Source organism: Klebsiella sp. TF21-TM (genome assembly GCF_019753495.1).
Classification (GTDB): domain Bacteria; phylum Pseudomonadota; class Gammaproteobacteria; order Enterobacterales; family Enterobacteriaceae; genus Klebsiella; species Klebsiella quasipneumoniae.
Genome location: NZ_JAIJYL010000004.1, coordinates 56,849 through 169,922 on the forward strand (window position 1 = coordinate 56,849; position 113,074 = coordinate 169,922).

General features: G+C 58.4%; 107 protein-coding genes, 1 tRNA gene, 3 other RNA genes, 1 pseudogene and 1 other annotated feature (2 of these 113 cut by a window edge). Of the genes and pseudogenes, 74 read left to right on the plus strand and 38 right to left on the minus strand.

Going from position 1 to position 113,074, the window contains the following annotated elements; translation table 11 throughout:
- Together K5R89_RS05155 and K5R89_RS05160 are read right to left on the minus strand one after the other, a co-directional pair.
- Window positions 1-293, minus strand: partial view of a TonB-dependent siderophore receptor gene (locus tag K5R89_RS05155; RefSeq protein ID WP_217259213.1) — the 5' end (the start) only. The gene continues 1,828 nt to the left of window position 1, outside the view; the window shows 293 of its 2,121 coding nt (coding positions 1-293); the start codon lies at window positions 291-293; the stop codon falls past the left edge of the window.
- A gap of 255 nt (window positions 294-548) precedes the next feature.
- Complete coding sequence (locus K5R89_RS05160; protein WP_023290200.1) at window positions 549-2,282, minus strand: alpha,alpha-trehalase; 1,734 nt, start codon at window positions 2,280-2,282, stop codon at window positions 549-551.
- Between K5R89_RS05160 and K5R89_RS27355 the strand changes: the two genes are divergently transcribed.
- The 8 genes from K5R89_RS27355 to K5R89_RS05200 all read left to right on the plus strand — a co-directional run bounded on the left by K5R89_RS27355 (window position 2,281) and on the right by K5R89_RS05200 (window position 9,948).
- Window positions 2,281-2,700 carry a hypothetical protein gene (locus tag K5R89_RS27355; protein WP_254242803.1) on the plus strand — a complete coding sequence of 140 codons (420 nt, stop codon included), beginning with the start codon at window positions 2,281-2,283 and terminating at the stop codon, window positions 2,698-2,700. The two genes, K5R89_RS05160 and K5R89_RS27355, sit on opposite strands and share 2 nt — an antisense overlap.
- 68 nt (window positions 2,701-2,768) lie before the next feature.
- A complete protein-coding gene (locus K5R89_RS05170; RefSeq protein WP_004180417.1) occupies window positions 2,769-4,208 on the plus strand; it encodes a circularly permuted type 2 ATP-grasp protein in 1,440 nt (479 codons plus the stop codon).
- Entirely contained in the window at window positions 4,202-5,131 is a 930-nt protein-coding gene (locus tag K5R89_RS05175; RefSeq protein ID WP_217259214.1) for an alpha-E domain-containing protein, read from the plus strand. Before K5R89_RS05170 ends, K5R89_RS05175 begins: the two co-directional genes overlap by 7 nt.
- Window positions 5,128-5,943: a transglutaminase family protein gene (locus tag K5R89_RS05180; protein WP_032453344.1), complete on the plus strand. Its 816-nt coding sequence runs from the start codon at window positions 5,128-5,130 to the stop codon at window positions 5,941-5,943. Before K5R89_RS05175 ends, K5R89_RS05180 begins: the two co-directional genes overlap by 4 nt.
- 16 nt (window positions 5,944-5,959) lie before the next feature.
- Window positions 5,960-6,706, plus strand: a complete 747-nt coding sequence (locus K5R89_RS05185) for a proteasome-type protease (RefSeq protein ID WP_032453343.1) — start codon at window positions 5,960-5,962, stop codon at window positions 6,704-6,706.
- Between the two features lie 449 nt (window positions 6,707-7,155).
- A complete protein-coding gene (locus K5R89_RS05190) occupies window positions 7,156-8,013 on the plus strand; it encodes a GIY-YIG nuclease family protein (RefSeq protein WP_102003157.1) in 858 nt (285 codons plus the stop codon).
- 155 nt (window positions 8,014-8,168) lie between these two features.
- Window positions 8,169-9,155: a fatty acid desaturase gene (locus K5R89_RS05195; RefSeq protein WP_217259215.1), complete on the plus strand. Its 987-nt coding sequence runs from the start codon at window positions 8,169-8,171 to the stop codon at window positions 9,153-9,155.
- A complete protein-coding gene (locus tag K5R89_RS05200; protein WP_217259216.1) occupies window positions 9,148-9,948 on the plus strand; it encodes a phosphate/phosphite/phosphonate ABC transporter substrate-binding protein in 801 nt (266 codons plus the stop codon). The genes K5R89_RS05195 and K5R89_RS05200 overlap by 8 nt, the downstream gene beginning before the upstream one ends.
- A 362-nt stretch (window positions 9,949-10,310) precedes the next feature.
- Here K5R89_RS05200 and K5R89_RS05205 read toward each other — a convergent pair whose 3' ends face one another.
- Complete coding sequence (locus K5R89_RS05205; protein ID WP_032428907.1) at window positions 10,311-10,433, minus strand: hypothetical protein; 123 nt, start codon at window positions 10,431-10,433, stop codon at window positions 10,311-10,313.
- 197 nt (window positions 10,434-10,630) lie between these two features.
- On the opposite strand from K5R89_RS05205, the gene tdcA reads away from it, so the two are divergent.
- From tdcA to pflB, 5 genes are all read left to right on the plus strand, one after another.
- Window positions 10,631-11,569: a transcriptional regulator TdcA gene (gene tdcA / locus K5R89_RS05210; protein WP_032453338.1), complete on the plus strand. Its 939-nt coding sequence runs from the start codon at window positions 10,631-10,633 to the stop codon at window positions 11,567-11,569.
- Window positions 11,570-11,662: 93 nt separating this feature from the next.
- On the plus strand, window positions 11,663-12,652 hold the full coding sequence (gene tdcB / locus K5R89_RS05215; RefSeq protein ID WP_023290189.1) for a bifunctional threonine ammonia-lyase/L-serine ammonia-lyase TdcB: 990 nt from the start codon (window positions 11,663-11,665) through the stop codon (window positions 12,650-12,652).
- Between the two features lie 25 nt (window positions 12,653-12,677).
- Window positions 12,678-14,009 (plus strand): threonine/serine transporter TdcC, encoded by a 1,332-nt coding sequence (tdcC, locus tag K5R89_RS05220; protein ID WP_032453337.1) that lies wholly within the window; start codon window positions 12,678-12,680, stop codon window positions 14,007-14,009.
- Between the two features lie 27 nt (window positions 14,010-14,036).
- On the plus strand, window positions 14,037-15,245 hold the full coding sequence (gene tdcD, locus K5R89_RS05225) for a propionate kinase (RefSeq protein WP_050533790.1): 1,209 nt from the start codon (window positions 14,037-14,039) through the stop codon (window positions 15,243-15,245).
- Between the two features lie 28 nt (window positions 15,246-15,273).
- Window positions 15,274-17,568: a formate C-acetyltransferase gene (pflB, locus tag K5R89_RS05230; protein WP_101989388.1), complete on the plus strand. Its 2,295-nt coding sequence runs from the start codon at window positions 15,274-15,276 to the stop codon at window positions 17,566-17,568.
- Between the two features lie 51 nt (window positions 17,569-17,619).
- Here pflB and K5R89_RS05235 read toward each other — a convergent pair whose 3' ends face one another.
- Window positions 17,620-17,766: a hypothetical protein gene (locus K5R89_RS05235; protein WP_004225356.1), complete on the minus strand. Its 147-nt coding sequence runs from the start codon at window positions 17,764-17,766 to the stop codon at window positions 17,620-17,622.
- A 289-nt stretch (window positions 17,767-18,055) separates the two neighbouring features.
- Here K5R89_RS05235 and K5R89_RS05240 point away from each other — a divergent pair, with 289 nt between their 5' ends.
- The 5 genes from K5R89_RS05240 to K5R89_RS05260 all read left to right on the plus strand — a co-directional run bounded on the left by K5R89_RS05240 (window position 18,056) and on the right by K5R89_RS05260 (window position 23,022).
- Window positions 18,056-19,114 (plus strand): branched-chain amino acid ABC transporter substrate-binding protein, encoded by a 1,059-nt coding sequence (locus tag K5R89_RS05240; protein WP_075206763.1) that lies wholly within the window; start codon window positions 18,056-18,058, stop codon window positions 19,112-19,114.
- A 109-nt stretch (window positions 19,115-19,223) separates the two neighbouring features.
- Window positions 19,224-20,138 (plus strand): branched-chain amino acid ABC transporter permease, encoded by a 915-nt coding sequence (locus tag K5R89_RS05245; RefSeq protein WP_023290184.1) that lies wholly within the window; start codon window positions 19,224-19,226, stop codon window positions 20,136-20,138.
- Window positions 20,139-20,147: 9 nt separating this feature from the next.
- On the plus strand, window positions 20,148-21,434 hold the full coding sequence (gene livM, locus K5R89_RS05250) for a high-affinity branched-chain amino acid ABC transporter permease LivM (protein WP_023290183.1): 1,287 nt from the start codon (window positions 20,148-20,150) through the stop codon (window positions 21,432-21,434).
- The gene (locus K5R89_RS05255; protein WP_044523916.1) at window positions 21,431-22,306 is read left to right on the plus strand and encodes an ABC transporter ATP-binding protein; all 876 of its coding nucleotides are present in this window, start codon (window positions 21,431-21,433) and stop codon (window positions 22,304-22,306) included. The genes livM and K5R89_RS05255 overlap by 4 nt, the downstream gene beginning before the upstream one ends.
- Window positions 22,303-23,022 (plus strand): ABC transporter ATP-binding protein, encoded by a 720-nt coding sequence (locus tag K5R89_RS05260; RefSeq protein ID WP_023290181.1) that lies wholly within the window; start codon window positions 22,303-22,305, stop codon window positions 23,020-23,022. The genes K5R89_RS05255 and K5R89_RS05260 overlap by 4 nt, the downstream gene beginning before the upstream one ends.
- A gap of 5 nt (window positions 23,023-23,027) precedes the next feature.
- Here K5R89_RS05260 and K5R89_RS05265 read toward each other — a convergent pair whose 3' ends face one another.
- Window positions 23,028-23,921 (minus strand): LysR substrate-binding domain-containing protein, encoded by an 894-nt coding sequence (locus tag K5R89_RS05265; RefSeq protein WP_023290180.1) that lies wholly within the window; start codon window positions 23,919-23,921, stop codon window positions 23,028-23,030.
- A 283-nt stretch (window positions 23,922-24,204) separates the two neighbouring features.
- On the opposite strand from K5R89_RS05265, the gene pckA reads away from it, so the two are divergent.
- Window positions 24,205-25,848: a phosphoenolpyruvate carboxykinase (ATP) gene (gene pckA, locus K5R89_RS05270; protein WP_101989389.1), complete on the plus strand. Its 1,644-nt coding sequence runs from the start codon at window positions 24,205-24,207 to the stop codon at window positions 25,846-25,848.
- A gap of 49 nt (window positions 25,849-25,897) precedes the next feature.
- On the opposite strand, the gene K5R89_RS05275 is transcribed toward pckA, so the two are convergent.
- On the minus strand, window positions 25,898-26,374 hold the full coding sequence (locus tag K5R89_RS05275) for a GNAT family N-acetyltransferase (protein WP_004203250.1): 477 nt from the start codon (window positions 26,372-26,374) through the stop codon (window positions 25,898-25,900).
- Between the two features lie 99 nt (window positions 26,375-26,473).
- On the opposite strand from K5R89_RS05275, the gene K5R89_RS05280 reads away from it, so the two are divergent.
- The 3 genes from K5R89_RS05280 to K5R89_RS05290 all read left to right on the plus strand — a co-directional run bounded on the left by K5R89_RS05280 (window position 26,474) and on the right by K5R89_RS05290 (window position 29,856).
- Window positions 26,474-27,406 (plus strand): LysR family transcriptional regulator, encoded by a 933-nt coding sequence (locus tag K5R89_RS05280; RefSeq protein ID WP_044523914.1) that lies wholly within the window; start codon window positions 26,474-26,476, stop codon window positions 27,404-27,406.
- A 333-nt stretch (window positions 27,407-27,739) separates the two neighbouring features.
- Window positions 27,740-29,035: an MFS transporter gene (locus K5R89_RS05285; protein ID WP_044523912.1), complete on the plus strand. Its 1,296-nt coding sequence runs from the start codon at window positions 27,740-27,742 to the stop codon at window positions 29,033-29,035.
- A gap of 11 nt (window positions 29,036-29,046) precedes the next feature.
- On the plus strand, window positions 29,047-29,856 hold the full coding sequence (locus K5R89_RS05290) for a substrate-binding domain-containing protein (protein WP_072096615.1): 810 nt from the start codon (window positions 29,047-29,049) through the stop codon (window positions 29,854-29,856).
- On the opposite strand, the gene K5R89_RS05295 is transcribed toward K5R89_RS05290, so the two are convergent.
- Both K5R89_RS05295 and K5R89_RS05300 read right to left on the minus strand, forming a co-directional pair.
- On the minus strand, window positions 29,831-30,730 hold the full coding sequence (locus tag K5R89_RS05295) for a LysR family transcriptional regulator (protein WP_044523908.1): 900 nt from the start codon (window positions 30,728-30,730) through the stop codon (window positions 29,831-29,833). The genes K5R89_RS05290 and K5R89_RS05295 overlap by 26 nt on opposite strands.
- 114 nt (window positions 30,731-30,844) lie before the next feature.
- The gene (locus tag K5R89_RS05300) at window positions 30,845-31,327 is read right to left on the minus strand and encodes a cold-shock protein (protein WP_032453327.1); all 483 of its coding nucleotides are present in this window, start codon (window positions 31,325-31,327) and stop codon (window positions 30,845-30,847) included.
- 191 nt (window positions 31,328-31,518) lie between these two features.
- Between K5R89_RS05300 and K5R89_RS05305 the strand changes: the two genes are divergently transcribed.
- Complete coding sequence (locus K5R89_RS05305; RefSeq protein ID WP_032428902.1) at window positions 31,519-32,217, plus strand: RluA family pseudouridine synthase; 699 nt, start codon at window positions 31,519-31,521, stop codon at window positions 32,215-32,217.
- Between the two features lie 24 nt (window positions 32,218-32,241).
- Here the strand turns inward: K5R89_RS05305 and K5R89_RS05310 are convergent, their stop codons facing one another.
- Together K5R89_RS05310 and K5R89_RS05315 are read right to left on the minus strand one after the other, a co-directional pair.
- The gene (locus tag K5R89_RS05310) at window positions 32,242-32,781 is read right to left on the minus strand and encodes a DUF2058 domain-containing protein (protein WP_023290173.1); all 540 of its coding nucleotides are present in this window, start codon (window positions 32,779-32,781) and stop codon (window positions 32,242-32,244) included.
- A 115-nt stretch (window positions 32,782-32,896) separates the two neighbouring features.
- Window positions 32,897-33,226 (minus strand): gamma-glutamylcyclotransferase family protein, encoded by a 330-nt coding sequence (locus K5R89_RS05315; protein WP_023290172.1) that lies wholly within the window; start codon window positions 33,224-33,226, stop codon window positions 32,897-32,899.
- 407 nt (window positions 33,227-33,633) lie between these two features.
- Between K5R89_RS05315 and K5R89_RS27360 the strand changes: the two are divergent.
- The 5 genes and pseudogenes from K5R89_RS27360 to K5R89_RS05340 form a co-directional block, all read left to right on the plus strand.
- Window positions 33,634-33,750 (plus strand): annotated as a pseudogene (locus K5R89_RS27360) (type VI secretion system lipoprotein TssJ); the annotation flags it as partial.
- Between the two features lies 1 nt (window position 33,751).
- Window positions 33,752-34,195: a type VI secretion system baseplate subunit TssE gene (tssE, locus tag K5R89_RS05325; RefSeq protein WP_048297773.1), complete on the plus strand. Its 444-nt coding sequence runs from the start codon at window positions 33,752-33,754 to the stop codon at window positions 34,193-34,195.
- Window positions 34,196-34,214: 19 nt separating this feature from the next.
- Window positions 34,215-35,630: a VasL domain-containing protein gene (locus K5R89_RS05330; RefSeq protein WP_101989392.1), complete on the plus strand. Its 1,416-nt coding sequence runs from the start codon at window positions 34,215-34,217 to the stop codon at window positions 35,628-35,630.
- Window positions 35,631-35,761: 131 nt separating this feature from the next.
- Window positions 35,762-36,676 carry a sugar ABC transporter substrate-binding protein gene (locus K5R89_RS05335; protein ID WP_049013397.1) on the plus strand — a complete coding sequence of 305 codons (915 nt, stop codon included), beginning with the start codon at window positions 35,762-35,764 and terminating at the stop codon, window positions 36,674-36,676.
- An 83-nt stretch (window positions 36,677-36,759) separates the two neighbouring features.
- Window positions 36,760-37,089, plus strand: a complete 330-nt coding sequence (locus K5R89_RS05340) for a DUF1869 domain-containing protein (RefSeq protein ID WP_065812925.1) — start codon at window positions 36,760-36,762, stop codon at window positions 37,087-37,089.
- Window positions 37,090-37,174: 85 nt separating this feature from the next.
- Here the strand turns inward: K5R89_RS05340 and ychF are convergent, their stop codons facing one another.
- Both ychF and pth read right to left on the minus strand, forming a co-directional pair.
- Window positions 37,175-38,266, minus strand: coding sequence for a redox-regulated ATPase YchF (gene ychF / locus K5R89_RS05345; RefSeq protein ID WP_002910443.1), 1,092 nt, complete (start codon window positions 38,264-38,266; stop codon window positions 37,175-37,177).
- Between the two features lie 117 nt (window positions 38,267-38,383).
- The gene (gene pth / locus K5R89_RS05350; RefSeq protein WP_004180389.1) at window positions 38,384-38,968 is read right to left on the minus strand and encodes an aminoacyl-tRNA hydrolase; all 585 of its coding nucleotides are present in this window, start codon (window positions 38,966-38,968) and stop codon (window positions 38,384-38,386) included.
- Window positions 38,969-39,240: 272 nt separating this feature from the next.
- Between pth and ychH the strand changes: the two genes are divergently transcribed.
- Together ychH and K5R89_RS05360 are read left to right on the plus strand one after the other, a co-directional pair.
- The gene (ychH, locus tag K5R89_RS05355; RefSeq protein WP_002910437.1) at window positions 39,241-39,516 is read left to right on the plus strand and encodes a stress-induced protein YchH; all 276 of its coding nucleotides are present in this window, start codon (window positions 39,241-39,243) and stop codon (window positions 39,514-39,516) included.
- A 221-nt stretch (window positions 39,517-39,737) separates the two neighbouring features.
- On the plus strand, window positions 39,738-40,784 hold the full coding sequence (locus K5R89_RS05360) for a MerR family transcriptional regulator (protein ID WP_048297769.1): 1,047 nt from the start codon (window positions 39,738-39,740) through the stop codon (window positions 40,782-40,784).
- On the opposite strand, the gene dauA is transcribed toward K5R89_RS05360, so the two are convergent.
- The 4 genes from dauA to lolB form a co-directional block, all read right to left on the minus strand.
- Window positions 40,785-42,464, minus strand: a complete 1,680-nt coding sequence (gene dauA, locus K5R89_RS05365; protein WP_087827121.1) for a C4-dicarboxylic acid transporter DauA — start codon at window positions 42,462-42,464, stop codon at window positions 40,785-40,787.
- Between the two features lie 250 nt (window positions 42,465-42,714).
- Window positions 42,715-43,662, minus strand: a complete 948-nt coding sequence (prs, locus tag K5R89_RS05370) for a ribose-phosphate diphosphokinase (protein ID WP_002910407.1) — start codon at window positions 43,660-43,662, stop codon at window positions 42,715-42,717.
- Window positions 43,663-43,845: 183 nt separating this feature from the next.
- On the minus strand, window positions 43,846-44,694 hold the full coding sequence (gene ispE, locus K5R89_RS05375; protein ID WP_072413462.1) for a 4-(cytidine 5'-diphospho)-2-C-methyl-D-erythritol kinase: 849 nt from the start codon (window positions 44,692-44,694) through the stop codon (window positions 43,846-43,848).
- Window positions 44,694-45,305 (minus strand): lipoprotein insertase outer membrane protein LolB, encoded by a 612-nt coding sequence (gene lolB, locus K5R89_RS05380; protein ID WP_023290149.1) that lies wholly within the window; start codon window positions 45,303-45,305, stop codon window positions 44,694-44,696. Before lolB ends, ispE begins: the two co-directional genes overlap by 1 nt.
- A gap of 271 nt (window positions 45,306-45,576) precedes the next feature.
- On the opposite strand from lolB, the gene hemA reads away from it, so the two are divergent.
- The 6 genes from hemA to kdsA are packed head-to-tail and all read left to right on the plus strand — an operon-like array spanning window position 45,577 to window position 50,908.
- A complete protein-coding gene (gene hemA, locus K5R89_RS05385; RefSeq protein ID WP_023290148.1) occupies window positions 45,577-46,833 on the plus strand; it encodes a glutamyl-tRNA reductase in 1,257 nt (418 codons plus the stop codon).
- Between the two features lie 42 nt (window positions 46,834-46,875).
- Complete coding sequence (gene prfA, locus K5R89_RS05390) at window positions 46,876-47,958, plus strand: peptide chain release factor 1 (protein ID WP_004203214.1); 1,083 nt, start codon at window positions 46,876-46,878, stop codon at window positions 47,956-47,958.
- Entirely contained in the window at window positions 47,958-48,806 is an 849-nt protein-coding gene (gene prmC, locus K5R89_RS05395; protein ID WP_032453303.1) for a peptide chain release factor N(5)-glutamine methyltransferase, read from the plus strand. Before prfA ends, prmC begins: the two co-directional genes overlap by 1 nt.
- Window positions 48,806-49,198, plus strand: coding sequence for an invasion regulator SirB2 (gene sirB2 / locus K5R89_RS05400; RefSeq protein WP_217259217.1), 393 nt, complete (start codon window positions 48,806-48,808; stop codon window positions 49,196-49,198). Before prmC ends, sirB2 begins: the two co-directional genes overlap by 1 nt.
- A gap of 3 nt (window positions 49,199-49,201) precedes the next feature.
- Window positions 49,202-50,014, plus strand: a complete 813-nt coding sequence (gene sirB1 / locus K5R89_RS05405) for an invasion regulator SirB1 (protein ID WP_217259218.1) — start codon at window positions 49,202-49,204, stop codon at window positions 50,012-50,014.
- 39 nt (window positions 50,015-50,053) lie between these two features.
- A complete protein-coding gene (kdsA, locus tag K5R89_RS05410) occupies window positions 50,054-50,908 on the plus strand; it encodes a 3-deoxy-8-phosphooctulonate synthase (protein ID WP_002910393.1) in 855 nt (284 codons plus the stop codon).
- A gap of 87 nt (window positions 50,909-50,995) precedes the next feature.
- On the opposite strand, the gene chaA is transcribed toward kdsA, so the two are convergent.
- The gene (gene chaA, locus K5R89_RS05415) at window positions 50,996-52,096 is read right to left on the minus strand and encodes a sodium-potassium/proton antiporter ChaA (protein WP_004203207.1); all 1,101 of its coding nucleotides are present in this window, start codon (window positions 52,094-52,096) and stop codon (window positions 50,996-50,998) included.
- A 263-nt stretch (window positions 52,097-52,359) separates the two neighbouring features.
- Here chaA and chaB point away from each other — a divergent pair, with 263 nt between their 5' ends.
- Both chaB and K5R89_RS05425 read left to right on the plus strand, forming a co-directional pair.
- On the plus strand, window positions 52,360-52,590 hold the full coding sequence (chaB, locus tag K5R89_RS05420) for a putative cation transport regulator ChaB (RefSeq protein WP_064154432.1): 231 nt from the start codon (window positions 52,360-52,362) through the stop codon (window positions 52,588-52,590).
- 136 nt (window positions 52,591-52,726) lie between these two features.
- On the plus strand, window positions 52,727-53,407 hold the full coding sequence (locus K5R89_RS05425) for a gamma-glutamylcyclotransferase (protein ID WP_023290144.1): 681 nt from the start codon (window positions 52,727-52,729) through the stop codon (window positions 53,405-53,407).
- A 56-nt stretch (window positions 53,408-53,463) separates the two neighbouring features.
- On the opposite strand, the gene K5R89_RS05430 is transcribed toward K5R89_RS05425, so the two are convergent.
- On the minus strand, window positions 53,464-53,706 hold the full coding sequence (locus K5R89_RS05430; RefSeq protein ID WP_002910387.1) for a DUF1883 domain-containing protein: 243 nt from the start codon (window positions 53,704-53,706) through the stop codon (window positions 53,464-53,466).
- Between the two features lie 238 nt (window positions 53,707-53,944).
- Window positions 53,945-54,298 (minus strand): DsrE/DsrF/TusD sulfur relay family protein, encoded by a 354-nt coding sequence (locus K5R89_RS05435; RefSeq protein WP_217259219.1) that lies wholly within the window; start codon window positions 54,296-54,298, stop codon window positions 53,945-53,947.
- 68 nt (window positions 54,299-54,366) lie between these two features.
- On the opposite strand from K5R89_RS05435, the gene nasR reads away from it, so the two are divergent.
- The 7 genes from nasR to K5R89_RS05470 all read left to right on the plus strand — a co-directional run bounded on the left by nasR (window position 54,367) and on the right by K5R89_RS05470 (window position 66,954).
- Window positions 54,367-55,548 carry a nitrate regulatory protein NasR gene (gene nasR, locus K5R89_RS05440; RefSeq protein WP_044523872.1) on the plus strand — a complete coding sequence of 394 codons (1,182 nt, stop codon included), beginning with the start codon at window positions 54,367-54,369 and terminating at the stop codon, window positions 55,546-55,548.
- A gap of 244 nt (window positions 55,549-55,792) precedes the next feature.
- A complete protein-coding gene (locus K5R89_RS05445; RefSeq protein WP_217259220.1) occupies window positions 55,793-57,049 on the plus strand; it encodes a CmpA/NrtA family ABC transporter substrate-binding protein in 1,257 nt (418 codons plus the stop codon).
- A 1-nt stretch (window position 57,050) separates the two neighbouring features.
- The gene (ntrB, locus tag K5R89_RS05450; protein WP_087775644.1) at window positions 57,051-57,935 is read left to right on the plus strand and encodes a nitrate ABC transporter permease; all 885 of its coding nucleotides are present in this window, start codon (window positions 57,051-57,053) and stop codon (window positions 57,933-57,935) included.
- A 9-nt stretch (window positions 57,936-57,944) separates the two neighbouring features.
- On the plus strand, window positions 57,945-58,733 hold the full coding sequence (locus K5R89_RS05455; RefSeq protein WP_023290140.1) for an ABC transporter ATP-binding protein: 789 nt from the start codon (window positions 57,945-57,947) through the stop codon (window positions 58,731-58,733).
- Window positions 58,734-58,743: 10 nt separating this feature from the next.
- Window positions 58,744-62,811: a nitrite reductase large subunit NirB gene (gene nirB / locus K5R89_RS05460; RefSeq protein WP_077269638.1), complete on the plus strand. Its 4,068-nt coding sequence runs from the start codon at window positions 58,744-58,746 to the stop codon at window positions 62,809-62,811.
- Window positions 62,811-65,417 carry a nitrate reductase gene (locus K5R89_RS05465; RefSeq protein WP_221853860.1) on the plus strand — a complete coding sequence of 869 codons (2,607 nt, stop codon included), beginning with the start codon at window positions 62,811-62,813 and terminating at the stop codon, window positions 65,415-65,417. Before nirB ends, K5R89_RS05465 begins: the two co-directional genes overlap by 1 nt.
- Before the next feature lie 154 nt (window positions 65,418-65,571).
- Complete coding sequence (locus K5R89_RS05470; protein WP_044524070.1) at window positions 65,572-66,954, plus strand: YchO/YchP family invasin; 1,383 nt, start codon at window positions 65,572-65,574, stop codon at window positions 66,952-66,954.
- Here K5R89_RS05470 and narL read toward each other — a convergent pair.
- Window positions 66,951-67,601: a two-component system response regulator NarL gene (gene narL, locus K5R89_RS05475; RefSeq protein WP_002910198.1), complete on the minus strand. Its 651-nt coding sequence runs from the start codon at window positions 67,599-67,601 to the stop codon at window positions 66,951-66,953. The two genes, K5R89_RS05470 and narL, sit on opposite strands and share 4 nt — an antisense overlap.
- Before the next feature lie 10 nt (window positions 67,602-67,611).
- Entirely contained in the window at window positions 67,612-69,390 is a 1,779-nt protein-coding gene (gene narX / locus K5R89_RS05480; RefSeq protein ID WP_048297761.1) for a nitrate/nitrite two-component system sensor histidine kinase NarX, read from the minus strand.
- A 311-nt stretch (window positions 69,391-69,701) separates the two neighbouring features.
- On the opposite strand from narX, the gene K5R89_RS05485 reads away from it, so the two are divergent.
- From K5R89_RS05485 to narI, 5 genes are all read left to right on the plus strand, one after another.
- Entirely contained in the window at window positions 69,702-71,090 is a 1,389-nt protein-coding gene (locus K5R89_RS05485) for a NarK family nitrate/nitrite MFS transporter (RefSeq protein WP_023290135.1), read from the plus strand.
- Between the two features lie 405 nt (window positions 71,091-71,495).
- Window positions 71,496-75,239, plus strand: coding sequence for a nitrate reductase subunit alpha (locus K5R89_RS05490; RefSeq protein WP_023290134.1), 3,744 nt, complete (start codon window positions 71,496-71,498; stop codon window positions 75,237-75,239).
- The gene (gene narH, locus K5R89_RS05495) at window positions 75,236-76,771 is read left to right on the plus strand and encodes a nitrate reductase subunit beta (protein ID WP_023290133.1); all 1,536 of its coding nucleotides are present in this window, start codon (window positions 75,236-75,238) and stop codon (window positions 76,769-76,771) included. Before K5R89_RS05490 ends, narH begins: the two co-directional genes overlap by 4 nt.
- Window positions 76,768-77,478, plus strand: coding sequence for a nitrate reductase molybdenum cofactor assembly chaperone (gene narJ, locus K5R89_RS05500; protein ID WP_032453280.1), 711 nt, complete (start codon window positions 76,768-76,770; stop codon window positions 77,476-77,478). Before narH ends, narJ begins: the two co-directional genes overlap by 4 nt.
- Window positions 77,478-78,155: a respiratory nitrate reductase subunit gamma gene (gene narI / locus K5R89_RS05505; protein WP_002910189.1), complete on the plus strand. Its 678-nt coding sequence runs from the start codon at window positions 77,478-77,480 to the stop codon at window positions 78,153-78,155. Before narJ ends, narI begins: the two co-directional genes overlap by 1 nt.
- Here narI and K5R89_RS05510 read toward each other — a convergent pair.
- Window positions 78,152-79,048 carry a DMT family transporter gene (locus K5R89_RS05510; RefSeq protein ID WP_101989395.1) on the minus strand — a complete coding sequence of 299 codons (897 nt, stop codon included), beginning with the start codon at window positions 79,046-79,048 and terminating at the stop codon, window positions 78,152-78,154. The genes narI and K5R89_RS05510 overlap by 4 nt on opposite strands.
- A 107-nt stretch (window positions 79,049-79,155) precedes the next feature.
- On the opposite strand from K5R89_RS05510, the gene K5R89_RS05515 reads away from it, so the two are divergent.
- Window positions 79,156-79,599 carry an Lrp/AsnC family transcriptional regulator gene (locus K5R89_RS05515; protein ID WP_023290130.1) on the plus strand — a complete coding sequence of 148 codons (444 nt, stop codon included), beginning with the start codon at window positions 79,156-79,158 and terminating at the stop codon, window positions 79,597-79,599.
- A gap of 116 nt (window positions 79,600-79,715) precedes the next feature.
- Here the strand turns inward: K5R89_RS05515 and K5R89_RS05520 are convergent.
- The 6 genes from K5R89_RS05520 to K5R89_RS05545 form a co-directional block, all read right to left on the minus strand.
- A non-coding RNA gene (locus K5R89_RS05520) (RtT sRNA) lies at window positions 79,716-79,835 on the minus strand.
- 69 nt (window positions 79,836-79,904) lie between these two features.
- Window positions 79,905-80,040: non-coding RNA, RtT sRNA (locus tag K5R89_RS05525), on the minus strand.
- A gap of 43 nt (window positions 80,041-80,083) precedes the next feature.
- Window positions 80,084-80,215: non-coding RNA, RtT sRNA (locus K5R89_RS05530), on the minus strand.
- Window positions 80,216-80,259: 44 nt separating this feature from the next.
- Window positions 80,260-80,344 (minus strand) — tRNA-Tyr (locus tag K5R89_RS05535).
- Between the two features lie 159 nt (window positions 80,345-80,503).
- Complete coding sequence (purU, locus tag K5R89_RS05540) at window positions 80,504-81,346, minus strand: formyltetrahydrofolate deformylase (RefSeq protein ID WP_004203178.1); 843 nt, start codon at window positions 81,344-81,346, stop codon at window positions 80,504-80,506.
- Window positions 81,347-81,388: 42 nt separating this feature from the next.
- Window positions 81,389-81,847 carry a YchJ family protein gene (locus tag K5R89_RS05545; RefSeq protein WP_032428898.1) on the minus strand — a complete coding sequence of 153 codons (459 nt, stop codon included), beginning with the start codon at window positions 81,845-81,847 and terminating at the stop codon, window positions 81,389-81,391.
- A gap of 112 nt (window positions 81,848-81,959) precedes the next feature.
- Between K5R89_RS05545 and rssA the strand changes: the two genes are divergently transcribed.
- The 3 genes from rssA to galU all read left to right on the plus strand — a co-directional run bounded on the left by rssA (window position 81,960) and on the right by galU (window position 85,065).
- On the plus strand, window positions 81,960-82,862 hold the full coding sequence (gene rssA / locus K5R89_RS05550) for a patatin-like phospholipase RssA (RefSeq protein WP_004203175.1): 903 nt from the start codon (window positions 81,960-81,962) through the stop codon (window positions 82,860-82,862).
- 89 nt (window positions 82,863-82,951) lie between these two features.
- Window positions 82,952-83,965 (plus strand): two-component system response regulator RssB, encoded by a 1,014-nt coding sequence (gene rssB, locus K5R89_RS05555; protein ID WP_023290128.1) that lies wholly within the window; start codon window positions 82,952-82,954, stop codon window positions 83,963-83,965.
- Between the two features lie 197 nt (window positions 83,966-84,162).
- Window positions 84,163-85,065: a UTP--glucose-1-phosphate uridylyltransferase GalU gene (gene galU, locus K5R89_RS05560; protein ID WP_023290127.1), complete on the plus strand. Its 903-nt coding sequence runs from the start codon at window positions 84,163-84,165 to the stop codon at window positions 85,063-85,065.
- A 122-nt stretch (window positions 85,066-85,187) separates the two neighbouring features.
- Here galU and hns read toward each other — a convergent pair whose 3' ends face one another.
- Window positions 85,188-85,595: a histone-like nucleoid-structuring protein H-NS gene (hns, locus tag K5R89_RS05565; protein ID WP_002910103.1), complete on the minus strand. Its 408-nt coding sequence runs from the start codon at window positions 85,593-85,595 to the stop codon at window positions 85,188-85,190.
- A gap of 422 nt (window positions 85,596-86,017) precedes the next feature.
- Window positions 86,018-86,149 (minus strand): hypothetical protein, encoded by a 132-nt coding sequence (locus K5R89_RS27770; RefSeq protein ID WP_044523854.1) that lies wholly within the window; start codon window positions 86,147-86,149, stop codon window positions 86,018-86,020.
- A gap of 7 nt (window positions 86,150-86,156) precedes the next feature.
- On the opposite strand from K5R89_RS27770, the gene tdk reads away from it, so the two are divergent.
- Window positions 86,157-86,774 carry a thymidine kinase gene (tdk, locus tag K5R89_RS05575; RefSeq protein ID WP_032429180.1) on the plus strand — a complete coding sequence of 206 codons (618 nt, stop codon included), beginning with the start codon at window positions 86,157-86,159 and terminating at the stop codon, window positions 86,772-86,774.
- Window positions 86,775-86,920: 146 nt separating this feature from the next.
- On the opposite strand, the gene adhE is transcribed toward tdk, so the two are convergent.
- Entirely contained in the window at window positions 86,921-89,596 is a 2,676-nt protein-coding gene (adhE, locus tag K5R89_RS05580; protein ID WP_023290125.1) for a bifunctional acetaldehyde-CoA/alcohol dehydrogenase, read from the minus strand.
- A 77-nt stretch (window positions 89,597-89,673) separates the two neighbouring features.
- Between adhE and K5R89_RS05585 the strand changes: the two genes are divergently transcribed.
- The 8 genes from K5R89_RS05585 to K5R89_RS05620 all read left to right on the plus strand — a co-directional run bounded on the left by K5R89_RS05585 (window position 89,674) and on the right by K5R89_RS05620 (window position 97,936).
- Window positions 89,674-89,889, plus strand: coding sequence for a hypothetical protein (locus K5R89_RS05585; RefSeq protein WP_032428896.1), 216 nt, complete (start codon window positions 89,674-89,676; stop codon window positions 89,887-89,889).
- 183 nt (window positions 89,890-90,072) lie between these two features.
- A complete protein-coding gene (locus K5R89_RS05590) occupies window positions 90,073-90,720 on the plus strand; it encodes a YchE family NAAT transporter (RefSeq protein WP_002910095.1) in 648 nt (215 codons plus the stop codon).
- A gap of 744 nt (window positions 90,721-91,464) precedes the next feature.
- Window positions 91,465-93,099 carry an oligopeptide ABC transporter substrate-binding protein OppA gene (oppA, locus tag K5R89_RS05595; RefSeq protein WP_023290124.1) on the plus strand — a complete coding sequence of 545 codons (1,635 nt, stop codon included), beginning with the start codon at window positions 91,465-91,467 and terminating at the stop codon, window positions 93,097-93,099.
- An 85-nt stretch (window positions 93,100-93,184) separates the two neighbouring features.
- On the plus strand, window positions 93,185-94,105 hold the full coding sequence (gene oppB, locus K5R89_RS05600; RefSeq protein ID WP_002910089.1) for an oligopeptide ABC transporter permease OppB: 921 nt from the start codon (window positions 93,185-93,187) through the stop codon (window positions 94,103-94,105).
- A gap of 14 nt (window positions 94,106-94,119) precedes the next feature.
- Window positions 94,120-95,028 (plus strand): oligopeptide ABC transporter permease OppC, encoded by a 909-nt coding sequence (gene oppC / locus K5R89_RS05605; RefSeq protein WP_004145396.1) that lies wholly within the window; start codon window positions 94,120-94,122, stop codon window positions 95,026-95,028.
- Window positions 95,029-95,039: 11 nt separating this feature from the next.
- Entirely contained in the window at window positions 95,040-96,053 is a 1,014-nt protein-coding gene (locus K5R89_RS05610; RefSeq protein WP_023290123.1) for an ABC transporter ATP-binding protein, read from the plus strand.
- Entirely contained in the window at window positions 96,050-97,054 is a 1,005-nt protein-coding gene (oppF, locus tag K5R89_RS05615) for a murein tripeptide/oligopeptide ABC transporter ATP-binding protein OppF (RefSeq protein ID WP_002910083.1), read from the plus strand. The genes K5R89_RS05610 and oppF overlap by 4 nt, the downstream gene beginning before the upstream one ends.
- 54 nt (window positions 97,055-97,108) lie before the next feature.
- Window positions 97,109-97,936: an ion transporter gene (locus K5R89_RS05620; RefSeq protein WP_050533297.1), complete on the plus strand. Its 828-nt coding sequence runs from the start codon at window positions 97,109-97,111 to the stop codon at window positions 97,934-97,936.
- Between the two features lie 63 nt (window positions 97,937-97,999).
- Here the strand turns inward: K5R89_RS05620 and K5R89_RS05625 are convergent, their stop codons facing one another.
- Both K5R89_RS05625 and cls read right to left on the minus strand, forming a co-directional pair.
- Window positions 98,000-98,329, minus strand: a complete 330-nt coding sequence (locus K5R89_RS05625) for an HI1450 family dsDNA-mimic protein (RefSeq protein ID WP_002910079.1) — start codon at window positions 98,327-98,329, stop codon at window positions 98,000-98,002.
- A gap of 34 nt (window positions 98,330-98,363) precedes the next feature.
- Window positions 98,364-99,824, minus strand: a complete 1,461-nt coding sequence (gene cls / locus K5R89_RS05630) for a cardiolipin synthase (RefSeq protein ID WP_023290121.1) — start codon at window positions 99,822-99,824, stop codon at window positions 98,364-98,366.
- A gap of 143 nt (window positions 99,825-99,967) precedes the next feature.
- Between cls and K5R89_RS05635 the strand changes: the two genes are divergently transcribed.
- Window positions 99,968-100,141 carry a YciY family protein gene (locus tag K5R89_RS05635; protein ID WP_124070259.1) on the plus strand — a complete coding sequence of 58 codons (174 nt, stop codon included), beginning with the start codon at window positions 99,968-99,970 and terminating at the stop codon, window positions 100,139-100,141.
- 280 nt (window positions 100,142-100,421) lie between these two features.
- On the opposite strand, the gene K5R89_RS05640 is transcribed toward K5R89_RS05635, so the two are convergent.
- Both K5R89_RS05640 and K5R89_RS05645 read right to left on the minus strand, forming a co-directional pair.
- A complete protein-coding gene (locus tag K5R89_RS05640; protein WP_165453620.1) occupies window positions 100,422-101,069 on the minus strand; it encodes a YceI family protein in 648 nt (215 codons plus the stop codon).
- A 683-nt stretch (window positions 101,070-101,752) separates the two neighbouring features.
- On the minus strand, window positions 101,753-102,049 hold the full coding sequence (locus tag K5R89_RS05645) for a YciI family protein (protein ID WP_002910042.1): 297 nt from the start codon (window positions 102,047-102,049) through the stop codon (window positions 101,753-101,755).
- A 210-nt stretch (window positions 102,050-102,259) separates the two neighbouring features.
- On the opposite strand from K5R89_RS05645, the gene tonB reads away from it, so the two are divergent.
- Window positions 102,260-103,006 (plus strand): TonB system transport protein TonB, encoded by a 747-nt coding sequence (tonB, locus tag K5R89_RS05650; RefSeq protein WP_032453270.1) that lies wholly within the window; start codon window positions 102,260-102,262, stop codon window positions 103,004-103,006.
- A 43-nt stretch (window positions 103,007-103,049) separates the two neighbouring features.
- Here the strand turns inward: tonB and K5R89_RS05655 are convergent, their stop codons facing one another.
- The 3 genes from K5R89_RS05655 to pfkB all read right to left on the minus strand — a co-directional run bounded on the left by K5R89_RS05655 (window position 103,050) and on the right by pfkB (window position 105,338).
- Window positions 103,050-103,922, minus strand: coding sequence for a fructosamine kinase family protein (locus tag K5R89_RS05655; protein ID WP_023290117.1), 873 nt, complete (start codon window positions 103,920-103,922; stop codon window positions 103,050-103,052).
- A gap of 105 nt (window positions 103,923-104,027) precedes the next feature.
- Window positions 104,028-104,312, minus strand: a complete 285-nt coding sequence (gene ghoS, locus K5R89_RS05660) for a type V toxin-antitoxin system endoribonuclease antitoxin GhoS (protein WP_023290116.1) — start codon at window positions 104,310-104,312, stop codon at window positions 104,028-104,030.
- Window positions 104,313-104,405: 93 nt separating this feature from the next.
- Window positions 104,406-105,338, minus strand: coding sequence for a 6-phosphofructokinase II (gene pfkB / locus K5R89_RS05665; protein WP_023290115.1), 933 nt, complete (start codon window positions 105,336-105,338; stop codon window positions 104,406-104,408).
- A 355-nt stretch (window positions 105,339-105,693) separates the two neighbouring features.
- On the opposite strand from pfkB, the gene K5R89_RS05670 reads away from it, so the two are divergent.
- From K5R89_RS05670 to pheT, 9 genes are all read left to right on the plus strand, one after another.
- Window positions 105,694-106,452, plus strand: coding sequence for a YdiY family protein (locus K5R89_RS05670; protein ID WP_004203142.1), 759 nt, complete (start codon window positions 105,694-105,696; stop codon window positions 106,450-106,452).
- A gap of 269 nt (window positions 106,453-106,721) precedes the next feature.
- Complete coding sequence (locus K5R89_RS05675) at window positions 106,722-106,955, plus strand: hypothetical protein (protein WP_023290114.1); 234 nt, start codon at window positions 106,722-106,724, stop codon at window positions 106,953-106,955.
- A gap of 431 nt (window positions 106,956-107,386) precedes the next feature.
- Complete coding sequence (thrS, locus tag K5R89_RS05680) at window positions 107,387-109,315, plus strand: threonine--tRNA ligase (RefSeq protein WP_017900777.1); 1,929 nt, start codon at window positions 107,387-107,389, stop codon at window positions 109,313-109,315.
- Between the two features lie 3 nt (window positions 109,316-109,318).
- Entirely contained in the window at window positions 109,319-109,861 is a 543-nt protein-coding gene (gene infC, locus K5R89_RS05685) for a translation initiation factor IF-3 (protein ID WP_004189469.1), read from the plus strand.
- Window positions 109,862-109,953: 92 nt separating this feature from the next.
- On the plus strand, window positions 109,954-110,151 hold the full coding sequence (rpmI, locus tag K5R89_RS05690; protein ID WP_001124225.1) for a 50S ribosomal protein L35: 198 nt from the start codon (window positions 109,954-109,956) through the stop codon (window positions 110,149-110,151).
- Between the two features lie 50 nt (window positions 110,152-110,201).
- Entirely contained in the window at window positions 110,202-110,558 is a 357-nt protein-coding gene (gene rplT / locus K5R89_RS05695) for a 50S ribosomal protein L20 (protein WP_000124850.1), read from the plus strand.
- Between the two features lie 118 nt (window positions 110,559-110,676).
- Window positions 110,677-110,801 (plus strand) — a sequence feature (Phe leader region).
- Entirely contained in the window at window positions 110,682-110,726 is a 45-nt protein-coding gene (gene pheM / locus K5R89_RS05700; protein ID WP_001386830.1) for a pheST operon leader peptide PheM, read from the plus strand. Its footprint overlaps the feature before it by 45 nt.
- Before the next feature lie 63 nt (window positions 110,802-110,864).
- Window positions 110,865-111,848, plus strand: a complete 984-nt coding sequence (gene pheS / locus K5R89_RS05705) for a phenylalanine--tRNA ligase subunit alpha (RefSeq protein WP_002909105.1) — start codon at window positions 110,865-110,867, stop codon at window positions 111,846-111,848.
- 15 nt (window positions 111,849-111,863) lie between these two features.
- Window positions 111,864-113,074, plus strand: partial view of a phenylalanine--tRNA ligase subunit beta gene (gene pheT, locus K5R89_RS05710; RefSeq protein ID WP_217259221.1) — the 5' portion only. Its footprint extends 1,177 nt past the window's final position; only the first 1,211 of its 2,388 coding nucleotides appear in the window; the start codon lies at window positions 111,864-111,866; its stop codon lies off the right edge, out of view.

Here is a 113,074-nt window from a genome sequence, read left to right on the forward strand (position 1 = left end):
CTGGAGTAGACCCCTGGGGTATATTCCAGCGCCTGGCTGATGGTATTCGCCCCCTGATCCGCCATCTGCTGGCGGGTGACAACCGACACCGACTGGGCGGTGGTGATTAACGGCTGGTCGGTTTTCGTCGCCCCGAGCGAGGTGCTGGCGCTATAGCCTTCAGTCGGCGCGCTGGCAGACGCCGGCGGGCTGGCCGTCACCACCACCGTCTCTTCGGCCTGCGCGGTGAAGGGAAGTGCGACCGCGAGGGCGTACAGTAGCCCCGGGCGTTTTCGAGAAATAGCCACGTTCATAAGATCATCCTGAACCAGCGCGGTCTGGTACTCCTGTACGCCGCCGCGGGAAAAACGAATCTGTCATTATTCGTTAAAAAGTAATGCGAATTATTATTGTTTGTATTTGTGCAATCAAGCGAAAAGGTGACCTGTTCAGCGCGAGGGGGTGGAGAAGTGTTTCCCGCGAGCCGCGGAATGGGCCTGCGCGGGAGGGTCGTGACCAGGGAGACCGCTTCACCCCTACCGATTTTGGTAGGGGGAAGCGGAACAGCGTCAGGAGCCGGTCTTTTGCGGTGCCGCAGGGGCGGGGTCGTTAGCGGCGGGTTTGTCCTGTAGTGAAGGCGTTGTCGCCGGACGGGTGGCGGGCAGCGCATCGCAGGGTTTCTCCTGCGGGCAGATCAGGTCCAGCATCTTAAGGGTGACGCCGTTGGTCCAGCCAAAACCGTCCTGCAGTGGATATTCCCCACCGCCGCCGCCGGTGCCGGTCGAACTCACATCATACTTCTCCACCAGCTTTTGTTTGCTGTCATAGGTATGCTGCACGTTGGTCAGGAAACGCCAGCTGACCTCCATGGCGATCTTCTGCTGGCCATAGTTTTGCAGCCCCTCGACGGCCACCCACTGCAGCGGCGCCCAGCCGTTGGGGGCGTCCCACTGCTGGCCGCTGTTGACGGTGGTGGTGGTCAGCCCGCCGGGTTTGAGCAGCCGCGACTCGGCGGCCGCCGCCACTTTCGTCGCCCGCTCGCGTGACGCGGCATTGACGTACAGCGGGAACAGCGCCGCGGCGGTCAGCTGATTGCGCACCTTGTGGCTTTTCAGATCGTAATCGGCGTACCACCCCTCTTTTTCATTCCACAGGTATTTCTCGATAGCCTGCTGGCGGGTGTTGGCCAGCGCATCGTACCGCGTAGCGCCGGCGCTGTCCCCCGCAGCTTTACTGGCGCGGGCGAGGGTTTTCTCCAGATGGAACATCAGGGCATTGAGATCGACCGGGACAATCGAGGTGGTGCGAATGGTGGCAAGCTGCTGCGGATTGTCCATCCAGCGGGAGCTGAAATCCCAGCCGGAAGCGGCGGCGGAGCGCAGGTCGCGATAGATCTCGGTGGCCGGACGATTCGGGTTGCTTTTGGCGGTTTTGACGTCGTCAAGCCAGGACTCGGGGCGTGGGGTGTCGTTATCGTCCCAGTAGCGGTTGAGCAGCGCGCCATCGGCCATCCGCACCGCCCGTTTGTCGGCGCTGCCGGGAGCCAGCGCGTCCGCCCCGGCCATCCAGTAGCGATACTCTTTCTCCAGCTGCGGCTGGTAGGTTTTCAGCACCTGGTCGCCATCGTGCGTCGCCAGCAGGCTTACCATAAAGGAGAAGAAGGGGGGCTGCGAACGGCTGAGGTAATAGGTGCGGTTACCGTTGGGGATATGGCCCCAGGTGTCAATTTCCGCGGCGAAGTTGGCGACCATATCTTCGACTTTATCCCAGTGACCGCTTTCGGCAAGACCCAGCATGGTGAAATAGCTGTCCCAGTAATAGACTTCGCGAAAGCGTCCTCCGGGGACCACGTAGGGCTTAGGCAGCGGCAGCAGCGAGTCCCACTTTTCCACCTCGACGGTGCTGCGGGTCAGGACCGGCCACAGGCCGTCGATATGCTGACGCAGGGTTTGCCCTTTGGGCGGCACATAGGTGTCGTTCTCTTTCGGCAGCGTGAAGTTCAGCTCGACGAAGTGGCGCAGGTCGAAGCTGGCCTGGTTTTTTTGCATCCGGTAATCGGCAAGGATCATCAGCGGATCGCTGTTAGGGATCGCGTCGGCGAAGGTTTTTTGATCGGCAAAGAGCTTTGCGCTCTGGACATCATTGAACAACGGGCCCAGCAGAATATCCGGCGAGGGTGGCGGCGCGGTTTTGCCGTCTTCCGCCTGGACATTCAGGCTCATCAGGGCGAGCAGGGCGCCGCCGATCGCCAGGCGCAGGGAACAGGGCAAAGCAGCGGGACGATGTGCATCAGTACTCGTCATGGGGAGTTCTCCTTATCATTATCGACTGCGGGCCACGACGTTTGGCCATCCAAAAACCTTAGACGAATATCTGCCGCTGCGCGTGTCAGGGGTAACATTTTGCGCGAAAACAGAGGATTTACCTGCCTGGTTTTCTGCTACAACCGCCGGCAACGCGATTAGTCTTACAGACAAGCCAACGCGCCCGGGCCACTGGCCACGGCGCGCCGGCGGCGAATACCAACGGATCGAGAAGGGCTATGAGGCCCGGCCTGCGGCACACTGGCTGACGGCGCTGGCGTCCACCATGGCGCAAAAATCGTCGCCCTGCCTCACGACGGTGCAACCGCAGCCGGGCGCAGGCGGCCATTGTGGCGATTTTTTGCACAATCAGACGGCGGGTCAGAACCGATTTGCACAACGCCGCGGCGGCGGATGACCTGGCATAATTAATGCTTATCTCTTACCGGGATTACCACAAAGTGAGTACAACCGGAGGAGACGGCCATGATAAAAATAACGCTTCCTGACGGGCATTATTATGACGAGATGCTGACCGCCCAGGGTGAACAGCGGCCGCACTATAATGCCTGGTGGCAATGGTTTCGCAACACCGATCAATTCTCTATCCGGCAGAAAAAAGCGCAAGCGGAACTGCTCTTTCACCGTATCGGCATCACTTTTAACGTTTACGGCGAGGATGAAGGGACCGAGCGGCTGATCCCGTTTGACAGCGTGCCGCGGATCATCCCCGCCGGGGAGTGGCAGCGCATTGACCGCGGTATACGCCAGCGGGTGAAAGCGCTGAACGCTTTCCTCTATGACATCTATCATGAGCAGAATATCCTGCGTGCGGGGCTGATCCCGGCCGAACAGGTGCTGGCCAACGAGCAGTATCAGCCGTGCATGCAGGGCATCAACCTGCCAAACAACACCTATGCCCATATCACCGGCGTCGATATGGTGCGCAATAACGACGGTCAGTACTACGTGCTGGAGGATAATCTGCGCACGCCGTCCGGTGTCTCCTACATGCTCGAAAACCGTAAGATGATGATGCGCCTCTATCCGGAGATGTTCGAGCAGCATCACATTGCGCCGGTGGAGCGCTACCCGAGCTACCTCCTGCAGACCCTGCGCGAAAGTTCGCTGGTGGATGATCCCTGCGTCGTGGTGATGACGCCGGGTCGCTTCAACAGCGCCTACTTCGAGCACAGCTTCCTGGCGCAGCAGATGGGGGTCGAGCTGGTGGAAAGCGCCGACCTGTTTATTAAAAACGGCGCGGTGTATATGCGCACCACCGAGGGGCCGCGGCGGGTGGATGTGATTTATCGCCGCATCGATGACGCCTGGCTCGACCCGCTGGCCTTCCGCGCCGATTCGATGCTCGGCGTACCGGGGCTGCTGTCCGTTTATCGCGCCGGCGGCGTGGTGCTGGCCAACGCCATCGGCACCGGGGTGGCCGACGACAAATCGATCTATCCGTACGTCCCGGAGATGATCCGCTTTTACCTCGGCGAACAGCCGATCCTCAGCAATATCCCCACCTGGCAGTGCCGGAAAGCGGAGGACCTGCGCTACGTGCTGAGCAATCTGGAGCTGATGGTGGTCAAGGAGGTCCATGGCGCCGGGGGCTACGGCATGCTGGTCGGCCCGCGTTCCACCAAAGAGGAGCGGGAGGCCTTCCGCCAGCGCCTGCTGGCCAATCCGGCCAACTATATCGCCCAGGACACCCTCGCGCTGTCGACCTGCCCGACCTTCGTTGATGAAGGGCTGTCGCCGCGGCATATCGATTTACGCCCCTACGTGCTGTCCGGGCAGGAGATGCGGCTGGTGCCTGGCGGCCTGACCCGCGTGGCGCTGACCGAAGGGTCGCTGGTGGTCAACTCGTCGCAGGGCGGCGGAACCAAGGATACCTGGGTGATGGAGGATGACGCATCATGCTAAGTCGTACGGCGAGTGAACTGTTCTGGATGGCCCGCTATCTTGAGCGGGCGGAGAGCTACGCCCGGGTGCTGGACGTGACCTGGAAATTATCAATGATCCCCCGCCACAGTCAGCAGTCGCGGGATCTGGCGCTGCCGCTAAATTTGTCGATGACCCACGAGCTGTTTCAGGCGCGCCACGCCCGCTTTACCATGAGCAATCTGCTCAACTTTTTTGCCCTCGATGGCAACAACCCCTGCAGTATTTACAGCTGCGTGGAGATGGCGTGGAACAACGCGCACGCGGTGCGCGGCAGTCTGTCGGCCGAAGTGTGGGAGAGCATCAATGCCACCCGCATCGAGCTGCGAACCCTCCGCCAGCAGGGGCTGGGCGAGCTGGGGAGCGACGGCTTTTTCGAGTGGGTGAAAGAGCGGGTGCATCTGTTTCGCGGGGCGGTGATTGGCACGCTGCTGCGCAACGACGCCCTGAGCTTTATCGGTATCGGCACGCTGATCGAGCGTGCGTTCGCCACCACCCAGCTGCTGCTGATTAAGGATCAACAGCTGACCAACGATCCGGACCCGGTGCGCGAATACTACCGGCTGGATACCCTGCTCAATGCGGTCAGCGCCCGCGAAGCATACAACAGCCTCTACCGCCAGCCGATCAGTCGCGAAACGGTGATGGAGCTGCTGATCCTGCGTAACGATATTCCACGTTCGCTGCGCGCCAGCATTGCCGACCTGGTGGGCGAACTGGAGAAGATCGCCAACGATCGCTCCTATCAGCCGCTGCGCCTCGCCCATCAGCTCAACGTTGACCTGCGCTTCAGCACCCGTGACGACCTGGCGCAGGCGGACCTGCAGACCACGCTTAACGGACTGCTGGCGAGAATTAACGCCCTGTCTGACAGCATCAGACAAACCTATCTGGAGGCCTTATGAAACTGGTCATCGATCATCTCACCCGCTACGGCTACGATGAAGAAGTGAAGTTTTCCACCCAGTATCTGCGCCTGACGCCGCGCAGCACCGGACGGCAGACCATCACCGCCTGGACGCTGACCCTGCCGGACGGCGCGGCGGTGACCACCACCGACGGTTGGGGCAATGTGCTGCATGTGCTGACGCTGGATAACCCGCACAAAGAGATCACCATCCGCGCCAGCGGGATTGTCGATATTGCCGACGAGGGGGAAGAGACGCGTGATGAAGAGGCCGAACTGCTGTCGCCGCTGGTTTTTCTGCGCTCTACGCCGCTGACCCGCGCCGATACGGCGATCCGCGAGTTTGCCCAGCGCCTCTATCGTCCCGATGCGGCGGAAGAGAGTTTGAATCAACTGATGGCGGATCTGCTGTTAAGAATGCCATACTCCCCCGGCGCGACCCAGGTGCAGGACTCCGCTGCCGACGCCTTCGCCCGGGCGAAGGGAGTGTGCCAGGATCATACCCATGTTTTTCTCGCCTGCTGCCGGGCGCTGGATATCCCGGCGCGCTACGTCAGCGGCTATGTCTACAGCGATAACGCCCAGCATGTGGCGATGCATGCCTGGGCGGAAGTGTGGCTCGACGGCCGCTGGCTGTCGTTTGATATCACCAATAATACCCGTCGTCTGAATCAGCATCTGCGGCTGGCGACCGGGCTGGATTATCTCGACGCCTGCCCGGTACGGGGCACCCGGTTGGGCGGCGGCGGGGAGATTATGTTAACCAACGCTGAAGTGCGCGAACACAGCCAGCAGGCGCAGCAGCAATAATACGGGAATAACCGCAATGACCTACTGTGTGGCCATGTGCCTGGCGGATGGACTGGTGTTTGCTTCCGACTCCCGCACCAACGCGGGCGTCGACCATATTGCCACTTTTAAAAAGCTGCACGTTTTCCATCAGGAAGGGGAACGGGTGCTGGTGCTGCAATCCGCCGGCAACCTGGCCACCACCCAGAGCGTGATAAGCCTGCTCAGCGCGCGGATCCGTACCCAGCAGGAGCCGAACCTGATGCAGGTGACTTCCCTCTACGACGCCGCCATGCTGATCGGGAAAACGCTGCTGGAGGTGATCCAGCGCGACAGCAGCAACCAGCAAAACTGCAGTAACACCAACTTCAACTGCAACCTGCTGCTTGGCGGCCAGATCGCCGGCGAAACCCATCGTCTGTTCCATATTTATCCGGAGGGCAACTTTATTGAAGCCACCCGCGACACGCCTTATTTCCAGATTGGCGAAAGCAAGTACGGCAAGCCGATCATCGATCGGGTGCTGACCATCGATACGCCGCTGGAGCAGGCGATGTGCTGCGCGTTGATCTCCATTGACTCGACGCTGCGCAGTAATCTGTCCGTCGGTCTGCCGCTGGATACGCTGCTCTACCGCAGCGGCAGCCTGAGCAGCGCCGGGCAGCATCGCATCACCGACAGCGATCCTTACTTCAACCGCATCCGCAAGGCGTGGTCGGAAGGGCTGTTGCACACCTTCCGGACCCTGCCGACCTGGACCCCAGCGGAGCGGGAAGAGGAGTAGTCTCTGCGCCGCTCCGCCGGCCACGCCGGCGCGAAGGCGGATAAGGCGCTGGAGTCCTTAAGTATCCTCTTATCCGCTCCCGACCTGGCGGTACAGTTTCAGCAACAGCGGTAAATAAATTAACGACAGGCCGCACGGATCGTAGGCCGGGCAAGGCGCAGGCGCCGCCCGGCACAAAAGCGACGCCGCTGTTCTTGTCCGGCCTTCCGGGCTGTGATAAGCATTTTCCTGCGTTGTATCTGACTACGTTGCGCGTTTGGCGAGGTTCTCTGCAATTTAATTGTGGTGCGAGGGCCAACAGGAGCTCAACCCGCGAATGAAACGTGATATACAACCGAAACGCAGATTTGGTGAAACGTAATAACAAATATGTGATACCGGAATAATTAAAGCATTCATGCCATATCGTATTCTGTTGTAACTGAGGAGAATATGTTGCAGGAGGCAATATGAAAAATGAAAATTCGTATGGCTACGTATATATACTGGTATCAGATAAAACACCGTATATTAAAATCGGTGGCACGGATTATTTGCCAGAGAAACGATGTAAGGAGATTAACACCCAGCCACCCTATTGTTTTTATGCTCCATGGCGAATAGCGGACTATCGTAGCGTTCCTGACTGGCATAATGTCGAAACCTGGTTGCACTATCTTTTTCGCGATTCGCGCGTGCGCACTATTGCAAATCAGAAAGAGCTATTTAATGTTACGCCTGAACTGGCAGCCCATCATCTTGCCAGCCTTGATCAACAACCGTTGACGACTAAACCTAAAATTGACCGACTTTTTCATCATCAAGGGCTGAGAGATTACCTTGTAAAACTATTCACCGTCGCCGGTTGTGAAAAATGGCGACATAAAGAGGGGGTTTGGGTGTTTAGTCTGTTCCCAGGGTCGCATAGCGGATGGTCCCGGTATTTTACGCTTAGTATCCACAGTCACGAAGTTGCTTATTCAACGCGGTCTCGCGATTGCCAAATTCATATGTTGTTAGTCGATGAGCTTATTCTGGACTTTCCAGATATTCTTCGCTGGGTTACCGACCATAAAGGAGGGATTGAAAAACCAATTTATAAAACAGCCTTATCACACGCGCAGCAAATCTGGTTTGAGGGTGAGTTTGAAGAGTGTCTTCAGTTACTGTCGTTCCCGGAAGTTCAGCTGGCCGTTGCCACGTACTGGGACCGCGCATTAACACAATACGATTATAGTCTTCAGGCAAAGTATCATAACCGGAGGGCGGTCGAAGAGATCTTCTACCATTTACAAATACATCAGCAGCGAGAAACCGACGCTATGTGAACGCCATCGACCCGTTGCGCCATCGACGGCATTCTCTGATTCATGCGGAACGCAAACGCGCTTTTTGGCAAAGCTAAGTAAATTAAATACTTTGTTATTTAACGTGTTATCTCACATCTTCGGAGGGAATGAGGCAACACGGCAAGGTATGGGAAGTGACGGAAAAGAAGACGGCTGTCTATGTGGATGACCAACAGCGCATCCTGATCCGCCAGCTGGCGCGCAGCTGGCTGTGGCGCAGCGAGCTGCCGACCTGGCTGCTGATTGTGACGGTATACGGCGGCTGGTTTGCCTGCGTGACGAGCTGGCGGACGCTGGGACTGTTTCCGGCCACGCTGCTGCTAATCTGGTTTACCGCCTGGTATATGTCCTTACAGCATGAGCTGATCCACGGGCATCCCACCCGGCTGGTATGGTTCAACCAGCTGCTGGGGACGCTGCCGCTGGCGGTCTGGTATCCCTACGGCGTCTACCGCGACAGCCATCTGGCGCACCATCGCAACCATCTGCTGACGCACCCCGAGGACGACCCCGAGTCGTACTATGTGACGGCGGAAAGCTGGCAGCGCTTCTCTGCCTGGCAGCGCCGCCTTATCCACCTGCGCAATACCTTCTGGGGGCGTCTGCTGCTGGCGCCGCTGATGGATATCGTTCACACCCTGCGTAGCGCGCTGCGGGCTTTCCGCGCGGGCGACCGCCGCGCCATCGCCATGTGGAGCCTGCATCTGTTTCTGTTGACGGGTCTGCTGGCCTGGATGGCGGCGCAGGGTTTTTCCCCGCTGTGGTTTGTGCTGGCGGTGAGCTACCCGGCGCTGGCCCTGACCAAAGTGCGCTCTTTTCTCGAACACCGGGCCGCGGATGACCCGCTGGCCCGCTCGGTGATCAACGAGGCCGGGCTCCCCTGGCGGGTGCTGTTCCTCAATCTCAACTACCATGCGGTACATCATGACCTGCCAGGGGTCCCCTGGTACGCTTTACGTCGGCTGTATCTGCATCGCCAGACGGCTTATCTGCAGCGTAATCAGGGGTTCCTGGTGCGCGGGTACGGTGAGTGGCGACGCCATTTTAGCCGCCGGGCGGTGGCGGTGAACGCCCATCCAGGCTTTGGCGAACAGGCGCAGGCGGGAGGAGAACATGGCTGAACGTATGACCTTTCCCATGTATGCCATCCACCGACAACAGACCCAGGCCCTGTGGCTGGCGGTGCAGTCGCTGCTGGCTGAACGCGGCGTGAGGGTGGCGGGGGACCCTCCGGCGGCCGATCCCGAGGATCTGCTGGCCCACTGGCGCCAGCCGGGGCTGTTGCTGAGCCAGACCTGTGGCTATCCGCTGGTGACCCAGCTGCCGGAGGTGCAGACGGTGGGCTGCTTCCACTACGCCGCGCCCGGTTGCGAGGGGCGCCGCTACCGCAGCCTGCTGGTGGTTCGCGAAGCGGATAGTCACCGGATGCTGGCGGACTTTTTTGGCCGCCGCGCGGTGTGCAATGCCGAGCACTCGCAGTCTGGCTACAACGTGCTGCGCAAAATGGTCGCGCCGCTCTCCCGGCAGGGGCGATTTTTTTCGGCGGTGGTGTTCAGCGGCAGCCATCGGCAGTCGCTGCGCGAGCTGCAGCAGGAAAACGCCGATATCGCCGCCATCGACTGCGTGACCTACGCTCTGCTGCAGCGCCATCAGCCGCAGGCCCTGGCAGGCCTGGCGGCGATCGGCTGGAGCCCGGCCGCGCCAGGGCTGCCGCTGATCACCGCCAGCGCCACCCCGGCGGCGACGCTGAACAGCCTGCGCGAGGCGCTCCAGCAGCTGGTGAGCGATGTGCGCTATCGTCCCCTGTGCGACGCCTTGCTGATCTGCGGCTATAGCGATATGTCGCGGGAGGCCTATGCTCCGCTGCTGGCGTGGCGGGATGAGGCCGCGGCGCTGGGGGTCAGTCAGTTATAAGGGAGACGGTCCGGTTTACCGTCGTTGGCGAGTCGGCTGCGGTGTACCACCTCCGTGTCAGAGCGAGCAACAGGCGCGTTTAATTAACTGTTTTGAAGATTTGTGATCGGCAACACAAATGACTGCCTGCCAGGCGCCGCAAAAGATAAATTGCCAGGGTTGATTTTAATCAAAGTATGACCGCCTGCGATATGGCGGAAAAAGTCACCCCCTCCGCCGCATAAGAAAAACAAGATTGTGAATTTAATGTTTCTTTGATGTAAATAATGCCTGCGCCTTTTTCCCGCCCGCCGCCGATAAAATGTGATGCCAAACCGACTTGTCGTTAAATAATGGCGTTGATTACGTCCGCTGTTTATTCTTTACAGCATTAATTTAATTTTCACCTTTTTTATCGCCCTGACGGCGCGGGTCAAATAGCGTACGAAAAGCGTATTTTTTATCGCCATTTTACCGTCGATGTTATCGCCATCAATTATTTTTATCCCCGCATTCGGTTACGACAAAAAACGCGCAAACAACGTTCGTAATGATTTTAATGAATTGATTTTAAATGGATTATTCCGGATGGTGAATCCTGCTAATCGGCCACGGCGGAGCCTTTGTGAGAGCTCTCACATAACCCGCTAATCGCGATTTGTTACACTTTCCGCCGTCAACAAAGGAATGAAAGCGAGACGTGATGAATACTTTTTCTCTGCCTAAAACTCAGCATCTGGTGGTTTTCCAGGAAGTGATCCGCAGCGGGTCTATCGGGGCCGGAGCAAAAGCGTTAGGACTCACACAGCCGGCGGTCAGTAAAATCATTGGCGACATGGAAAGCTATTTTGGCAGCGAATTAATCGTCCGGCGAAATACCGGCGTCTCGCTCACCGAGGCCGGGCAGGTATTTCTGAACTGGTCAGAGGCGATCACCCGGGAAATGAAAAATATGGTCAATGAAATGAATGCGTTGACCAACAGCACGGTGGTGGATGTCTCCTTTGGTTTTCCCTCGCTGGTGGGGTTTACCTTTATGTCGGAGATGGTGCATCAGTTCAAAATGACCTTCCCCAAGGCGCGGGTATCGATGTATGAGGCGCAGCTCTCTGCCTTCTTGCCGGCGATCCGCGACGGGCGCCTCGACTTCGCCATCGGGACGCTGAGCGATGAGATGAAGCTGCAGGACCTGCACGTCGAGCCGCTGTTTGAGTCTGAGTTTGTGCTGGTGGCGAACCGGGCGCGGATCGGCAACGGCACCGTCCGCCTGGCCTCGCTCCAGCACGAGCAGTGGGTGCTGCCGGAGACCAATATGGGCTACTACAGCGAACTGCTGACCACCCTGCAGCGCAGCGGCATCCGCCGTGAAAATATCGTCAATACCGATTCGGTGGTGACGATCTATAACCTGGTGCTCAATGCCGATTTTTTGACGGTCATTCCCTGCGACATGACCACGCCGTTCGGCTCGAGCCAGTTTGTCACCATCCCCATTAAAGAGGCCTTGCCGGTGGCGCGCTATGCGGCGGTGTGGTCGAAAAATTATCGGCTGAAAACCGCGGCGGCGTCGCTGGTGGAGATGGCGAAACAGTATTCATCGGGGCAGGGCAACCGCCACTGGCAGCCAATAGAAATTGCCTGACTGATATTGATTAAATAATCCAACAACCATCCTCGCTGTTGTCAGCAGGATGACGCCCGGTCATTGACTTTATATTAAGATACAGAGGCCATAATGCATATTACCTACGATCTTCCGGTATCCATTGACGATATTCTCGAAGCGAAGCAACGCCTGGCAGGAAAAATATATAAAACGGGTATGCCGCGGTCGAATTATTTTAGCGAACGCTGTAAGGGTGAAATATTTCTTAAATTCGAAAATATGCAGCGCACGGGTTCATTTAAAATTCGCGGCGCCTTTAATAAGCTCTGCGGCTTAACCGCAGCGGAAAAACGCAAAGGGGTGGTGGCCTGCTCAGCGGGCAACCACGCCCAGGGCGTCTCGCTCTCCTGCGCCATGCTCGGCATTGACGGGAAAGTGGTGATGCCGAAAGGGGCGCCGAAATCGAAAGTCGCCGCCACCTGCGATTATTCGGCGGAGGTGGTGCTGCATGGCGATAATTTTAACGATACCCTCGCCAAAGCCAGCGATATTGTTGAACTTGAAGGCCGTATCTTTATTCCCCCCTATGACGATCCCCAGGTTATTGCCGGGCAGGGCACCATCGGTCTCGAAATATTAGAAGATCTGTATGACGTGGATAATGTCATTGTGCCGATTGGCGGCGGGGGCTTAATTGCCGGCATCGCGATTGCGATTAAATCCATTAACCCGACGATCCGCATTATCGGCGTGCAGTCGGAGAATGTTCACGGCATGGCCGCCTCCTGGTACGCTGGAGAGATCACCAGCCATCGCCACGCCGGCACCTTAGCCGATGGCTGCGATGTCGCCCGCCCGGGAAAACTGACCTATGAAATCGCCCGCCAGCTGGTGGATGACATCGTCCTCGTCAGTGAGGACGACATTCGCCAGAGCATGGTCGCCTTAATTCAGCGCAATAAAGTGATCACCGAAGGGGCCGGAGCGTTGGCCTGCGCCGCGTTATTAAGCGGCAAATTAGACAGTTATATCCAGAACCGCAAAACGGTCAGCCTGATTTCCGGCGGCAATATCGATCTCTCGCGGGTATCGCAAATTACCGGTTTTGTTGACGCTTAATTCAATACATAAGTGAGGACAGGATATGAGTACGACTGAGAGCATTGCATCCAGCCAGACAAGCCTTTCGTCCTGGCGTAAATCCGACACCACCTGGACCCTGGGCCTGTTTGGCACCGCCATCGGCGCCGGGGTGCTGTTTTTCCCCATCCGCGCCGGCTTCGGCGGGCTGATCCCGATCCTGGTGATGCTGGTGCTGGCCTATCCCATCGCCTTCTATTGCCACCGGGCGCTGGCGCGGCTGTGCCTGTCGGGGGCTAACCCCTCCGGCAATATCACCGAAACGGTGGAAGAGCATTTTGGCAAAACCGGCGGGGTGGTGATCACCTTTCTGTACTTCTTCGCCATCTGCCCGCTGCTGTGGATTTATGGCGTGACGATCACCAATACCTTCATGACCTTCTGGGAGAACCAGCTGCAGATGCCGGCCCTCAACCGCGGAGTGGTGGCGCTGCTCCTGCTGCTGCTGATGGCGTTTGTCATCTGGTTTGGCAAAGACCTGATGGTCAAGGTGATGAGCTATCTGGTGTGGCCGTTTATCGCCAGCCTGGTGGTGATCTCCCTGTCTCTGATCCCTTACTGGAATAGCGCGGTGATTGATCAGGTGAACCTCAGCGATATCGCCTTAACCGGTCACGACGGCATTCTGGTGACAGTGTGGCTGGGCATCTCCATTATGGTGTTCTCCTTTAACTTCTCGCCGATCGTCTCCTCGTTTGTGGTCTCCAAACGCGAAGAGTATGAAGCGCAGTTTGGCCGGGAGTATACCGAACACAAATGCTCGCAGATCATCTCCCGGGCCAGCATGCTGATGGTGGCGGTGGTGATGTTCTTCGCCTTCAGCTGCCTGTTTACCCTCTCGCCGCAGAACATGGCGGACGCCAAGGCGCAGAATATCCCGGTGCTCTCCTATCTGGCGAACCACTTTGCCTCGATGTCGGGCGCCAAATCCACCTTTGCCACCCTGCTGGAGTATGGCGCGTCGATCATCGCCCTGGTGGCCATCTTCAAATCGTTCTTCGGCCACTATCTCGGCACCCTCGAGGGGCTGAACGGTTTGATCCTGCGCTTCGGCTATAAAGGGGATAAAACCCGGGTCTCCAGCGGCAAGCTCAATACCCTGAGCATGGTGTTCATCATGGGCTCGACCTGGGTGGTGGCCTATGCCAACCCCAATATCCTCGACCTGATTGAGGCCATGGGCGCGCCCATTATCGCCTCGCTGCTGTGCCTGCTGCCGATGTACGCCATTCGTAAAGCGCCTTCGCTGGCCAAATACCGTGGCCGTCTCGATAACCTCTTTGTGACCGCCATTGGTCTGCTGACCATCCTCAATATCGTTTACAAACTGTTCTAATCCGGCTCAGGCCACGCGGAGTACAACATGACTGAATTTCCGGTAGTGCTGGTGATCAACTGCGGCTCGTCGTCGATCAAATTTTCCGTACTGGACGCCGCCAGCTGCGACTGCCTGCTCAACGGCGTAGCCGAGGGCATCAACGCGGACCAGGCGTCTCTCTCGCTCAACGGCGGCGAGCCGGTGGCGCTGGCGCCGCGCGGCTACGAAGGCGCCCTGCAGGCGATTGCCGGGGCATTAGCCCAACGCGATCTTATCGACAGCGTGGCCCTGATTGGCCACCGCGTCGCCCACGGCGGCGACCTCTTCACCGAGTCGGTCATTATCAGCGAGGAGGTTATCGACAATATTCGCCAGGTATCGTCCCTGGCCCCGCTGCATAACTACGCCAGCCTTAGCGGCATCGCCTCGGCGCAGCGGCTGTTCCCGGGGGTCATGCAGGTGGCGGTCTTTGATACCAGCTTTCACCAGACCCTGGCCCCGGAAGCCTTTCTCTATGGCCTGCCGTGGGAGTATTACCAGAACCTCGGGGTGCGCCGCTATGGCTTCCACGGCACCTCCCACCGCTATGTCTCCCGGCGCGCCCTGGCGCTGCTCGGGTTGCCGGAGCAGGAGAGCGGCCTGGTGATCGCCCACCTGGGCAATGGCGCCTCGATCTGCGCGGTGCGCAACGGCCGCAGCGTGGACACCTCGATGGGGATGACGCCCCTGGAGGGGCTGATGATGGGCACCCGCAGCGGCGATGTCGACTTCGGCGCCATGGCGTGGATTGCCGCGGAAACCCGGCAGACCCTCAGCGACCTGGAGCGGGTGGCCAACACCGCTTCCGGCCTGCTGGGGATCTCCGGCCTTTCCTCTGACCTGCGGGTACTGGAGCAGGCCTGGCATGAGGGCCATGCCCGCGCCCGCCTGGCGATCAAAACCTTCGTCCATCGCATCGTCCGCCATATCGCCGGCCACGCCGCCGCGCTGCAGCGTCTCGACGGGATTATTTTCACCGGCGGGATTGGCGAAAACTCGGTGCTGATCCGTCGGCTGGTGAGCGAGCGGCTGGCGGTCTTTGGCCTTGAGATGGACGCGGCCCGCAACCAGCAGCCTAATTCGGCCGGCGAGCGCCTGATCTCCGCCGACGGCAGCCGGGTGCGCTGCGCGGTTATCCCCACCAATGAAGAGCGCATGATTGCCCTCGATGCGATCCGCTTAGGCCGGATCCACACCGCGGCGGCGCTGGCCTGATTTTTTATTCTGTAGAGAGACGATGTTCATGAAAGTAGATATCGACACCCACGACGCACGATACGCCGACGCCTGGCAGGGCTTTCGCGGTACGGCGTGGCAAACGCAGATTAACGTTCGCGACTTTATTCAGCATAACTACACCCCTTACGAGGGCGACGAGTCCTTCCTCGCCGACGCGACGCCGGCCACCACCGCCCTCTGGGAGCAGGTGATGGCCGGGATCCGCGTCGAGAACGCCACCCATGCGCCGGTGGATTTCGACACCAATGTCGCCACCAGCATCACCGCCCACGCGGCGGGCTATATCAACCAGCCGCTGGAAAAGATCGTCGGCATGCAAACGGACCGGCCGCTGAAGCGCGCCCTGCATCCCTTTGGCGGCATCAATATGATCAAAAGCGCCTTCGAGGCCTATGGCCGCGAAATGGACCCCGATTTTGAGTATCAGTTTACGGCGCTGCGCAAGACCCACAATCAGGGCGTATTTGACGTCTATTCCCCGGATATGCTGCGCTGCCGTAAATCCGGGGTGCTGACCGGGCTGCCGGACGGCTACGGTCGCGGACGGATCATCGGCGATTACCGCCGCGTGGCGCTGTACGGCATTCGCTATCTGGTCCGCGAACGTGAGCTGCAGTTTGCCGACCTGCAGCCGGCCCTTGAACGCGGCGAGGCGCTGGAGTCCACCCTGCGCCTGCGCGAAGAGCTGGCCGAACAGCGGCGCGCGCTGCAGCAGATGCAGGAGATGGCGGCCCGTTACGACTGCGATATCTCCCACCCGGCGCGCACCGCCCGGGAGGCAGTGCAGTGGCTCTACTTCGCCTACCTGGCGGCGGTGAAGTCGCAGAACGGCGGCGCCATGTCGCTGGGACGCACGGCCACCTTCCTTGACATCTATATTGACCGCGATCTGCGCGCCGGTTTACTCAATGAGGAGCAGGCCCAGGAGCTGATTGACCACTTCATCATGAAGATCCGCATGGTGCGTTTCCTGCGTACCCCGGAATTTGACTCGCTGTTCTCCGGGGATCCCATCTGGGCGACGGAAGTCCTGGGCGGTATGGGGCTGGATGGCCGCACCCTGGTCAGTAAAACCACCTTCCGTTATCTGCATACTCTGCACACCATGGGGCCGGCGCCGGAGCCGAACCTGACCGTGCTCTGGTCGCAGGCGCTGCCGGTGGCGTTTAAAAAATACGCCGCCCGGGTCTCTATCGCCACCTCGTCGCTGCAGTATGAGAACGACGATCTGATGCGCAGCGATTTTCACAGCGACGACTACGCCATCGCCTGCTGCGTCAGCCCAATGGTGATCGGCAAGCAGATGCAGTTCTTCGGCGCCCGCGCCAATCTCGCCAAAACGCTGCTCTACGCGATTAACGGCGGGGTGGATGAGAAACTGAAGATCCAGGTGGGGCCAAAAACCGCGCCGCTGCGCGATGAGGTGCTGGACTACGACAGCGTGATGGCCAGCCTCGACCACTTTATGGACTGGCTGGCGGTGCAGTACATCAGCGCGCTGAACATCATCCACTGCATGCATGATAAGTACAGTTACGAAGCGGCGCTGATGGCCCTGCACGACCGCGACGTCTACCGTACGATGGCCTGCGGCATCGCCGGCCTGTCGGTGGCGGCGGATTCGCTGTCGGCGATAAAGTACGCCCGGGTGAAGCCGGTGCGCGACCATCACGGGCTGGCGGTGGACTTTGTCATTGAGGGGGATTATCCGCAATATGGCAACAACGACGATCGCGTCGATGCCATCGCCTGTGACCTGGTGGAGCGCTTTATGCGCAAAATCCAGGCGCTGCCCACCTGGCGCCAGGCGGTGCCGACCCAGTCGATCCTGACCATTACCTCCAACGTGGTGTATGGGCAGAAAACCGGCAACACGCCGGACGGACGTCGGGCGGGGACGCCGTTCGCCCCGGGGGCCAATCCGATGCATGGCCGCGACCGCAAAGGGGCGGTGGCGTCGCTGACCTCGGTGGCGAAACTGCCGTTTACCTACGCCAAAGATGGCATCTCGTACACCTTCTCCATCGTGCCGGCGGCCCTCGGCAAAGCGCCGTCGACGCAGGAAAACAACCTGGTGGGGCTGCTGGACGGCTACTTCCATCACGAGGAGACGGTGGAGGGGGGACAGCACCTCAACGTCAATGTACTGAACCGGGAAAAGCTGCTCGATGCGATAGAACATCCGGAGCAGTATCCGAATCTGACGATCCGCGTCTCCGGCTATGCGGTCCGCTTTAACGCGCTAACCCGCGAGCAGCAGCAGGATGTGATCTCGCGAACGTTCACCAGCCAGCTCTGAGCGGCCGCCGGGCCACAGGGGAGCCCTTAACGGGCTCTCCTGTTATCATCTTCACATTACCGCAACAAAATAATCACCACTGTTGATCATATTCGCATTTTTGCACCACGCTGGCGCGCAGCGACCGCTAACTGCATCTATGTTTAGCTCACGGGCCGGTACGGATACCGCGTTGTCCGGCTCGCCACGTGATGGCAACCGATCTCCTGACCTGAAAGGGAATGCGCCCTTGCCGGATGCGGCACGGGTTGTCGTCGCGTGCGCACCGACCGGGGCGTCCGCTCTCCGGCGCGATCTCTCTACCTGGCGGGATTTTTGCTTCTTCCACCCTGGCCGTCCTGGCGCTGCGCCTGCGTCGGTACCACACGGTAAGTGATATTTTCTGCGTCATTCCATGACGCCAGGCTCTAAATCGCTGAGGAATATCCGAATGTCTTTGAAACTGAAAACAATGACGCTTCATGTTGTGATAGCAGGTTGTATGAGCATGGCCTTTTACGCCCAGGCTGACGTGAAGATCGGCGTCGCCGGGCCCTTCACCGGCCCCAACGCCACCTACGGCGCCCAGTACTGGAAGGGGGCCTCGCAGGCGGTGGCTGATATCAATGCCGCCGGCGGCATCAAAGGCGAAAAGATTGTGCTGGTGCAGGGGGATGACGCGTGCGAACCGAAACAGGCGGTAGCGGTGGCCAACCGGCTGGTGGACGAAGCGAAAGTCTCCGCCGTGGTGGGGCACTTTTGCTCTTCCTCAACGATGCCGGCCTCCGAGGTGTATGACGAAGCCGGGATTCTGACCATTACCCCTGGCTCCACCAATCCGCAGATCACCGAGCGCGGCATGAAGGATCTCTTCCGCATGTGCGGCCGCGACGATCAGCAGGGGGCGATTGCCGCCAACTATATGCTGGACGTGCTGAAGGCGAAGAAAATTGCCGTCATCCACGATAAAGACACCTATGGCCAGGGGCTGGCCGATGCCACCCGCGCGGCGCTGGCGAAGCGGGGCACCAAAGAAGTGTTGTACGAAGGCCTCTCCCGCGGTGAAAAAGACTTTAACGCCCTGGTGACCAAGATCGGCGCCCTCAAGCCGGACGTGGTCTATTTTGGCGGCTGCCACCCTGAGGCGGGCCCGCTGGTGCGCCAGATGCGCGAGCAGGGAGTGCAGGCGAAATTCTTCTCCGGCGACTGTATTGTCACCGAGGAGCTGGTGACGGCCGCCGGTGGGCCGCAGTTCACCAACGGCGTGCTGATGACCTTTGGTCAGGACCCGCGCACCCTCCCGGAAGGCAAAGCGGTGATCGAGAAGTTCCGCGCCAGCGGCTTTGAGCCGGAAGGCTATACCCTCTACGCCTACGCCTCTATTCAGGCTATCGCCGCCGCCTGGAACGCCGTCGGCACCGATAACGCCAAAGCCAGCGACTGGCTGAAGAGCCACGACGTCGAGACGGTGATGGGCAAAAAAGGCTGGGATGGCAAAGGCGACCTCAAGGTGTCGGACTATGTGGTCTATCAGTGGGACGACAAGGGCAAATATCACCAGCTCTGATCGGCTACCACCCAGTAACTATCCGTTGTTTTGATTGGCTAATCGTCTCACGACGGCGGTCGACCGGGTACCGATCCCGGCGGCCGTCGGCCTGGCGGCTGGAGGGGCTATGACGGCGTTTTTTCTGCAACAATTGATCAATGGGCTGACGCTGGGCGCGGTGTACGGCTTAATCGCCATCGGCTACACCATGGTGTATGGGATCATCGGCATGATCAACTTCGCCCACGGCGAGGTGTATATGGTCTCCGCCTACCTGTGCGCCATCGGCCTGGCGCTGCTCTCCTTCTTCGGGATCCATTCGTTTCCGCTGCTGATTTTCGCCACCCTGGTATTCACCATTGTGGTCACCGGCGTGTACGGTTGGGCGATCGAGCGCATCGCTTACCGGCCGCTGCGCAACTCGACGCGCCTGGCGCCGCTGATCTCGGCTATTGGAATGTCGCTGATCCTGCAGAACTATGTTCAGCTGAGCCAGGGGCCAAACCAGCAGGGGATCCCGACGCTGCTCAGCGGCGCGCTGCGTATGACGGTGGGCGATGGGGTAGTGCAGATCACCTGGACCAAGGTGTTTATTCTCGTCGCCGCGCTGGTGGGGATGCTGATCCTGACCTGGATTATCCAGTACACCCGGCTGGGGCGCATCTGCCGCGCCACCCAGCAGGACCGGCGCATGGCGGCGATCCTCGGCATCAATACCGACCGGGTGATCTCCCTGGTGTTTGTCATCGGCGCGGCGATGGCCGGCCTGGCCGGGGTGCTGGTGACCATGAACTACGGCACCTTCGACTTCTACATCGGATTTATTATCGGCATCAAAGCCTTCACCGCCGCGGTGTTGGGCGGGATTGGCTCGCTGCCTGGCGCGATGCTGGGCGGACTGCTGCTCGGGGTGGCCGAGGCGCAGTTCGCCGGAATGGTGAATTCGGATTACAAAGACGTTTTTTCCTTTGCGCTGCTGGTGGCGATCCTGATTTTTCGCCCGCAGGGGCTGCTGGGTCGACCGCTGGTGGCCAAGGTCTGAGGGGGCTCTATGGGTGAACTGACGCGCCAGCCTGCGCGGGATATCAAAAGCGCGCTGATCGACAGCGTGCTGGCCGGTCTTTGCGCGTTAATTGTCTTTGGCCCGATCGTCGGCGTGGTGCTCAAAGGCTATGGCTTTACCCTCGCGCCCGCGCGGGTGGCGATCCTGGTGGCGGTGGTGATGGCCGGCAGACTGGCGCTCAGCCTGCTGCTGCAGAGCCGGCGGGGCAAGGCCTTGGTTGCCCGCTTTGAGGGGGCGGATGACGGGGTGTACGTCCGGCCCCCGGGCTACCGCTCGCGGCTGCGCTGGATAATGCCGCTGCTGGTGGGCCTGGCTATCGCCTTTCCGTTTCTCGCCAGCAAATACCTGCTGACCGTGGCGATCCTCGGGCTGATCTACGTCCTGCTCGGTTTGGGGCTGAATATCGTGGTGGGTCTCGCGGGGCTGCTCGATCTGGGCTATGTGGCGTTCTATGCTATCGGCGCCTACGGCCTGGCGCTGGGCTACCAGTACCTGGGTCTCGGCTTCTGGGCGATGCTGCCGCTGGGGGCGGTGATGGCGGCCCTCGCCGGGGCGTTGCTAGGCTTTCCGGTGCTGCGCATGCACGGCGACTATCTGGCCATCGTCACCCTCGGCTTTGGCGAAATCATTCGCCTGGTGCTTAACAACTGGGTGAGCTTCACCGGCGGCCCCAACGGCGTCCCGGTGCCGTCCCCGACGCTGTTTGGCCTCGAATTTACCCGCCGGGCAAAGGATGGCGGTATCCCTATCCATGAGTTCTTCCACGTCAGTTACAACCCCAACCTGAAATTCATCTTCCTCTACGCTGTGCTGTGCATGGTGGTGATACTGGTGCTGCTGGTGAAGCATCGCCTGACGCGGATGCCCATCGGCCGCGCCTGGGAGGCGCTGCGCGAGGATGAGATCGCCTGTCGGGCGATGGGGCTCAACCATGTGCTGGTCAAGCTCTCGGCGTTCATGCTCGGCGCGTCGACCGCCGGCATCGCCGGAGTGTTCTTCGCCAGCTATCAGGGATTTGTTAATCCGACGTCGTTCACCTTTTTTGAGTCGGCGCTGATCCTGGCGATTGTGGTGCTGGGGGGAATGGGCTCCACCCTTGGGGTGGTGCTGGCGGCGTTTGTCCTGACGGTCACCCCGGAGCTGCTGCGCGGGTTTGACGAATATCGCGTGCTGCTGTTTGGCGTGCTGATGGTGCTGATGATGATCTGGCGGCCGCGCGGCCTGGTGCGCACCAGCCGCAGCGGGGTCGCGTTGCGAAAAGGAGTCGCGCCATGAGCGACAGCATCTTACGCGTTGAGCATTTGATGATGCATTTCGGCGGCATCAAAGCGCTGAATGACGTCAATCTGGAGGTGGAGCGGGGGTCGATCACCGCCCTGATCGGCCCCAACGGCGCGGGCAAAACCACGGTATTTAACTGCCTGACCGGCTTTTACCGGGCGACGGGGGGGAGTATCGTGCTACGGGCGCGGGAAAAGGTCACCGATGTCATTCAGGTGCTGGGGCAAAAGCTTCACCCGGACGATTTCCTCCACCCGGCGCAGCTGGGGCGGCGGATCTATTACAAGATGTTCGGCGGCACCCATCTGGTGAACCGCGCCGGTCTGGCCCGCACCTTCCAGAATATTCGCCTGTTCCGCGAGATGTCGGTGATTGAGAACCTGCTGGTGGCCCAGCATACCCAGGTTAACCGCCATCTGCTGGCCGGGATCCTCAACACCCGCGGCTATCGGCAGGCGGAAAGTCAGGCGCTGGATCGCGCGTTTTACTGGCTGGAGGTGGTGGAGATGGTGGACTGCGCCAACCGTCTGGCGGGAACGCTTTCCTACGGACAGCAGCGGCGGCTGGAGATCGCCCGCGCCATGTGCACCCGTCCGGAGATGATCTGTCTGGACGAGCCGGCGGCCGGACTCAACCCGGTCGAAACCCAGGCGCTGAGCCGGATCATCCGCTTTCTGCGCCAGCAGCACGGCATCACGGTGCTATTGATCGAACATGATATGGGGATGGTGATGGAGATTTCGGATCATATCATCGTCCTCGATCACGGGGACGTCATCGCCCGCGGCGCGCCGCAGGCGATTCAGGCCAACGCCAGCGTGATTGCCGCCTATCTTGGCGCTGAGGAAGAGGAGACGCGCCGATGAGCCAGCCACTGCTTGCCTTTGATGAGGTGGATGTCTTCTACGGGCCGATCCAGGCCCTGAAGCAGGTCTCCCTGACCGTCAACGAGGGGGAGACGGTGGCGCTGATCGGCGCCAACGGCGCGGGTAAATCGACGCTGTTGATGTCGGTCTTCGGGCAGCCGCGTATTGCCGGCGGGGAGATTTTCTATCGCGGGGAGGCGATCAGCCGGAAATCGACCCACTTTATCGCCAGCAACGGCATCGCCCAGGCCCCGGAAGGGCGGCGCATCTTTCCCGATATGACCGTCGAGGAGAATCTGCTGATGGGGACCATTGCCATTGGCAACCGCTATCAGGCCGAGGACAAGGCCCGGATGTACCAGCTGTTCCCCCGGCTGGAAGAGCGGCGGGGACAGCGGGCGATGACCCTCTCCGGCGGCGAACAGCAGATGCTGGCCATCGCCAGGGCGCTGATGAGCCGGCCGCGCCTGCTGCTGCTGGATGAGCCGAGCCTGGGACTGGCGCCGCTGGTGGTGAAGCAGATATTTCAGATCCTGCGCGAGCTGACGGCCCAGGGGATGACGCTGTTTCTGGTGGAGCAGAACGCCCGCCATGCCCTCAACCTGTCGGACCGCGCCTACGTGATGGTGAACGGCCAGATCCGCCTGAGCGGTAGCGGCCAGGCGCTGCTCAACGACCCGGAGGTGCGTAAGGCGTATCTGGGGATCAGCGGCTGAGAGGGTTAATCCCGCGGTTGGTTACGGGTTTTAATGTGCTGCCAGAAACGTTCGGCGGCCTGGTTAAGCCGCGAGCCGGAGCGGTAGAGCCAGGCGCCGATCGGCAGCGACAGGCTCTCATCGAGGATCGTCAGTCGGCCTTCGTCCAGCTCGCGCTGAATGGAGTACTGCGGCAACCAGCCCACGCCGTCGCCATTGAGGATCATGCGCTTGAGCAGTTCGCTCATGGAAGAGACAAAGGTGAGGGAGAAGGTGATCTCCGGCGTGCGGTCGATGACCTGGTTCACCTGGCGCCCCATATAGCTGTCGTTGGCGTATTTCATCAGCGGCAGCACGCCGCGATGTAAATGAAACAGCGGCCGGCCATGTTCGTCGCAGGGGGAGACCAGGTGCAGGTAAGAATCAAAAATTTTATGATTAATAAACGGATAGTTCATTAATTCTTCATTATAGAAGGAGAGGATAAAATCGCTTTTACCCTCTTTCAGGTTAAATACGGCGTCGTTGACGTTAATCGATTCAACATGAAAAGTCTTATTTTTACGGTCGGTGTAACCGGCGATAATTTCCGGCAGCAATAACACCGACAGCGAAGGGGCGGCGTCGATTCTTATTTTCTGCGTGGTGTTATTTAAACCTTTAATTCGGCTGATCTGAAAATCCATGTCGTCGAGCATATTTCGCGCATAGCCGACAAAAATTTTCCCGCGGTTGGTCAACTGCAGGGGGTTGGCGCTGCGGTCGAAGATGCTGAATCCGAGGGAAGCCTCCAGCGACTGGATGCGTCGGCTGAACGAGGACTGGGAGATATTGCGGGCTTTGGCCGCCAGGGTAAAGCTGCGTGACTCCTCGAGAGCAATCACATCATACAGCCATTTAACTTCCAGATTTGCCAACACCGATCCAGTCCTCAAAAACGCAATAAAGGCTATGCAATTTTAGCATAGCGCATAGAAACTATGCAATTAACATAATTATCGACAGGTGTTAACATTTTTTGGAAAGTTGAGATTTATGAATGCGTATCGGCGACCCTACATGAGCACGATATGAAATCGCGACTCACGGTTATTTATTGCTTTATTTCATTACCCAGGATTTATCTTATTAAATAGCTGGCGACGATGACGAAAGCAATGAATAACCCAGGCCTCTTACCTTAAATAGTTTGTCAGGAGTTCCATGTCACAACAAATTGAATCAGTAAAAATGGCTCTGCAGGAGCTGGGGATTAATGCAAGCGGCGAATTGTTTTACAACCCTGATTACGATTTGCTTATTGCACATGAAACCGCTCCTGAGCTGACCGGCGCGGCCCGCGGCGTAATGACCGACTCTGGCGCTGTGGCAGTGGATACCGGCATCTTCACCGGCCGCTCGCCGCGCGATAAATATATCGTCAGAGACGAGCAGACGCGCGACACCGTATGGTGGGCTGACTCCGGCCTCGGCCGCAATGACAATAAGCCGTTATCGCCAGAAGTGTGGCGCAGCCTGAAAAGCCTGGTCGTAGGCCAGCTGAGCGGCAAAAAACTGTACATCATCGACGCCTGGTGCGGCGCCAGCCCGGACACCCGCCTTGGCGTGCGCTTCGTCACCGAGGTGGCGTGGCAGGCCCACTTTGTCAAAAACATGTTTATCGTGCCGAGCGCCGACGAGCTGGCCAGCTTTACCCCGGACTTCGTGGTGCTCAACGGCGCCGGCTGCACCAATGCCAACTGGCAGGCGCAGGGCATGAACTCCGAGAACTTCGTCGCCTTTAACCTGAGCGAGCGTATTCAGCTCATCGGCGGCACCTGGTACGGCGGCGAAATGAAAAAAGGGCTGTTCTCGGTCATGAACTACCTGCTGCCGCAGAAAGGCATCGCGTCGATGCACTGCTCGGCCAACCGCGGCGAAGCAGGGGACGTCGCGCTGTTCTTCGGCCTCTCCGGTACCGGCAAAACCACGTTGTCCACCGATCCGCATCGTCAACTGATTGGCGATGACGAGCACGGCTGGGACGATGACGGGGTGTTTAACTTCGAAGGCGGCTGCTACGCCAAGACCATCAATCTCGACCCGCAGGCGGAGCCGGAGATTTATGGCGCCATCCGCCGCAATGCGCTGCTGGAAAACGTGGTGGTGCGCGCCGACGGCAGCGTGGATTACGCCGACGGCAGCAAAACCGAGAACACCCGCGTCTCCTATCCGCTGTCGCATATCGACAATATCGTCAAGCCGGTGTCCCGGGCGGGCCATCCGTCGAAGGTGATTTTCCTTGCCGCAGACGCGTTTGGCGTCCTGCCGCCGGTCTCCCGTCTGACCACCGAGCAGATGCAGTACCATTTCCTGTCGGGCTTCACCTCGAAGCTGGCGGGCACCGAGCGCGGCATTACCCAGCCGACGCCGACCTTCTCCGCCTGCTACGGCGCGGCGTTCCTGCTGCTTCACCCGACCCAGTACGCCAGCGTACTGGCGGCGAAGATGGCGGAATCCGGTGCTGAAGCCTGGCTGGTCAACACCGGCTGGAACGGCGAGGGCAAACGCCTGTCGCTGCGCGATACCCGCAGCATCATCAGCGCGATCCTCAATGGCACCACCGGCCCGCTGCGCGATGAAGCGATCCCGGTGTTCAATCTTGCGATCCCGCAGAGCATTCCGGGCGTCGACAGCGCAGTGCTGGATCCGCGTAATGGCTGGAGCTCAGCGGATAAGTGGCAGGAGAAGGCGGAGAGTCTGGCTCAGCTGTTTATGGATAACTTTAAGCAGTACAGCGATACCGAAGCGGGCGCGCGTCTGGCGCTGGCCGGTCCGCAGCTGCAGAATAGCGCGGTCGAAGCCTGATCCGCGGCCAGCAGGTCGACGCCTGGCGCCGACCTGCTGGCGAGCCGCTTTACTCCGCAAAGGCCCGCAGCGCATCGCCAGTGAGGCGATAACGCACCCACTCATCCTGCGGCTGCGCGCCAATGCTCAGATAGAAATCAATCGCCGGCTGGTTCCAGTCGAGCACGCTCCACTCCAGACGCCCGCACTGACGCTGTACAGCATATTGCGCGATGGTTTTCAGCAGCGCTTTTCCGGCGCCGATCCCGCGATAGTCGGGGGTTACGTACAGATCCTCCATATAGATGCCGTTACGGCCAAGCCAGGTGGAGTAGCTGGTGAAGAACACGGCGTAGCCCACCGCTTTGCCCGCCACCTCGCAGATCAGCGCCTCGGTTTTGCTGCTGCTGGCAAACAGCGTCTCTCTGATCTCCTCTGCCGTCGTCACCACCTCTTCGGGGGCTTTCTCGTAGACCGCGAGTTCATAAATCATGTCATAAATAGCGGTGGCGTCGTCCGGGGTGGCCTGGCGGATCGTGATGCTCATGGGTCGTCCTGTCTGAATGGTATGAAGGAAAGCAACATTGCTGACCCAGAGCATAAGCGGTATTGTGAAAAGAATTAAGTGCAATGAAATCAGCAAACGATGAATATTATGCATCCTGTCCTGCGCCGTATCGACCTCAACCTGCTGCCGGTCTTTGACGCGGTCTATCGCTCCCGCTCGGTGCGCCTGGCGGCAGAAGAGCTGGCGATGAGCACCTCGGCGCTGAGCCATGCGCTCTCCCGGCTGCGCAGCGCCCTCAACGACCCGCTGTTCTATCGGGAAGGTCACCGGATGTGCCCCAGCGTCTATGCCAGCCAGCTGGCGCCCTCTATCGCTTCGGCGCTGAAATTTCTCAATCAGGAGCTGACGCCGCCGGCGGCGTTTGTGCCGGCCGCCAGCACCGACTGCATGCAGATTGCGATCACCGATTTCACCGCGTTCTGCGTCTTTCCGACGCTGATGCACCACCTGCAGCGTGAGGCGCCCGGGCTGCGGTTTGAGCTCCGTTATCTGCCCCACAGCCCGGCACTGACCGAGCTGCTGGCGGGCGAGGTCGATCTGGCTCTCGGGTTCAATACCCCTGACGAGCCAGCTCATCCCGATCTCGAGGAGATCAACTGGCTGCGGGACGAATATGTGGTTATCAGCCAGGCCGACCGAACGGCGCTCACCCTGGACGCCTACCTTGCGGCCCGTCATCTGGTGGTGACCCCGTGGAATGAGCGGCAGGGGGTGCTGGACTGTGAGCTGGAGCGGCAGGGCTATTCGCGGCAGGTGGCGGTGAAAACGCCCTCAATGCTGAGCGCTCCCTTTATTATTGAGCAGAGCGATCTGCTGATGGCGCTGCCCCGGCGGGCGGCGGAGACGATGGCTCGCGCCGCCCGGCTGACCATTTTCCCGCTGCCGTTTCCGGTTCCCCCGTTTGACGTCAAGATTTACGCCCACAAACGCAGCGGGAAACGCGAGGCCACCCGCTGGCTGATCTCCCTGTTGCAGACGCTGGGGAACGCCGCCGCGGCGCCGGCGCCCTGAGGTCACGTCCGGATTATTAACATCTCGCCGCTCGGCGTCGCGTTAACCCTGCCGGGCCGGGTATGTCTTTTACCGCCTGGCGCCCGGGGCGCAGCGGCGTACCCTGGCCTCGGTCACAAAACGGAAAACTCACCTTTTCATCCCTGCCGCCGACGCTGATGGCGTAGAGAGTGTTAAATGATTGTATATAAAAGTAATGTTAATTAGTTAAATGTTATTTATGCGTAAATTGCATCAATGGATGCGTTTATTACGCTTATTTCATTCCCGGTTCTGTTTCAGTCTTCAGCAACAGGCGCGCGACAACGCGTGGATAACAAACTGGAGACCTGCATGCATTCGACAACCTCACTGATGAGTACCCGTGACCGGCTCGGCGCCATTCTGCGCGTCACGTCCGGTAACTTTCTCGAACAGTTCGACTTTTTCCTGTTCGGGTTTTATGCCACCTACATCGCACATACCTTTTTTCCGGCGAGCAGTGAATTCGCCTCGCTGATGATGACCTTCGCGGTCTTTGGCGCCGGCTTTCTGATGCGGCCCATCGGCGCCATCGTGCTTGGCGCCTATATCGACAAGGTAGGGCGGCGCAAAGGGCTGATTGTGACCCTGTCGATCATGGCCACCGGCACCTTCCTGATCGTGCTGATCCCCTCTTACCAGGCCATTGGCCTGTGGGCGCCGCTGCTGGTGCTGATCGGCCGCCTGCTGCAGGGCTTCTCCGCCGGCGCTGAGCTGGGCGGGGTATCCGTCTATCTGGCCGAGATCGCCACCCCGGGCCGCAAAGGGTTTTACACCAGCTGGCAGTCGGGCAGTCAGCAGGTCGCCATTATGGTGGCGGCCGCGATGGGCTTTGCCCTCAACGCCGTGCTGGAGCAGAGCGCCATCAGCGACTGGGGCTGGCGTATTCCGTTCCTTTTCGGCTGCCTGATCGTCCCGTTCATTTTTGTGCTGCGCCGTAAGCTGGAGGAGACCCAGGAGTTTACTGCCCGCCGCCATCATCTGGCGATGCGCCAGGTATTCGCCACCCTGCTGGCGAACTGGCAGGTGGTCATCGCCGGGATGATGATGGTGGCGATGACCACCACCGCGTTCTATCTGATCACCGTCTATGCGCCGACCTTTGGCAAAAAAGTGCTGATGCTCAGCGCCTCGGACAGCCTGCTGGTCACGCTGCTGGTGGCGATTTCCAACTTCTTCTGGCTGCCGGTGGGCGGGGCGCTGTCCGACCGCTTTGGCCGCCGGCCGGTGCTGATTGCCATGACCCTGCTGGCGCTGGCTACCGCGTGGCCTGCGCTGACCATGCTGGCGAACGCGCCGAGCTTTTTGATGATGCTGAGCGTGCTGCTGTGGTTGTCCTTTATCTACGGCATGTACAACGGGGCGATGATCCCGGCGCTGACCGAAATTATGCCCGCCGAAGTGCGCGTGGCAGGCTTCTCGCTGGCCTATAGCCTGGCGACCGCGGTGTTTGGCGGCTTCACGCCGGTGATTTCCACGGCGCTGATTGAATATACCGGTGATAAAGCTTCCCCTGGCTACTGGATGAGCTTTGCCGCCGTCTGCGGCCTGCTGGCCACTTGCTACCTCTATCGCCGCAGCGCCGTTACGCTGCAGACGGCACGTTAATCAGGGAGATGATGATGCGTAAAACGACAGGAACCCTGCTGGCCACGCTGCTGCTGGCCGCCACCGGCGGCAGCGCGCTGTCCGCTGAGGTCACCGTGATGATCTCCGGCGGCTTCAAAGCGGCGCTGGAAAAGCTGGCCCCGGCATGGGAAAAACAAAGCGGCAACCACCTCGTGGTGATCCCCGGCCCGTCGATGGGGAAAACGCCGCAGGCGATCCCTAACCGCCTGGCGCGGGGCGAACACGCGGACGTGGTGATTATGGTCGGCGACGCGCTGACCGGCCTCGAGAAAGCGGGCCGTACGCAACCGGATTCGCGCCGGGAGCTGGCCGACTCGCCCATCGGCGTGGTGGTGAAAGCGGGAGCGCCGCTGCCGGCTATCCGCAGCGCAGACCAGCTGCGGGCGGCGCTGCTGGCTGCGCCGTCGGTCGCGTACTCCGACAGCGCCAGCGGACGCTATGTCAGCTCGACGCTGTTCCACCGCCTGGGCATTGATGAGGCGATGCAGAGCAAAGCGCAGATGGTGGAGCGTATTCCGGTAGCCTCGGAAGTGGCGAAGGGACGGTATGCGATCGGTTTTCAGCAGGTGAGCGAACTGCTGCCGGTGCCCGGCGTGACCTTTGTCGGCGAACTGCCGGATAACCTGCAGTACATCACCCGCTTTGCCGGGGCGGTGACCGTCAGCGCCGACCACCCGCAGGAAGGAAAGGCGCTGCTGACGTATCTGGCCTCACCGGCGGCGCAGGAGACCATCCACGCCACCGGTATGCGAAGCGTAGCTGCCGCCGCGCCGGTCAGCCAGAAGGATACTGTTCAATAATCAGCTTCTCCAGCTCTGCCGCCACGTAGGACTGAATACGGCCGCTGAGGCGGATCAGGCCTACCGTACGGGTGACCACCGGGTCGGTAAGCGGTACGGCGCGGAGAACGGAATGCTCCCCGGCGGGCATCGACATCGCGGGCACGGCGGCAATGCCGATGCCCGCTTCCACCATCCCCAGCATCGTGGTGACGTGGCGGGTTTCGCAAATGCTTGGCCGCGCCGGCGTCAGATGCGCCAGCTCCCTGTCGAGCAGCGTCCGGTTGCCGGAGACCCGATCGAGGCCAATATAATCCTGTTCAAAGTATGCCTGCCAGCTGAGGTGCGTCCTGCTCGCCAGCGGATGGTCGTGCCGACAGGCGGCGACATAGCGGTCGTCGGCCAGCGGGGTGAATTCGATGCTGGCCGGCAGGTTTTTGGCAAAGCAGAGGCCAAAGTCAGCCTGTCCGCTGCTCACCGCCTCAATGACATTCCCGGCGCTGCTGTCGATCAGCCGGATACGCACCTGGGGAAAGCGCGCCTGAAAGCTGCGGATGATTTCCGGCATAAAGTAGTAGGCGGCGGAAGGTACCGTCGCCACTGTCACCAGCCCGGTTCGCGCCTTGCTAACCTGGCTGATATCCGCCAGCACCGTCTCGACGTGGGCCAGCAGCTGCTCCGAACGTTCGGCAAAATTCTGTCCATACAGCGTAAGGGTCACGCGGCGGGTGGTGCGCTCGAACAGCCGGTTGCCTAACGCGGTTTCCAGCTTTTCGATGCGGCGGCTGAGGGCCGATTGTGACAGGCAAATGGATTCTGCGGCCAGCCGAAAGCTGCCATACTCCATCAGGGCGCGAAAGGCATAGAGATCGTTGAAGTCAAAATTTACGGGCATGGCGGCGGCATCCTTATCGGCTGTCTGGCGCCTCGCCCCGTCCGGTGAGGGGCGATGGCGACGAAAATCGGCTCGGCAGGTGACTGGGCGCGCGGCTGACCGCACGCCGGGTCGTCATACCTTGAGCAGTTTTACCGTGGCATCGATATCGATTTCGTCTTCCGAGAAGATCAGGGTTGTCCCCTGAAAGGTGGTGATCGCCAGCTTTTTCACCGAGCGCATCTCTCCCGGCTGCACCGCGGATTTTGGCCGGATGCTGTTCATCAGCAGCCCGACCGACAGCACCGCGTTTTCTTTATCCACGCGGGTCTCGACCGGCTCTTCTTCCCGGTAAACCACATAGGACTTGATGGAGGTCAGCTTCAGCCGCTCGCCGGCGATATAGATATATTTGCTTTCCGGAATGACCTTCACCGCGTAGGCCGACAGCCCTTTATTGTTGGTGGTAGGTTCAAAAGTCACCGCCGCGTCTTTCTTGATGAGATCGGGATTGGCGACCTTAATCACATGAAAATACCGGTTTTCGCCGTTTTCATCTTTGATAAATCCAAAACCTTTATCTTTAAACCACGTTGTGATTGTTCCGTTCATCGCCATTACCGTTCTTACTCGTTGGTTAACTCAAATTTTGCAGCGCGCAGTGTAAAGCACATTGCCTGCGCAGACCATGCCTTTGCGATAAGTGTGGGTGATAAATGACGCCGCCGCGAGGGCGGATCGTGCGCCAGCGTCGTACCGGCGGGCAAAATGGGGTACTATCGTCGGCCACTCCTTCTTCGGGCCGTCTGATGTCCACCATTATCGATACCTTTGTCGCTCCGCCGTGCCGCGAGCAGATAACCCTCCTGTATCAGGACGAACACCTGCTGCTGATCAATAAACCTGCCGGGCTGCTGAGCCTGTCAGGCAAAGATCCGCGCAACCTCGACTCCGTGCATCATCGACTGGTCCAGCGCTTTCCGGGCTGCACCCTGGTACACCGCCTTGATTTCGGCACTTCCGGTCTGATGGTGGTCGCCCGCAACAAGGTGATTAACGCCGCGCTGTGCCAGCAGTTCAGTCAGCGCACGGTGGGTAAGGTCTATACGGCGCTGCTGTGCGGTCATCTGCCGGAAGATGAAGGGATAGTGGAGGCGGCGATCGCCAAAGACCCGGCCCGTTTCCCGCGCATGTCGATCTGCGCCCGGCACGGCAAACCGGCGCGTTCGCGCTACCGGGTAATTGACCGTATGTACCAGACGCGGGAAGGGGAGAGGGCGCTGGCGCTGACGAGGGTGGCGCTCACCCCGGAGACCGGGCGCACCCATCAGCTGCGGATCCACTGTCAGCTGCTGGGCTATCCGATCCTTGGCTGCGATCTGTATGGCGGCCGGGAATTGCCGGGCACGGAACAGGCTCCGCGGCTGATGCTGCACGCCAGCGAACTGCGTTTTCGCCACCCCGTCAGTCGCGAGCCGATGCATATCCAGCAGGCAAGCTCGTTCTGAGCGCCTGCCGCCGGAAGCCCGCGATCACCACATCAGGTCGTCGGGCACCTTAAAGTCGGCGTACGGATCGTCTTCATCCTGCTCATCCTGGCTCAGGGCGCTGTGCAACACGATGCTGCTGGCATCGCGCTGGGCAATTTTCTCAGCCACAATCGCCGGAATAATTGCATATTCCCCTTCAGGTTTGTTATCCACCGCCAGGCGGGCAATCGCCAGGCGACCGTTAATCAGCTGGGTTTGGGTGGTCTTGTCGACCATGATTTTTTTGATCAGATTATTATCGGTAAAGTTAAAGCCGATATCGCCCCGGGCGACCGTAATGCGGTTCATCTCAATCAGTTGCTTGACCTGAGCTTTATACTCTTTCGCCAGCACCGCCTGCTTTTGCTGCTCGCTGAGCTGTTTATCGCGCTCCAGCTGGGCTTTTTTATTCTCTTCCACCGCTTCCCGGGCCTCACGGGCCTGCACGCGGGATTTTTTCGCCGTTCTCTGGACTTTGGCCATTTTTTTGCTGCTGACCAGGCCGGCTTTGAGCATCTGCTCTTGTAAGGTAAGTTTTGTCATTTGCGTATCTGAAGCTTAGGAAACATCTGGCAAGTATACCTGCATTGGCGGAAACGACGCCAGACCCGCGGACGTACTGGGCCGCTGTGCCCGGTAGCGCGAGACTGGCCGGGGATTACTCCCGGGGCTGGAGCTGATAAATCCAGGCGCTGACCTGCTGTCCATCGTCGGTGGTCACCTCCACCGACACCCGATCGTACCCCTCCTCAAAGTCGTCCAGCATGGGCCAGTGCGCCGCCAGCCGGTCGGACAGGAAGAGATAGCCGTTGACCCGCGGGCCGTTGGCATCGAGGACGATCCCCGGAAAATCAGCGGCTGCGCCCCAGCCGCGCGCGTAAAAGGTACCGGTAACGTAGCCCGGACGCCACTCGCCCCCGATCGCCTCCAGAATATGCGCATTGCTGCGACCGGGACAGAGCGTCCCATAGACAAATAGCGGTTTCATTTTCTCTCTCTCGTTCGCCCTGATACCCGCCCCCAGCGGAGCGGAAAACCAAAATACGGGGTAATTCAGCGCCTGGCAATGGCCGGGTGGGGGTCAGGCGTCTCTCTGATGCCGGGGAGATTCAGGCGCCGGCGCTGTCGAGGATATATCGACTAAAGTGAAATTTTTATTATTAATCATATTTAAGATGAATATAAATAAGTCTGATAGAGGGATTAATTCGCTAATTACCCTTTAACGGCAAATTATAAGAGGAGAATACAATGCCTGTCGTTTTCGTCGCCTTCACCTGGGTGATGAAAGATAGCGAGCCTTGAATTCAGATATTATTTACCCCCTGGCAGCACCTGGCGCTAATTTTTCCCTTTATGATAAGCAACCATTAAAAAATAACTTGAAGCTTTCATCTGACGCAAAACCGCTGGCGGCTGCTACTGACCCCGAAGGATCTTATCCCGGCGAGACCGCGCATTATCGAAGCCAGCCAAAATCAACTGACGCTGCACCCGCTTAAGGAGAAGTGAAATGCCTCGTCCCTCCCTGTACGACATCCTCTACGGCAATTTCGCCGGCGGGCTGGACCTGAACAACGTCAGCGAAACGGATCAGGTCATCCTGTCGGTGCTCGATAACATGCAGCGCATCCTCAACTGTCGGGCCGGAACGCTGGCGCATTTGCCGGACTACGGCCTGCCGGATATGACCGCTATCCTCCAGGGCATGCCGGCGTCGGCGCATCAGCTGATGAGTACGCTGTCGGCGGTGTTGCTGAAATACGAACCGCGCCTGCAGCGGATCGCGGTGGTGATGCTCGATCAGGATGCGCCCGGCGAACTGCGCTATGCCATTGATGCTGAGCTGAAGGATATCGGTCTGGTACGTTACGGCACAGAGTTTATGCCTGAAGGCAGGGTGTTGATCCGCCACCTTAAACGTCAGCAGTACCTTGACGCCCGCTCCGCCCTCTAATCTCTCGCTGAAAGACATCATGATGACAACACATAAAGACTGCCGCTATAAAACCGGTGGCGACCCACGCACGCTGGCTGATTTTATTGCCCTGCGTGCGGAAATGAACAAGCTCAGCCACCCGGCGCGGCCGGATATTAACTGGCCGTATGCCGAGCAGCTTGCCCGTGCGCTGCTGGAGCATCACGGCGCGGATCTGCAGACTGTCGCCTGGTATACGCTGGCCCGCGCCCGGTTGGACGGCCTGGCAGGGATCAACGAGGGGCTATCGCTGCTGGAAACGCTGCTGGCCCACCAGGGTAAAAACCTGTGGCCGCAGGCGCTCCCGGCCCGCACCGAAATCTTCCGCACCCTGAGCAAGCGGCTGCGGCAGGTGATCCGCACCCTGAACCTCACCCCGGACGATCTTGCGTCGCTTAGCCAGGCTGAGTGTTCGCTGCAAACCTTCGACGCGGTGCTCCAGCGCCTTGAGATCGCGCCTGAAAACCCGCTGAGTGACCTGCGGGCGCTGCTGCGCAGCACGGCAACCCGCTTCGAGAACCTCGACCCTGCGCCAGCGCCTCCCGTCGCGCCGCCGGTGGCGATGTCTGAGGCGGCACTTCCCGACGCTCTGGTCAGCGAAGAGGATGCTGCGAAGGCTGAGCCAGCGCCAGAACGACAACGTAGACCAGAGGCTGAGCCGCTGGCTCCGTCTTCACCAGCAAAGCGGCCCGCGCCAGGGATGGCATCGACTCCGGTCGCCGCGTCGCGCTGGAAGCCATTTATCGCCGGAATGGTCACCATGCTGGCGGTGTCGGGCATCGCCGTCGGCGGATGGCTGGCGCTGCGCCAGACCGATTTGCCGCCGACTGTGATGACGCAACAGGCCGGGCCGCTAGCGGACCTTCCGGGGGCATCTCCCCACGCGCCGGTCGATCTGCGCCAGGCGCAGCGCCAGCTTGACGATCTCGCCCGCCTGGCGCCGGACTGGGCGATAAGCTACGGCGACCGGCTGGTCCAGCTGGCCTTGAGCCGCTGGCCGGAACAGGCAAAGCCCCTGGCGCAGCAGTGGCAGCGGCAGCTAAGCGCTGCGGCATTGCCCGCGGAAAACCTCACCGGCTGGGCGGAGGGCATGCGTCAGCTGCAACGGCTTGCCGGTCAGCTCAATGCCCTCGACGAGCAGAAGGGGAAGTACCTGACGGTGAGCGAACTGAAAACGGCGGTGTTTGCCATTATGCAGTCGCTTAACCGCGCCGTTCCGCTGGAAGAGCAGCTGCGCGAGCTGGCCGCGCTCCCCGCAGGTCAACCCTGGCCAGCCGCCCGCGGCAGTCTCGCCGAACTGCATCTGCAACAGCTGATCGTGGAGTATGCCCTGCTGAAGCGAAAACAGCCGGCGCCACCGCCCGCTGCGCGACCCGCAACCGGTGGGCCCTCGGTGAGTGAGGCGGTGAAATAAAGTGTGCGCATGGCAACATTTTCTTTACATCATGATTGCAAGAACTCTACGCCCTTCGTAGTCTGAAAATGATTTAAATATACCGTTTCATTTTATATTGAAAATTTTATTTCAAACCCTGAGGGCATGCTATGAAGCACTGTAAAATCATCCTGTTAGTTGGCCTTCTGGCCAGTTCCGCTTCGGCATTGGCGGAGAAGATCGGCGTCTCGATGGCTTACTTCGATCAAAACTTTCTCACCATTATTCGTCAGTCCATTGAGAAAGAAGCTCATGCCCGCCAGGTCGAGGTGCAATTCGAAGACGCCCGCGGCGACACCGGGCGCCAGGCCGATCAGGTGCAGAGCTTCATTGCCTCCGGCGTGGACGCGATCATCGTTGATCCCGTGGACTCCGCCAGCACCCCGCAGCTGACGAAGATGGCGCAGCAGGCCAGGATGCCGCTGGTGTATGTGAACCGGACGCCGGGGGATAAAACGTTACCGCCTGGCGTGGTGTTTGTCGGTTCGGACGAGCGGGAGTCCGGCACATTGCAGATGGAAGCGCTGGCGAAGCTGGCGAACTACAAAGGCAACGTCGCCATCATGATTGGCAATCTCACCGATGCCGGCGCGCTGCAGCGCACCAGGGACGTAGAGCAGGTGGTGGCCAAATATCCGGCGATGAAAGTGGTGCAGAAACAGCCGGCCAACTATTCCCGCAGCGAGGGAATGGATCTGATGCAGAACTGGACAGGCAACGGGGAAGCGATTGATATTGTGGCGGCGAACAACGACGAGATGGCGATTGGCGCGGCGATGGCGCTGGAGAAGAGCCAGAAGAAGCTGCTGATCGGCGGCATCGACGCCACGCCGGATGGGCTGAAAGCGTTGGCCAGCGATAAGATCCAGGTAACGGTTTTCCAGGATGCCGTTGGTCAGGGCAAAACGGCCTTAGCGGTGGCGTTGAAGCTGATGAAAGGAGAAAAAGTCGAGTCCCATGTCTGGATCCCGTTTGAGTTAGTGACCAAAGAAAACATGCAGACCTATGTGGAAAAGAGTCATTAACGGCAAGGCAGAAATGTTCGAACTTTGCTGATAAAACCGGGCTGAGAATATGACGCCCGGGCAACGAAACCGGAGGAAAAGAGATGGCAACGGCAAAAAGCGGCTATACGCTGCAGGTGATAAAGGCAGGGCAGCAGGGACATGTTGAAATGAGGTGGGGGCATCTCGCGGAAGTTGATACGCGCGTGGCGGCGGCGACCATCGCGCAGCATATCGGGCGACCCTCGTCTGCGGCGGATCCGCAGGAGATCAGCCTGTCGCTGACCAATGCCGCCAGCGGCATCTCGGTGGAGCTTCATCACCCGGCCTCAGGGGAAAGCGCCAGCCCGGCTTTTATTGAGGACGAGTTAAAAAAGATTGTGCAGATCGTTGATGGCTACGAGGCGGCAGAAGAGACCCATATCGTGGAGTAGCGCGCCGCCATCGAGTAATAAAAAATCCACGCCGGAGCGTGGATTTTTTATTACTCGATGGCGGCAGAAACGCCAGCCAGCGGGATTAGACGTTGAACAGGAAGTTCATCACATCGCCATCTTTCACGATGTAGTCTTTACCTTCAGCGCGCATTTTACCGGCTTCTTTCGCGCCCTGTTCGCCTTTGTAGGCGATAAAGTCTTCATAAGCGATGGTCTGCGCGCGGATAAAGCCTTTTTCGAAGTCGGTGTGGATCTTACCGGCTGCCTGCGGCGCGGTCGCCCCGACCGGGATGGTCCATGCGCGAACTTCTTTCACCCCAGCGGTGAAGTAGGTCTGCAGGTTCAGCAGGGCGTAGCCAGCGCGGATCACGCGGTTCAGGCCCGGTTCTTCGAGACCCAGCTCAGCCATAAACTCATCACGCTCTTCATCGTCCAGTTCGGCGATGTCCGCTTCAACCGCGGCGCACACCGGCACCACTACAGACCCTTCCTGCTCGGCGATAGCGCGAACCTGATCGAGGTATGGGTTGTTCTCGAAACCGTCTTCGTTGACGTTCGCGATGTACATGGTCGGCTTGAGGGTCAGGAAGCTAAGATAGCGGATGGCCTCTTTCTCTTCTTTGGTCAGATCCAGCGCGCGCAGCATACCGGCGTTTTCCAGCTGCGGCAGGCATTTCTCCAGCGCGGCCAGCTCAACTTTCGCGTCTTTATCGCCGCCTTTGGCTTTTTTGGAGACGCGGTGAATCGCGCGCTCGCAGGTATCAAGGTCAGACAGCGCCAGCTCGGTGTTGATAACGTCGATATCTTCCGCCGGGTTCACTTTACCTGCCACGTGAATGATATTGTCGTTTTCAAAGCAGCGAACCACATGGCCGATAGCTTCGGTTTCGCGGATGTTGGTCAGGAACTGGTTGCCGAGACCTTCGCCTTTGGACGCGCCTTTCACCAGGCCCGCGATATCAACGAACTCCATGGTGGTCGGCAGGATACGCTGCGGTTTGACGATTTCAGCCAGCTTGTCCAGACGCGGATCGGGCATCGGTACGACACCGGTGTTCGGCTCAATGGTACAGAAGGGGAAGTTGGCCGCTTCAATACCCGCTTTGGTGAGCGCATTGAACAGGGTGGATTTGCCGACGTTGGGCAAACCGACGATACCGCATTTGAATCCCATGATTTAAATCACCTTAATCTTTGGATAATCAATCTGTTATCAGGAACAGATTGCAGAAAATTGAATAGCTTTGCCTATTATACACGGTGCGCGGCAAAAATGCCGCACGACAACGGCTTATTGCGCCTTAAAGGCGTGTAAACGGTTGGTCGCTTTAGTGAGACCATCCTTTAACCAGATTTCCGTACAGCGCGCCGCTTCGTCGACGGCATCATCAATCAGTTTCTGCTCGCTGGCCGGTGGTTTGCCGAGGACAAAGCCGACAACCTTGTTTTTGTCGCCCGGATGGCCGATCCCGACGCGTAAGCGGTGAAAGTTCGGGTTATTGCCGAGCTTGCTGATGATGTCTTTCAGGCCGTTGTGGCCGCCATGGCCGCCGCCAAGCTTAAATTTCGCCACGCCCGGCGGTAAATCCAGCTCATCATGGGCAACCAGAATTTCGTCCGGGTTGATGCGATAAAAGGTCGCCATCGCGGCCACGGCTTTACCGCTAAGGTTCATAAAGGTGGTGGGCACCAGCAGGCGAACATCCTCGCCCGCCAGGTTGATGCGCGAGGTATAGCCGAAGAATTTGCTCTCTTCGCGCAGCGGCGCGCGATGGCGATCCGCCAGTAAATCCACATACCAGGCGCCAGCGTTGTGCCGGGTGGCGGCATATTCCGCACCGGGGTTGGCCAGGCCGACAATCAGTTTAATGGTCACGTTTTCTTTCCTGCATGGGGCATTCTCTGCCGAGTAGTGTACTGTCTGCGGGCGCGCTTGACAAAGTTCTGGCCTCGAGACAATACCAGCATTGATGATTTACTCTCTAAACCATTAGAATTTGATATTGTTCATAGGCTTATTTGTAAATTTTTGTCTATTTGCTGTTCACTAATGTGATCGTGGGCGCACTCCACAGAAGAGACCTTGTCTATACTACACCTATAAGATTTGGGGACATTCCCTGGCAACCCAAAGTCCGGAGGTGACACATGAAACGCAAAAACGCTTCGTTACTCGGTAACGTACTCATGGGGTTAGGGTTGGTGGTGATGGTTGTGGGGGTGGGTTACTCCATTCTGAACCAGCTTCCGCAGCTTAACCTGCCACAATTCTTTGCGCATGGCGCAATCTTAAGCATCTTCGTTGGTGCGGTGCTCTGGCTGGCCGGTGCCCGTATTGGCGGCCACGAGCAGGTCAGCGACCGCTACTGGTGGGTGCGCCACTACGATAAACGCTGCCGTCGTAATCAGCATCGCCACAGCTAACCGCAGCATGATTCCCGCATCGGTCCCTGAAGGCCGATGCGTTTTACTGTGCCTCTCGTTATCTCTTCTTCTTTTTCCCGCCATTTGACGACCCCCGTTCCGACCTGAGCTTCGTGATGCTATGGTTGCTGCCAAAAGTGAATATCAAGCGCGTTTTTCGCTTGACCCTGACGTTACGTCAGGCAGCAGAGTAGCGGACCTGGCCACAGAGAGGAGCAGTCATGTTAATTCAGGTGGGAGAGCTGGCGAAGCGCGCCGGGCTGACGGTGCGTACGCTGCATCATTATGAACAGACGGGGCTGTTAACGCCTTCGGCCAGAAGCGAGGCGGGCTATCGGCTCTATAACCTGTCCGCGGTTCAGCGCCTGCATATGATCAAGGCGCTGGCGCAGACCGGGCTGACGCTCGCCACCATCAAGGACTATCTCGATCGGCGAACGCTGTCGCTACCCGAACTGCTGACGCAGCAGATAGAGACGCTTAATGACCAACTGCGCGATGTCGGCAGGCTGCGCGACCGGCTGTTGGCGCTGCGCGAGGCGCTGGCGAGCGGCAATGAACCCGATCTGGAGTCCTGGCTACAGACGCTGGAGTTAATGAAAATGTACGATCGTTGGTTTAGTCAACAGGAGTTAGCCGTGCTGCCGTTTGCGGCACAGGATGAACAGCGCGCGCAGGCGTGGCGCGAGCTAACAGAGGAGGTGCAGACGCTGATGGCGAGCGGCTGCCCGACGGACAGTCCGCAGGCGATGAGTCTGGCGACGCGCTGGATGGAGCGCCTGGAGCAGGATACGGCCGGGCGCCCGGAGTTTCTGACCCGCCTGAACGAGATGCATGCCGCCGAGCCGCAAATGGTTGAACAGACCGGCGTCACCCCGGCCATCATTGCCTTTATCACCGAAGCCTTTGCCGAAAGCAAACTGGCTATCTGGGCGCGGTATCTCGACGACGAGGAGATGGCGTTCACCCGCCGGCACTACTTCGACCGGCTACAGGAGTGGCCAGCGCTGGTGGCGAAGCTGCATCAGGCGTGCCGTGAGGGCGTAGCGCCGGACTCGGCGTCGGGTCAGGCGCTGGCCCGGGCGTGGCTTGAGCTGTTTCAGTCCTACGCCGGCACCCGGCCGCAGACGTTGCAGAAGTTTCGTCAGGCAATGGAGCAGGAGCCGCATTTGATGAAGGGCACCTGGATGACGCCCGCGGTGCTGAGCTGGCTGCAGCAGGCGACCGGAGCCTTGATGCGGCAGGCGCAGGGGCCTGCCGCCGGGTGATCACAGGTCAGCCAGCGCGGCCTGACGATCGGGGTAGAAGCTCAGGCGTCCGGGCAGCGGCTTGACGCCGGCGCGCGCTAACGTGCGTAGCGGCTGAAATTCGAGGTTAGATACGCGTAATTCACAGCCTTCCGGCAGCTTGTTCACAAAGCGCTGGAAGGCATCCAGACCGCCGGCGTCGAGAACCGGCACCGCGTCCCACTTCAGCACCACGATGCGCTTGCCGGCGATCCGGGTCTCCAGGTCGTTGAATAGACCTTCGGCGGCGGCAAAGAACAGCGGACCGATCACCCGCAGCACCAGCACGTCGTCTGGCACTTCGACGTTGACCGGCGTCAGATGGGTCATGCGCGCGATACGGCGCATAAATAACAGCGAAGCCAGCACAATCCCGACGCTGATGGCGATCACCATATCAAACAGCACCGTCAGCGACATGCACATCAGCATCACCACGATGTCGTCCTTCGGCGCGTGGCGCAGCAGATTGATGACTTTATGCGCCTCGCTCATGTTCCATGCCACCATCAGCAGCAGGGCGGCCATCGCCGACAGCGGCAGCCAGGAGAGCAGCGGGGCGAGGATCAGCAGCGCCATGATCACCAGCAGGGCGTGGATCACGGCGGCGACCGGCGATGTGGCGCCGGCGCGGACGTTCGCCGCCGAGCGGGCAATCGCCGCGGTGGCGGTGATCCCGCCGAAGAACGGCGCAACGATGTTGCCCAGCCCCTGGCCAATCAGCTCGCTGTTGGCTTTATGTTTGGTACCGGTCATGCCGTCGAGCACCACCGCGCACAGCAGAGATTCAATAGCGCCCAGCATCGCCATGGAGAAAGCCGCGGGCAGCAGCGCCTGCAGCGAAGCCCAGCTGAGGGTAAAGTTGGAACCCGGCATATCCCAGGGCAGCACCAGCTGCGGCAGCAGCTGCGGAATGCCGTTGCCCTGAGTGCCGTCCGCCAGCTGATAGTGGAACTGCGAGCCGATCGTCGCCACATCGCCGCCGAGCAAGTTGACGACCAGCATCACCCCACAGCCGGCCAGCAGCGCCGGGAGGTGGCCCGGCAGACGGATACCCAGCCGCGGCCAGAGGATCAGGGTGCCGAGGGTGACGACGCCGATGGCGGCGTCCCCGACGTTAATGGTCGGCAGGGCCATCGCCAGCGCCGCCACTTTCTGCAGATAATGCTCCGGCACATGGGGCATCTGCAGGCCGAGGAAATCTTTAATCTGCATGGTACCGATGGTGATACCAATTCCGGAGGTGAAGCCGAGGGTGACCGACAGCGGGATATATTCGATCAGGCGGCCAAAGCGCGCCAGGCCGAAAAGCATTAAAAAGATCCCCGACATCAGCGTCGCCACCAGCAGCCCCGCCAGGCCGAACTGCTGGGAAACCGGATAGAGGATCACCACAAAGGCGGCGGTCGGTCCGGAAACGCTAAAGCGCGACCCGCCGGTTAAGGCGATCACAATCCCTGCCACCGCTGAGGTATAGAGGCCGTACTGCGGCGGCACACCGCTGCCAATCGCCAGCGCCATCGCCAGCGGAATCGCAATGATCCCGACGGTGATCCCGGCGATCAGGTCGCGGGTAAAGCGGGCAGTGGTGTACTTTTCTTTCCAGCAAGCGTCGATGAGGGCGCGGAAAGGCATCACATGTGAGGAAAATAATCTGTTCACAATAATGTTTCATCCATGAGCGCATCATCTGTCAACTGAATGGCAGGTGAAGGAGGCATCGGTCATTGCCACATCATCCTTCGGGATGCCTCTGTGTTGGCTGCGTTCATTTATCCCGGTCACGTACTGCCTGTACGCTCCCGGGGATTCATTCACTTGCCGCCTTGACGCATGCCGAATGATTTTGTGGAAGAATTAATAATTCAGAGACAAAAAAACCCGCCGCAGCGGGTTTTTGTGCTCGGCTCGATTAATGTTCGAACATAGCAGAGATTGATTCTTCATTGCTGATACGGCGAATAGCTTCAGCCAGCATACCGGAGAGCGTCAGAGTACGCACTTTATCCAGCGCTTTAATTTCTGGTGCCAGCGGAATGGTATCGCAGACGACAAATTCATCGATCACAGAGTTTTTAATGTTCTGGATGGCGTTGCCGGAGAAGATCGGGTGCGTCGCGTAAGCGAATACGCGTTTCGCGCCGCGCTCTTTCAGCGCTTCTGCCGCTTTACACAGGGTGCCGCCGGTGTCGATCATATCGTCGACCATCACGCAGTCACGACCCGCGACGTCGCCGATGATATGCATCACCTGGGAGACGTTGGCGCGCGGACGGCGCTTGTCGATGATAGCCATATCGGTATCGTTCAGCAGTTTAGCGATAGCGCGAGCACGAACCACGCCGCCGATGTCCGGAGAAACCACGATCGGGTTGTCCAGGTTCAGCTGCAGCATATCTTCCAGCAGGATTGGGCTGCCGAACACGTTATCAACTGGCACATCGAAGAAGCCCTGGATCTGTTCTGCGTGCAGGTCAACGGTCAGCACGCGGTCAACGCCGACGCTGGACAGGAAATCTGCCACCACTTTCGCGGTGATTGGCACACGAGCAGAACGAACACGACGGTCCTGACGAGCATAACCGAAGTAAGGGATAACGGCGGTGATACGACCTGCCGAAGCACGACGCAGAGCATCAACCATAACAACCAGTTCCATCAGGTTGTCATTGGTGGGAGCACAAGTGGACTGGATGATGAAAATATCACCACCGCGTACGTTTTCATTGATTTGTACGCTGACTTCGCCGTCGCTAAAACGACCTACAGCGGCGTCGCCAAGAGAAGTGTACAGGCGGTTGGCAATACGTTGTGCTAGTTCCGGGGTGGCGTTACCAGCAAAAAGCTTCATATCAGGCACGAGAAGAACCTCAGGCATGCGTCCAGTGGTGGATGAATGGGCCAATAATGTGCGGGCTGGCGCCATTCGATCCAGTCGGTGTATTTAAAGAGCACGATGCAACGTCTGGAACAGGGTGACGTTGTCACCGTAACTCAATTTCCCCGGCTGACTCATGAACGATGCGCCCTCACGGCGCAGGATTCAGAGCAGGGCCTGCTTGAGCGGCGAGAGATTTACTCCGCGCGCCACAAAGCCATTTAGCCATGCCGGGGCAGTGTCCAGCACCTGACGGGCAGCGGATTCGGTGTTAAATTCAGCAAACACACAGGCCCCTGTGCCGGTCAGGCGTGACGGCGCATATTCTAACAGCCAGGAAAGCGCGGCATCAACCTCGCGAAAACGTTTTCTTGCGATAAGCTCGCAATCGTTGCTGAATTCACAATTTAATAACGTATTAATTGACCGGCGCGGGGTATTTCGTGGTAGCTCCGGGTCGCGAAAAATGATCGGCGTCGGAATACTGACGCCCGGGTGGGCCACCAGGTACCATTTTTCCTCAGGCTCCACCGGCGTCAGAATTTCACCTACCCCCTCGGCAAAGGCGGCATGGCCGCGCACGAAGACCGGCACATCGGCCCCCAGCTGCAGGCCAAGGGTCGCCAGCTCATCTTCCGAGAGTCCGCAGCCCCAGAGATGGTTGAGCGCCACCAGCACGGTGGCGGCATTGGACGAGCCGCCCCCCAGACCGCCGCCCATCGGTAGGCGCTTATCGATACTGATATCGGCGCCGCTGCCCGCCGGCAGGCGGCCGCTTTCGCCGGCGGCGCGCATCAGCAGACGCGCGGCGCGAACGATCAGATTCTCTTCGTCCGGCACCCCGGCCACCGGCGTCAGCAGGCGCAGTTCGCCGTCAGCGCGCGGTTCGATGGTCAGCGTATCGCCGTAGTCGAGGAACTGAAACAGCGTCTGCAGGGTGTGGTAACCATCAGCCCGCTGGCCGGTGATATATAAAAACAGATTCAGTTTTGCAGGTGAGGGCCAGCGGCTCATTATTTCACGATCCAGTTATCCATCTTCAGCTTGATGCGCTGGGCGCCATTGTTCAGCTCGACATTAGACGGCAGGGCGGGCTGGGTATCGCTGGTGTAGCCGCCGTAGGTGACGTGCCAGGTTTTGCCGTTTTGCGTGTAGTTCAGTTCACGCAGACGGTACCGATCGTCCAGCGAATAGTCGGTGGCGTCGCCCGGCAGGCCGATGATCCACTGGCGCAGGCTGTTCAGCGGGATCGGCATCCCGGTCAGGCGGCCAATCATCTCTTCGGCATCGGTGGCGGTGTAGGTCTGGCCTTTGTTGTCGATCAACTGCACGCTGCCAGGCTGCGCGGTCAGCGACAGCTCGGTGCTGCCCAGCGGGTTGGTCAACAGCAGGCGATAGCGGTCCTGGCCGGTCTGCTGCCAGAAGAAGCGGGCATAGACTTTTTGCTCATCGGAGAGATAGGCAAACGCCCCGCGGGTCTGGAACTGGTTGAGGCTGCGAACAGCCTGCTGGTGCTGGCGCCACTGCGGCGAATCCGGGCTTTTGCCAGGCCCCTCGGGGGTATGAACAGAACAAGCGGTCAGGACGAGGCTGGCCAGCGGCAGCAGGCGGAACAGTCGATTCATAATGATGACAAATCCTTGATGTCTACAGTGAAATCCGGCGGCAGGGGAACAGCGGGCCGATTTGTGTAGCAGGTTACATTTATAATCCTTAATGCTAGCGTCGCCGGGCGATAGCGTCTACGTTCAAGTTGTCTGAAATCAAAAAATTAACCTTAATGGCGGTCTTGCTTTGGCTATTACTCCAAAAGGGGAGCCTCTCTTTTATTGATTACGCGCATCCTGTATGATGCACTCAGACTAACCTTAGCAACGCTGGTACTACTCCCTCACAATGACCCTTTTAGCTCTTGGCATCAATCACAAAACAGCTCCGGTCGCCCTGCGAGAACGCGTTGCGTTTTCGCCGGAAACGCTCGATAAGGCGCTGGAGAGCTTGCTGGCTCAGCCGATGGTGCAGGGTGGGGTGGTGCTGTCGACCTGCAACCGCACGGAACTCTATCTCAGCGTAGAAGAGCAGGATAACCTGCAGGAAGCGCTGATCCGCTGGCTGTGCGATTACCACGGCCTCAATGAAGAAGACCTGCGTAAAAGCCTCTACTGGCACCAGGATAACGATGCCGTCAGCCATCTGATGCGCGTCGCCAGCGGCCTTGATTCGCTGGTGCTGGGCGAACCGCAGATCCTCGGCCAGGTGAAAAAAGCCTTCGCCGATTCCAGCCGCGGCCATCTTAACGTCAGCGAACTGGAGCGGATGTTCCAGAAATCGTTCTCGGTGGCCAAGCGCGTGCGTACCGAAACCGATATCGGCGCCAGCGCCGTTTCCGTCGCGTTCGCCGCCTGTACCCTGGCGCGGCAAATCTTTGAATCCCTGTCGAGCGTGACGGTGCTGCTGGTCGGCGCCGGTGAAACCATCGAACTGGTGGCGCGCCATCTTCGCGAACATCACGTGCGCAAAATGGTGATCGCCAACCGCACTCGTGAACGCGCCCAGGCGCTGGCGGAAGAAGTGGGCGCCGAGGTGATTGCCCTCAGCGATATCGACGAACGGCTGAAAGAGGCCGACATCATTATCAGCTCCACCGCCAGCCCGCTGCCGATCATCGGCAAAGGCATGGTGGAACGTGCGCTCAAGGCGCGGCGCAACCAGCCGATGCTGCTGGTGGATATCGCCGTCCCGCGCGACGTCGAACCGGAGGTCGGCAAACTGGCTAACGCTTACCTCTACAGCGTCGACGATCTGCAAAACATCATTCAGCATAACCTGGCGCAGCGTAAGGCCGCGGCGGTGCAGGCGGAATCGATCGTCGAGCAGGAGACCAGCGAATTTATGGCCTGGCTGCGCGCGCAGAGCGCCAGCGAGACCATTCGCGAATACCGTTCTCAGTCCGAGCAGGTCCGTGAGGAGCTGACGGCGAAGGCGCTGGCCGCGCTGGAGCAGGGCGGTGATGCCCAGGAAATTATGCAGGATCTGGCGCGTAAGCTCACCAACCGCCTGATCCACGCGCCAACCAAATCACTTCAGCAGGCCGCCCGTGACGGGGACGACGAACGCCTGCATATTCTGCGCAACAGCCTCGGGCTGGAATAGCGCACCTTTCTCTTATTTTCAGGACAGGGTGAATTCACGCCTATGAAGTCTTCTATTGTTGCCAAACTGGAAGCGTTGTACGAGCGCCACGAAGAAGTGCAGGCGCTGCTCGGCGATGCCGCGACGATTGCCGATCAGGATAAATTCCGCGCGCTGTCGCGGGAGTATGCTCAACTAAGCGATGTGGCGCGCTGCTATACCGACTGGCGTCAGGTGCAGGAGGATATTGAAACCGCGCAGATGATGCTCGACGATCCGGAAATGCGCGAAATGGCGCAGGAAGAGCTGCGCGACGCCAAAGATAAAGGCGAACAGCTGGAGCAACAGCTACAGGTCCTGCTCCTGCCGAAAGATCCTGATGACGAGCGTAATGCCTTCGTGGAAGTGCGCGCCGGGACCGGCGGCGACGAAGCGGCGCTGTTTGCCGGCGATCTGTTCCGCATGTACACCCGTTACGCGGAATCGCGCCGCTGGCAGGTGGAGATCCTCAGCGCCAACGAAGGTGAACACGGCGGCTTTAAAGAGGTGATCGCCAAGATCAGCGGCGACGGCGTTTATGGCCGGCTCAAATTTGAATCCGGCGGCCATCGCGTGCAGCGCGTGCCGGCCACCGAGTCGCAGGGGCGTATCCACACCTCCGCCTGTACGGTGGCGGTGATGCCGGAGCTGCCGGAGGCGGAAATGCCGGATATCAACCCGGCGGATCTGCGCATCGATACGTTCCGTTCCTCCGGCGCGGGCGGTCAGCACGTTAACACCACCGACTCGGCGATCCGTATTACCCACCTGCCCACCGGCATCGTGGTGGAGTGTCAGGACGAACGTTCCCAGCATAAAAACAAAGCCAAGGCGCTGTCGGTGCTGGGGGCGCGGATCCGCGCCGCCGAAGTGGCCAAGCGTCAGCAGGCGGAAGCCTCCACGCGCCGCAACCTGCTGGGCAGCGGCGACCGCAGCGATCGCAACCGTACCTACAACTTCCCGCAGGGCCGCGTGACCGACCACCGCATCAACCTGACCCTTTACCGTCTTGATGAGGCGATGGAGGGCAAACTCGACATGCTGATTGAGCCGATAGTCCAGGAACACCAGGCCGATCAGCTGGCGGCGCTGTCCGAGCAGGAATGATGACCTTTCAGGCCTGGCTGCAGCAGGCAATCGCCCGCCTGGCGGAGAGCGACAGTCCGCGACGCGACGCCGAGATCCTGCTAGGACACGTCACCGGTCGGGCGCGCACCTGGATCCTGGCCTTCGGCGAAACGACGCTGTCCGCCGACGAGGCGACGACGCTGGAGGCGCTCCTGCAGCGACGCCAGCGCGGGGAGCCCATCGCCCATCTGGTCGGGCAGCGGGAGTTCTGGTCGCTGCCGCTGTTTGTCTCCCCGGCGACGCTGATCCCCCGCCCGGATACCGAATGTCTGGTGGAGCAGGCGCTGGCGCGTCTGCCCGTCGCGCCGTGCCGTATTCTCGACCTCGGCACCGGGACCGGCGCCATTGCCCTGGCGCTGGCCAGCGAACGTCCTGACTGTGAAGTGATCGCGGTGGACGTGATGCCGGACGCCGTGGCGCTGGCGTTGCGTAATGCCGCCCATCTGGGCATTGCTAACGTGACGATACGGCAAAGCGACTGGTTCAGTGCGCTGGCCGGGCAGCGCTTCGCCATGATCGTCAGCAATCCCCCCTATATCGACGCCGCCGACCCGCATCTTGCCGAAGGCGATGTGCGTTTTGAGCCGTTGACGGCGCTGGTGGCAGGCGACCAGGGGCTGGCCGATCTGGCGCAGATTATCCGCGAGGGGCGGCAGTATCTGCAGCCCGGCGGCTGGATGCTGCTGGAGCATGGCTGGACCCAGGGCGAAGCGGTACGCGCCCTGTTTCGCGAGGCGGGCTATCTGGATGTCGCGACCTGCCGCGACTATGGCGACAATGAGCGTCTGACCCTCGGACGTTTACCCGACATGGAGAACGTTGGCTGATGAACTTATTCACGGCTGTCCTCTACCTGCACATCGCCAGCGTGGTGGTGTCGGTAGGATTGTTCGTTTTACGTTACTGGTGGATGTATCACCAGAGCCCGCTGCTGAACCAGCGGTGGGTGCGAATTGCGCCGCACTGCAGCGATACGCTGCTGTTTCTCAGCGGTGCGGGATTAATGGCGATAACGCACTACCTGCCGTTCACAGAAGACGGCGCATGGCTGACTGAAAAGCTGTTTGGCGTTATCATTTACATCGCATTAGGTTTTATCGCGCTGGGCCGTCGTCGTCCGCGCAGCCAGCAGAGCCGCTTTATCGCGTTCCTGCTGGCGCTGGTGGTGTTGTTTATCATCATTCAACTCGCCATCACAAGAATACCGATAGTGGGGTAGGTCATGGGGTCATTAGCGGATTTCGAATTTAACAAAGCGCCATTGTGTGATGGCATGGTCCTCATTTCTGAACAGGTCCGCGACGATTTTCCGACGCGTTTTGTCGAGGAAGAGCTGCAGCGGCTGCTGCGCCTCGCGCAGGAGGAGATTGCGCCTTCGTGGGACCAGGAACGCCAGATAGAACGCCTGCTGGCGCTGTTTTACGAGGAGTGGGGCTTTGGCGCCTCGCAGGGCGTTTATCGTCTATCCGACGCGCTATGGCTCGATAAAGTGCTGGTCAACCGCCAGGGGAGCGCGGTGTCATTAGGCGCGATCCTGCTGTGGATCGCCCAGCGCCTGGGGCTGCCGGTGGTGCCGGTGATCTTCCCGACCCAGATGCTGCTGCGCGCGGACCCGGAAACCAGCGAAGAGATGTGGCTGATTAATCCGTTCAACGGCGAAACCCTCGACGAACATACCCTGGAGGTATGGCTGAAGGGCAACATCGGGCCGGTGGCGGAACTGTTTAATGAAGATCTCGACGAAGCGGATAACGCCGAGGTGATCCGCAAGCTGCTGGACACCCTGAAGTCGGCGCTGATGGAAGAGCGGCAGATGGAGCTGGCCCTGCGCGCCAGCGAAGCGCTGCTGCAGTTTAACCCGGAAGATCCGTATGAGATCCGCGACCGCGGGCTGATATACGCCCAGCTGGATTGCGATCACGTGGCGCTGCTGGACCTGAGCTATTTTGTCGAGCAGTGTCCGGAGGATCCGATCAGCGAGATGATCCGCGCACAAGTCAACACGATTTCGCACAAACAAATTACATTGCATTAGTCTGGAACCATTCCGGTTACACCCTGATAAGGCGAATTTATGAAACAAAAAGTGGTTAGCATTGGTGATATCAACGTAGCGAACGACCTGCCGTTCGTGCTGTTCGGCGGGATGAACGTGCTGGAGTCACGCGATCTGGCGATGCGCATCTGCGAACATTACGTCACCGTTACGCAGAAGCTTGGCATCCCCTACGTCTTCAAAGCCTCCTTTGATAAAGCCAACCGTTCCTCCATTCACTCCTATCGTGGGCCGGGTCTGGAAGAAGGGATGAAGATTTTCCAGGAGCTGAAGCAGACCTTTGGCGTGAAAATCATCACCGACGTTCATGAAGCCAGCCAGGCGCAGCCGGTGGCTGACGTCGTGGACGTGATCCAGCTTCCCGCCTTCCTCGCGCGCCAGACTGACCTGGTGGAAGCGATGGCCAAAACCGGAGCGGTGATCAACGTCAAGAAACCGCAGTTCGTTAGCCCGGGCCAGATGGGCAACATCGTCGATAAATTCATCGAAGGTGGTAACGACAAAGTGATCCTCTGCGACCGCGGCGCGAACTTCGGTTACGACAACCTGGTGGTGGATATGCTCGGCTTCGGCGTGATGAAGAAAGCCTCCAACAACTCGCCGGTTATCTTCGACGTCACCCACGCGCTGCAGTGCCGCGACCCGTTTGGCGCTGCCTCCGGCGGTCGCCGCGCGCAGGTGAGCGAGCTGGCCCGCGCCGGTATGGCGGTGGGTATCGCCGGTCTGTTTATCGAAGCGCATCCGGATCCGGACCACGCGAAATGCGATGGCCCGTCCGCGCTGCCGCTGGATAAACTGGAACCGTTCCTCAAGCAGATGAAAGCGATTGACGATCTGGTGAAAAGCTTCGACGAGCTGGATACCAGCAAGTAAGCCTGACCGCATCACTGAAAAAGCCTGCCGGCGTCAAAACCGGCAGGCTTTTTTTTCGCCCGGACTCCGCCGGACGGGAAAGCGGGGTCAGGCGAAAATGGTCATCAGGTAGGCGGCGAACAGCGCCAGATGGGCCGCGCCGTTCAGCACATTGGTGCGTCCGGTGGAGAAGGAGATATGGCACAGCACCAGCGAGGCGACCATCACCACCATCTCCGGCGCGCCAAGGCCAAAGCGCAGCTCATTGCCGGTCAGGAAGGCGATGAGGGTGACCACCGGGACCGTCAGCGAGATGGTGGCCAGCACGGAGCCGAAGAACAGGTTCATCGCCCGCTGTACCTGATTGTTGAGCACCGCTTTGAGCGCGCCAAGGCCTTCCGGCGACAGGATCAGCAAGGCCACGAGGAAGCCGGTGAAGGCCACCGGGGCATTCATGCTGGTCAACAGCGTTTCCAACGGGTTGGCGTTCATTTTAGTGACGGCGATCACCGCCACCAGGTGCACCAGCAGCCAGGCGGTATGCCACCCGCTGCTGTGGGCGGACGGTTTACCGTGGTGCGGGTCGTCATCATCGCCGTCGTCTTCATGCTCGTAAACAAACAGACTCTGATGGGTTTTGGTCTGAATAAGCAGGAAAACGCCGTACATGGCCGCCGAAATCACCGCCACCAGCAGCGATTGCCCGGTGCTGAAGTTCGCGCCCGGCAGCGCCATGGGAAACACCAGCACGATAATCGCCAGCGGAAACAGGGCGATAAGATACTGCTTAATGCCGAACAGATTCATATATTGGGTGGCGAATTTACGCCCGCCCAGCAGCAGGGAGAAACCGACCAGACCGCCGGTGACGATCATAATGATGGAGTAGAGCGTATCACGCATCAGGGTCGGTGCGGCGTCGCCGGTGGCCATCAACGCGGAGATCAGACTGACCTCAAGGATAACCACCGACAGGCTGAGAATCAGGGAGCCGTAGGGTTCGCCCAGGCGGTGGGCGAGGACGTCGGCGTGGCGGACTACGCTGAAGGCGCTGCTTAAAATACCGACCAGCGCGAGGATATTAATCGCGATAACCACTGGCAGTGACTGGCTGCTGCCCCAGAAAAACAGCACCGCCAGCGCCAGCACCGGAAAGACGAGGGAAGACTCCTTATGGCGGGTTTTTACCGCCTCATGTGCATGGGTCATGAACCATCTCCATTTATGCAGGTGTTATAATTATAAAAACGCAGGGCGATAAAGTAACAGATTTTGGTAAATTTCTGCTGGATTTTTACTTAAGTTTACGGGTATCGAGAGATATCTTGATTAGTTTATTATAATTTGCGATTACGTTATTTTTATACTTATTATTCAGATAATTACTAAAATTCATTTTTAACTCATCATCGGCTTGATAGCCTGCCGCCTGCGTTCCAGACTTAAATTTTATGCTCAAACAGGAGGTCATTATGCCCTATAACAGTAAACAAGAGCTCCCCGACAGCGTTCAGCATGTTCTGCCTGCCCATGCGCAGGAAATTTATAAAGAAGCGTTTAACAGCGCCTGGGATCAATATAAAGATAAAGAGGAGCGGCGCGATGACGCCAGCCGTGAAGAGACGGCGCACAAAGTCGCCTGGGCGGCGGTGAAAAACAGTTACGAGAAAGGCGATGACGATAAGTGGCATAAGAAAAAATAATTGCTGACGCCGCTTTTATGCTTGCCAGCGCCCCGCTGATTGCTTATTGAAAGATAAAGCTGGATAATATTTCAGCAATATTGACGGATGCATGAGACGAACGCCGGGAAGCGGGCAGTGGCGGAGGTAGTAAACAGTGTTAACTCGTGATTTCTTGATGAATGCGGATTGTAAGACAGCGTTTGGCGCTATTGAGGAATCGCTACTCTGGTCGGCAGAACAACGCGCAGCCTCGCTGGCGGCGACGCTGGCCTGCCGCCCGGATGATGGCTCAGTATGGATCTTTGGCTACGGTTCGCTTATCTGGAACCCGGCGCTCAATTATCGCGAGTCCTGCACCGGCACGCTGCCGGGCTGGCACCGCGCGTTTTGCCTGCGGTTGACCGCCGGGCGCGGGAGCGCCTGCCAGCCGGGACGTATGCTGGCCCTGAAAGAGGGCGGTCGAACCACCGGCGTCGCTTATCGTCTGCCGGACGACACGCTGGAAGAAGAGCTGACGCTGCTGTGGAAACGGGAGATGATTACCGGCTGCTATCTGCCCACCTGGTGCAAGCTGGAGCTGGATGACGGGCGGACGGTAAATGCGCTGGTGTTTATTATGGATCCGCGTCATCCGCTATTTGAGCCGGATACCAGCGCCCAGGTCATTGCTCCGCTGATCGCCCGGGCCAGCGGGCCGCTCGGCACCAACGCTCAGTACCTGTTTTCGCTGGAACAGGCGTTGAGTAAGCTCGGGATGCACGACGCCAGTCTTGATGATCTGGTGGCCAGCGTCCGCGCGCTGTTGGGCGACAGCCCGACGCCGGGCCTGGCCTGAGCGCGCGGAAAAGAAAAACGCCCGGCATGGCCGGGCGTGTGTTAAGGCAGTGACTGTCATGCCGGAACGTAGCTGATGGAGTGCTCCAGTGACTGGCTGTGACTGTCGATAAGCACGTTCCAGGTGCCGCTGTAGGGCACCGTCAGATAGGCGCTGTCCCGATCCTGCACGCTCAGAATATCCGCATGGCTGTCGCCAGGAACCTTCGCGCTCATCAGATGAATATGGCAGCGCTCTGAGCACCGCACCACCAGCGTGTCACCGCCAAACAACGTCAAACTTGCTTTTACCATCGCCATTTTTGTACCCCGTTTCTGTCCCGCTACAGCATCCTGCCCACCCAGTCCTCGCGTGATATTGTTCACACTTTGCTCTGTGCATCACACCAAACGGCGCGGGTCGGGATGCTGATTTTGATCAAAAAAAGGGATAAAGATTAAACAAAAATGACGTTGTTCCTGAAAGCATTCAGCTAACGTTTTTTTTACCTCTTCAGGCGGCGAAACCTGATATTTCCTGCCGTTCGGCGGCGCAGATTTAGAAGGTCAGCACTTTATCTGCCGCCAGGGTCCACTGGGCCAGCTCAACGAGAGTGCCAACCTCCACCCCATCAACCAGCGGCAGTGCGCTGACCCTGCGGCCGTCCGCGCAGGTCTTGCATAGCTTCACGGGAACCTGCTGGGCGGTGAGGATCTCCAGCATCTGCTGCACATTATACCCTTCCGCCGGCTTCTGCCCGCGCAGCCCGGCGGTGACGGCGTCGGACATCAAAAACAGCTTGAGATCGAGGTCGGACTGCTGTTCGCGCAGGGCAATGGCCAGGCGCAGGCTGTTGAACAGGGATTCACTGCCGTAGGCGGCGCCGTTGGCGATAATCACAATACGTTGCATACAAACTCCTTCTTAAAGGCACGGTTATTGCTTTACCGCAGTATAAAGCGTTAACCCGGAGGAGGGGTATGAATAATACGACTGGTCACGCGGACGAGGCGACGGCCTGGCTGCAGCTGGCGCGCCGCCTGCAAAAACAACAGCTTCAGCAACTTGCCCGGCTGGGCGAGCTGGCAAGTCAGCTCAGCGCGCTGGTGCATATGCTGCAGTGCGAGCGCGGGGCGTCGAATATTTTTCTTTGCTCGGGCGGTCAGCTGTACGCGGCGGAGTGTCGGGCGGGTGGGGCGCTGGTTGATGAGCGGCTGGCCTTGTTCTATGCCGCCCTCGAACGGGCGCGCGCGGTCGCCGGCAGCGCGCTGTGCTGGCGCATCGCCCGGGCGGTCGGCGATCTGGCGCAGCTCCCGGCGCTGCGTGAGCAGGTCAGCCGCCGGCAGGTCGCCGCTGAAGCCGCGACGGAGCAGTTCAGCCGTATTATCCGCCATCTGCTGAATATCGTCCCGCAGCTCAATGACAGCATTGACGACCCGTCGGTAGCCGGGCGTATGGTCGCCCTGTACAGCTTTATGCAGGGAAAAGAGCTGGTGGGCCAGGAGCGCGCGCTGGGAGCATTGGGCTTTACCCGCGGTGAGTTCAGCGACAGCCTGCGCCAGCAGCTGGTGGACCGTATTGATGGTCAGCAGCCCTGCTTTGACAGCTTCCAGGCGCTGGGCAGTCCGGCGACGGTCCAGCTGTTTACGACCGAGTGCCAGGCCGGTCTGGACATCGAGCAACTGAGGCGGATCGCCTGCACCCGCCAGCCGGCGGCGGACGGCGGGGAAACGGCGCTGCGCTGGTTCGGCCTGCAAACCCAGCGGCTTGAGCAACTGCGCGAAGTGGAAGAGCAACTGATCGACGATCTGCTGGACGCCACCGACGCGCTGTTAGAAGACGACGCGCCTGGCTGGCTGGCCGGGGAGGAGAGCGACAGCGTGACGCCGCGGCTGGATAAACAGCTGCTGCCGCTGGTGCGCCAGCAGGCCTATGAGCTGCAACAGCTCTCCAGCCAGCTGGCTTCGCTGAAAGACGCGCTCGAGGAACGCAAGCTGATCGAAAAAGCGAAAAGCCTGCTGATGACTCATCAGGGGATGCCGGAGGAGCAGGCCTGGCAAACGCTGCGCAAGATGGCCATGGACAAGAATCAGCGGATGGTTGAGATAGCCCGCGCGCTGCTGATGGTGAAGGCGATCTGGCCATTAACCCCAAAGGAGTAGATGCACAATCGATGGGCATTCGCTGCCTGTCGGCGGTGCACTTTTGCCTGACAAACCGACCAGAGCGAAAGGAAAAGCCCGCCAGCGCGCCATAGCCAAAGCTGGCATCCCCTTTGCATTAGCATTAGTGAGTGAATAAAAGTCCGGGCGACGAACCAATGGCGGTTCGGGTGTCCGTGGATAAAGGCGTCCTGCAGTGCATATGCACTGTCGGGCGCTTTTTTTTTGCGCGTGTGGAGCGGATATGAGCGATAAGTTTTCAATTTCACGGCGGCGCTTGCTGCAGGCGGGGGCCGCGCTGGGCGGCGCGATGCTGCTGCCGGGCGTGATGCAGGCCGCATGGGCCGGCGGCTCGGACAGACCGGAGCAAACCACCGTGCGGGTAGGGTTTATTCCGCTGACCGACTGTGCGCCGCTGGCCATCGCCGCGGCGAAGGGGTTTGACAAAAAATATGGCATTACCCTGGCGCCGAGTAAGGAGGCCAGCTGGGCGGCGGTGCGCGACAAGCTGGTGGCCGGTGAACTGGACGCGGCGCATATACTTTATGGCCTGCTGTACGGTCTTGAACTGGGGATCGCCAGCAAGCCGCAGGCGATGGCTAATCTGATGACCCTCAACCGCAATGGTCAGGCCATCACCCTCTCCAGCGAACTGCAGGAGAAAGGGGTGATCGACCTCGGCGGACTGAAACGGCTGATCGACCGCAGCGCGCCGGGCAGCTACACCTTCGCCCATACCTTTCCCACCGGCACCCATGCCATGTGGCTTTACTACTGGCTGGCGAGCGCCGGCATCGATCCCTTTAACGATGTGCGCACCGTCGTGGTGCCGCCGCCGCAGATGGTGATGAACATGCGCATCGGCAATATGAGCGGCTTTTGCGTCGGCGAGCCGTGGAACGCCCGCGCCATTAACGACCGTATCGGCTTCACCGCGGCCACTTCCCAGGATATCTGGCCTGAGCATCCGGAAAAGGTGCTGGGCGCCCGTCGCGACTGGGTGGAACGCCACCCGAACACCGCCCGCGCGCTGGTGGCAGCCCTGATGGAGGCGCAGCGCTGGATCGCCGCCTCGGCGGAGAACACCCGGGAGACGGCCCGCCTGCTCGCCAGACGCGGCTGGCTCAATACCAAAGAGCAGTACCTCACCGGCCGGATGCTTGGGGAGTATGACAACGGCCTCGGCCGCCGCTGGCAGGATGCCCATCCGATGCGCTTTTACGCCGAGGGAGAGGTGAGCTTCCCCTGGCTGTCGGACGGGATGTGGTTCCTCACCCAGTTTCGTCGCTGGGGGCTGCTGAAGCAGGCTCCGGATTACCTCGCGGTGGCGTCGCGCCTTAACCGCATCGACGTCTGGCAGGCGGCCGCCCAGGCGGTCGGCGGGATCAGTACACCGGCGGCCACGATGCGCAGCAGCACACTGATGGACGGTACGGTCTGGAACGGGTCTGACCCGGAAGGCTACGCCCGCCATTTCGCTATTCAACGTAAGGGGGCATGAGATGAAGCAGGCACAACGTAAGCAACCGGTCGTCAGCGCGGAGAACGCGCCTGGCGAAGTCATTATCCTGCCGCCGGTGCAGGTCCGGCGCACCACGCCGACCGTCACGCGCTGGCTGCGTGAGCTCACCCAACGCCTGCTGCCCCCGCTGCTGGGGCTGGGGGTGCTGCTGCTGGCCTGGCAGCTGGCGGCGATGCACAGCAAAGGCTTTCCCACCCCGTTGAGCACGCTGGACTCGGCGCTGACGCTGTTCGCCGATCCGTTCTATCAGGACGGGCCGAATGACATGGGGATCGGCTGGAACGTGCTGGCCTCCCTGCAGCGCGTGGCGGTGGGCTTCGGCCTGGCGGCGCTGGCGGGCATTCCGCTGGGGTTTTTGATCGGCCGCTCGCTGTTCTTCGCCCGCATGTTTAATCCGCTGATTGCTCTGCTGCGCCCGGTCAGCCCGCTGGCCTGGCTGCCGATTGGCCTGCTGCTGTTCCAGAAGGCGGAGCCCGCCTCCAGCTGGACCATTTTTATCTGCTCCATCTGGCCGATGGTGATCAACACCGCGGAAGGCGTGCGGCGGATCCCGCAGGACTATCTCAACGTCGCCCGCGTCCTCCAGCTCTCAGAGTGGACGGTGATGCGCAAAATTCTCTTTCCGGCGGTGCTGCCGGCGGTGCTCACCGGCGTGCGCCTCTCCATCGGCATCGCCTGGCTGGTGATCGTGGCGGCGGAAATGCTCACCGGCGGGCTGGGGATCGGCTTCTGGATCTGGAACGAGTGGAACAACCTCAATGTGGAAAACATCATCATCGCCATCGTCATTATCGGCGTCGTCGGCCTGCTGCTGGAGCAGGGCCTGATGCTGCTCGCCCGCCGCTTTAGCTGGCAGGACAAATAAGGAGCCAATATGAAACCATTAATTCAGGTGCAGGCCGTCAGCCAGCGCTTCAACACCGCCAGCGGCGAGTTTCTGGCGCTACAGAATGTCTCCTTCGATATCGTCGAAGGGGAGACCATTAGCCTGATCGGCCACTCGGGGTGCGGAAAATCGACCCTGCTGAATCTGATCGCCGGGATCACGACCCCTACCGAGGGCGGACTGCTGTGCGATAACCGGGAAATCGCCGGGCCCGGGCCGGAGCGGGCGGTAGTTTTCCAGAACCACTCGCTGCTGCCGTGGCTGAGCTGTTTCGACAATGTGGCGCTGGCGGTGGATCAGGTGTTCCGTCGCACCATGAGCAAGCATGAGCGTCGGGAGTGGATTGAACACAACCTCGCTCGCGTGCAGATGAGTCATGCGCTGCATAAACGGCCCGGGGAGATCTCCGGCGGCATGAAGCAGCGGGTGGGTATCGCCCGGGCGCTGGCGATGAAGCCGAAAGTGCTGCTGCTTGATGAGCCCTTCGGCGCCCTGGACGCGCTGACCCGCGCTCACCTCCAGGACACGGTGATGCATATCCAGCAGGAGCTCAATACCACCATCGTCATGATCACCCACGACGTTGATGAAGCGGTGCTGCTTTCCGACAGGGTGCTGATGATGACCAACGGCCCGGCGGCGACGGTCGGCGAGATCCTCGCGGTCGATCTGCCGCGTCCGCGCCATCGCGTTCAGCTGGCGGACGACAGCCGGTACCACCATCTGCGCCAGCAGATCCTCCATTTCCTGTATGAAAAACAGCCGAAAGCGGCATAAGGAGGCGGTCATGACGCGGCGACTGGTGGTGATCGGTAACGGCATGGCGGCCACCCGGCTGGTGCAGCGGCTGGTTGAGCGCGACCCTGCGCGGTTTGCCATTACCGTCGTCGGCGACGAGCCGCACCCGGCCTATAACCGCATCCAGCTCTCGCCGCTGCTGGCTGGCGAAAAAACGGCATCACAGATCCCGTTGCTGCCGGCGGAGTGGTACACCCGGCACGGGGTGTGTCTGCGGTCTGGCGAGGCGGTGGATGAAGTGGATGTTGCGCAACGGCGGCTGCGCATCGCTGACGCCTGGCTGCCGTGGGACGAGCTGGTTTTCGCCACCGGCTCGCGGCCCTTTATCCCGCCGCTGCCGGGCATTGATCGTCCGCAGGTTATGCCCTTCCGCACCCTGGCGGACGTGGAACGTATTCTGGCGATACCCGGCCCGGCGGTGGTGATTGGCGGTGGGGTTCTGGGCGTGGAGGCGGCGGCGGCGCTGCGTCGCCGCGGCGGAGAGGTCACACTCCTGCATCGCGGCAGCGGCTTAATGGCGCCGCTGATCGACGCCTTTGCCGCCGATGAGCTCAGGCAGCAGCTTGAAGCGCGCGGCATTCGCTGCGTGCTGGAGTGCCGGATCGCCGCCATCGACGCCGACGGCGTGCGGCTGGCGGACGGGCGGGTATTCCGCGCCGCCCGAGTGGTGCTGGCGACCGGCGTGCAGCCCAACAGCCGTCTGGCGGCGCAGTCCGGCGTGCTGTGCCAGCAGGGGATCGTGGTTGACCGCCAGATGGCCGCCTCGCTGCCGGGGATCAGCGCCATTGGCGAGTGTTGCGAAATTGACGGCCAGACCTGGGGGCTGGTGGCTCCCTGCCTGCGCCAGGCCGAGGTGCTGGCGGATCGCCTGTGCGGCGCCCCCGGCGCGGGCTTTGTCTGGCAGGACGCCGGGACCCGCCTGAAGGTCACCGGCATTGAACTCTTTAGCGTCGGCGAACAGCAGGCCGGCGAACAGGATGACATCTATACCAGCTGGGATCCCATCGACCGGCACTATCGTCGCCTGCTGCTGCGCGACGGCCGCCTGCGCGGCGTGCTGCTGATGGGCGACTGTACCGCCGCCGCCGCGCTCACCGCGCGCCTGGAAAGCGACGAGCCCGCCACCGCGGACTGGCTTTTTGACCCTTCTTCAACGCAGCCGCAGGCTGCAGGAATAATGACGATGACGAAACCTGTATTAGTGCTGGTGGGACATGGCATGGTCGGCCACCATTTTCTCGAACAATGCGTGAGCCGCAACCTGCATCAGCAATATCGTATCGTGGTGTTTGGCGAAGAGCGTTACGCCGCCTACGACCGGGTGCATCTCTCCGAATATTTCGCCGGACGCAGCGCCGAATCGCTGTCGCTGGTGGCCGATGATTTCTTTCACCAGCACGGCATCGAACTCCGCCTCGGCAAGGCGGTGGCGACGATCGACCGCGACGCGCGGCTGGTGCGGGACGCCGAGGGGCATGAAACTCACTGGGATAAACTGGTGCTGGCGACCGGCTCCTATCCCTTTGTTCCGCCGATCCCTGGCAACGATCTCGACGGGTGCTTTGTCTATCGCACCCTTGACGATCTCGACCGTATCGCCGCCCATGCCGCCGCGGCGAAGACCGGGGTGGTGATCGGGGGCGGCCTGCTCGGGCTGGAGGCCGCCAACGCCCTGAAACAGCTGGGGCTGGAGACGCACGTGGTGGAGTTTGCCCCGAACCTGATGGCCGTCCAGTTGGATAACGGCGGGGCGGCGATGCTGCGGGAGAAGATCGTCGCCCTCGGCGTGGGGGTGCATACCAGCAAAGCCACCACCGCCATCGTGCGCGAGGCCGATGGCCTGCGGCTGAACTTTGCCGACGGCGGCACGCTGGCGGCCGACATGGTGGTCTTCTCGGCAGGGATCCGCCCGCAGGACGCGCTGGCCCGCGGCTGCGCGCTGCAGGTTGGCGAGCGCGGGGGGATTGGCATCGACGGCCAGTGCCGCACCACTGACCCGGACGTGCTGGCGATAGGCGAATGCGCCCTGTGGGATAATAAAATTTACGGCCTGGTGGCGCCGGGTTATCAGATGGCGCGGATCGCCGCGGCCACCCTCGCAGGAGAGGACGCCTGCTTTAGCGGCGCCGACATGAGCACCAAACTGAAGCTGCTGGGGGTTGACGTAGCCTCGTTTGGCGATGCGCAGGGGCGCACGCCGGGCTGCCAGAGCTATCAATGGACCGACGGTCCGCAGCAGGTTTACAAAAAAATCGTCGTCAGTCAGGACGGCAAAGCCCTGCTTGGCGGCGTGTTGGTGGGGGACGCCAGCGACTACGCCACGCTGCTGCAGATGATGCTGAACGGCATGGCGCTGCCGCCGCGTCCGGAGAGCCTGATCCTGCCGGCGCTGGAGGGGGCCGCGCCGAAGGCGCTGGGGGTGGCGGCGCTGCCCGACAGCGCGCCGATCTGCTCCTGCCATAGCGTCAGCAAAGGCGATATCTGCCAGGCGGTGAACAATGGCGCGGGGGATATGGCGGCGATAAAAAGCTGCACCAGAGCGGCCACCGGCTGCGGCGGCTGCAGCGCGCTGGTGAAACAGGTGATGGAGCACCAGCTGGCGGCGCAGGGCGTCGAAGTGAAAAAAGACGTCTGCGAGCATTTCCCGTGGTCGCGTCAGGAGATCTACCATCTGGTGCGGGTCAACCATATCCATACCTTCGAGCAGCTGATTAGCCGCTACGGCCAGGGGCACGGCTGCGAGGTTTGTAAACCGCTGGTGGCCTCGGTGCTGGCCTCCTGCTGGAACGAATACCTGCTGAAGCCGGCGCACCTGCCGCTGCAGGATACCAACGACCGCTATTTCGCCAACATTCAGAAGGACGGCACCTATTCGGTGGTGCCGCGGATGGCGGCGGGGGAAGTGACGCCGGACGGGCTGATCGCCATCGGGCAGATCGCCAAACGTTACCAGCTCTACAGCAAAGTGACCGGCGGCCAGCGCATCGACCTGTTTGGCGCGCGGCTGGAACAGCTGCCGGCGATCTGGCGCGAGCTGGCCGACGCCGGGTTTGAAACCGGCCACGCCTATGGCAAGTCGCTGCGCACGGTGAAGTCCTGCGTCGGCGCAACCTGGTGTCGCTACGGCGTGCAGGACTCCACCGGGCTCGCGGTGCGGCTCGAGCATCGCTATAAAGGGCTGCGCGCCCCGCACAAAATCAAGATGGCGGTCTCCGGCTGCACCCGCGAATGCGCCGAAGCCCAGGGCAAAGACATCGGGGTGATTGCCACCGACAAAGGCTGGAATCTCTACGTCTGCGGCAACGGCGGAATGAAGCCGCGTCACGCCGACCTGTTTGCCAGCGACCTCGACGAAGCGACGCTGATCCGCAGCATCGATCGTCTGCTGATGTTCTATATCCGTACCGCCGATCGCCTGCAGCGGACCAGCACCTGGATGGACAACCTGGAGGGCGGCGTGGCCTACCTGCGGCAGGTGGTGCTGGAGGATAGCCTCGGCATTGGCGAGGAGCTGGAACAGGAGATGGCCCGCATCGTCGACAGCTACCAGTGCGAGTGGCAGACCACGCTCAACGATCCCCAGCGCCTGGCGCTGTTCCGCTCCTTCGTGAACAGCGACCAGCCCGACGAGGCGGTGCAGCGCCACGATCTGCGCGGTCAGCCGCAGCCGTTGCCTGCTGAAGCGTTGCCTGAAGGCGAACTCCCATCCCGGCCGTGGCAGGCGATTTGCGACCTTGACGCCATCCCGGCGCAGGCGGGGATCGGCGCCCGGTTAGGGGAGCGGCAGATCGCCCTGTTCCGCTTTGGCGATCGGGTGTATGCCCTGGACAACCGCGAGCCGGGCAGCGCGGCCAACGTGCTGTCGCGGGGGCTGTTAGGGGACGTCGGCGGGGAACCGGTGGTGATCTCCCCGCTGTACAAACAGCGGATTCGCCTGCGCGACGGCTGGCCGTGCGACGGCGGTGAACAGGCAGTGCGCGCCTGGCCGGTGAAAGTGGAAAACGGCAAAGTGTGGGTGGGCAGCCAGCAGCTGCTGGCGCGAGCGGAGGCCTCCTGATGAAGACCATCCGAACGACCTGTCCCTACTGCGGCGTAGGCTGCGGCGTGCTGGCGAGCGTGGATGACGCGGGTCAGGTGAGCGTGCGCGGCGACGATCAGCACCCGGCCAACCTCGGCCGCCTGTGCGTCAAAGGGGCGGCACTAGGGGAGACCACGGGCCTGGCGGGGCGGCTGCTGGCGCCGGAGGTGGACGGCCAGCCGGTGGCCTGGTCTCAGGCGCTGGCGGAGACCGCTTCCCGCCTGCAACAGGTTATCGACCAGCACGGTCCGCAGGCGGTGGCCTTCTACGCCTCCGGCCAGCTGTTGACGGAGGATTACTATGCCGCCAACAAGCTGATGAAGGGATTTATCGGCGCGGCGAACATCGATACCAATTCGCGGCTGTGCATGTCTTCGGCGGTGACCGGCTACAAGCGGGCCTTTGGCGCCGACGTGGTGCCCTGTAGCTATGAGGATGTGGAAAACAGCGATCTGGTGGTGCTGGTCGGCTCGAACGCCGCCTGGGCGCACCCGGTGCTGTACCAGCGTCTGGCGCAGGCGAAGCGGGATAATCCCCGGCTACAGATCGTGGCGATAGACCCCCGGCGCACCGCCACCTGCGAAATCGCCGATCGCCATCTGGCGCTGGCGCCGGGAAGCGACGGCGGGCTGTTCGTGGGGTTGCTTAACGCCCTGGCGCAGGCCGGGGCCTGCGTCGACGGTTTTCGCGACGGCCCGCAGGCGCTGGCCGCCGCCCGCGGCTGGGACGTGGCGAAAGTGGCGGCTTTTTGCGGCCTGCCCGCCGATGAGGTGGCGGGTTTCTATCGCGATTTTATCGCCGCCCCGCGGGCCATCACCCTCTACACCATGGGAATTAACCAGTCAGCCAGCGGCAGCGACAAATGTAATGCCATCATCAACGTCCATCTGGCCAGCGGAAAGTATGGCCGCCGCGGCTGCGGCCCCTTTTCGCTGACCGGTCAACCCAACGCCATGGGCGGGCGCGAAGTCGGCGGGTTGGCGACGATGCTGGCGGCGCACATGGATTTTGTGCCAGACGATCTGCAGCGGCTGGCCCGCTTTTGGGGAACCGAGCGGCTGGCGCAGACCCCGGGGCTGACCGCCGTGGAGCTGTTTGCCGCCATCGGCCGCGGCGAGGTGAAAGCGGTGTGGATCATGGGCACCAACCCGGTGGTGTCGCTCCCCGACAGCCACGCGGTGAGCCAGGCGCTGGCCGGCTGTCCGCTGGTGATCGTCTCGGATGTCGCCGCTGAGACGGATACCGGACAATTCGCCCACATTCGCTTTCCGGCGCTGGCCTGGGGCGAGAAAAATGGCACGGTCACCAACTCGGAGCGGCGCATCTCCCGTCAGCGTAGCTTCCTGCCGCCGCCGGGGGAGGCGAAAGCGGACTGGTGGATCATCGCCAGAGTGGGGCAGGCGCTGGGGTATCGCGAGGCGTTTACCTGGCAGCATCCGCATGACGTCTTCCGCGAGCATGCGGCGCTGTCCGATTTCGAAAACGACGGCCAGCGGGCGTTTGATATCGGCGCGTTGGCGGATCTCAGCCGCGAGGCATGGGACGCTATGGCGCCGGTACGCTGGCCGGTCAGCCGCCGCCGCGCCGCCTGGGATGTCACGCGCGGCTGGCATAGCGATGGCAGGCTGCGGATGGTGCCAGTGACGCCTCAGCCGACCCTGGCGGCAACCGATGTCTTTTATCCGCTGATCCTCAACAGCGGGCGGATCCGCGATCAGTGGCACACCATGACCCGCACCGGCGCCGTGCCGCGGCTGATGCAGCATATCGCGGAGCCGGTGGTGGAGGTGGCGCCGCAGGACGCCGTTCGCTACCAGCTTGTCGCCGGCGGGCTGGCGCGGATCTGGTCGCGCCATGGGGTGATGGTGGCGAAAGTGGCGATCAGCGAAGGCCAGCGCCCCGGCTCGCTGTTTGTCCCAATGCACTGGAACAATCAGTCCGCCCGCCAGGGGCGGGTGAATAATCTGCTGGCCGCCGTCACGGACCCCCATTCCGCCCAGCCGGAGAGTAAACAGGCGGCGGTGGCCATCGCCCCCTGGCAGCCTGCCTGGCATAGCGAACTGTTTTGTCGCGAACCGCTGCCGTTTCCTGCGGCCTGGCACTGGCGGCGGCGGGCGGCGGCGGGCGTATTGCACTACTCGCTGGCCGGGGAGGCGTCAGCCCGACAGTGGCTCAGCGTCTGGTGCGCGCAGCGCGGCTGGCAGCTGCAGATAGCAGACGGCGGCGCGGTGTGGAACCTGCTGGCGTGGCATCAGGGGAGGCTGATGCTGGGCTGGTGGAGCGATGCGCGCGAGCCGGCGGTGGATAGCGCAGGGATAAGCGCCGCCTTCGCCGCGCCGCCGTCCGACGCCGCCCGGCGCCATGCGTTGCTCAGCGGCCGACCGGACGCCGCCGCCGCGCCGCCGGGGCGGATCGTCTGCAGCTGTTTTGGGGTGGGGGAGCGGGCGATCGGCGAGGCCATCGCCAGCGGCTGCGCCAGCGTTGGGGCTTTGGGCGCCAGGCTTAAGTGCGGGACCAACTGCGGCTCCTGCGTGCCGGAGCTCAACGCGCTGCTGACGGCGCAACCGGCCCGCGCCGGGGCGTAACGGCGCAGCGGCACCTTCTGTGGTTGGGCGACTATTTGCCCAACCGGTTTCAGCATATTCCTGGAATTGTCCGCAGGGCTGCGGGAGAAGGGAAAAAACGATAAACTAAAACTATCTTCCAATTTTTTTCTGCGAGCCCGCGCAAATCCTGTTGATGCCTGTGTCGTACCGTTTGCTGCCATCCCTGATCTTTCTCCTGCTGCTGCCGGGCGCTCCCGTCTGGGCGCTGACCGCCAGCGACACCGCTCTTACGCCCCAGGGAGAAGATCCCTTGCCCGATTTGGGGATCGCCCCGCAGGTCGATGACGACGCCAGACACTTTGCCGAAGTGGCGAAGAAATTCGGCGAGGCCAGCATGAGCGATAACGGACTGACGGCGGGCGAGCAGGCGCAGATGTTCGCCATCAACAAACTCGGCAATGAAGTGAGCCACCAGCTGGAGAGCTGGCTCTCGCCGTGGGGCAACGCCAATGTCGACCTGCTGGTCGATAAAGAGGGGAAGTTCACCGGCAGTAAAGGGAGCTGGTTCGTGCCATTGCAGGATAACGATCGCTACCTGACGTGGAACCAGTATTCGGTAACCCGGCGCGAGAACGATCTGGTGGGCAATATTGGGCTTGGCCAGCGCTGGCGGGTCGGCGGCTGGCTGCTGGGCTATAACTCGTTTTATGACAAGGTGCTGAGCGAAAGCCTGGCCCGCGGCAGCGTCGGCGCCGAGGCGTGGGGGGAATATCTCCGCCTGTCGGCGAACTACTATCATCCGCTGGGCGACTGGCAGCTGCGGGAGAATCAAACTCAGGAGCAGCGGATGGCCGCGGGGTATGACGTTACCGCCCAGGCGCGGCTGCCGTTTTATGAGCACATCAACACCAGCGTCAGCGTCGAACAGTACTTCGGCGACAGCGTCGATCTGTTTCACACCGGCACAGGCTACCATAACCCGGTGGCCGTCTCCGTCGGGCTCAATTATACCCCGGTCCCGCTGGTCACCGTGACCGCCAAGCATAAGCAAGGGGAAAATGGCGTCAGCCAGAACAACGTTGGCCTGAAGCTCAACTACCGCTTTGGCGTGCCGCTCAAGCAGCAGCTGGCGGCGGACGAGGTGGCGTTCAGTAACTCGCTGCGCGGCAGCCGCTTCGACAGCCCGGAGCGGGATAATCTGCCGGTCGTAGAGTATCGGCAGCGCAAAAATCTGACGGTCTACCTGGCCACGCCGCCCTGGGATCTGCAGTCCGGGGAGACGGTGCAGCTGAAGCTGCAGATCCATAGTCTGCACGGCATCAAGTCGCTGCACTGGCAGGGCGACACCCAGGCGCTCAGCCTGACGCCGCCGGTGGATGCCAGCAGCCCCGATGGCTGGAGCGTGATTATGCCGGTGTGGAACAGTGAACCGGGCGCCGCGAACCGCTGGCGCCTGTCGGTGGTGGTAGAGGATAAACAGGGGCAGCGCGTCTCCTCCAATGAGATCGTCCTGGCGCTGACTGAGCCGCTGGTCAAGTTCACCGCGCCTGGCGTCTCGTGGACGGACTCGCCTTAAAAAATTCGCTCCTGGTGGACCCATACCGCGGCTTCCACCCGGGATTTGAGCTTCATTTTCTTCAGCATGTGCTTGACGTGCACTTTGACGGTGCTTTCGGTGATATCCAGCCGGCGGGCGATCATTTTGTTCGGCAGCCCCTGGGCGATCAGCTTGAGGATGTCGCGCTCGCGCGGGGTCAGCTGGCTGATGTCGCGATCGGAGGTGGCGCGGTTGGCGCGCAGGCTGGCGGCCAGCACCGGGGTTAACGCTTCGCTTAATACCATCTCGCCGGCGGCGGCCTGCTGCAGCGCTTTCAGCAGATCTTCCGGCTCCATGTCTTTCAGCAGATAGCCATCGGCGCCGCGCTTGAGGGCGGTAACAACGTCCTCTTCATGGTTAGAGACGCTGAAGACCACCACCCGGCCAGACAGCGATTTCTCACGCAGTTTGTCCAGCGTCTCCAGACCGTTCATGCCCGGCATATTGAGGTCCAGCAGGATCAGGTCCGGATCCAGCGACTCCGCCAGCTCGATACCTTGCGCGCCATTGCTGGCTTCGCCAATCACCTGGATGTCCGGCGCCATGCTGATCAGTTGTTTCACGCCGGTGCGCAGCATCGGATGGTCGTCAATGAGAAGGATGGTTGCCCGTTCCTGTTGACTCATGGGGGTCTCCTTATTGGATGGAAAACGTTTTTTCCGGGATAAACGTGACGATCACTTCGGTCCCGCCGGTTTCCCGGCGCCGAACCTGACAGTCGCCGCGCAGACTTTGCGCGCGATCCCGCATAATGATTAAACCGTAATGGTTACTCCGCTCGGCGTGGTCCGGCACGCCGCGGCCGTTATCCGCCACCACCAGACGGACCTGATTATCGCGTTGTGACACCGTCACGGTGACTTGGGTCGCGCAGGCATGCTTCAGGGCATTGCTTAACGCTTCGCGGGCGATCTGCAGCAGGTGAATGGCCTGATGCGACGGCACAAAGCGCGGTGGGAGCTGATAATCAAGCTGCACCGTAAAGCCGAAGTGGGCGCTGTACTCCTGACAGCTGGCCTCCAGTGCCGGGCGCAGGCCTGGCTCGGTCAGCTGCAGGCGGAAGGTGGTCAACAGCTCACGCAGCTGGGCCCAGGAGGTATTCAGCTCGTTACGTATCTGCCCCAGCAGCTGGCGGCTCTCCGCCGGCAAGGCGTCGCCCTGCATCTGCAGGCAGCTGACCTGCATCTTCATACAGGATAGCGACTGGGCGATGGAATCATGCAGCTCGCGGGCGATAGTGGCCCGCTCTTCCATAACGATCAGCTGCTGCTGTTTCTCCTGATGGCGGTCCAGCGCCAGGGTGCTGGTCAGTTGTTCAACCACAGTATCCACCAGCTGCTGCTGATCGTGGCTGAGATGACGGCCAACCGGCAGCGTCGCCAGCAGGATGCCGTACTGATTATGCGCATCCGACAGCCGCCACTTCAGCGTCGTTCCGCCATCCGGCAGCGGCGGCAGGTTGCGTGGGCAGAGGTAGCAGCCCATGTCGTCACATTCATTATCCGAGTGGCAGGTAAACTCCTGATGGTTATCTTCATCTTCCAGATCGTAGACCCGCACCTCGATATCGCGCAGCAGCGTCAGACCCTGCAGACCGTTCAGCACCGGCGAAATGCGTTCGCAGAGCGGGGCGTTGGCGTGCAGCCGGCGGTTGGCCTGCCATAAGAAGGCGAGGATCTCGTTCTTCTGTTCCAGCCCGGCGGTCTTCTCCTGCACCCGGCGCTCCAGCACGGCGTAGCTTTCCGCCAGCTCTTCCGACATGTTATTTAGCGCCATGCCAAGGGTCGCCATTTCGTTGCGTCCGCTGATGTGCGCCCGCTGGGTGAAATCACGCTGGCTCACCGCTCGCGCCATGCTCAGCAGCTGTTTCCATGGCCGCAGCAGGCGGGCGCGTAGCCAGATGATGGTGAAGATCAACAGCAGCGCCATGCCGATGGCGAGGAGGCGATGGATCCAGACCACCCGTTCGATACGCTGCTCGGTGGTATGGTCGAATGCGGTGACCAGCTGGTCGATACGATCGACAAAGTCGGCGACATCCTGGGCGACCTCCGCCTGGTTGACCGCGCGCTGCATGCCGGGAGCCAGCGCCAGCTGCCAGTACTGCTGCAGGGCCTGCAGCTGGCGCTCCTGCCCGTCGCGGCGGGCGGAGTTTTGCAGCTCCGGACTGAAGACGGTGGCGGTCATATCATCGACCAGCTTTTGGTCGTGTTCATTCAGCGGGATCGCCGCCAGCAGCCGGTAGCTCTGCATGCGTAATGACCCGGCTTTGTTAATGGCGTGCGCGCTGCCCTGCACGCCGTTGACCAGGCGCGCGGAGATCGCCATACCGGCGACGCCAGTAAGGGTGGCAAGCAGGACGATCAACGCCAGTTGATTGACCAGCGTCAGCGGGGTAAAAAGACGTTTTAACATGGAATGCGTGGCTCCTGACCGGTCGTGTCCCCGGGAGTGGCGCTTATTCTCGGCTATCCCCTGGAGTATACCCATACCCACAAAGAGTTACTCCTTAATTGTCGGTGGTAGGCGCCGTTGGAAGAGGGGTTAGACGCATCCCGGCAGCCGTGTGAAAAACCACACTTTTTTTCCCACCATTCTCTACTCACTTCGGAGCATGGTTTATTTTCGCACAAATTAGCGCGCGCTTTTCCTTTGATTTATATCAACTTACCGCCCCGGGCAACCCCTAAGGTAGCGGCAGGAAAAATGAATAATCAGAGGTATCTATGAGTCAATCTTCCCTCCCGGAGAAGGCTAACCGCTCGGTCATTACCGACTGGCGGCCTGAAGATCCTGAATTCTGGCAACAGCGCGGCCACCATGTGGCGAGCCGCAATTTATGGATCTCCGTTCCCTGTCTGTTACTGGCGTTCTGCGTGTGGATGTTGTTCAGCGCCGTTGCCGTTAACCTCAACAAAGTGGGCTTTCAGTTTACGACCGATCAGCTGTTTATGCTGACCGCGCTGCCGGCGCTGTCAGGCGCCTTGTTGCGCGTGCCTTACGCTTTCATGGTACCGCTGTTCGGCGGCCGCCGCTGGACGGCGTTCAGTACCGGGATCATGATTGTACCGTGCGTGTGGCTGGGCTTTGCGGTCCAGGATACCTCTACGCCGTTTAGCGTCTTCGTGATCATCTCTCTGCTGTGCGGCTTCGCCGGGGCCAACTTCGCCTCCAGTATGGCCAATATCAGCTTCTTCTTCCCGAAAGCGAAGCAGGGCGGGGCGCTGGGCGTCAACGGCGGCCTTGGTAATATGGGCGTCAGCGTGATGCAGCTGGTCGCGCCGCTGGTGGTGTCGGTCTCGGTGTTTGCCATTTTTGGCGGGACCGGCAGCGAGCAGCCGGACGGCTCAATGCTGTATCTGGAAAACGCCGCGTGGATCTGGGTACCTTTCCTGATTATTTTCACCCTGGCGGCGTGGTTCTTTATGAACGACCTGTCGGCTTCTAAAGCTTCGCTGAGCGAACAGCTGCCGGTGCTCAAACGCCTGCACCTGTGGATCATGGCGCTGCTCTATCTGGCGACCTTCGGCTCCTTTATCGGTTTCTCCGCCGGTTTCGCCATGCTGTCAAAGACCCAGTTCCCGGACGTGCAGATCCTGCACTACGCCTTCTTCGGTCCGTTTATTGGCGCGCTGGCGCGTTCGATGGGCGGGGCGATCTCCGACCGTCTCGGCGGTACCCGCGTGACGCTGGTCAACTTTGTGGTGATGGCTGTCTTCTGTGCGCTGCTGTTCCTGACCCTGCCGACCAACGGCCAGGGCGGTAACTTCATCGCCTTCTTCGCGGTGTTTATGGTGCTGTTCCTGACCGCCGGGCTGGGGAGCGCTTCCACCTTCCAGATGATCTCCGTGATCTTCCGTAAGCTGACCATGGACCGGGTGAAGGCCCAGGGCGGCAGCGAAGCCCAGGCGATGCGCGAGGCGGCGACCGATACCGCGGCGGCGCTGGGCTTTATCTCCGCTATTGGCGCCATCGGCGGCTTCTTTATTCCGAAGGCGTTCGGTATCTCGCTGGATCTGACCGGCTCGCCGGCCGGCGCGATGAAAGTCTTCCTGATCTTCTATATCGCCTGCGTGATCATCACCTGGGCGGTATACGGCCGTAAGCGTCAGTAATTCGCCATCGTCGATGTTACTTCGTAAAGGCGTACTCCCGAAGGAGGCGCCTTTTTTTACCGGCCTATTTAGTTACAACATACTAATAGGTGATTGTATGCGTATTGGCCACTGAGCCGGGAAGGGACGGCTTGCCAGCGTCACTGCTCTACCCCTTAATACCTCCCTGGTGAACAATTCCGCGCCTGGTGACCCATTTTTCGTTAAAAACCATTAAAAAACATGCAGTTAAAAAATCGAGATTACTACCACCTTGGTGGTAAATGCCAATTTCCGCCGCGATAACAAGCCAGTCCGTATTGATCGCTATCAATTCCCGTCCGCTTTCATAGCGTTACCTTCGCTGCAAATCCAGCAATGTCGATTTATCAGAGAGCCGTCAGGCTCCATATCAGGAGAAACCCGATGAGTAAATTCCTGGACCGGTTTCGCTACTTCAAACAGAAGGGTGAAACCTTTGCCGATGGGCACGGCCAGCTTCTAAACACCAACCGGGACTGGGAGGATGGATACCGTCAACGTTGGCAGCATGACAAAATTGTGCGTTCCACTCACGGTGTCAACTGCACCGGTTCATGCAGCTGGAAGATTTATGTCAAAAACGGACTGGTGACCTGGGAAACCCAGCAAACGGACTATCCGCGCACCCGTCCGGACCTGCCAAACCACGAACCACGCGGCTGCCCGCGCGGCGCCAGCTACTCCTGGTATCTGTACAGCGCGAACCGCCTGAAATACCCGCTGATGCGCAAACGCCTGATGAAGATGTGGCGGGAAGCGAAGGTCCAGCATAGCGATCCGGTTGAGGCATGGGCCTCGATTATCGAAGACGCCGACAAAGCGAAAAGCTTCAAGCAGGCTCGCGGTCGCGGCGGGTTTGTCCGCTCCTCCTGGCAGGAAGTGAATGAGCTGATTGCCGCCTCCAACGTTTATACCGTGAAAACTTACGGTCCGGATCGCGTGGCCGGCTTCTCGCCGATCCCGGCGATGTCGATGGTCTCCTACGCCTCCGGCGCCCGTTACCTGTCGCTGATCGGCGGTACCTGCCTGAGCTTCTACGACTGGTACTGCGACCTGCCACCGGCCTCGCCGATGACCTGGGGCGAGCAGACCGACGTGCCGGAATCCGCCGACTGGTACAACTCCAGCTATATCATCGCCTGGGGCTCCAACGTGCCACAGACCCGTACCCCGGATGCGCACTTCTTTACCGAAGTTCGCTATAAAGGGACCAAAACTGTCGCCATCACCCCGGACTACGCCGAAATCGCCAAGCTCTGCGATCTGTGGCTGGCGCCGAAGCAGGGTACCGATGCCGCGATGGCGCTGGCGATGGGCCACGTGATGCTGCGTGAGTTCCATCTTGATAAACCGAGCCAGTACTTCACCGATTACGTGCGTCGCTACACCGACATGCCGATGCTGGTGATGCTTGAGGAGCGCGACGGCTATTACGCCGCCGGCCGCACGCTGCGCGCGTCCGACCTCGTGGATTCCCTTGGTCAGGAGAAGAATCCGGAATGGAAAACCGTCGCCTTTGATGAGAAGGGCGATCTGACCGTGCCGAACGGTTCCCTCGGATTCCGCTGGGGCGACAAAGGCAAATGGAACCTCGAACAGCGCGACGGTAAAACCGGCGAAGAGATTGAGCTGCGTCTGAGCCTGCTGGGCAGCCATGACGAGGTCGCGGACGTCGGCTTCCCGTACTTCGGCGGCGAAGGTTCTGAACACTTCAACAAAGTCGCGCTGGAAAACATTCTGCTGCACAAACTGCCGGTTAAACGCCTGCAGCTGGCTGACGGCTCCACCGCCCTGGTGACCACCGTGTACGACCTGACCATGGCCAACTATGGCCTGGAGCGCGGTCTGAACGATGACAACTGCGCCGCCAGCTATGATGAAGTGAAAGCCTACACTCCGGCCTGGGCGGAGAAAATTACCGGCGTCTCCCGCGCGCATATTATCCGTACCGCCCGCGAGTTTGCCGATAACGCCGATAAAACCCATGGTCGGTCGATGATTATCGTCGGGGCGGGTCTCAACCACTGGTTCCACCTCGACATGAACTACCGCGGTCTGATCAACATGCTGATCTTCTGCGGTTGCGTCGGCCAGAGCGGCGGCGGTTGGGCGCACTATGTGGGCCAGGAAAAACTGCGTCCGCAGACCGGCTGGCAGCCGCTGGCGTTCGCCCTTGACTGGCAACGCCCGGCACGTCATATGAACAGCACCTCGTACTTCTATAACCACTCCAGCCAGTGGCGCTATGAAAGCGTGACCGCGCAGGAGCTGCTCTCGCCGATGGCGGATAAATCCCGCTACAGCGGCCATCTGATCGACTTCAACGTCCGCGCCGAGCGGATGGGCTGGCTGCCGTCGGCGCCGCAGCTGGGCGTAAACCCGCTGCGCATCGCCGATGAGGCGAAAAAAGCGGGCATGACGCCGGTGGATTACACCGTCAAATCTCTGAAGGAGGGATCGATTCGCTTTGCGGCAGAGCAGCCGGAAAACGGAAAAAACCATCCGCGTAACCTGTTTATCTGGCGTTCCAACCTGCTGGGCTCCTCCGGTAAAGGCCATGAGTACATGCTCAAGTACCTGTTGGGTACGGAGAACGGCATTCAGGGTAAAGACCTTGGCAAGCAGGGCGGCGTGAAGCCGGAAGAAGTCGAATGGCGCGATAACGGCCTCGACGGCAAACTGGACCTGGTGGTGACCCTCGACTTCCGTCTGTCGAGCACCTGTCTCTACTCCGACATCGTGCTGCCGACCGCCACCTGGTACGAAAAAGACGACATGAATACCTCGGATATGCATCCGTTTATTCATCCGCTGTCAGCGGCCGTTGACCCGGCCTGGGAATCGAAGAGTGACTGGGATATCTACAAAGGTATCGCGAAGAAATTCTCTGAAGTGTGCGTGGGCCACCTCGGTAAAGAAACCGACGTCGTTACGCTGCCGATCCAGCATGATTCCGCCGCGGAAATGGCGCAGCCGCTGGACGTCAAAGACTGGAAGAAGGGCGAATGTGACCTGATTCCAGGGAAAACCGCCCCGCATATTATTCCGGTCGAGCGTGATTACCCGGCGACTTATGAGCGCTTCACCTCCATTGGCCCGCTGCTGGAAACCATCGGCAACGGCGGGAAAGGCATCGCCTGGAATACCCAGAGCGAAATGGACCTGCTGCGTAAGCTCAACTACACCAAGGCCGAAGGCCCGGCGAAAGGTCAGCCGAAGCTGGAAACGGCCATCGACGCCGCGGAGATGATCCTCACCCTGGCGCCGGAAACGAACGGTCAGGTGGCGGTGAAGGCGTGGAAAGCGCTGAGCGAAATCACCGGCCGCGAGCACGCGCACCTGGCGCTGAACAAAGAAGACGAGAAGATCCGTTTCCGCGATATTCAGGCGCAGCCGCGGAAAATCATCTCCAGCCCGACCTGGTCCGGGCTGGAAGACGAACACGTCTCCTATAACGCCGGATACACCAACGTTCACGAGCTGATCCCATGGCGTACCCTGTCCGGTCGTCAGTCGCTGTATCAGGATCACCAGTGGATGCGCGACTTTGGCGAGAGCCTGCTGGTTTATCGTCCGCCGATTGACACCCGCTCGGTGAAAGCGGTGATGGGCGAGAAGTCCAACGGCAACCCGGAGAAGGCGCTGAACTTCCTGACGCCGCACCAGAAATGGGGTATCCACTCGACCTACAGCGATAACCTGCTGATGCTGACCCTGTCACGCGGCGGTCCGATCGTCTGGATGAGCGAGGCGGATGCGAAAGATCTGGGTATCGAAGATAACGACTGGATCGAAGTGTTCAACGCCAACGGCGCCCTGACGGCGCGCGCGGTGGTGAGCCAGCGCGTGCCGGCCGGGATGACCATGATGTACCACGCGCAGGAACGCATCGTGAACCTGCCTGGCTCTGAAGTCACCGGCCAGCGCGGCGGGATCCATAACTCGGTTACCCGTATTACGCCGAAACCGACCCATATGATCGGCGGCTATGGCCATCTGGCCTATGGCTTTAACTACTACGGCACCGTCGGCTCCAACCGCGATGAGTTTGTGGTGGTACGTAAGATGAAGAACATTAACTGGTTAGACGGCGAAGGCAATGACCAGGTACAGGAGAGCGTAAAATGAAAATTCGTTCACAAGTCGGCATGGTGCTGAATCTCGATAAATGTATCGGCTGCCACACCTGCTCGGTAACCTGTAAAAACGTCTGGACCAGCCGGGAAGGGATGGAGTACGCCTGGTTCAATAACGTGGAGAGTAAGCCTGGCGTCGGTTTTCCGAACGACTGGGAAAACCAGGAGAAATGGAAGGGCGGCTGGATCCGCAAAATCAACGGCAAGCTGCAGCCGCGCATGGGCAACCGCGCGATGCTGTTAGGTAAAATCTTCGCGAACCCGCATCTGCCGGGCATTGATGATTACTACGAGCCGTTCGATTACGACTACCAGAACCTGCATAACGCCCCGGAGAGTAAACACCAGCCGATCGCCCGTCCGCGCTCGCTGATCACCGGCCAGCGGATGGACAAGATCACCAGCGGTCCGAACTGGGAAGAGATCCTCGGCGGCGAGTTTGAAAAGCGCGCCAAAGACCAGAACTTCGACAACATGCAGAAGGCGATGTACGGCCAGTTCGAGAACACCTTCATGATGTATCTGCCGCGCCTGTGCGAGCACTGCCTGAATCCGGCGTGCGTCGCAACCTGCCCGAGCGGCGCCATCTATAAGCGTGAAGAAGACGGCATCGTGCTGATCGACCAGGACAAGTGCCGCGGCTGGCGGATGTGCATCACCGGCTGCCCGTACAAGAAGATCTACTTCAACTGGAAGAGCGGGAAATCTGAGAAGTGCATCTTCTGCTACCCGCGTATTGAATCCGGAATGCCGACGGTATGCTCCGAAACCTGCGTGGGCCGAATCCGCTACCTCGGCGTCCTGCTGTATGACGCGGACGCGATCGAAAATGCCGCCAGCACCGAGAACGAGAAAGATCTCTATCAGCGTCAACTGGACGTGTTCCTCGATCCGAACGACCCGAAAGTGATTGAGCAGGCGCTGAAAGATGGCGTACCGCAGGGCGTGATTGAAGCCGCGCAGCAGTCGCCGGTCTGGAAAATGGCGATGGACTGGAAGCTGGCCCTGCCGCTGCACCCGGAATATCGCACCCTGCCGATGGTTTGGTACGTGCCGCCGCTGTCGCCGATTCAGTCCGCCGCCGATGCCGGCGAACTGGGCAGCAACGGGATCCTGCCGGACGTGGAAAGCCTGCGTATTCCGGTGCAGTATCTGGCGAATCTGCTGACCGCCGGCGATACCCAACCGGTCCTGTTGGCCCTGAAGCGGATGCTGGCGATGCGTCACTATAAGCGGGCGGAAACCGTTGACGGCGTTGTCGATACCCGCGCGCTGGAAGAGGTGGGCTTAAGCGAAGCGCAGGCTCAGGAGATGTACCGCTACCTGGCGATCGCCAACTACGAAGATCGTTTCGTGGTGCCGAGCAGCCATCGGGAACAGGCGCGGGAAGCGTTTCCGGAGAAAAATGGCTGCGGCTTTAGCTTTGGCGACGGCTGCCACGGCTCTGACAGCCAGTTCAACCTGTTCAACAGCCGTCGCATCGACGCCATCGACGTGACCAGCAAAACGGAGCCGCACGCATGATTGAACTTGTGATTGTGTCGCGTTTGCTCGAATACCCTGACGCTGCCTTATGGCAGCATCAGCAGGAGATGTTCGAGGCGCTCGCGTCATCGGAGAAACTCGGCAAAGAAGATGCTCACGCGCTGGGCGTTTTTCTGCGCGATCTGCTGGCTCAGGATCCGCTGGATGCCCAGGCGGCCTACAGCGAACTGTTTGACCGCGGCCGGGCCACCTCGCTGCTGCTGTTTGAACACGTGCACGGCGAATCCCGCGATCGCGGCCAGGCGATGGTTGACCTGATGGCGCAGTATGAGCGCCACGGTCTGCTGCTCGATAGCCATGAGCTGCCGGATCATCTGCCGCTGTATCTGGAGTATCTGGCGCAGCTGCCGGAAGAGGAAGCCCTTGGCGGCCTGCGGGACGTCGCGCCGATCCTCGGCCTGCTCAGCGCGCGCCTGCAGCAGCGCGAGAGCCGCTATGCGGTGCTGTTCGAGCTGCTGCTGAAGCTGGCCAACACTCAGGTCGACAGCCAGAAAGTGGCGGAGAAGATTGCCGACGAAGCCCGCGACGATACGCCGCAGGCGCTGGACGCAGTCTGGGAAGAAGAACAGGTTAAATTCTTTGCCGACCAGGGCTGCGGCGAGTCGGAGATTTCCGCTCACCAGCGTCGTTTTGCCGGAGCCGTGGCCCCGCAATATCTGAATATCTCTAACGGAGGACAGCAATAATGCACTTCCTTAATATGTTCTTCTTTGACATTTATCCGTACATTGCGGGCTCGGTGTTTCTGATCGGCAGCTGGCTGCGCTATGACTACGGTCAGTACACCTGGCGCGCGGCCTCCAGCCAGATGCTGGACCGTAAAGGGATGAATCTGGCGTCGAACCTGTTCCATATCGGCATCCTCGGCATTTTCGCCGGCCACTTCCTCGGCATGCTGACGCCGCACTGGATGTATGAATCCTTCCTGCCGATCGACGTCAAGCAGAAGATGGCGATGATCGCCGGCGGCGCCTGCGGCGTGATGACCCTGGTGGGCGGTTTACTGCTGCTCAAGCGTCGTCTGCTCAGCCCGCGCGTTCGCGCCACCACCACCGGTGCGGATATTCTGATCCTCTCCCTGCTGATGGTGCAGTGTGCGTTGGGCCTGCTGACGATCCCGTTCTCAGCCCAGCATATGGACGGCAGCGAAATGATGAAGCTGGTCGGCTGGGCGCAGTCGGTGGTCACCTTCCACGGCGGTGCGTCGCAGCACCTGGATGGCGTGGCGTTTATCTTCCGCGTCCACCTGGTGCTGGGTATGACCCTGTTCCTGCTGTTCCCGTTTTCCCGTCTGGTTCATATCTGGAGCGCGCCGGTAGAGTACCTGACGCGCAAATACCAGATTGTTCGCGCCCGTCGCTAACTGGCCCGCGACTGCTGACTGACCCCGCTCTGGCGGGGTTTTTTTTCGCCCCAGCCGAGGTTATTCCCCGCGGCGGCAAACAGAATCAGCATCCCGCCGCACCACTGCACAGGGGTTAACGCATGGTGGAAGACCAGATAGTCGACCCCCATCGCCACCAGTGGATAAATAAAGGAGAGTGAACCGGTAATGGGCGTTGGCAGCTTCTGTATCGCGCTATATAAAAGCTGATACATGATCCCGGTATGGACGACGCCGAGGATCAGCAGATAGCGCCAGGGAAAGCTGGCAGAAAACGCGGGCATTTGCACCAGCGGCAGCAGCATCGCGACGCCGACCAGCACCTGAATAAAGGCAATATGCTGAGCAGGGAGCGGATGCAGTTTGCGGGCGATAATGGCGGTCAGAGCATAGAAAAATGCTGCGCCTAATGCCAGCAAAACGCCGGTCGCGAGACTATCGCCGTGCGCCGGGGCAAGCTCGCTTGACAGCAGGATCACCACGCCGCCGAAGGCCAGCAGTAACCATCCCCATTTTACGGCGCTGACCCGTTCCCCCAGCACCATGCCCATCAGTACCAGCATAAACGGCTGGGTGTTGTAGACCACCGTGGCCATGCCAATTGAAATACGCGAGTAGGCGGCAAAAAGCAGCAGCCAGTTGATGACCAGCGCAATGCCGCCAAGCACCGCGAGGGCGAGGGTGAAGCGCGTGAGGCGACTGAAGGGTTGGCGGCTGAGAACGATAAACAGCAGCAGGGTCAGCGCGCCAATCAGGCAGCGCCAGAACACCACATCAATTACCGGCAAACCCGAGAGCAGCACGAACGCGCCGATCGAGCCAGAAATTATCATCGCCAGGCTCATTTGCCAGACGCCGCGGGTAAGTTGCATATTTCACCTCCAGAAGTTTTCCATTATTGTGCGAAAAATCCTGACAGCCTGACATGGCTGAATTAAGGTAAGCAGGGGGAAATTCCTTTCATAATTAGGTAAAAACCATGAATGACTTACTTGATGAAATTGACCGGGCGATCCTCGCTTGCCTGACTCAGGACGCCAGAGTCTCGTTGAAGGTATTGAGCGCGCGGGTGGGGCTGACCTCGCCGAGCACCGCCGAGCGGGTGAAGCGCCTGGAGGAGCGGGGGGTGATCCAGGGCTATGGGGCGCGGGTGAATCTCGCCGCGCTGGGCTACAGCCTGCAGGCGCTGGTGCGGGTCCGGCCGCTGCCTGGTCTGCTGCAGAAGGTGGATAAATATATCCAGGCGATGCCGGAGTGCATCGAAAGTGACAAAGTGACCGGAGAGGATTGTTTCGTGATGCGACTGGTGGTGCGTGATATTGCCCAACTGGATACGCTGCTTGACGGCCTGGCTGAATTTGCTCAGTGCAATACCTCGGTAGTGAAGAGTTCGCCGGTGAAGAGACGACTGCCCCCGCTGTGAGTTTCCCGGAGGCAGTGAGGCGCACCAGTCCGGGCTGCCAAACGGCACCATCTGTAGCCTCGCTAAGCGAAGCGCGAGCGAGGAGGTAGCAATACAGGTGGTTGCAGAGAGCGCGAGAATGGTGGGGGAAGGATAACTCGGCGCTAAAGCGCCTCGCCCTTCGGGCCGTTGCCTGCGGCAACGGCTCGAGTCGAACCTTGGTCGAAACTTCTCATCCTCCCCCGTAGGGGAGAATATAGCATGTAGCCTCGCTAAGCGAAGCGCGAGCGAGGAGATAGCAGCACAGGTGGCTGAAGAGAGTGCAACAGTAGTGGGGGAAGGATGACTCGGCGCTAAAGCGCCTCGCCCTTCGGGCCGTTGCTTGCGGCAACGTTCTCTCGCTACGCTCGAGTCGAACCTTCCCCAGTCGAAGCTTCTCATCCTTCCCTGTGGGGCAGAATATAGAGTATCGCAAGTGAAGTAAGTTGGGTAATACATGAAGAGATGGTGGTGGGGGAAGGATGACTCGGCGCTAAAGCGCCTCGCCCTTCGGGCCGTTGCCTGCGGCAACGTTCTCTCGCTACGCTCGAGTCGAACCTGAGTCGAAGCTTCTCATCCTTCCCCGTGGGGCAGAATATAAAAGATCGTCGAGTAGTCGAATTGGGAAGTTTTTTAAGAAGATGGTGGTGGGGGAAGGATTCGAACCTTCGAAGTCGATGACGGCAGATTTACAGTCTGCTCCCTTTGGCCGCTCGGGAACCCCACCACGGGGTAATGCTTAGTACTGGCCTGCTTCCTTCTCGGGAAGCGGGGCGCATCATACCAAATGATGCGCCCCTGTAAAGCATTCCTTTGACAAAAATAAACTGGTTGCCTGATTTTTACCCGTAACGCCGTAAAGCTAACCAATTCATTTCTCAGTCGATTAAAGAATAATCGTCCGGTTACCGTAGACGAAGACGCGCTGCGCCAGGACCTGATACAGCGCCCGGCTCAATACGTTTTTTTCGACATCGCGCCCGGCACGCATCATATCTTCTGCGGTATAAGTATGATCGACGTGAATGACGTCCTGCATAATGATGGGACCTTCGTCCAGGTTATCATTCACGTAGTGGGCGGTGGCGCCGATGATCTTCACACCGCGCTCATAGGCCTGATGATACGGACGCGCGCCGATAAACGCCGGCAGGAACGAGTGGTGAATATTAATGATCTTGTTCGGGAAACGAGCGACAAATTCCGGCGTAAGAACGCGCATATACTTGGCCAGCACCACGTAATCCGGTTCGTGGGCGGCAATCGCGTCGCCCATCTGCTTGTCGTGCTCTTCGCGGCTCAGCCCTTCATGGCTGACCAGTTCAAACGGGATGCCAAAACGTTCCACCAGCGGGCGCAGGGTGTCATGGTTGCCAATAACCGCGGCAATGTCGACATCCAGCCCACCGTAGTTGGCTTTCATCAGCAGATCGCCGAGGCAGTGCGCCTCTTTCGTCACCAGAATCACTACCCGGCGGCGGCCTGCCGGATTGAGTTCACGAATCGAGCCTTCCGGCAGGGCGCTGTCCAGATCGGCCAGCAGAATAGCGTCGTTGAAGATGCCTTCCAGTTCGGTGCGCATAAAGAAACGACCGGTACGGTGGTCAACAAATTCGTTGTTCTGCACAATGTTAAGTTCGTGCTTGTAGCAGATATTGGTGATACGCGCGATGAGGCCTTTCTGATCAGGGCAAATAGTGCGTAGTACTTTACGTTGTAATGAATGCATCGCGAGGAAAATCCTGTAGTGTTTGCAAGCGCTGCGGTAGCGTTACTGGCCGCAGCATTTTTTAAATTTTTTACCTGAACCGCAAGGGCAGGGGTCGTTACGGCCAATCAGCGGCCGTGTCCCGTCGATATAGTACCACTGTCCATTTTCTTTTAAGAATCTGGAACGTTCAATAATGGCGCCCGGGCGGTTATTGTCATTAAAGCGGGCGATAAAGCTGACAAAGCCTTCATTGGCGGCTCGTCCATCATCGCTGGCGAACAGGGTTAAGCCCAGCCATTCGGTGTGGGCAAAGCCTTTCTCCAGTTCGGCGCGAAACTGCTGCGCCTGACAGGACGGATGCCAGGTTTTGATCAGATAGTCGGCATCTTTCATGACGAACGCGCTGTAACGGGAGCGCATAAGCTGTGACGGGCCTGGTGCAAGCTCAGCGCCGGACAGATATCGCTGGCAACATGAGCTATACTCCAGTGCGCTGCCACAGGGGCATAATTGCGACAAAACTGCCTCCATGGAAGAAAGAGTAACGGCGCTTCTACGCCAAAGGGCTTTATGTTAACTGAGCCGTGACAATGTTGCCACGCTCAGAGTGGAAGGATAGTTATCAGTACTAATGAGAAAGCTTAAAATTGGTCTGGCGTTAGGTGCGGGCGCCGCCCGCGGATGGTCGCATATTGGCGTCATCAACGCCCTCCAGCAGGCCGGCATTGAGATTGATATCGTGGCCGGTTGCTCTATCGGTTCGCTGGTAGGGGCGGCGTATGCCTGTAACCGACTCCCGGCCCTTGAGTCCTGGGTCTGCTCTTTCAGTAACTGGGACGTTCTGAAACTGATGGACCTCTCCTGGCGCCGCGGTGGACTACTGCGGGGTGAAAAGGTGTTCAATCATTATCGCCGCATCATGCCCGTGACCGATATCGAACACTGCGAGCGGCGATTTGCCGCCGTCGCGACAAATTTAAGCACTGGCCGGGAGCTGTGGTTTACCGAAGGCGATCTGCACTTAGCGATTCGAGCCTCCTGCAGTATGCCGGGGTTAATGTCGCCGGTCAGGCATAACGGTTACTGGCTGGTCGATGGCGCGGTGGTCAATCCGGTTCCCGTATCGCTTACGCGGGCAATGGGGGCGGATATCGTGATTGCCGTGGATTTGCAACATGATGCCCACCTTATGCAGCAGGATTTATTCTCCCTCGAAACGCCGCGGCGGGAAGCCGAAGCGAAGGAGGGGCCATGGCATACTCGTCTGCGCGCACGCTTGACGCAAATGAGTTCCCGCCGTACGGCCGTGACGCCGACGGCGATGGAGATCATGACCACCTCTATCCAGGTCCTGGAGAACCGTCTTAAACGCAATCGTATGGCGGGTGACCCGCCGGATATCCTGTTGCAACCGTACTGTCCGCAAGTCTCGACGCTTGATTTCCATCGCGCCGGCGAGGCGATTACCGCAGGGCAGTTGGCGGTAGAAAAGAAAATGGATGAATTATTACCCTTAGTGCGTACCGCGATTTAACGCACGAGTACCTGACTTAAGCAAATTCTGACAGGCGATAGTGAGAATAGCGTGCCACTATTGAATTATCGTCAGCCAGGGGAGATATCATGACGCAGCCATTGGCGGGAAAACAGATTCTGATAGTTGAAGACGAACCCGTTTTCCGCTCACTCTTGCATGGATGGCTGACCTCGCTGGGAGCAACAACCTTCCAGGCGGAAGATGGCAAGGATGCCCTGCATAAAATGACGGAGGTGCATCCGGACCTGATGATTTGCGACATTTCGATGCCGAGAATGAACGGTCTGGAGCTGGTGGAGACGTTGCGTAATCGCGGCGAGCAGCTACCGATCCTGATGATTTCCGCTACCGAAAACATGGCCGATATAGCCAAAGCGTTGCGGCTTGGCGTTCAGGACGTGTTGTTAAAGCCAGTAAAAGATTTCGATCGCCTGCGCGAAACCGTTTATGCCTGCCTCTATCCTGCGATGTTCAGTTCACGGGTGGAAGAGGAAGAGCGATTATTTGAGGACTGGGACGCGCTGGTCAGTAATCCCATTGCGGCTTCACGATTACTGCAGGAATTACAGCCGCCGGTGCAACAGGAAATGTCGCACTGCCGCATTCATTATCGCCAGCTGGTGTCGGCGGATAAACCCGGTCTGGTACTCGATATCGCCCCGCTCTCGGACAATGATTTGGCCTTCTATTGTCTGGATGTCACACGGGCAGGAGATAATGGCGTCCTGGCCGCTTTATTATTGCGCGCGTTGTTCAATGGCTTGCTACAGGAGCAGCTGGCGCATCAGGGACAGCGGCTACCAGAAATGGGGAGTCTGCTAAAACAGGTGAATCAGCTCCTGCGTCAGGCAAACCTTCCCGGCCAGTTTCCTTTGTTAGTGGGGTATTACCACAGCGGACTGAAAAATTTAATTCTGGTGTCGGCGGGACTTAATGGCACGCTGAATACCGGTGAGCATCAAATTCAGATTAGCAATGGCGTTCCTTTAGGCACCCTGGGTGATGCTTACCTTAATCAAATTAGTCAACGCTGTACCTCATGGCAGTGCCAAATTTGGGGGGCGGGAGGCCGTTTACGCTTAATGTTGTCTGCGGAGTGAGCAATTGCGTTTATATCTAAGCAGACGGGATTACCCGTTGTCCTTTAGCGGTGGTAACATCGAGCAGTTTTATGCGTAAAAGTCCTAATTCGAGGCTATCGGAAGCTTTTCAGACCAGTGAATACGCGGTTGACTGATATACTCGACACGTTATTTGTAACGAGAAGTTTAAAAAACAAACAGTCCAGGAGATTTCAATGGCTGCCCTTAATTCTAAAGTCAGAAAAGCGGTTATCCCGGTTGCGGGATTAGGCACCAGGATGCTGCCGGCCACCAAAGCGATTCCAAAAGAAATGCTGCCGCTGGTAGATAAGCCGTTAATTCAGTACGTTGTTAATGAATGTATCGCTGCAGGAATTACTGAAATTGTTCTGGTAACGCACTCATCCAAAAACTCTATCGAAAACCATTTCGATACCAGTTTTGAGCTGGAAGCGATGCTGGAAAAACGTGTGAAACGCCAGCTGCTGGAAGAAGTGCAGTCTATTTGTCCGCCGCACGTAACCATTATGCAAGTTCGTCAGGGCCTGGCAAAAGGTCTGGGACACGCGGTGCTTTGCGCCCATCCGGTGGTGGGTGATGAGCCGGTCGCAGTTATTCTGCCAGACGTTATTCTGGATGAATATGAATCCGATCTGAGCCGCGATAACCTCGCAGAGATGATCTCTCGTTTCGATGAGACCGGCGCCAGCCAGATTATGGTTGAGCCTGTCGACGACGTGACCGCTTACGGTGTCGTTGACTGCAAAGGTGAATCTCTCAAGCCGGGAGAAAGCGTGCCGATGGTAGGCGTGGTCGAGAAGCCAAAAGCTGACGTTGCGCCGTCCAACCTGGCGGTGGTGGGGCGCTATGTCCTCAGCGCCGATATCTGGCCGCTGCTGGCCAAGACTCCTCCGGGTGCCGGTGATGAAATTCAGCTGACTGACGCGATTGATATGCTGATCGAAAAAGAGACGGTCGAAGCTTATCATATGAAAGGCAAGAGCCATGACTGCGGTAATAAGCTTGGCTACATGCAGGCGTTCGTCGAATATGGTATTCGCCACAAAACGCTGGGTGACGATTTTAAAGCCTGGCTGGAAACCGCGGTTGCGAAGTAATCCGCAGCGCTGCTGAAAGCACAAAACCGGGAGTCGCAATGCGCTCCCGGTTTTTTATATCGGCCCCTGGGGGCAAAAAAAATCCCGCCGCAGCGGGATTTTTTATATCGTAACAACGGAGATTAGATCAGGAAATCGTCCAGTGATTTACCTTGCTCATCCATTGCTTTTTTGATCACCGCCGGGGTACGGCCCTGGCCGGTCCAGGTTTTGGTTTCGCCGTTTTCGTCGACATAGCTGTATTTAGCCGGACGTGCAGCACGCTTGGTTTTGGTACCGGCTTTAACGGCTGCCATGGTGCTCAGCAGTTCATTCGGATCAATACCGTCAGCGATCAGCATTTCACGATATTGCTGCAGCTTACGCGTACGTTCTTCAATTTCTGCCGCGGCGGCGTTTTCTTCTTCACGGCGCTCGTTAACAACGACTTCTAATTTTTCCAGCATTTCTTCGAGCGTTTCCAGGGTGCATTCTCTTGCCTGCGCACGAAGAGTACGGATGTTGTTCAAAATTTTAAGTGCTTCGCTCATTGTAGTAATCTCAAACTTATATTGTGGGGTGGTTTGTTGAACTAATAATAGAGCGATAAAATGCGTTGTGCAATAGGGGGGAATGTAAGGAATTCAAAATTACTGGTTATTTGTCGCGAGAATTAATTAATTTAAGTTAAAATTCCCGTGCCGCTTCACATCTTTCATCCTTATAGCGATGAGCAGAAGGTAAGCTAAAACACTGAGACGGTATGCTTTTTCTGAGGTTCGGTGAGAAAAATTATCCTTTACATGGGTAAATAACCCTCGTCAGTATTAGCGCATTTTTGGTTATGAGGCTTAATATAAAACAACGCGCGGCGCCGCTTATAGCCCCATAGGTAACCGCCCTATAAGCACGAAAAGACAATGGTTACCCCGCCAGTAGCGTAACGGGGCGTACAAATAATGGCCCTGAAAATTCAATTCATCCTCTTAATCCTTTGGCTTTGCAGGCTCTTCAGCTGCGATACAATACCCCTGTCGAATGGGCGGCTGTACGCATAAAATATGGTACAATCGCCGCCGCGATAAAACACTTTGATTGGGGTCACGCAGCCGATGGCACAACTTTATTTCTACTACTCTGCAATGAATGCAGGTAAGTCGACCGCTCTGTTGCAATCTTCGTACAATTACCAGGAGCGGGGGATGCGTACCGTCGTTTATACCGCTGAGATTGATGACCGCTTTGGCGCCGGAAAAGTCAGCTCGCGTATCGGTCTCTCCTCGCCGGCCCGATTGTATAATCCACAGACGTCGCTATTTAACGATATTGCCGCAGAGCACAAGCTAAAGCCGATTCACTGCGTGCTGGTGGATGAAAGCCAGTTTCTGACGCGCGAGCAGGTTCATGAGCTGTCTGAAGTTGTCGATACGCTGGATATTCCTGTGCTTTGCTATGGCTTGCGGACAGACTTTCGCGGTGAGCTCTTTACCGGCAGCCAGTATTTACTGGCCTGGTCAGATAAGCTGGTGGAGCTGAAAACCATCTGTTTCTGCGGCCGGAAGGCCAGTATGGTGCTGCGCCTCGATCAGGAGGGGCGTCCTTACAACGAGGGCGAGCAGGTCGTCATCGGCGGCAATGAGCGGTACGTGTCAGTTTGTCGTAAGCATTATAAAGAGGCGCTGAGCGTCGGCTCGTTAACTCAGGTACAAAACCAGCACCGCCCCAGCTAATACGCGCAGAAGCTCGTCCAGGCGCCTGTGGGCGCCTTTTTATTGCCTGCGCTCCGTTGGGCCAGCAGGCGTTAAAGCTTGGCTGTCGGTGGGCAAAAAAAAGCCCCGTCAGATGACGGGGCTTGCAGTACGTTTATGCTTGTCGATTAAGCGGATTTTTTCGCTTTTTTCTCAGCTTTCACCGGAGCTGCTTCGGCTTTCGCGGCTGCTTCACCTTCGACGAACTCGCGACCGTAGTAGGTATCCAGCAGGATCTGTTTCAGCTCGGAGATCAGCGGGTAGCGCGGGTTAGCGCCGGTGCACTGGTCATCGAATGCATCTTCGGACAGCTTATCAACGTGGGCCAGGAAGTCAGCTTCCTGAACGCCAGCTTCGCGGATAGATTTCGGAATACCCAGCTCAGCTTTCACGCTTTCCAGCCATGCCAGCAGCTTCTCGATTTTCGCTGCGGTACGGTCGCCCGGTGCGGAGAGACCCAGGTGATCGGCGATTTCAGCGTAGCGACGACGAGCCTGCGGACGGTCGTACTGGCTGAACGCAGTCTGCTTGGTCGGGTTGTCATTCGCGTTGTAGCGGATAACGTTGCAGATCAGCAGGGCGTTGGCCAGACCGTGCGGAATATGGAACTGGGAACCCAGCTTGTGCGCCATGGAGTGACACACGCCGAGGAAGGCGTTAGCAAACGCGATACCGGCGATGGTGGCGGCACTGTGTACGCGCTCGCGGGCAACCGGGTTCTTGGAACCTTCGTGGTAGGAAGCCGGCAGGTACTCTTTCAGCAGTTTCAGCGCCTGCAGAGCCTGGCCGTCAGAGAACTCAGAAGCCAGCACGGAAACGTAAGCTTCCAGGGCGTGGGTCACGGCATCCAGACCACCGAACGCACACAGCGATTTCGGCATATCCATCACCAGGTTGGCATCGACGATGGCCATATCCGGGGTCAGCGCGTAGTCTGCCAGCGGATATTTCTGACCTGTCGCATCATCGGTCACAACGGCGAACGGCGTAACTTCAGAACCGGTACCGGAGGTGGTAGTGATCGCCACCATCTTGGCTTTAACACCCATTTTCGGGAACTTGTAGATACGTTTACGGATGTCCATAAAGCGCAGCGCCAGTTCTTCGAAGTGGGTTTCCGGATGTTCGTACATGACCCACATGATTTTTGCCGCATCCATCGGGGAACCGCCGCCCAGCGCGATGATCACGTCTGGTTTAAAGGAGTTCGCCAGGTCGGCGCCTTTACGTACGATGGTCAGCGTCGGGTCAGCTTCAACTTCGAAGAAGACTTCAGTTTCAACACCCGCAGCTTTCAGTACGGAGGTGATCTGATCGGCATAGCCGTTGTTGAACAGGAAGCGGTCAGTCACGATCAGCGCGCGTTTGTGACCATCAGTAATCACTTCATCCAGTGCGATAGGCAGGGAGCCACGACGGAAGTAGATAGATTTCGGAAGTTTGTGCCACAACATGTTTTCAGCTCGCTTAGCAACGGTTTTCTTGTTGATCAGGTGTTTCGGACCAACGTTTTCAGAGATGGAGTTACCACCCCAGGAACCACAACCCAGAGTCAGGGAAGGAGCGAGTTTGAAGTTGTACAGGTCACCGATACCACCCTGAGAAGCCGGGGTGTTGATCAGGATACGCGCCGTTTTCATCATCTGGCCGAAGTAAGCTACGCGAGCCGGCTGGTTATCCTGGTCGGTGTACAGGCAAGAGGTATGACCGATACCGCCCATGGCGACCAGTTTTTCAGCTTTGGTCACGGCGTCTTCGAAATCTTTCGCACGGTACATCGCCAGCGTCGGAGACAGTTTTTCGTGAGCAAACGGCTCGCTTTCGTCAACGTCGGTGACTTCGCCAATCAGAATTTTAGTCGTGGCCGGTACGGTGAAGCCTGCCAGTTCAGCGATTTTCGCCGCAGGCTGACCAACGATAGCGGCGTTCAGCGCGCCATTTTTCAGGATAATGTCCTGAACGGCTTTCAGCTCTTTACCCTGCAGCAGGTAGCCGCCGTGGCTGGCGAAACGTTCGCGAACCGCGTCATAAACGGAATCAACCACCACAACGGACTGCTCAGAAGCACAGATAACGCCGTTATCGAAGGTTTTAGACATCAGAACGGAAGCAACGGCGCGTTTGATGTCAGCCGTTTCATCAATCACCACCGGGGTGTTACCGGCACCTACGCCGATAGCAGGTTTACCGGAGCTGTATGCTGCTTTCACCATGCCTGGACCACCGGTCGCAAGGATCAGGTTGATGTCCGGGTGGTGCATCAGGGCGTTAGACAGCTCAACAGACGGCTGATCGATCCAGCCAATCAGGTCTTTCGGCGCGCCGGCAGCGATGGCAGCCTGCAGGACGATGTCAGCCGCTTTGTTGGTGGCTTCTTTAGCACGCGGGTGCGGAGAGAAAATGATGGCGTTACGCGTCTTCAGGCTGATGAGCGATTTGAAGATGGCTGTTGAAGTCGGGTTAGTGGTCGGTACGATACCGCAGATGATGCCGATAGGTTCAGCGATAGTGATGGTACCAAAGGTGTCGTCTTCTGACAGGACGCCACAGGTTTTTTCGTCTTTATAAGCGTTGTAAATGTATTCGGAAGCGAAGTGGTTTTTGATCACTTTGTCTTCAACGATGCCCATGCCGGATTCGGCAACGGCCATTTTGGCGAGAGGGATTCGAGCATCTGCAGCGGCCAGCGCGGCGGCGCGGAAGATTTTGTCGACTTGTTCTTGAGTGAAACTGGCATATTCACGCTGGGCTTTCTTGACACGCTCAACAAGCGCGTTCAGTTCAGCGATATTAGTAACAGCCATAATGCTCTCCTGATAATGTTAAACTTTTTTAGTAAATCAGTCGCTCGATTCGACATTATAGACAGGCTGTAAACAGCTTGCATGTAAATGTTTATGTAGGAAAATCAGGACGCTGTTTTACCGATTTACTAAAAAAGCTTTCTCTTTTTAACTTTCAGGTACTGCTGCCTTCCACTCTGTTGGTGTCATCAAGATTACTCACTTCTGAGTACAAATTACGTGATTTAGATCAAGTATTGGCACTGCTGATACCTTTCAGCTGGCTGCTTTTTGACCGGTTCGATCAAGTGTAATGGGAGGGTTTTGAAATTAAAAAAACGATTAGCATTAAAACTACAAATAGCTAACATTCGATACATATCACCGGGTTATGCATATTTATAATGAATATTGCATGCAAAAAGCGTATGTTTCGCGCAGTTATTTTATGCTGTTAACAGTCAACCGCCAATTTTGATGATGCTGCGGAGCCCATTGTGACTCAATCACTGTTCGATTTTTCTGCATATTTCAAGTTTTTCATCGGCTTATTTGCCCTGGTTAACCCGGTGGGCATTATTCCGGTGTTCATTAGTATGACCAGCTACCAGCCGGCAGCAGTGCGCAATAAGACCAACCTGACCGCCAACCTGTCGGTGGCGATCATCCTCCTGACGTCACTGTTTCTCGGCGATGGCATTCTGCAGATTTTTGGTATCTCCATTGATTCCTTCCGTATCGCCGGCGGCATCCTGGTGGTGACCATCGCGATGTCGATGATCAGCGGTAAGCTCGGCGAAGATAAGCAGAACAAGCAGGAGAAGTCGGAGACGGCGGTTAGGGAGAGCATCGGCGTCGTTCCTCTCGCGCTACCGTTAATGGCCGGACCGGGGGCAATCAGTTCCACTATCGTATGGGGTACGCGGTATCACTCCTGGGTGCATCTCGTCGGTTTTTCACTGGCGATTGCGGTCTTTGCCCTCTGCTGCTGGGGGATTTTCCGCATGGCGCCATGGCTGGTGCGTCTGCTGGGGCAGACAGGGATTAACGTTATCACCCGTATTATGGGCCTGCTGCTGATGGCTCTCGGCATTGAGTTTATTGTGACGGGGATTAAAGCGCTCTTCCCGGGGCTGCTGAGTTAGTTTGTTGCCACGCAGGCGGGGAGGCTCCCTTCACGCCTGCGCGATTATTAGCAAAACCTATCAACCAGCGCGGAACCGGCGGTAGGAATACTATTTTGCGATATCGCTATTAATTTCATGTTTTTCATTAAGATATGAAATATTTCTCTTAACATTCCTCTCACGTCTCCCCCTCCTGTGATGTTATTTTCTTCACATCATTCTCTGGCGCTTGCTGTCGGATCATCGAAATGATATTAGTAATTTTAACAAGGCTGCAGATGAATGTGCTAAAAAGTAATCTATTGTTAAATTTTTGTACAAAAAATCATCTCGCGGTCGCTGCGCAGTATGATGACTGATGGAAATTAAGTAACTATATGATTGTTAAAAACATTTTTCTGTCGGCATATTGTGGCAACCGCTAGTGACGCTGGCAAAGCCGGCAATAAAAGAGAATCCGGTAACATATTTGCAAATTGCATTGGCGGAGGTGTTTACCTTTTGGTACTTTCCGCCGTTATCGTCTGCTGAATTATGCGTGTAAATGAGAATCATTTTTAATCGTCTCATTGCGCCTGAACTGCCCTCCAGCGAGGGGGAACGAATCGACGTTAAGACTGCCGTTCGAGCGGTCGTAATAAATAAGTCGGTGATAGCAATCTGCCAATCGCAAACACTCCTGCGTTGGACAGATCCCGAAAACGGGAAAAAAAACAGGCTGGTTAAAAAACCAGTAATTATAATGACTGGAGTTACAACACAATGACCATCATCACTAAAAAACGTTTGATCGCCGCAGGAGTGCTATCCGCGCTCATGGCTGGCAATATGGCTATGGCAGCGGATGTCCCGGCCGGTGTGCAGCTTTCGGATAAGCAAACGCTGGTGCGAAATAGCGGCGCCGAGCCGCAATCGCTGGACCCGAATAAAATTGAAGGGGTGCCCGAGGCGAATATTAGCCGCGACCTGTTCGAAGGCTTGCTGAATACCTCGCCGAAAGATGGCCACCCGATCCCTGGTGTGGCAGAGAGCTGGGATAATAAAGATTTCAAAGTCTGGACCTTCCATCTGCGTAAAGATGCGAAATGGTCTAACGGCGAGCCGGTTACCGCCCAGGATTTCGTTTATAGCTGGCAGCGTCTGGTAGACCCGAAAACAGCGTCTCCTTATGCCAGCTACCCGCAGTATGGTCATATCCTCAACGTTGATGAAATCATTGACGGCAAGAAAGCCCCAGGCGAGCTGGGCGTAAAAGCCATTGACGACCATACGCTGGAAGTCACCCTCAGCGAGCCGGTACCCTATTTTTACAAACTGCTGGTTAACCCGGCGATGTCTCCTGTCTATAAACCAGCGATTGAAAAGTTTGGCGAGAAGTGGACGCAGCCTGGCAATATCGTCACCAACGGCGCCTACACCCTGAAAGACTGGGTGGTCAACGAACGTATCGTGATGGAGCGCAACCCGCATTACTGGGATAATGCCAAAACCGTTATCAACACCGTCACCTGGCTGCCGACCTCTTCTGAAGTAACCTATGTTAACCGTTATCGCAGCGGTGAACTGGATATGACCTATAACCAGCTGCCGATCGAGCTCTTCCAGAAACTGAAAAAAGAGATCCCGAACGAGCTGCACGTTGACCCGTATCTGTGTACTTATTACTACGAAATTAACAACCAGAAAGCGCCGTTCACCGACGTGCGCGTGCGTACCGCGCTGAAGCTGGGTCTGGATCGCGATATCATTGCCAATAAGGTGAAAGGACAGGGCGATCTGCCGGCCTACGGCTACACCCCGCCGTATACCGATGGCGCGAAGCTGACCGAGCCGGAATGGTTTACCTGGTCGCAGGAAAAACGGAATGAAGAAGCGAAAAAACTGCTGGCCGAAGCCGGCTATAGCGCCGATAAACCGTTGACCTTCAACCTGCTGTATAACACCTCTGATTTGCACAAGAAGCTGGCGATTGCCGCCGCCTCGCTGTGGCGTAAAAACCTGGGCATTGACGTGAAGCTGGTCAACCAGGAGTGGAAAACGTTCCTCGATACCCGTCATCAGGGCACCTATGACGTGGCGCGTGCGGGCTGGTGCGCTGACTATAACGAGCCAACCTCTTTCCTGAACACCATGCTTTCTGACAGCTCAATGAACACTGCGCACTATAAGAGCCCGGCGTTCGACAAAATTATGGCTGAATCCGTAAAAGCATCCGATGAAGCACAGCGCACGGCGGCCTATGCGAAAGCAGAGCAGCAGCTGGATAAAGACAGCGCGATCGTACCGGTCTATTACTATGTTAACGCCCGCCTGGTGAAACCGTGGGTCGGTGGCTACACCGGTAAAGACCCGATGGATAACGTCTATACAAAAGACCTTTACGTTATCAAACATTAATGGCAATACGTGGAGCGGGCCTGTGTTCGCTCCATCGTGTCTTATTTGAGAGCAGTGCAAAGGCACACGCCAGAAGGTACGGGCAATGTTAAAATTTATCTTACGTCGCTGTCTGGAAGCGATTCCGACGCTATTTATTCTTATTACCATCTCATTCTTCATGATGCGTTTGGCTCCGGGAAGTCCTTTTACCGGGGAACGCACGCTACCGCCGGAAGTCATGGCGAATATTGAAGCAAAATACCATTTAAACGACCCCATCATGACGCAGTACTTCAATTACCTGAAGCAGCTGGCGCATGGCGATTTTGGTCCCTCCTTTAAATACAAAGATTATTCGGTCAACGATCTGGTGGCGGCCAGCTTCCCGGTTTCAGCGAAACTGGGCTTCGCCGCCTTTTTGCTGGCGGTAGTGATCGGTGTCGCTGCGGGCGTTATTGCCGCTTTGAAGCAGAATACCCGCTGGGACTATGCGGTGATGGGGGTAGCCATGACCGGCGTGGTTATTCCGAGCTTTGTGGTGGCGCCTCTGCTGGTGATGATCTTTGCCATTACCCTGCACTGGTTGCCGGGCGGAGGTTGGAACGGCGGGGCGCTGAAATTTATGATCCTGCCGATGGTGGCGCTTTCCCTGGCCTATATCGCCAGTATCGCGCGTATTACCCGCGGCTCAATGATTGAAGTGCTGCACTCTAACTTTATCCGCACCGCGCGGGCGAAGGGGCTGCCGATGCGCCGCATTATTTTGCGCCATGCGCTGAAGCCGGCGCTGCTGCCGGTGCTCTCCTATATGGGACCGGCTTTCGTGGGCATCATTACGGGCTCAATGGTCATTGAAACCATTTACGGCCTGCCGGGGATTGGCCAGCTGTTCGTTAACGGAGCGCTTAACCGAGACTACTCGCTGGTGCTCAGCCTGACGATCCTGGTTGGCGCCCTGACTATCCTGTTCAACGCCATCGTTGACGTGCTGTACGCCGTTATCGATCCGAAGATTCGCTACTGAAGCCGGAGTTCGCCATGATGTTAAGTAAGAAAAATAGCGAGGCGCTGGAAAACTTCAGTGAGAAGCTGGAAGTGGAGGGGCGTAGCCTCTGGCAGGATGCGCGTCGCCGCTTTATGCACAACCGCGCCGCGGTCACCAGCCTGATTATGCTGGTGCTTATTGCGCTGTTCGTGACCTTCGCGCCGATGGTGTCGTCATTCTCCTATTTCGACACCGACTGGGGCATGATGTCCAACGCCCCGGACATGGCCTCTGGCCACTACTTCGGGACCGATTCCTCCGGTCGCGATCTGCTGGTGCGCGTGGCGATCGGCGGGCGTATTTCGCTGATGGTCGGGGTGGCGGCGGCGCTGGTGGCGGTGATCCTCGGCACGCTGTACGGTTCGCTTTCCGGTTATCTCGGCGGCAAAGTGGATTCGGTGATGATGCGTCTGCTGGAGATCCTCAACTCCTTCCCGTTTATGTTCTTCGTTATCCTGCTGGTGACCTTTTTTGGCCAGAATATCCTGTTGATTTTTGTCGCTATCGGCATGGTCTCCTGGCTGGATATGGCGCGTATCGTACGCGGACAGACCTTGAGCCTGAAGCGCAAAGAGTTTATTGAGGCGGCGCAGGTCGGCGGGGTCTCCACAGCGAGCATCGTGCTGCGCCATATCGTTCCTAATGTGCTGGGCGTGGTGGTGGTGTACGCCTCGCTGCTGGTCCCCAGCATGATCCTCTTTGAATCCTTCCTCAGCTTCCTGGGGTTGGGGACGCAGGAGCCGCTCAGCAGCTGGGGGGCATTACTCAGCGATGGCGCCAACTCAATGGAAGTCTCGCCCTGGCTGCTGCTGTTCCCGGCGGGTTTCCTGGTGGTGACCCTGTTCTGTTTCAACTTTATCGGCGATGGTCTGCGTGATGCCCTCGACCCGAAAGACCGCTAAGGAGCGCTGCCATGACCATGATTGAAACGGCAAAAGCGCCGCAAGCGCAGAGCCACAGCGGCCTGCTGCTGGACGTGAAAGATCTTCGCGTCACCTTTAAAACGCCGGATGGCGATGTCACCGCCGTCAATGATCTGAACTTCACCCTGCAGGCGGGGGAGACGCTCGGTATTGTCGGGGAGTCCGGCTCCGGTAAATCGCAGACCGCCTTCGCCCTGATGGGACTGCTGGCGGCCAACGGCCGAATCGGGGGTTCCGCCACCTTTAACGGTCGGCAAATCCTCAATTTGCCCGAGCGTGAGCTGAACAAACTGCGCGCCGAGCAAATCTCGATGATTTTCCAGGATCCGATGACCTCTCTGAACCCGTATATGCGGGTGGGCGAGCAGTTAATGGAAGTCCTGATGCTGCATAAAGGGCTGAGCAAAGCCGAAGCGTTTGAAGAATCGGTGAAGATGCTCGACGCGGTAAAAATGCCGGAAGCGCGCAAGCGCATGAAGATGTTCCCACATGAATTCTCCGGCGGGATGCGCCAGCGCGTGATGATTGCCATGGCGCTGCTCTGCCGGCCCCGGCTGCTGATTGCCGATGAGCCGACCACCGCCCTGGACGTCACCGTGCAGGCGCAGATCATGACGTTACTGAATGAGCTGAAACGCGAATTTAATACGGCCATCATTATGATCACCCATGACCTCGGAGTGGTGGCGGGGATCTGCGATAAAGTGCTGGTGATGTATGCGGGCCGCACCATGGAGTATGGTCAGGCGCGCGATGTCTTCTATCAGCCGTCTCACCCTTACTCTATTGGGCTGTTGAATGCGGTTCCTCGTCTGGATGCCGAAGGCGATGCGTTGTTGACCATTCCGGGCAACCCGCCAAACCTGCTGCGTTTGCCGAAGGGCTGCCCATTCCAGCCGCGCTGTCCGCACGCAATGGAACAGTGCAGCAGCGCGCCGCCGCTGGAGTCGTTCGCGCCAGGCCGCCTGCGCGCCTGCTTTAAACCGGTGGGGGAGCTGCTATGAACGCCGTAACTGAACAACGAAAAGTCCTGCTCGAAATTGCCGACCTGAAGGTGCATTTCGATATTAAAGATGGCAAACAGTGGTTCTGGCAGCCGTCGAAAACGCTGAAAGCCGTAGATGGCGTAACGCTGCGTCTCTATGAAGGTGAGACCCTCGGCGTGGTGGGGGAGTCCGGCTGCGGTAAATCGACTTTCGCCCGCGCCATTATTGGTCTGGTGAAGGCTACCGATGGCAAAGTGGCCTGGCTGGGTAAAGATCTGCTGGGCATGAAGCAGGAAGAGTGGCGCGACGTGCGCAGCGATATCCAGATGATCTTCCAGGATCCGCTGGCCTCGCTGAACCCGCGTATGACCATCGGAGAAATCATCGCTGAGCCGTTGCGTACCTATCATCCGAAAATGCCGCGTCAGGAAGTGCGCGATCGCGTGAAGGCGATGATGATGAAAGTCGGGCTGCTGCCTAACCTGATCAACCGCTATCCGCACGAGTTCTCTGGCGGTCAGTGTCAGCGCATCGGCATTGCGCGGGCGTTGATCCTCGAGCCGAAGCTGATTATCTGCGATGAGCCGGTGTCCGCGCTTGACGTGTCCATCCAGGCTCAGGTGGTTAACTTGCTGCAGCAGCTGCAGCGTGAAATGGGACTGTCGCTGATATTTATCGCCCACGATCTGGCGGTGGTTAAGCATATCTCCGATCGCGTACTGGTGATGTATCTGGGCCATGCGGTGGAGCTGGGGACCTACGATGAGGTGTACCATAATCCGCTACATCCCTATACCAAAGCGCTGATGTCGGCGGTGCCGATCCCCGATCCGGACCTCGAAAAAACGAAAACTATCCAGCTGCTGGAGGGTGAATTACCCTCACCGATTAATCCGCCGTCGGGCTGTGTCTTCCGCACCCGTTGTCCGCTCGCCGGACCGGAGTGCGCCAAAACCCGCCCGGTGCTGGAGGGCAGTTTCCGCCATGCGGTTTCCTGCCTTAAGGTAGACCCGTTATAATCTCAGGGGCTGACGCAGGTCAGCCCTTTTTTTTGCGAGGTTAACGAAGTGGGTATGCTTTCTGCCGCTCGCCTGCGGCTTTATCATTTGCTTTTCGATCAAAACCGACGTTCCGGCCGCCGCTTCGAAGGGCTGTGCGGACTTTTCGCCTTGCTCAGCGTGGTGGTGATATTTGTCGAATCGGGGCTGGGCACGCAATATCATCTGACATTAGATGAATGGCATGTATTCGTCTGGCTGGAGCTGATGGTGACCGCGGTCTTTACCCTGGAGTATCTGCTGCGTATTGCGACATGGCCCAATCCGCTCCACTACATTTTCAGCTTCTGGGGGTTTATTGACTTAGCGACCATCCTGCCGCTATACGTGATGTGGCTGTGGCCGGAAATTAGCCTCAATTATGTTTTTGCCTGGCGGGCAATGCGGGCGATCCGCGCGTTGCGTATTCTCAAACTGTTGCGCTTTATGCCTTCGCTCAATGTGTTCTGGCGGGCGATTGTCAGCGCGCGCCATCAGCTGATCCTGTTCTATTCGTTTATCGCCATTGTGATGGTGATTTTCGGCTCGTTAATGTACCTGATAGAAGGGCCAGAGTATGGTTTTACCACGCTCAACGCTTCGGTCTATTGGGCCATTGTGACCATCACCACCGTCGGCTACGGGGATATTACGCCGCACACGCCGCTGGGCCGCATCCTGGCCTCCATTCTCATCCTGATCGGCTACTCCATTATTGCCATTCCGACCGGGCTTATCACCACCCATATGACCAGCGCCCTGAACCGGCGGCGCCAGCAGCGGGTATGCCCGCAGTGCCAGCAGGGCGACCATGACGATAACGCCCGGTTTTGCCACGCCTGCGGTCATGTCTTACCGAAGTAAACTCTCGGCATAAAAAAAGCCTGCCGGGTGGAACGCGGCAGGCTTTTCACTGGCGGGTCAGCGTTATTCACGCCACAGAATATGACACAGCTTGTGATCTTTCTCGCGGCACAGCAGCACGCGGGCGAAGATATCATTGATTTCCCCGCCGTCGGTATCCGCCAGGCCAATCACCACTTCGGCGAAGAAATCCGGGTTCAGATCGTAATCCACATGCTCTTCCCAGTCTGCGGATGGGTCGAACAGCTCGGCGCCGCCGCGCTCCTCAAACTGCAGGTTAAACAGAATGATGTCCGCCGGGTCGAGGTTATCGGCCGCCAGTTCGAGGAAGATGTCGTATGCCTGCTCAAGCGTTTCGTCTTCGGTCAGGCGGTTGTTTAAATCCATATCCATGATTGCTACTCATTCGGTATCTGATGGGCACGTTTTACAGCAACGGGCTGAAGAAGTAAAACAGTCGCTCGGCGATCCGCTGCCACAGCGGACGTTTTAACCAGAGACGGGCGTCCAGCAGGCGCGAGCGCGAGATATAGTCATCCTGAACCGCCGCCAGATCGCTGCCGAAGCCGGCGTCATCGATGACCAGCGTGATTTCAAAATTGAGCCACAGGCTGCGCATATCCAGATTCACAGTTCCCACCAGGCTCAGTTCGCCATCGACCAGCACGCTTTTGGTATGCAACAGGCCGCCTTCAAACTGGTAAATCTTCACCCCTGCCGCCAGCAGCTCGGTGAAAAAGGCCCGGCTGGCCCAGCCCACCAGCAGCGAATCGTTCTTGCGCGGTAAAATAATACTCACGTCCACGCCGCGCTGGGCGGCGGTACAGATAGCGTGCAGCAGGTCGTCGCTGGGTACGAAGTAGGGCGTGGTCATGATCAAATGCTCTTTCGCCGCGTAGGCGGCGGTGAGCAGCGCCTGATGGATCAGATCTTCCGGAAAGCCCGGACCGGAGGCGATGGTGTGGATGGTATGCCCACTGGCCTCTTCAAACGGCATGATATTGACGTCCGGCGGCGGTGGCAGAATACGCTTTCCGGTCTCGATCTCCCAGTCACAGGAGTAGACGATGCCCATCGAGGTCGCCACCGGGCCTTCCATGCGCGCCATCAGGTCAATCCACTGCCCGACCCCCGAGTCCTGCTTAAAGTAGCGGGGATCGACCAGATTCATGCTGCCGGTGTAGGCGATATAGTTATCGATCATCACCATTTTACGATGTTGGCGCAGGTCCATCCGGCGCAGAAACACACGCATCAGATTGACCTTGAGAGCCTCGACCACTTCAATGCCGGCGTTACGCATCATCGCAGCCCATGGGCTACGGAAAAAGGCCACACTGCCCGCGGAGTCGAGCATTAACCGGCAGTGAACCCCGCGACGGGCGGCGGCCATTAGCGATTCGGCGACGCTGTCGGCCATACCGCCTGGCTGCCAGATATAGAAGACCATCTCTATGTTATGGCGAGCCAGTTGAATATCCCGGATCAGGGCCTGCATGACGTCGTCAGATTCCGTCAGCAACTGCAGCTGGTTGCCTTTTACGCCGCCAATGCCCTGGCGCCGTTCGCAAAGCTTGAACAGGGACTCGGCCACCGGGCTGTTATCTTCGGCAAAGATATGTTTGCAGGCTTTGAGGTCGTTTAACCATTTGGCCGTGGAAGGCCACATCGCTCTCGCGCGTTCTGCCCGCCGCTTGCCAAGATGCAGCTCGCCAAAGGAGAGATAGGCGATGATCCCCACCAGCGGCAGGATATAAATGATCAATAACCATGCCATGGCGGACGGCACAGCGCGGCGTTTCATTAGAATTCGTAATGTTACACCGGCGATCAACAGCCAGTACCCCAGAATGACCAGCCAGTTCACCACCGTGTAAAAGGTTGTCATAGATGTAAAATCCTTTTGAATGACGTTATGTGATGAGTTTACGCATCAGTATTTTTCTGGCAAATAAAAACGCAGCGAAAGCGGTGGTCAGTCGCCGGCAGAGGTTTATAATGGGGGCTGTTTTCACTCGTAGAGTCGTTGCAATGAAGCGTAGTAGAACGGAAGTAGGGCGCTGGCGCATGCTGAGACAGGTGAATCGCCGTAAAGCGCGCTGGCTGGAAGCCCAATCACGCCGCAATATGCGGATCCTCGCTATCAGGAAGGGACTGATGAAACGGCAGCGTCATGCTCTGCTGTTTATCTTCCCCGACTGTTAAACAACGAGCAGAACAACGGCACCGAACGCGGTGCCGTTGTCGTTTTCCCGCTCTGCGCGGCATTCCCTTTTAACATCGCCAGATCGCCTATTGAAATATCTATGCGATGCCTGTCAGGGTATGACGGGGGATTATCGACAGAACGCCTTTTTCCGCAACAGGTATTCACCGCCGTGTGGAAGTCCGGACAGGGCGTGGGGTCGTCGATCGTTTTTCAATGTCATGCTCACTATCAGGATACCCACCCTGAATAAAACGCACCGCTTTTGCGGGCGGTAATTTATTTGGCATAGGCTTCCGTGGATAACGTGATAGTCACGTTATCACTCACCGCCGGAACATATTTATCAAGCTTGAAGTCTGAACGTTTTATTACCCCAGTGGCATCAAAACCAATGGCCTGTTTTTTCACCATCGGATGCATATCCTGTTTATTCAAAGTGGCATGCAATACAACCGGTTTGGTGATGCCCTTAATGGTCAGGTTACCTTCAACATCATATTTATTGCCGCCTTTACTTTCCACTCGGGTGCTCTGAAAAGTGGCCTCAGGATACGTGTTGACATCGAAGTACTCTTTGCCTAAAAACTCATCCGTTAACGCTTTGACATGAGTGTTAATGGTTTTGACTGGCAGCGTGACGTGCACAGAGGATTGCTCCGGGTTGTCTTTGTCAAAAGACAGTTTCCCTGAAACATCAGAGATATACGCTGTAGGGTTAGAGAAGCCAAAATGATTCCAGGCAATAACAACGGAAGTATGCTGCGGATCCAGGCTATATTCTGTCGCTGCGGCTTGTGACACAGGAATATATAAGGCAAGCAGAGAAAGCAATGCGGTTTTTTTCAGGGTATTCACACAAAAATCCTCATAAGCGTCAGGTACATAAATGGTAGCCCAAAAAAATGCGGCACTTATTGAAAACATTTGTTAATCCCGTTCAAATTATTTAATCAACCAAAATCACCCTACAATTACTCTGCGTGAAGTTTACCCAGCGAAATTAATCGACTTTAAAAAATGATCATCTGCAACGTAAATCTGGTTGCGTAGTTTTATACGTTCATTCCATATTGATATGTGCCTGTATCAGCGCACTTCATTTATTTTCAGACGCTTTCAAGCCACCGCGTTTCTGAATGCAGTAAGATGGTGATATGGGGTCCCATACCTGCGGAACGGGATATGCATGCTTATTTACTTCAGGCCTTTATATCTGTTGGTCAGCATCTATCTCTCTTTAACGATCTTCTTTCAACTGTATTTTGGATTTACCGGCCGATGTCAGGATGTGCTGGCTTGTAAAACAAGCGCTAAATCCAATGCAAGACCTCTGTTGCAGACTGATTCAATACATTAGCAATTCAAAATCATGCCCGGCGTCGACGTTTGGTCAGCATTTTCTATGGCCGCAAAAGGCGAGGTGAGGGTCGATGATGTCGTCGAAGGAGAAAGGATGTGCTTATCTTCCAGGCGTCTCAGGCGGATAACAGACAACGCTTGCGTGCGGTTAAAAAGGGCGACATTTTAATGTGATGTACCAAAATGCGCCCTTTCATCTGATGGCCTGGTGCGTTGTTGTTAACCAGAAAAATCGAAGGGAATATTTTTCAAAACACTTTTTTGTACGGCTTCACCGAGACCTGGCGGTAGACGCCAGCGGCGATATACGGATCGTCATTAGCCCAGGCCTGAGCCGCTTCCAGCGATTCAAACTCAGCGATCACCGTTGAGCCGCTGAATCCGGCTGCGCCCGGTTCGTTGCTGTCAACGGCCGGCATTGGCCCGGCGGTAAGCAGCCGACCTTCATCATGTAAAAGTTGTAGACGCGCAAGATGCGCGGGGCGAACCGAGAGCCGCTTTTCCAGAGAATCGGCGATATCTTCAGCGTAGATAACGTAAAGCACGGCAAAGCTCCTTATCATTAAACAGGCGAATTACGTTAAGTTAAACGACGATGGACTGCAATGCAAAGATGCGCCCCGGCGTCGAATGCCCCGCCGACGCGGCTTTTTTCCGCAAATGGTGGCAAAAATTGACTCAGGTTAAGACGGCTTATTGAATATGATTGCTATTTGCATTTAAAATCGGAGCATCATTTTTCAACAGAAACGACTATGAGCGCAATGACCCTTGATTTACCTCGCCGCTTCCCGTGGCCAACGCTGTTATCCGTGGCTATCCACGGTGCCGTTGTGGCGGGGCTGCTTTATACCTCGGTACATCAGGTTATTGAACAGCCTTCCCCGACGCAGCCGATAGAGATCACGATGGTGGCGCCGGCCGATCTTGAGCCGCCCCCGGCGGCGCAACCCGTCGTGCAGCCCGTTGTTGAACCTGAACCGGAGCCGGAGCCTGAGGTGGTCCCTGAGCCGCCGAAAGAGGCGCCGGTGGTGATCCATAAACCAGAACCTAAGCCGAAGCCCAAACCTAAACCGAAGCCCAGGCCGGAGAAAAAGGTTGAGCAGCCGAAGCGGGACGTCAAACCGGCCGCGGAGCCGCGTCCGGCTTCACCGTTTGAAAACAACAATACGACGCCAGCGCGCACCGCGCCGAGCACCTCCACCGCAGCGGCCAAACCCACCGTCACTGCCCCGAGCGGCCCGCGGGCGATCAGCCGCGTTCAGCCGACCTATCCGGCGCGCGCTCAGGCGCTGCGCATTGAAGGAACGGTGCGGGTGAAGTTTGACGTCACGCCTGATGGCCGAATTGATAATCTGCAGATCCTCTCCGCCCAGCCGGCGAATATGTTTGAGCGCGAGGTGAAAAGCGCGATGCGCAGATGGCGTTACGAGCAGGCAAAACCGGGAACCGGCGTGACGATGACCATTAAATTCCGTCTCAACGGCGTCGAGATTAACTGATAATGCAGGGCGGCGGACCGGGGAGGTCCGCCGTAAACCTTGTCTAACGCGTTTTTTCCATCAAGACATCGTCCAGCGCCTGCTGGACCGTCACCAGGTGCTGGCCACCGAACAATATCGCCCGGTTCAGCAGGGTATAAAGCTGGTAGATCGGCTGACGCTCGAGAAAACCAGCCGGCAGCGGTGAGACGGACTGATAGCCGTCATAGATCTGCGGGGGTTGTTCCGGGTGCATCGGCAGCATAGCTAAATCACACTCGCGATCGCCCCAGTAGCAGGCCGGGTCGAAGATGTAGGGGCCATCCGGCCCTAAGGCGCAGTTGCCGGACCACAGGTCCCCGTGTAGCAGCGAAGGTTGCGGCTGATGGTTGGCCAGCCGCTGCTGTACCACATCGACTAAGGTATCGATATCGCCAAAGTGCAACCCTTTCTCCGCCGCCAGCTCCAGCTGCCAGCCGATACGCTGCTCGGCGAAGAACACCGACCAGCGACGTTGCCAGGCGTTGGGCTGCGGCGTGGTGGAAAGATCGTTATCAAAATCCAGACCGAACTGCGGCTGATCGCTCCACTGATGCAGGTGGGCTAACTGCTGGCCAAGCAGGAAAGCGTTATGCGCATCCAGCGGGCGGGGAGGGAGGTATTCCATGACCACGAAGCTGTAGTCGCGATCGCTGCCGACGGCAAAGACCTGTGGTACGCGAACAGTTTTGCTTCGCGACAGCAGCTCCAGCTGATCGGCCTCGGCGGTGAAGATAGGCAGGAGTTCCCGTTCGTCGCATTTCACGAAGTAATCTTTGCCGCCGAAACGCAAATGCCAGGCGGAATGGATCTCTCCGCCGGGCAGCTCGGTTTTCAGTTCGATTTCAGCGTCTTCGGTATGCCAATCGCGTAAAAGAGTACTGATTGCTTGCCACATGCTGTCTCTCCCCATGTTTTCCACCATATCATAAGGTTAGCGCATTACTACCGGGTAAACCTGGAACTGACGCACAACTGACGCTTTACGTTGCGCTAAACGCACTTATTGAGCTTTTAACCATTCAGCGAATGTGCTGACGGCGATCTCCGCAGGGCGGCCAAGGGCCGCTTCCGCCAGTCCGGCGCTAAGGGCCTTCACTTCCTCGGCTGCCTGGGCGCTCAGCAGGCCAAAGGTATTGGTGCCCAGCTCATGGGGAGTGCCCTCTTCATCATTGAGCGTCAGTACAAACCCTGCCCGGGTAAAATGGTTGCTGACCTCATTGATCTCCGTTAGCGCCTGTTCGTGGAAGTTCACGCTGACGACCCAGGCGGTAATATCATTGCTCATTTCTACACCCCGTTGTTATGCATGGCCTTTCCAGCATAGACCATCCTGCAAATATCGTGGTTCCCCTCCGCCAGCGCGGAGGGGCAGGGGAGATCAACGCCCGCAGAGATAATCGTAGATTTTTTGCGTATTGGCCTGCGAGCAGAGGCGGGTGCCCTGGTTGATGGTCGCGGCGCTACCGGCGGCAACGCCAAAGCGTACCATGTCTTCGAGGCTGGCGTTCTCCGCCAGACGTAAGGTCATGGCGCCCACCATGCTGTCGCCGGCGCCGACGGTGCTCTGGCTTTTCATTGGCGGCGGCACCACCTGAACACTGCCGCTGGCGTCAACCCCCAACGCCCCCTGCGGACCAAGGGAGACCACCACCCGGCGAACTTTACCGGACTGGATCAACGATTGAGCGGCAAGGCGAACGTCATCGGGCTGGCTCAGATCGCGCTGCACGAGGGCGCTGAGCTCTTTCTGGTTTGGCTTCACTAATTCAATATTGCCGACGTCCAGCGCGGCGGCCAGCGCGTCGCCGGAGCTGTCGATAATGCAGCGCAGGCCCTGCTGTTGCGCATGCTTAACCAGCTGCATCAGATTTTCGACGCTGATTCCTGGCGGTAGACTGCCGCTGATCACCAGCAGAGAGCCGGGGTCGATGGTCAGGACTTTCTCTTCCAGACGGCGGAATTCATCGTCTGTCAGCGCGGCGCCGGGCATCACAAAGCGATACTGTTCGCCGCTGGCGGCTACGTGAACGTGCAGGTTCTGTCTCGTCCAGTCGCGGGTTTCGACGGTCTCGACCGGCACCTGCTCATCGGCCAGCAGGGCGGCAAGGTGCTCGCCGGTGGCGCCGCCAATAGGGAAAATGGCGGTGGCTTTCCCGCCGAGAAAGGTCACGGCGCGGGCGACGTTGATCCCACCGCCGCCGGGTTCAAATACCGGCGCGCTGCAGCGGAGTTTCCCTTCCGGGTAGATCTGCGGGGTTTGGGTGGCGCTATCCAGCGAGGGGGCCAGCGTGAGCGTATAAATTTTGGTCATTCCTTCTCCTCCTTAATACGGCGACTGTACTTTATTTAAGCATGGCACGATGATCCAGGGAGGGAAAGTGCTGTCCCTGAGAGATTTGCAAAGAAGCCTGTATTTTCATTATGAAATAAAGATTGTTTCCGGAGCTGTCTTATTCAAAAAACGAAAGAGTAAGTGATTGCTATGTTATTCGTGCTTTTTTATAATTTGCTACCTTTCTTAGGACCTGCACTCCGCGATCCTCGCGAAAGTTTCCGGGACCCACAGGTCTCTTTTATGTTGTACGGACGCTAAATTCAATGAGCCGGCAAAGTGACGCCTGTTCATCATTTGTACTGTCCTAAAAAATGTATTTTAGAGAGTTATAATGAAGCTTTTAAAGACAGTACCCGCAGCGGTCATGCTGGCGGGGGGGCTTTTTGCGTCTGTTGGCGCAATGGCCGATGATTCTGTATTTACCGTCATGGATGACCCTTCCGCTGCCAAAAAACCGTTCGAAGGAGTGGTCAACGCAGGTTACCTGGCGCAGTCCGGCAACACCAAGAACTCCTCAATGACGGCCGATTCCACCCTGACCTGGTATGGCAATACCACCGCCTGGTCGCTGTGGGGCAACGCCAGCAACACCTCGTCCAACGATGAGCGCTCCTCAGAGAAATATGCTGTCGGTGGCCGTAGCCGCTATAACCTGACCGATATGAACTACGTCTTTGGGCAGGGCAGTTGGCTAACCGACCGCTACAACGGCTACCAGCAGCGCGATGTTCTGACGGCGGGCTATGGTCGTCAAATCCTCAACGGACCAGTGCATAGCCTGCGGTTTGAATTTGGTCCTGGCGTCCGCTATGACGAATACACCGACGGGGATACCGACACTCAGCCGCTGGGTTACGCCTCCGGAACCTGGGCCTGGCAGATGACCGACAACGCCAAATTTACTCAAGGGGTATCGGTGTTTGGCGCCGAGGACACCACGGTCAACTCAGAGAGCGCGTTAAACGTGGCGATTAACGCCCACTTTGCGCTGAAAGTGGCGTACAACGTCACCTGGAACTCGGAGCCGCCTGCGTCTGCGCCGGAGCATACCGATCGCCGGACCTCGCTCTCCCTCGGGTATAAGATGTAATATTTTCAGGCCGGGTTTCCCGGCCTGATCGTTTTAGATTTAACAATAAGTGACATTATTTTTTCTGGCAATTCGTTTTAGTTTTTATAAAAAGAAACGGGCCTCCATCTTTTCTCCATTATTCTCCGTTTGCTGACAAATATTCATTCTATTTGACACGAAAAGCTAAATATTCGACGGACAAATATGTGATCTGGATCTATACTAAGAGTCACTGACCGAATGGCGACATTGTTCGGTCCGTCTTCCGTAATAAGAGAATAAACATCATGAAAAACAGCCAATTTACCATCGCAGCCCTGGCGCTGTGCGTGCTTTCCTTTGGCGCATCAGCCGCCACGCCAGTTCCGCCGTCGGGTAACCAGGACCATACGCAGGTAGGTATCGCCAAAGCAACCGACGTTGAGGCCGGTTCGAATATTGCCCCCGGTTCCCGTAGTACCGGACAATCCATGAGCGATGCCTTTAATGTGCATACGCTGGTAGCAGGCGAGTGGTCTTAATATCGCAGGCTACTGCTTCACGGGCGGACTATTAAGCCGGGTAGAGTGGTACCGGTTTAACGACCCGCGCTAAACATCACGCAGGCAATATCAAGGCGTCTCTTTTAGTTTGTCCGCATAATATCATCCGGCTTCGCTGGTGATTATTTTCGCGTCTTCCTGGCGGATATTCTGCTTTTATCCGCGCGGCTCTTGTTTTCTCCACATTCCGCCATCATTTATGCTATTACGGCTTTAATCACGTACCAATGATGTGTAAACTACTCCCCGGTGTTATCAGCAGGCGGCAGCAGGCGGGAACGATCGCTCCGGTCGTGCTCCTCTTTTCGCAGAGTGAAGCGGGAACTGCGCCTTAACCTGATGATAATGATGATTATATAGTTTTGTATGTGCTCTTTCGTGCGGGGCACCACTGCAAATAAGGACATAAAATGCCTGTAATTACGCTTCCTGATGGCAGCCAACGCCATTTTGATCACGCTGTCAGCCCGATGGACGTCGCGCTGGATATCGGCCCGGGTCTGGCGAAAGCCACCATCGCCGGGCGGGTAAACGGTGAACTGGTAGACGCTTGCGACCCGATTGAAACTGATTCCACCCTCTCTATTATCACGGCTAAAGATGAAGAAGGGCTGGAGATCATTCGTCACTCCTGCGCGCACCTGTTAGGTCATGCCATCAAGCAGCTGTGGCCCAACACCAAAATGGCTATCGGTCCGGTTGTTGATAATGGCTTCTACTATGACGTAGACCTCGACCATACCCTGACTCAGGAAGATATCGACGCGCTCGAAAAACGTATGCATGAGCTCGCCGAGAAAAACTACGATGTCATCAAGAAGAAAGTGAGCTGGCACGAAGCGCGTGAAACCTTCGTGAAGCGCGGCGAAAGCTATAAAGTTTCTATTCTTGACGAAAACATTGCCCATGATGACAAGCCTGGCCTGTATCATCATGAAGAATATATCGATATGTGCCGCGGTCCGCACGTGCCGAACATGCGCTTCTGCCATCACTTCAAGCTGATGAAAACCGCCGGTGCCTACTGGCGCGGCGACAGCAACAATAAAATGTTGCAGCGTATCTACGGCACCGCGTGGGCAGATAAAAAAGCGCTGAATGCTTATCTGCAGCGTCTGGAAGAAGCCGCCAAGCGCGACCACCGTAAAATCGGTAAGCAGCTCGACCTGTATCATATGCAGGAAGAGGCGCCTGGGATGGTGTTCTGGCACAACGACGGCTGGACTATCTTCCGTGAACTGGAAACCTTTGTCCGTTCGAAACTGAAAGAGTATCAGTACCAGGAAGTCAAAGGTCCGTTCATGATGGACCGTGTGCTGTGGGAAAAAACCGGCCACTGGGACAACTACAAAGATGCGATGTTCACCACCTCTTCTGAGAACCGTGAATACTGCATTAAGCCGATGAACTGCCCGGGCCACGTGCAGATCTTCAACCAGGGGCTGAAATCCTACCGCGATCTGCCGCTGCGTATGGCGGAGTTTGGTAGCTGCCACCGTAACGAACCATCAGGCGCGCTGCACGGTCTGATGCGCGTTCGCGGCTTTACCCAGGATGATGCGCATATCTTCTGTACTGAAGATCAGGTTCGCGATGAAGTGAACGCCTGTATTCGTATGGTTTATGATATGTACAGCACCTTTGGCTTTGAGAAGATCGTCGTCAAACTGTCGACTCGCCCGGAAAAACGTATCGGCAGCGACGAGACCTGGGATCGCGCGGAAGCGGATCTGGCGGTGGCGCTGGAAGAAAATAATATCCCATTTGAATATCAACTGGGAGAAGGGGCGTTCTACGGCCCGAAAATTGAATTTACCCTGTATGACTGTCTCGATCGTGCATGGCAGTGCGGTACGGTACAGCTGGACTTCTCTCTGCCGCAGCGTTTAAGCGCCTCCTATGTGGGCGAAAACAACGAGCGTCAGGTGCCGGTCATGATCCACCGTGCGATTCTCGGTTCTCTGGAGCGCTTCATTGGCATCCTGACCGAAGAGTTCGCTGGCTTCTTCCCAACCTGGATTGCACCAGTGCAGGTGGTGGTCATGAATATCACCGATTCTCAGGCTGAATACGTTAACGAATTGACGCGTAAACTACAAAATGCGGGCATTCGTGTAAAAGCAGACTTGAGAAATGAGAAGATTGGCTTTAAAATCCGCGAGCACACTTTACGTCGTGTCCCGTATATGTTGGTCTGTGGCGACAAAGAAGTCGAAGCCGGCAAAGTGGCCGTGCGCACCCGTCGCGGGAAAGACCTCGGCAGCATGGACGTAAATGAAGTGATCGAGAAGCTGCAACAAGAGATTCGCAGCCGCAGTCTTCAACAACTGGAGGAATAAGGTATTAAAGGCGGAAAACGAGTTCAAACGGCACGTCCGAATCGTATCAATGGCGAGATTCGCGCCCAGGAAGTTCGCTTAACAGGTCTGGAAGGTGAGCAGCTGGGTATTGTGAGTCTGAGAGAAGCTATCGAAAAGGCTGAAGAGGCTGGAGTAGATTTAGTTGAAATCAGCCCTAACGCCGAGCCGCCAGTTTGTCGTATCATGGACTACGGCAAGTTCCTTTATGAAAAGAGTAAGTCTTCTAAGGAACAGAAGAAGAAGCAGAAAGTTATCCAGGTTAAGGAAATTAAATTCCGCCCTGGTACTGATGAAGGTGACTATCAGGTAAAACTCCGCAGCCTGATTCGCTTTCTCGAAGATGGCGATAAGGCCAAAATCACGCTGCGTTTCCGCGGTCGTGAGATGGCCCACCAGCAGATCGGTATGGAAGTGCTTAACCGCGTGAAAGACGATCTGGTTGAACTAGCAGTAGTCGAATCCTTCCCAACGAAGATCGAAGGCCGCCAGATGATCATGGTGCTCGCTCCTAAGAAGAAACAGTAAGGCCATCAAGAAACATTTCCGGTGGGCTTCGGCTCACTGGTTTTGTTCGCCTTTGTTTCGTTTATTAACAATGCGAAGTGGAAGTTATTAAAATGCCAAAAATTAAGACCGTACGCGGTGCTGCTAAGCGCTTCAAAAAAACCGGTAAAGGTGGTTTTAAGCACAAGCACGCTAACCTGCGTCACATTCTGACTAAAAAAGCTACCAAGCGTAAACGTCACCTGCGTCCGAAAGCCATGGTTTCCAAAGGCGATCTGGGCCTGGTTATCGCGTGCCTGCCGTACGCATAAGTCGTTAACGTTTAACTTTTTTAACTTAGAATAGATACAGGAGAGCACACATGGCTCGCGTAAAACGTGGTGTAATTGCACGTGCACGTCACAAGAAAATTTTGAAACAAGCTAAAGGCTACTACGGTGCGCGTTCTCGCGTATACCGCGTTGCCTTCCAGGCTGTTATCAAAGCTGGTCAGTACGCTTACCGTGACCGTCGTCAACGTAAACGTCAGTTCCGTCAACTGTGGATTGCACGTATCAACGCAGCAGCACGTCAGAACGGTATTTCTTACAGCAAATTCATCAATGGCCTGAAAAAAGCCTCTGTTGAAATCGACCGTAAGATCCTGGCTGACATCGCCGTATTCGACAAAGTAGCGTTCACCGCTCTGGTCGAAAAAGCGAAAGCAGCTCTGGCATAAGCCAGTTGAAAGAGGGAGCTTGTCTCCCTCTTTTCGTTTCAACACCATCAATACATTGACTTTTATCGGCGCAGGCTTTTCAATACAGGTCTGACGTTTCTTACCAGACAAGGTAATGCAAGCATGAATGCTGCTATTTTCCGCTTCTTTTTTTACTTTAGCACCTGAACTCAGGAGGCTAGCGCGTGAAAGAAGAAACGGAAAACAGCGCCAGAAAGCCTCCCCTGTGGAGGCTTTTTTCGTATATGGATTCGGAATATTAATTTCACTATAACCGGTGTCTGCACCGACATAATGAGGAAAACCATGTCACATCTCGCAGAGCTGGTTGCCAGTGCCAAGGCAGCCATTAACGAGGCATCAGATGTTGCTGCGCTGGACAACGTCCGCGTGGAATACCTGGGTAAGAAAGGGCATCTGACCCTGCAAATGACCACCCTGCGTGAGTTGCCGCCGGAAGAGCGTCCGGCAGCCGGTGCGGTCATCAACGAAGCGAAAGAGCAGGTACAGCAGGCGCTGAACGCGCGCAAAGCCGAACTGGAAGGCGCGGCGCTGAATGCTCGTCTGGCTGCAGAGACCATCGACGTCTCGCTGCCGGGTCGCCGCATTGAGAATGGCGGTCTGCATCCGGTCACCCGCACCATCGACCGTATTGAAAGTTTCTTCGGTGAGCTCGGCTTTACCGTGGCGACGGGCCCGGAAATCGAAGATGATTACCACAACTTCGATGCTCTGAATATCCCGGGCCACCATCCGGCGCGCGCTGACCACGACACTTTCTGGTTCGATGCCACTCGCCTGCTGCGCACCCAGACCTCCGGCGTGCAGATCCGCACCATGGAAAACCAGCAGCCGCCCATCCGTATTATCGCGCCGGGCCGCGTCTATCGTAACGACTACGATCAGACCCACACCCCGATGTTCCATCAGATGGAAGGTCTGATCGTTGATAAAAACATCAGCTTCACCAATCTGAAAGGAACCCTGCACGATTTCCTGAACAACTTCTTTGAAGAAGATCTGCAGGTACGCTTCCGTCCGTCCTACTTCCCGTTCACCGAGCCGTCCGCGGAAGTTGACGTGATGGGTAAAAACGGCAAATGGCTGGAAGTGCTGGGCTGCGGGATGGTGCACCCGAACGTGCTGCGCAACGTGGGTATCGATCCGGAAGTGTACTCCGGCTTCGCCTTCGGCATGGGCATGGAGCGTCTGACCATGCTGCGCTATGGCGTCACCGATCTGCGCGCGTTCTTCGAAAACGATCTGCGTTTCCTCAAACAGTTTAAATAAGGGCAGGACAGAACAATGAAATTCAGTGAACTGTGGTTACGCGAGTGGGTTAACCCGGCGATCGACAGCGAAGCGCTTTCCGATCAGATCACCATGGCGGGCCTCGAAGTGGACGGCGTTGAGCCGGTTGCCGGCAGCTTCAACGGCGTCGTTGTCGGTGAAGTAGTGGAGTGCGGTCAGCACCCGAACGCCGACAAACTGCGCGTCACCAAAGTCAACGTCGGCGGCGAGCGCCTGCTGGACATCGTCTGCGGCGCGCCAAACTGCCGTCAGGGGCTGAAAGTCGCCGTGGCGACCATCGGCGCCGTGCTGCCGGGCGATTTTAAAATCAAAGCCGCGAAACTGCGCGGCGAGCCGTCAGAGGGGATGCTGTGCTCCTTCTCCGAGCTGGGCATTTCCGATGATCATAGCGGAATTATCGAGCTGCCGGCGGATGCGCCGATCGGTACCGATATTCGCGAATATCTGAAGCTTGACGATAACACCATCGAAATCAGCGTCACCCCGAACCGCGCCGACTGCCTGGGCATCATCGGCGTCGCGCGCGATGTGGCCGTGCTGAACAAGGCGCCGCTGAACGCGCCGGAAATCACCCCGGTAGCCGCCACCATTGACGATGTGCTGCCGATTCAGGTTGACGCCCCGCAGGCGTGCCCGCGCTATCTGGGCCGCGTGGTAAAAGGCATCAACGTCAAAGCGCCGACGCCGCTGTGGATGAAAGAGAAACTGCGCCGCTGCGGGATCCGCTCCATCGACGCGGTGGTTGACGTGACCAACTATGTGCTGCTTGAGCTGGGCCAGCCGATGCACGCCTTTGACCGCGACCGTATCGAAGGCGGGATCGTGGTGCGCATGGCGAAAGAGGGTGAAACCCTGGTCCTGCTCGATGGCTCCGAAGCGAAGCTCGACAGCGATACCCTGGTCATTGCTGACCACAACAAAGCGCTGGCAATGGGCGGGATCTTCGGCGGGGAACACTCCGGCGTTAACGACGAATCCCAGAACGTACTGCTGGAGTGTGCCTTCTTCAGCCCGCTGTCCATTACCGGCCGCGCGCGCCGTCACGGCCTGCACACCGATGCCTCTCATCGCTATGAGCGCGGCGTCGATCCGGCACTGCAGTATAAAGCGCTGGAGCGCGCCACGCGTCTGCTGATCGACCTCTGCGGCGGCGAAGCCGGCCCGGTGATCGACGTGACTAACGAAGCGACCCTGCCAAAACGCGC

Excerpts from the sequence above, each read along its gene's own strand:
- K5R89_RS05445 (WP_217259220.1), top strand. The coding sequence starts at position 55,793 with ATGAGCGATAAGTTTTCAATTTCACGGCGGCGCTTGCTGCAGGCGGGG.
- adhE (WP_023290125.1), bottom strand. The coding sequence starts at position 89,596 with ATGGCTGTTACTAATATCGCTGAACTGAACGCGCTTGTTGAGCGTGTC.
- oppC (WP_004145396.1), top strand. The coding sequence starts at position 94,120 with ATGATGTTAAGTAAGAAAAATAGCGAGGCGCTGGAAAACTTCAGTGAG.
- K5R89_RS05465 (WP_221853860.1), top strand. The coding sequence starts at position 62,811 with ATGAAGACCATCCGAACGACCTGTCCCTACTGCGGCGTAGGCTGCGGC.
- narL (WP_002910198.1), bottom strand. The coding sequence starts at position 67,601 with ATGAGTCAACAGGAACGGGCAACCATCCTTCTCATTGACGACCATCCG.
- K5R89_RS05430 (WP_002910387.1), bottom strand. The coding sequence starts at position 53,706 with ATGGCGATGGTAAAAGCAAGTTTGACGTTGTTTGGCGGTGACACGCTG.
- prfA (WP_004203214.1), top strand. The coding sequence starts at position 46,876 with ATGAAGTCTTCTATTGTTGCCAAACTGGAAGCGTTGTACGAGCGCCAC.
- pfkB (WP_023290115.1), bottom strand. The coding sequence starts at position 105,338 with ATGACCAAAATTTATACGCTCACGCTGGCCCCCTCGCTGGATAGCGCC.
- K5R89_RS05455 (WP_023290140.1), top strand. The coding sequence starts at position 57,945 with ATGAAACCATTAATTCAGGTGCAGGCCGTCAGCCAGCGCTTCAACACC.
- K5R89_RS05625 (WP_002910079.1), bottom strand. The coding sequence starts at position 98,329 with ATGGATATGGATTTAAACAACCGCCTGACCGAAGACGAAACGCTTGAG.
- livM (WP_023290183.1), top strand. The coding sequence starts at position 20,148 with ATGGGTGAACTGACGCGCCAGCCTGCGCGGGATATCAAAAGCGCGCTG.
- K5R89_RS05510 (WP_101989395.1), bottom strand. The coding sequence starts at position 79,048 with ATGCAACTTACCCGCGGCGTCTGGCAAATGAGCCTGGCGATGATAATT.
- narJ (WP_032453280.1), top strand. The coding sequence starts at position 76,768 with ATGATTGAACTTGTGATTGTGTCGCGTTTGCTCGAATACCCTGACGCT.
- K5R89_RS05635 (WP_124070259.1), top strand. The coding sequence starts at position 99,968 with ATGAAGCGTAGTAGAACGGAAGTAGGGCGCTGGCGCATGCTGAGACAG.
- sirB1 (WP_217259218.1), top strand. The coding sequence starts at position 49,202 with ATGGGGTCATTAGCGGATTTCGAATTTAACAAAGCGCCATTGTGTGAT.
- K5R89_RS05170 (WP_004180417.1), top strand. The coding sequence starts at position 2,769 with ATGATAAAAATAACGCTTCCTGACGGGCATTATTATGACGAGATGCTG.
- K5R89_RS05240 (WP_075206763.1), top strand. The coding sequence starts at position 18,056 with ATGGCCTTTTACGCCCAGGCTGACGTGAAGATCGGCGTCGCCGGGCCC.
- lolB (WP_023290149.1), bottom strand. The coding sequence starts at position 45,305 with ATGAATCGACTGTTCCGCCTGCTGCCGCTGGCCAGCCTCGTCCTGACC.
- K5R89_RS05435 (WP_217259219.1), bottom strand. The coding sequence starts at position 54,298 with ATGCAACGTATTGTGATTATCGCCAACGGCGCCGCCTACGGCAGTGAA.
- K5R89_RS05655 (WP_023290117.1), bottom strand. The coding sequence starts at position 103,922 with ATGTGGCAAGCAATCAGTACTCTTTTACGCGATTGGCATACCGAAGAC.
- tdcB (WP_023290189.1), top strand. The coding sequence starts at position 11,663 with ATGCATATTACCTACGATCTTCCGGTATCCATTGACGATATTCTCGAA.
- K5R89_RS05310 (WP_023290173.1), bottom strand. The coding sequence starts at position 32,781 with ATGACAAAACTTACCTTACAAGAGCAGATGCTCAAAGCCGGCCTGGTC.
- K5R89_RS05285 (WP_044523912.1), top strand. The coding sequence starts at position 27,740 with ATGCATTCGACAACCTCACTGATGAGTACCCGTGACCGGCTCGGCGCC.
- K5R89_RS05160 (WP_023290200.1), bottom strand. The coding sequence starts at position 2,282 with ATGACGAGTACTGATGCACATCGTCCCGCTGCTTTGCCCTGTTCCCTG.
- K5R89_RS05515 (WP_023290130.1), top strand. The coding sequence starts at position 79,156 with ATGAATGACTTACTTGATGAAATTGACCGGGCGATCCTCGCTTGCCTG.
- ispE (WP_072413462.1), bottom strand. The coding sequence starts at position 44,694 with ATGAGCCGCTGGCCCTCACCTGCAAAACTGAATCTGTTTTTATATATC.
- K5R89_RS05340 (WP_065812925.1), top strand. The coding sequence starts at position 36,760 with ATGGCAACGGCAAAAAGCGGCTATACGCTGCAGGTGATAAAGGCAGGG.
- chaB (WP_064154432.1), top strand. The coding sequence starts at position 52,360 with ATGCCCTATAACAGTAAACAAGAGCTCCCCGACAGCGTTCAGCATGTT.
- ghoS (WP_023290116.1), bottom strand. The coding sequence starts at position 104,312 with ATGAGCAATGATATTACCGCCTGGGTCGTCAGCGTGAACTTCCACGAA.
- K5R89_RS05470 (WP_044524070.1), top strand. The coding sequence starts at position 65,572 with ATGCCTGTGTCGTACCGTTTGCTGCCATCCCTGATCTTTCTCCTGCTG.
- K5R89_RS05490 (WP_023290134.1), top strand. The coding sequence starts at position 71,496 with ATGAGTAAATTCCTGGACCGGTTTCGCTACTTCAAACAGAAGGGTGAA.
- K5R89_RS05315 (WP_023290172.1), bottom strand. The coding sequence starts at position 33,226 with ATGAAACCGCTATTTGTCTATGGGACGCTCTGTCCCGGTCGCAGCAAT.
- ychH (WP_002910437.1), top strand. The coding sequence starts at position 39,241 with ATGAAACGCAAAAACGCTTCGTTACTCGGTAACGTACTCATGGGGTTA.
- K5R89_RS05295 (WP_044523908.1), bottom strand. The coding sequence starts at position 30,730 with ATGCCCGTAAATTTTGACTTCAACGATCTCTATGCCTTTCGCGCCCTG.
- K5R89_RS05330 (WP_101989392.1), top strand. The coding sequence starts at position 34,215 with ATGATGACAACACATAAAGACTGCCGCTATAAAACCGGTGGCGACCCA.
- K5R89_RS05670 (WP_004203142.1), top strand. The coding sequence starts at position 105,694 with ATGAAGCTTTTAAAGACAGTACCCGCAGCGGTCATGCTGGCGGGGGGG.
- tssE (WP_048297773.1), top strand. The coding sequence starts at position 33,752 with ATGCCTCGTCCCTCCCTGTACGACATCCTCTACGGCAATTTCGCCGGC.
- K5R89_RS05675 (WP_023290114.1), top strand. The coding sequence starts at position 106,722 with ATGAAAAACAGCCAATTTACCATCGCAGCCCTGGCGCTGTGCGTGCTT.
- tdcC (WP_032453337.1), top strand. The coding sequence starts at position 12,678 with ATGAGTACGACTGAGAGCATTGCATCCAGCCAGACAAGCCTTTCGTCC.
- sirB2 (WP_217259217.1), top strand. The coding sequence starts at position 48,806 with ATGAACTTATTCACGGCTGTCCTCTACCTGCACATCGCCAGCGTGGTG.
- purU (WP_004203178.1), bottom strand. The coding sequence starts at position 81,346 with ATGCATTCATTACAACGTAAAGTACTACGCACTATTTGCCCTGATCAG.
- K5R89_RS05305 (WP_032428902.1), top strand. The coding sequence starts at position 31,519 with ATGTCCACCATTATCGATACCTTTGTCGCTCCGCCGTGCCGCGAGCAG.
- K5R89_RS05335 (WP_049013397.1), top strand. The coding sequence starts at position 35,762 with ATGAAGCACTGTAAAATCATCCTGTTAGTTGGCCTTCTGGCCAGTTCC.
- K5R89_RS05255 (WP_044523916.1), top strand. The coding sequence starts at position 21,431 with ATGAGCGACAGCATCTTACGCGTTGAGCATTTGATGATGCATTTCGGC.
- K5R89_RS05190 (WP_102003157.1), top strand. The coding sequence starts at position 7,156 with ATGAAAAATGAAAATTCGTATGGCTACGTATATATACTGGTATCAGAT.
- tdk (WP_032429180.1), top strand. The coding sequence starts at position 86,157 with ATGGCACAACTTTATTTCTACTACTCTGCAATGAATGCAGGTAAGTCG.
- nasR (WP_044523872.1), top strand. The coding sequence starts at position 54,367 with ATGAATAATACGACTGGTCACGCGGACGAGGCGACGGCCTGGCTGCAG.
- kdsA (WP_002910393.1), top strand. The coding sequence starts at position 50,054 with ATGAAACAAAAAGTGGTTAGCATTGGTGATATCAACGTAGCGAACGAC.
- K5R89_RS05245 (WP_023290184.1), top strand. The coding sequence starts at position 19,224 with ATGACGGCGTTTTTTCTGCAACAATTGATCAATGGGCTGACGCTGGGC.
- oppB (WP_002910089.1), top strand. The coding sequence starts at position 93,185 with ATGTTAAAATTTATCTTACGTCGCTGTCTGGAAGCGATTCCGACGCTA.
- nirB (WP_077269638.1), top strand. The coding sequence starts at position 58,744 with ATGACGCGGCGACTGGTGGTGATCGGTAACGGCATGGCGGCCACCCGG.
- K5R89_RS05620 (WP_050533297.1), top strand. The coding sequence starts at position 97,109 with ATGCTTTCTGCCGCTCGCCTGCGGCTTTATCATTTGCTTTTCGATCAA.
- oppA (WP_023290124.1), top strand. The coding sequence starts at position 91,465 with ATGACCATCATCACTAAAAAACGTTTGATCGCCGCAGGAGTGCTATCC.
- K5R89_RS05290 (WP_072096615.1), top strand. The coding sequence starts at position 29,047 with ATGATGCGTAAAACGACAGGAACCCTGCTGGCCACGCTGCTGCTGGCC.
- K5R89_RS05260 (WP_023290181.1), top strand. The coding sequence starts at position 22,303 with ATGAGCCAGCCACTGCTTGCCTTTGATGAGGTGGATGTCTTCTACGGG.
- narX (WP_048297761.1), bottom strand. The coding sequence starts at position 69,390 with ATGTTAAAACGTCTTTTTACCCCGCTGACGCTGGTCAATCAACTGGCG.
- cls (WP_023290121.1), bottom strand. The coding sequence starts at position 99,824 with ATGACAACCTTTTACACGGTGGTGAACTGGCTGGTCATTCTGGGGTAC.
- K5R89_RS05300 (WP_032453327.1), bottom strand. The coding sequence starts at position 31,327 with ATGGCGATGAACGGAACAATCACAACGTGGTTTAAAGATAAAGGTTTT.
- K5R89_RS05610 (WP_023290123.1), top strand. The coding sequence starts at position 95,040 with ATGACCATGATTGAAACGGCAAAAGCGCCGCAAGCGCAGAGCCACAGC.
- K5R89_RS05275 (WP_004203250.1), bottom strand. The coding sequence starts at position 26,374 with ATGAGCATCACGATCCGCCAGGCCACCCCGGACGACGCCACCGCTATT.
- tdcD (WP_050533790.1), top strand. The coding sequence starts at position 14,037 with ATGACTGAATTTCCGGTAGTGCTGGTGATCAACTGCGGCTCGTCGTCG.
- K5R89_RS05640 (WP_165453620.1), bottom strand. The coding sequence starts at position 101,069 with ATGTTTTCAATAAGTGCCGCATTTTTTTGGGCTACCATTTATGTACCT.
- pckA (WP_101989389.1), top strand. The coding sequence starts at position 24,205 with ATGTCACAACAAATTGAATCAGTAAAAATGGCTCTGCAGGAGCTGGGG.
- oppF (WP_002910083.1), top strand. The coding sequence starts at position 96,050 with ATGAACGCCGTAACTGAACAACGAAAAGTCCTGCTCGAAATTGCCGAC.
- rpmI (WP_001124225.1), top strand. The coding sequence starts at position 109,954 with ATGCCAAAAATTAAGACCGTACGCGGTGCTGCTAAGCGCTTCAAAAAA.
- pflB (WP_101989388.1), top strand. The coding sequence starts at position 15,274 with ATGAAAGTAGATATCGACACCCACGACGCACGATACGCCGACGCCTGG.
- narH (WP_023290133.1), top strand. The coding sequence starts at position 75,236 with ATGAAAATTCGTTCACAAGTCGGCATGGTGCTGAATCTCGATAAATGT.
- rssB (WP_023290128.1), top strand. The coding sequence starts at position 82,952 with ATGACGCAGCCATTGGCGGGAAAACAGATTCTGATAGTTGAAGACGAA.
- K5R89_RS05175 (WP_217259214.1), top strand. The coding sequence starts at position 4,202 with ATGCTAAGTCGTACGGCGAGTGAACTGTTCTGGATGGCCCGCTATCTT.
- K5R89_RS05185 (WP_032453343.1), top strand. The coding sequence starts at position 5,960 with ATGACCTACTGTGTGGCCATGTGCCTGGCGGATGGACTGGTGTTTGCT.
- ntrB (WP_087775644.1), top strand. The coding sequence starts at position 57,051 with ATGAAGCAGGCACAACGTAAGCAACCGGTCGTCAGCGCGGAGAACGCG.
- pheS (WP_002909105.1), top strand. The coding sequence starts at position 110,865 with ATGTCACATCTCGCAGAGCTGGTTGCCAGTGCCAAGGCAGCCATTAAC.
- chaA (WP_004203207.1), bottom strand. The coding sequence starts at position 52,096 with ATGACCCATGCACATGAGGCGGTAAAAACCCGCCATAAGGAGTCTTCC.
- K5R89_RS05180 (WP_032453344.1), top strand. The coding sequence starts at position 5,128 with ATGAAACTGGTCATCGATCATCTCACCCGCTACGGCTACGATGAAGAA.
- prmC (WP_032453303.1), top strand. The coding sequence starts at position 47,958 with ATGACCTTTCAGGCCTGGCTGCAGCAGGCAATCGCCCGCCTGGCGGAG.
- thrS (WP_017900777.1), top strand. The coding sequence starts at position 107,387 with ATGCCTGTAATTACGCTTCCTGATGGCAGCCAACGCCATTTTGATCAC.
- tdcA (WP_032453338.1), top strand. The coding sequence starts at position 10,631 with ATGAATACTTTTTCTCTGCCTAAAACTCAGCATCTGGTGGTTTTCCAG.
- hemA (WP_023290148.1), top strand. The coding sequence starts at position 45,577 with ATGACCCTTTTAGCTCTTGGCATCAATCACAAAACAGCTCCGGTCGCC.
- narI (WP_002910189.1), top strand. The coding sequence starts at position 77,478 with ATGCACTTCCTTAATATGTTCTTCTTTGACATTTATCCGTACATTGCG.
- K5R89_RS05485 (WP_023290135.1), top strand. The coding sequence starts at position 69,702 with ATGAGTCAATCTTCCCTCCCGGAGAAGGCTAACCGCTCGGTCATTACC.
- rssA (WP_004203175.1), top strand. The coding sequence starts at position 81,960 with ATGAGAAAGCTTAAAATTGGTCTGGCGTTAGGTGCGGGCGCCGCCCGC.
- hns (WP_002910103.1), bottom strand. The coding sequence starts at position 85,595 with ATGAGCGAAGCACTTAAAATTTTGAACAACATCCGTACTCTTCGTGCG.
- ychF (WP_002910443.1), bottom strand. The coding sequence starts at position 38,266 with ATGGGATTCAAATGCGGTATCGTCGGTTTGCCCAACGTCGGCAAATCC.
- galU (WP_023290127.1), top strand. The coding sequence starts at position 84,163 with ATGGCTGCCCTTAATTCTAAAGTCAGAAAAGCGGTTATCCCGGTTGCG.
- rplT (WP_000124850.1), top strand. The coding sequence starts at position 110,202 with ATGGCTCGCGTAAAACGTGGTGTAATTGCACGTGCACGTCACAAGAAA.
- K5R89_RS27355 (WP_254242803.1), top strand. The coding sequence starts at position 2,281 with ATGGGGAGTTCTCCTTATCATTATCGACTGCGGGCCACGACGTTTGGC.
- K5R89_RS05200 (WP_217259216.1), top strand. The coding sequence starts at position 9,148 with ATGGCTGAACGTATGACCTTTCCCATGTATGCCATCCACCGACAACAG.
- K5R89_RS05280 (WP_044523914.1), top strand. The coding sequence starts at position 26,474 with ATGAATATTATGCATCCTGTCCTGCGCCGTATCGACCTCAACCTGCTG.
- K5R89_RS05360 (WP_048297769.1), top strand. The coding sequence starts at position 39,738 with ATGTTAATTCAGGTGGGAGAGCTGGCGAAGCGCGCCGGGCTGACGGTG.
- tonB (WP_032453270.1), top strand. The coding sequence starts at position 102,260 with ATGAGCGCAATGACCCTTGATTTACCTCGCCGCTTCCCGTGGCCAACG.